Raw genomic sequence first — 115343 nt, 5'->3', positions numbered from 1 at the left:
TTGAAGATAAATTTTATGATAAAAATGGCAAGAAGAATGATAAATTTTTACTTGTTCGCCCTCTTGCAAACGCTAGAATCACATCAGCTTTTACCCTAAAAAGATGGCACCCTATTCTTCAAAGATATAGAGCACACCTTGGCGTTGACTACGGTGCTCCAAAAGGCACACCAATCAAAGCCGCAGGCGATGGTACGGTTAAATTTGTCGGACAAAAAAGTGGATATGGCAGAACCGTTATCATCTCTCATGCTGGTGGCTATGAGACGCTTTATGCTCATCTAAATGGCTTTGCTAAAGGTATGAAAGGTGGTTTAAAAGTCAAGCAAGGCACGCTTATAGCCTACGTTGGCACAAGCGGTATGAGCACAGGACCACACCTTCATTTTGGTCTTTATAGGGACAATAAACCTATCAATCCAGAAAGTGCAATAAAAGTCGTTAAAAGCCTAGAGGATAAGAAAGAATCAGCTAAATTTAAAGCAGTTGTTATCAAAAATGACGAGCTAATAAAAAATGCTTTAAATAATGAAAAAGAGTACCACAAAGTGGAATTTTTCCCTAATGTAATAGAATTTTAAAGGTAAAACTTGAGCCAAGAACTAGAAGAAGCAAAAGAGCTGATAGATCAGCATTTAGATGAAAATTTAGAAGATAACGAACTCTCACCTTATGAGCTAGCCCAGCACCTAAAAACACTAAAGAAACACGACGAAGAGCTTTTTGCTCACTATCTTGAAAAGCTAGATCCTGAAATTTTAGGCGACGTTGCTATCGAATTACCTGATCACATGCTAAAAGATGTGATCGAACAACTACCAGCTGAAAAGATCGTAGAAGCACTTGAAGAGCTAGAGAGCGATGATGCGACTGATTTGCTTCAATACATCGAGGATATCGACGAAGATAAAGCTAGAGAGCTCTTTAACGAACTTGATAGAGAAAACCAAAATGAAATTTTAAGACTTAGAAGCTACGAAGAAGATAGAGCCGGTGCGCACATGCAAACAGAGCTTTTTTCGGCTCACCTTGAAGAAAAGCTTGGCAATGCAGTAGCAAGACTTAGACGAGAAAAGCAAGAAGGCAAGTTAGAAAATATCTCACAGCTTTTTATTATCGATAAAAATGGCGTTTTACAATACGCTATTCCGCTTGAAGATCTTATACTTTTTGATTTTACAAAGACACTAAAGCAAAATATCGAGTCAGCGCAGATCGATCACTACAAACCACATGTTGCAAATGATATGGACCTTATGCAAAATGTCGCTGATATGTTTCAAGAGTACGATTTAAATGTTATTGCAGTTACTAGTAGTACTGGAATTTTGCTTGGTCGTATCACGTCTGATGACATCCACGACTACATTCAAGAGAGTGCAACTGAACAAATTTATAACCTAGCCGGCGTTGATGACGAGTCAGAAGAGGACGATACGCTTTTTAAGGCTGGTCGTGGTCGTGCGGTTTGGCTTGGCGTAAATTTACTAACAGCTCTTTTTAGCTCATCTATAATCGGACTTTTTGACGAGACAATCGCAGCTTATGTTGCTCTTGCTGTTTTAATGCCAATAGTTGCGTCAATGGGTGGAAATACCGGCACACAAGCGCTTGCCGTTACGGTTCGCCGTCTAGCACTTGGTGAGATCGAGTTTAAAGATGCCAAAAATGTTCTAAAACGTGAGGTTAGTATTTCACTCATAAATGGACTAATCTTTGGTGTGGTAATGGGCATAATCGCCTCTGTTTGGTTTGACAAAGGTATGCTTGGCGTTGTTATCGGACTTAGCATGGTTACAAATTTATTCTTTGCTGGCTTTTTTGGCACGATCATACCTTTGACGCTAAGGCGCTTTAACATAGATCCTGCAGTCGGCTCAGCCGTCATTCTTACTACTTTTACTGATGCGATAGGATTTTTTAGCTTTTTAGGACTTGCAAAATGGATACTACTATAACTAATTTAGAAATTCTGCCTCTTGATGAGTCAAAATACCTAAAGCCATTTAAGATGAAATTTATGCAAAATGGTGTCCAAAGAGATTGGGACTGCGTAAAAGTGATGAATAGCGTTAGTATTTTTTTATATCACGAGCAAAAAGATGCCTTTTTATTTGTAAAGCAGTTTCGACCGGCTGTTTGGTACTCGCAAGAGAAGGAAAGCATCAAAACAAATGAGCAAGGCTTTACTTACGAGCTTTGCGCAGGTCTTATGGATAAAGGGCTTAGCGAAGAGCAAACAGCCAGAGAAGAAGCGATCGAAGAAGTGGGCTATGAGCTAAAAGAGATAGAGCGTATCACGATGACATACGGTGCTTTTGGCTTTGGAGGCAATATGCAAACGATGTTTTACGCAAAGATCGATGAGAGTATGAAGGTAAATTCTGGCGGTGGCATCGATGGCGAAGATATCGAGCTTGTTTTTATAAAACGAGAAGATATGATAAAATTTGCCTTCGACGAGAGCAAAGTCAAGGGTTTTGGGCTTATCTTTGCTTATTTGTGGTGGGAGAAATTTAAAAGCTAAAACGATATCTTTTTAATAAGTGCAAAAACAATGACTGCCACTAAAAAGATACCAACCAATATCACATAATCAGACATAACAAGCCTTTAAATTTAAATTTTAGCTTATTGTAACCAAAAATTTAAATAAAGTAAGAACTTTATAACCGCACATATCATAAAATAACTCAAAAACACACAAGGAGAAGATGATGAGCGAAAATGGAACTCTTTTTATAAACCGAGAATTAAGCTGGCTACGCTTTAATTCAAGGGTACTCGCTCAGTGTGAAAAGGAAAATCCTTTACTTGAAAAGCTAAAATTTATAGCTATTTATATGACAAATCTAGACGAGTTTTATATGATAAGAGTCGCTGGCTTAAAGCAGCTTTTTGCAGCTGGAGCTACTACAAGCAGTGGCGATGGCATGAGCCCACTTGATCAGCTAAGAGAGATTAGAAAATATTTACAAAATGAGCAAAATTTAGTAGAAGATCACTATAAAAAAACAGTAAATGCTCTTAGCAAAGAGGGGCTTTTTATAAAAAATTATGACGAGCTTGATGATAGCTTGAAGCAAAAGTGCGACGAATACTTTTTCTCAAATATCTTGCCAGTCATCGTGCCTATCGCTGTCGATGCGACTCACCCATTTCCGCACCTAAACAACCTTAGCTTCTCTCTTGCCGTTAAGCTTGCTGATATAGAGCATCCAGAAATTTTAAAATACGGCATGATAAGAATTTCAAGAGTCTTGCCACGTTTTACACAGCCAAGTAGCAATGTTTTTGTACCGATTGAAACGATCGTGCATCGCCATGCAGAAGAAATTTTCCCAGGATATAAGCTACTTAGCTCGGCTGCTTTTAGAGTGACGAGAAATGCCGATATCGTCATCGAAGAAGAAGAAGCGGATGATTTTATGATGATACTTGAGCAAGGGCTAAAGCTTCGCAGAAAAGGGGCTTTTGTTCGTATGCAAATCGATAAAAACGTAGACGTTGATATCTTGGACTTCTTAAATTTTCATATGAAAATTTTTCATAAAGATGTCTATTTTTCAAGCATTCCGCTCACTCTTAGCTCGCTTTGGGAGATAGCTGGAAGTAAAAATTTTACCCACCTAGCAAATGCGCCTTACGTTCCAAAAACGCTACCGCCATTTGGTAATGGCATCTCGGTATTTGACGCCATAGACAAAGAAGATGTGCTACTAGTGCATCCATTTGAGAGCTTTGATCCAGTTGTAAGCTTTATAAAAGAAGCCAGCAAAGATCCAAAAGTCATATCTATTCGAATGACACTTTATAGAGTCGATAAAAGCTCGCCAATAATTCAAAGCCTAATAGACGCCGCAAGTGACGGCAAGCAAGTAACCGTGATGGTTGAGCTAAAGGCAAGGTTTGACGAGGAGAATAACCTGCACTGGGCAAAGGCTCTAGAGGACGCTGGCGCGCATGTGATATATGGCATCACAGGCTTTAAGGTGCATGCAAAAGTTAGCCAAGTCATTCGCCAAATCGGCGATAAGCTCAAATTTTATATGCACTTTGGCACAGGCAACTACAACGGCAGTTCGGCTAAAATTTATACTGACGTTAGTCTATTTACGAGCAAAGAAGAATTTAGCCAAGATACGACTTCATTTTTTCACATCCTCTCAGGATATAATAAAAATCGTCGTTTAAACGCTCTTAGCATGTCGCCTTTTCAGATAAAAGAGCGCATCATCGAAAAGATAAGAGTAGAGGCAAACAAAGGAAGCGAAGGTAGGATCATCGCTAAGATGAACGCGCTAATAGACGAAGATGTGATAAACGAGCTTAGCCGCGCTTCAAACGCAGGCGTGAAGATCGACTTAATCGTTCGCGGTGTCTGCGGACTAAGGCCTGGCGTAAAAGGCAAAAGCGAAAATATAAAAGTTCGCTCAATAATCGGCAAATACTTAGAGCACGCTAGAATTTTATACTTTAAACATGCTCAGCCAAAAATTTATATCTCAAGTGCTGACTGGATGCCAAGAAATCTAGAGCGTCGCTTGGAGCTTATGACGCCTATTTTTGAGCCAAGACTTCAAGAGAGGTTGCTTGAAATTTTAGAGCTTCAGCTAAGCGATAATGACCTAGCATTTGAGCTACAAAATAGCGGTGAATACGTAAAAGTAGCAAGAAGCGAAAACGAAAAAGTAATATCTTGCCACGAAGTTTTGGAAAATTATATATCTAAAATTTACAAATCCGTAAAAAAAGATACAGATAAAGCAAAAGCCGATATGCTCGCAAGCAAGCTCTTAAAAGAGAGCTAAAAATAAATTAAGCTTTTAGACCTAGTCTAAAAGCTATTTTTTAATCAGCATAAAAACACTAGCATTTGATTAAGCAAGTCTTATTAAAAATTTTAAATCCGCAGCAAAAAGTAAAATTTATAAATTTACTTGAGCACTTTAAAGCTAACCAAATATTTCAAATTTTTTAAATAATTCTGGGTCATCTTTTACTATACCGCGCTTAACTAGATCAGCAACTACTTCGCGGTCACAATCCGTTTGTAACGGCCAGCCACGCGTATATCCCTCTAGCTCGTCCTTGCTCGTCGCATCTACGCAGAAATTTTCACCATCTATGAAAATATCACGCAAAGCATCGATATTATTTGTCACACGCCAAAGTAGCATATATGGGTTTTCAAGGTGATTTTGCATATCTACAACGATAAGGAGTTTGAAAAATTCTCTAAATGTCAAAAGCTTGTCAAAAAGCTCTTTTACCACACAATCTTTTTCAAATTTCACCACACAAATAGGTGTTTTAGTATCCGATTTAAACTGCTTAAGCTCTTTTACATTTGGCGCTATACTTTGAAACTTAGCCAAAAGCTCGCTGTCGCTTAAAACCATAGGGTTAAATTTACAAAAATCCTGCGTCGCATCTACGCCGAGTTTGCCACCAAAACACGAGTTTGGGCTGGCGTGATCGAGCTGGTCGCACACACCTTGGCTTATTAGCACACTCTGACTACCAAAATAATTTAAAACAAAGCTAGTAAATTCATCATAGTCTTTAAGCTCAGGCGCATCGGCTCCAACAAAAATGGCATGTTTTACAAAGCTCATCTGCCCAACGCCCCAAAATGCGTGCATGGCCTGCTTTGCATGAGCTGGATAGAGCGTATTTATCTTGGCTAAGATTAGGTTGTGAAAAACGCCATTTTCAGGCATATTGTAGTCCAGTAGTTCAGGCACGGTCGTTCGCAAAAGTGGCAAAAAAACCCGCTCAGTCGCCCAGCCCATATATTTATCCTCAAGTGGCGGCTTTCCAACCACAGTCGCGTGAAATACCGGCTCATGCTTGCTAGTTATCGCCGTTACATCCATCACTGGAAAAGGCTCGATAGGCGTATAAAAGCCGGTATGATCGCCAAATGGCCCCTCAAGCTCGCACTTAGTCGTATCCACAAAGCCCTCTATCACGTAGTCTGCATCGTGCGGGACGTAAATTTCATTCGTTAAGGATTTTACAAGTTTGGCTGGCTCTTTGCGGATAAAACCATAAAGCAAAAGTTCAAAAATCCCCTTTGGAAGCGGTGCTTGCCCACACCAGATGTAGAGTGGATCGCCGCCAATGGCTACAGAGACTGGCATCTTTTTGCCTGCACGCTTGTACTCGTGAAAGAAATTTGCGCCGTCTTTGTGGATCTGCCAGTGCATGCCAAGGCGGTTTTTGTCATAAATTTGCAGTCTATACATACCTAAATTTTGCAAAGCGCCGTCCAAGCTTTGCGTATAAACCTGCCCCATTGTAATAAAAGCACCACCATCATGCGGCCATGTCTTTAGTGCAGGTATACTCAAAAGATCGGTCTGCTCGCCTATAAATTTTACCTGCTGACACTCGCCCTCGCCTTTTAATCTCTTAGTAAAAATTTTTCTCATGCTAAAAAGATAGGCTAAAAAATCAAGCTTTTCTTTGAAATTCTCTGGTTTTCTGGGCTTTAAAAGCTTTTCTATCTCGGCTGCGATCTCATCAGGATTTAGCCCAAAGATAAGCTCAAGCGCATGTTTTGAGCCATAGATATTTGTAAGCACTGGGGCAAATTTACGCCCAGTTTTTTTACAAACTGGGTTTTTAAAAAGTAACGCTTGCGAGCCCTCACGCTTGACCTCGATATAGCTTGCATGCGCGATCTCAAGATCAATATCTGTTGGCTCGTCGATAACACGAAGTAGATTATTTTCTTTTAAAAGCTTGATGTAGTCCATATTTCGCCTTTTTGATTTTTGGGTGATTTTAGCCAAAAATAGCTGAAAAAGGCGAAGCAAAGCGGGTATTTATTATTTGCCGCACGCACCGATAGCTATCAGAGTATCGATCGCTGTTTCGGACGCATTCTTTGCGATATTACCTCGCCATTTAAATAGAAGCAAGAACTAAATTTATACTCCATTGTCATAACGTCCGCAAACTAGCACTAAACGCACACCCACGTATAGCCTATATACTTACGTCTTTTTCAAAGCAATTCATCACAAATTTTTTGTTAGGTTAAACACTAGATGGTATCGCAGTTTTGAAAACGGCAGTAATTTTTTTAATTACTTCGATATACTACATTTTAGTAGTTTGCCAAATATCTCTTTGCTATATTTCACAAAGCGCTCATTAAGCTTTACATCCTCGGTATCTACGCAAATGAGGCTATCTTGCACCTCAAAAATAATAGTTTTATCAGTGATCTTCACCCTTTTGCAAGCGTTATAGCAAACGTCGCCGTTGCACTCTGCGTATATGCCGTTTATGTCGGCGTTTTCGTCGTCATCTTTTTTGAGCTTGATCGGTCTTTGAAAGATTATGTAGTTTTTGTAGTCGTATTTGTCGTCTGCAAGACCGATCATATAGTAGTTGTCTTTGCTATTTTTAGTAGCGGTTAGGGCTTTTGCTTTAAATTTTAGCTCAAACACACTCTAAGCCATCTCTTCAGCGCGTTTTAAAAGCTCTTTTGCCCCTTTTTCTATAAATTTATGAGCTAGCTCCTTACCAACGCTTTGAAATTTATCTTTGCTGACCTTTAAGCTATCTTTTATAAACTCGCTTCCATCAGGTAGACCAACGATCGCATCGATAGAAATTTCATCATCTTTTAGCCTTGCGCTTATGCCAATTGGTACCTGGCAGCCGCCTTCTAAAACGCTTACAAAATCACGCTCTATGGTCGTTTCTATAACCGCATTTTCGTCGTTTAAAAAAGAGATCTCATCTAAAATTTTCTTCTCATCTCTAGCCTCAACGCCTAGAGCACCCTGACCCATCGCAGGTATCATCTCGTCAAAACCAAATGTGTAGATATGTGCCACTTCAGCCTTGATATTTAAGCGATTTATGCCAGCCATCGCCAAAATAATCGCGTCGAATTCACCCTCTTTTAGCTTTCTAAGTCTAGTTTGCACATTTCCACGAAGCGAGATAATCTCAAGATCAGGCCTCATGATAAGTAGCTGCATCTTGCGGCGTAGGCTCGTTGTGCCAACTTTCGCGCCATGTGGCAAGTCGCTAAATTTAGCAAATTTCTCGCTTATCATCGCATCTCTTGTATCCTCGCGTGAGCAAATCGCTGCTAGTTTAAGCCCTTTTGGAAAGACTACTGGCACGTCTTTTAGGCTATGCACAGCGATGTCAGTCTCGCCCTTTAGCATGCTATCTTCAAGCTCTTTTGTAAAAAGCCCTTTGCCGCCGATCTTCGCAAGCGGCGTATCAAGGATCACGTCGCCCTTTGTCTTCATGCCAATAAGCTCAACTTTTATATCGTTATGTTTTGATTCTATTCTAGCTTTGATATGCTCGCTTTGCCAAAGAGCTAAGATACTCTTTCTAGTTGCTATTTTTATCTCTTTCATCATCTCTCCTAATTTACTCTTTTTGGCTCTTCTATGACCTCAACGTCGATGATCTCGCCCTCATCTTTTTTGGTACTCTGTTTGCTAAAATTTTGAAATTTAAACTCTTGATAACTCTCATTTTCTGCTACGTTTTTCTTAAATATCAAAGAAAAAATGACTACAGCTACACCAAAAATATCTGTTAAAATTCCTGGCAAAAACAAAAGCATTCCGCCAAAGCTAAGCCCTAACTGACTAAATAAATTTCCGCCAAGAAAGCTTTTAAACGCCACTTGAGGCGAATTTAAGCTAGAAAATCCAGCATTTAAAAGAAGCGCAATGCCTACAAATCCAGAGACTAGCACCTCAAGAAAGTAGTTTAAAAAGCCAAATTTATCAACAAAAAGATAGATAAATATCGCTTCTATCAAAAAAAATAAAAATGCGAAAAATCTCATAAGCTTTCTTTTATCTTTTTAAAGGCTTCATTTGCGTCGATCGTTTCTTTACTTAAACCATCTCTTGTGATAAACTCAACCTTGCCATTTGCAAATTCTTTACCCACAAGTAGCGCATAAGGGAAGCCGATGAGTTCAAAGTCATTCATCTTAACGCCAAATCTCTCGTTTCTATCATCAATAATAACGCTAATGCCAGCTTTTTTAAGGCTCTCATAAAGCTCAAATGCAAATTCCACGCCCGCTTCATCTTTTAAATTTGAGATGATGATCTCCACATCAAACGGCGCGCACTCTTTTTTCCAGATGCAGCCCTTCTCATCGTGGCTAGCCTCTATCATCACAGCGATAAGCCTGCTTATACCAATGCCGTAGCAGCCCATCAAAAATGGCTTTGCCTTGCCGTTTTCGTCAAGATATGTCGCGTTCATCGCAGCTGAATATTTATCGCCCAGCTGAAAGATATGACCGACTTCTATGCCTTTGCTAAGCTTTAAATTTCCGCCGCAAACTGGGCATTTATCGCCCTCTTTTACCTTAACAAGGTCTTTAAATCTCTCTTCGTTAAATCCGCTAACGCTAACGCCAACAAAGTGGTAATCCTTTTCGTTGGCACCACATATCATATTATTTGCGCCTTTTAGCTCGTTGTCTATGTAAAATTTTACATCTTTTAGCCCAACTGGTCCGCAAAATCCAGCCACAAGCCCAGCTTTTATAATCTCTTCTTCGCTAGCATCGACAAGCTCGAGCGCATTACAAGCATTTTGTGCCTTTGTCTCTTGAAGCTCGTCATCGCCCCTTACAAAAAAGACCACAACTTCTTCTTTGTCTTCATAAATAGCTTTTTTCATAACAGCTTTTATGCAGTAAAACTCACTAACTTTAAAAAACTCAGCCACACCTTTTATAGTCTTTGTATCTGGCGTTTTAAATTTAGCCGCGTCAGCCTCTGGAGCTTCAGCATCGGTTGTTCTAGCTTTTCTTCTAGCAGCCTCTATATTTGCAGCGTATTTGCAAGCCTCACAGCAAAGGATATCATCTTCGCCGTTACTTGCAAGCACCATAAATTCTTTACTGCCGCTACCGCCGATAGCTCCACTATCAGCCTCAACAGCTCTAAAATTTAGCCCCAAACGAGTGAAAATTTTACTATAAGTTGCCTCCATAAGGTCAAACTCACGCTTTAGATCCTCTTTGCTAGAGTGAAAACTATAAGCATCTTTCATTGTAAATTCTCGTCCTCTTAGTAATCCAAAGCGTGGTCTTGCCTCGTCACGAAATTTAGTATTTATCTGGTATAAATTTAGCGGTAGCTGCTTGTAGCTAGTCACCTTGCCACGTACCAAAGCAACGGCTGCCTCTTCGTTTGTAGGGCTTATAACAAAGTCATTTTCTTTTCTATCTTTAAAGCGTAAAAGCTCCTTGCCAAAGACGTTATAGCGGCCACTTTGCTTCCAAAGCTCACCTGAAGTAACCACGCTAAAGCTCACCTCTAACGCACCAGCCTCATTCATCTCCTCTCGTGCAATACGAGAAATTTTCTCATGCATGATCTTTCCAAGCGGTAGATAGTTATAAAGACCAGAGCCTATCTGCTCGACAAATCCACCTCTTATTAAAAATTTATGACTTGGCAAAGAGGCGTCTTTTGGTGCTTCTTTGGTCGTTGGTGCATAAAATTTACTAAATCTCATCTATATCTCCCACTTGAAAATTTTGCTCTTCTTTTATATCAAATAAAAATCTAACTCCATTTGAAAGCTCGCTAGACCTCTCCTCGTCCGCAAGACTTTTTAGCTTCATCGTTGGCTGGTGCAAAAATGCTTTAAAAACTTGATGAATGAGCTTTTGTGCCTCCTCATAATCACTATGCTTTAAATATCCTTTTTTTATCGCTTTTTCTAGCTCATTTTTAGCGCAAATTTCAGCTTGTTTGCGGATCGATTTTATGAGTGGAACGCTCATATCTTCTTTTAAAATTTTTAAAAATTCGCTTGTGCCTTGACCTACGATCGAATAAGCCTTTTGTGCTTGCTCCTCTCTTAGGGCTAAATTTTTCCTTACTATCTCCTCTAAACTATCGACCGTATAGACGCTAATAAATTCTGTATTTATAAGATCAATATCCCTTGGTACGGCAATATCAAAAAAGTATCTGTGAAATTCTCTTGGTTCGATTATGGCGTTTGTGATGATAGCGTGCGGAGCTGCGGTGCTTGAAAATATTAGATCATAATTATTTACATACTCTTTTAATTTTAAAATGCTATCCCAGCTAGCGTTGTCCCCTAGACTATCAACTAGCTGCTCAACACGCTCGGAGCTTCTATTTATGATGATTACCTCTGCGCCACTTGAGATTAGGTGTTTTGCTGCTAGTTCGCCCATCTCGCCAGCACCAACGACGATAGCAGTTTTTCCTTCAAGCGTACCAAAAATTTCTTTTGCTTTTGCCACGGCGACGCTTGAAACTGAGATTGGATTTTTAGAAATTTGAGTTTCGTTTCTAACTTTAGCAGCGCACTTACATGCATAATGGATGATTTTACTGATTTGTTCACCGCAAGCTGAGCTATCGTAAGCAAATTTAAAGGCATTTTTTAGCTGGCCAACGATCTGCGTTTCGCCGACGACTAGGCTATCAAGCGAGCTTGCCACGGCAAAGAGGTGGTGCACAGCTCCGCTATCTTCATAAATATCAGCCCTTTCATAAAGCTCATCTTCAAAAACACCTGAAAATACAGACATACACCTAAATGCATGCGTCGTTGCACTTTCTAGATCACTAACGCTTGCAATTATCTCGACGCGGTTGCATGTATTTAAAACCATACATTCGTTTATACTTTTGTTTGATCTTAGTAGTTTTAAAATTTGCTCTTTTTTCTCATCACTATCAAATGCAAGCTTTTCTCTAACCGAAATATCAGTATTTTTATACGTAAAACTTATATCTAAATAGTGCATCAAAATTCCCTATCTATCATGCTTTTTATGATCCCTTCAAGCTCGGCATTTTTATACTCTTTTATCGCTTCTATCGCTTCATTTCCAAGCCTTTTTGCTTCATTTACTGCTTTTTGAAGCGAATTTGTCTTAACAAATTCCTCTTTTAGCCATGAAATTTCGCCCGCGTTTAGCTTCTTTGACCAAAGCGATTTAAGCTTTGTCTTACCAGCTTCGTCTAAGCTCTTATAAAGATAAATGTAAGGAAGTGTCGTTTTGCCTTCGACAAAGTCATTGAGTGCTGGCTTGCCAAGCGTTTTCTCATCTTGAGTTATGTCTAATATGTCATCAACGATCTGAAACGCAAGGCCTAAATTTTTGCCATAAATTCCAAATTTCTCACTATCTTTGCCAGCTAGCTTTGCTCCGCAAATAGCCGTGGCTTCTATCAAAACAGCTGTTTTATAGTAGATCATTTTTAAATATTCTTGCTCGTTTTCATTAAAATTTTCAGCCATTTTCACATCCATCATCTCGCCGATACTTAGCTTGCTGACTGCATCTGAGATGATAGCTGCGATGTTTGGATCAAATTTTGTAAGCTCAAAATAAGCCTTTGAGTAGAGGATGTCGCCTAGCATGACTGAGTTTTTACTGCCAAAAAGTGCGTTTATACTTGGCTTGCCACGCCTTATATTTGCCTCGTCTATGACGTCATCGTGCAGCAAGCTTGCAAGGTGGATAAGCTCGATGATAGCGCAAAGCTTAAGTGAAATTTCACTTTCCCCTGCGATCTTTAAAAGAAGTTTTGAGCGCAGCTTCTTGCCTGAGCTTATCTTTAAAAACATCTCAAACGCCTCTTTATAGCCAAGCTCGCTTATAAATTTACCCATTATTTCATCGATTTTATCCATTTTTATCCTTCTATTTAGCCTCATCTGGATCTCTAAAACCCACATCCACACGCTTGCTCTCATCTAGCAGAGCCACCCTAAAATGCGCCTTTTTATCCTTAAAATCAATAAATGATATATAAAGACTCACGCTCTCATTTGGTGGCATCGTGAAATCAGGCAGAACTCGCTGCATATAGGTGTTCTGTCCTTGCCTTAGCGAAAAAACCATCTGCCTTGGATAGCGCCTAAAAAAGCTTTGCACAGTGATATTTGTGCTATCAAATAGCGTCCAGCGAAAGTCAAACGTTTCAACCCTTTGAGTTCGCTTCTCAGTTATAAAAACTCTCGCCCACTCATCTTTTTTAAGCTCAAATGTATGCACCGAACTTGGATCAAAATTTGGCTCTTTTGCAAAGGCAAGAGCGGTCAGCAAGACCACAAGCGCAAAAATTCTACTCATTTTGACTTAAAATTTCTCCACTAAGCTCGATATATAGGTCATTTACTCCGTTATAAACTTTATCTTGCTCTGAGACTATAAAATTTCTGATCTCATCTTCGCTAACGCCATGCTTTTCACAAAGCTCACTTATAGCCACAAATTTTTCAAAAATTTTATCTATCTCGTTTTTAACCAAAACGGCATTTGCGTTAAACAAAATGTCATAAAATTTATCCCTCGCACTGCCCTCAAATATATCTATCATCGCTGTTTCTTTGAAAATTTCTTAAGATTATAGCCAATTAAAACTAAGTTAAAAATTTAATATTATCTCCCACGTCTCACTAACATTTTTAGCGTTATACGTGGCAGTTTTGCTCTCCTCGCCAAATCCCCAGCAAACTTGCACATAGGGCATATTTGCATTTTTAGCCGCAAGCTCGTCTTTTAAGCTGTCTCCTACAAAGATCGCTTTGCTGGCTCCAGTTTTACTAACAGCTAAGTGAAGCATCGCAGGATCTGGCTTTTGCGGTATCTCTTTGCTAGCGCCGATAACCTCGTCAAATAGCTCATAAATTTCATTTTTCTTTAAAATTTTCTCTAGTGTATCGTGTGGTGCATTGCTTGCCAAAGCAACCTTGTAGTGAGCCTCCCTGCACTTTCGCAAAAGCTCTTTTACACCATCATAGGTAGTCGTACACTCATCGTAAAATTTCTTAAATTTCTCTTCAAAGCCCTCTTTTAAACTCTTGCTTGGAGTGTCGATGCCGTAAAACTCAAGGGCCAAATTTCTACCTGGCTCGTTGATCGCTTTTATGATAAATTCCCTATCAAGTGGCGATAAATTTAGCTCATCTCTCACTTCATTTACCGTTTTATATATCGCCTCGCCGCTATCGATCACCGTGCCGTCCATATCAAAAATAACTACTTTCAATCCTCATCCTTAAATTTATTTTTATGTTTTTCTTTTTTATACGTCTTTTGATTTTTTAGCTTATCAAGTAAATTTGCCGCCTTTAAAAGCTCCTCTTTTGGGGCATTTTTGATAAGCAAATTTATAAAATTTTCTAGCGCCTTTGAGTATGGCTGATCAAGATAAACAGCCTCTATTTTTTCGATGACTTTTGCATTTTTCTCAACTCTTTGGCGAAATTCAGTCTCGTCAAAGTCATCTCTTTTTAGCCCGTTTATTGCTGATTTTGCAAATTTTTCTAGCGCACGAAGATATTTTACACGCTTAAATTTGTCCGTGACTTGGTTCAAATTTTTCCTTTTTTTTGGCAAATTATATCAAAATTTGATTTTATCCCCTAAATTTTGGCTTTGCTAATGTATAATTTACGCCAAAATTACCATAAAAGGAGCAAAAATGAGGCAAGAAACCGCTGCGATCCACGTAGGCTACGACACACATGAAGGCTTTGGCACAATGGCTGTGCCTATTTTTCAAAGCACGGCTTACGACTTTGGAAGCGCCGAGACTGCGGCTGCTAGGTTCGATCTAAAGGATGGCGGCCACATCTACACAAGACTTGGCAATCCAACGACAGATATCTTTGAAAAAAGGGTCGCTGCACTTGAGGGCGGAGCCGCTGCGATAGCGACTGCAAGCGGTCAGTCAGCTTTGTTTTACAGCATCATAAATTTAGCCCAAGCAGGCGATAATATCATCATTGCCAAAAAAATTTATGGCGGCACGACGGTACTTTTTACACACACACTAAAAAGATTTGGCATAGAGGCTAGAGTCTTTGACAGCGACACGGCTGATGATCTGGAGAGTTTGATAGATGATAAAACGAGGGCTATATTTTTTGAAACGCTTTCAAATCCGCAAATTTCTATCCCAAATATCGAAAAAATCGTAGAAATTTCAAATAAATATGGCATCATCAGCATCACTGATAACACCGTACCAACGCCTATCATCTTTCAGCCACTTCGCCACGGTGTCGATGTTTGCGTGCATAGTGCGAGCAAATATATGAGCGGTCAGGGTCTTAGCCTAGCGGGCGTGGTCATAAGTGCAAATCACCTAAACGAAAAGCTAAAAGATAACAAGAGATATGAGCACTTTAACGTGCCAGACGCGAGCTATCACGACATCGTATATGCCGATATGACGGATCGTTTTGATATCTATACGCTAAGAATGAGGCTTGCTATCGTGCGCGATATCGGTGCTGTGATCTCTCCTTTTAACTCTTGGCAGCTCATACAAGGCCTCGAAACGCTTGCTGTTAGGGTTGAGAGACACTCGCAAAACGCGCTAAAAGTGGCTAAATTTCTAAACTCTCACAAACATATAAAAAGCGTGGCTTATCCTGGACTTGCCGACAACGTAGATCACGCAAAGGCGCAAAAATACTTTAAAGACGGTATGGCAAATGGACTATTTTGCTTTGAAACTGATAGCTTTGAGCGCGCAAAAAAGATGCTAGAGCGCGTAAAACTCTTTAAGATCGTGGTAAATATCGGTGATACAAAGTCGCTCATCACACACCCAGCCTCGACAACTCACCAGCAGCTAAGTAGCGAAGAGCTCATCAAAGCTGGCATCACAAAAGAGCTGATAAGAGTTAGCATAGGCCTTGAAAATGCCGAGGATCTGATAGCTGATCTGGCTCAAGCCTTAGAATAAAATTTTTTAACTTTTTTCTAGCTCATCTTGGGCTAGAAATTTAACTTACGTTATAGACAGTATGCAATTATGCTAACACACTGTATGTGTTTATGTCAGAAAAATTTTAAAAATTTACGAGCTAGCATATCACGACTCTAAATTTAGTGGAAAAGCTTGCGAGAGTTAAATTTAGTAGTCTGCTAAGGCGAGCGAGTAAAGTTTTAAAATTTACAAAGAGAAATAAAATGTGGCAATTTTTATCAAAAATTTTAATACGTTAAATACTTAATCGTATCTTGATAAAGCACTTGATTTTCGCATTGTATCAGTAGCAGGTCATTTTCTTCAAAGATTGTTGAGCCAGTTGGCTTTTGATACTCATTTTTTCGTTTTATTAAGATTATTAAAAATTCGCTTGGAAGCTCAAGCTGAGCCAAATCTTTGCCAATTAGTTTTGAACCATAGTGAATGGTATGCTGACGAAGTGTGTAGCTTAAGATCGGCGAGTTTTCTACCGGCTTAACATCCTCTTGCTCGCTCTCTTTGACCTTAAATTTATCAGCCGCAAAGCCAAGTGACATACCCTGTATCAAAATCGAAATCAAAACCATAAAAAATATAATGTTAAAAATCATATCCGCATCACGTACGCCATCGACGTAAACATAAGTAGCTAGCACAACTGGCACAACACCTCTTAGCCCAACCCAAGAGATAAAAATTTGCTCATTTATATTAAATTTTGAAAATACAAGCGATGCAAAAACACCAAGTGGCCTTGCAAAAAACATAAGCCACAAGGCCAAAACAAGTGCCATTAGTGCTGTTGCCGGAAGCTGGGAAGGATTTACTAAAAGACCAAGCGTCAAAAAGACAACTATCTGCATCGTCCAAGCGATACCATCGTAAAAACCGACTAAATTTTTCTTATGAGAAAACTCTTTTTTGTTTATGAAAATTCCAGCTATGTAAACAGCCAAATAGCCATTGCCACCAACCTTAAAGCAAAGTGTGTATAAAAGCAATATCCAAGCGATAGAAAAAACTGGATAAAGACCCCAGCTTTTTAGGCGAAGTCTATTAAAGATAGCTGGCAAAGCAACGCCAAATAGATAGCCCATAGCAATACCTATACCAAACTGCTTAACCAGTGTAATCGCCCACTCTGACGCACTTGGAGCGCTATTTAGTGAGATCATTTGAATGATCGTCATAGTTAAAAATATCGCCATTGGATCGTTTGAGCCAGATTCAAGTTCAAGCAATGGCGCAATGCTATTTTTAAGTGAAATTTTCTTGGCTCTTAGTATGGCAAAAACAGCTGCTGCGTCTGTCGAAGAGATAATGGAGCCTAGTAAAAAGGCCTCCGCCCAAGTAAAATCAAGCAGATATTTTGCAACTGGAGCGATAGCTAGCGCGGTTAAGAAAACACCAAGTGTAGCAAGCGCTAAACCTCTACCAAAAATCGGTTTAATCGCTGCAAAATCAGTATCTAGCCCGCCAGCGTAAAGTATAAAAATAAGTGCTAGCATGCCGACATTTTGAGCAATCATTTGATCATCAAAATTTACGCCAAGCAGCCCATCTGAGCCAGCTAGCATACCAACACCTAAAAATATTATTAAAGATGGAATTCCAAATTTATCAGAGATCTTACTTAAAAGAATGCTAGTTATAAGCAAAACTGCAAAAAATAGTAGTAAATTCTCCAAATAAACTCCACAAAATTATATTAAATCATATACTTTCAAAAGCTTCAAATTTTTCTTGATTTGAAAGCATTTCAAGCAATATACCATAATTATCTTTTATCTCATCTTGAAGCTTAGTAGTAAGCTCTTTAGCGTTTCTTCCGTCTTTTGGATAGCTTACAATCAAATCAATTGGCTCAGCGTTTAAAAACTCTTGAATACCTGATAATAGTTCGCTAGCTCCTCTTTCATTTGTTCCATGAAGTACAACCACATAATGTTCATTCTCTCTTACAACAACATCGGTTTGTCTTAAAAATTTTTCAAAGAGTTCACTATACTCTTTAGTACTTGGCAAAGAAAAATATATCAAAGATAAATTTTTTGCATAATCTTTTACATTTTTATAACGATTTATAAAAGCTATTTCAAGATCTATTATTGATAAGATATCAACTGGTGAGAAAATTTTTGCTGCCATTTTTAGCCTTTTTTTTGTTTATTATGTTTTATTTAAGTCACTATTATATCTTGTAAATTTTCAAAAACAAAGACATTCATTCCGTTTTTATATTCATATCTAAATTTGAGTCCATGAGCATCAAGTATATTGCTAACTATATATAAACCTAGTCCAAAACTCTTTTGCGTATCCTCTCCTTTGATAAATGGCTGGATATAAAAATCAAGATCATTTTTTAGCTTCTCGCCTTGAGTTATAAATTTCATATGATCCTTGCTAACAACGATATTTACGTGCTTATCAGTTGAATATTTTATGCCATTGTCTATCATATTTTTTATAGCAACTGAAAATAGCTTGAAATCAACAAGCACCCTAACCTCATCAAGCTCACTGACACCAACACACTCTTTTTCGACCATCGCTATATCGATTGCCTCATCGATGAGATCCCTCATAAAACATGGCGTTTTATTGCTAAGTCCTATTTTTGATGTTATCTGCTCTATCGCCGCAAGCTCGTTTATTAAATTTTCAAGCTTGTGAAAGACAGAGATTAGCCTTTCTTGATTTTTGCTTTTTTCTATCATTTGAGCAGCTATTAGGCCTTTTGTGATAGGAGTTTTTAGCTCGTGCATGATATTTCTTAAGAAAAGGTGCCTTGAGTCATTAAGCGCCTTGATCTGACAAACCGCCTCATAAAATGCTTCAGAAACTTCAGAAATTTCATCCTTGCCGTTACCAACATTTTGCACGCCATCAAGCTCACCATTTGCAAATTTTACGATCTGACGCTTTAGCTTTCTAAGCGGCTTTATCTTATATATGACAAAAATATAAGCACCTAGCAAAATGACCGCAACCACCAGAAAAACAGCCTTTATCACCTCGTATCTGTAGGGCTGAAATTCTTTATCCATTAAAAGTTTTAGCTCGTCTAAATGCTCAATCCTTAAGTAATGATGCTTATCATAAAGCAAGATCGCACTTGAACCTAGATCGCTTGAAATTTCTTCTAAAACGGTCGCTTGTTTTAAAATTTCATCTTTTCTCTTCTCGTCTTTGATCTCTGGCATATCGATATTTGAAAGCTGGCGGTCGTACTGAGCTTTATTTATGATGCCACCCATGTAAAACAAATTTGTCCTAGCGACGTTTGAGTATTTATTATTTAACTCTCTTGTATAGTTTTGCTTATCAAAGCCCATAAGCCACAAAAAAGCTAGAAATATCGAAACAAGCGCAAGAGCAAAGATAAAAGTTATGGTTATAAAAATAGACGATCTTGGCATCAAAGAACCAATTTATAGCCGATACCACGGATAGCGTGGATGTATTTTGGCTCTTTTGGATTTTCATTTAATTTTTGGCGAATCCTGCCGATGATGACGTCAATACTTTTGTTTGAGCTATCTTCATTTATGCTCTCGCAGTTATAGACGAGTTCCTCTCTAGTAACCGCTCCGCCCTCTTTTAAAAGTAGATATTTTAAGATATCGTATTCTGCAGCAGTTAAATTTAAGATGCTACCTTTAAATAAAATTTCATGTTCAAATTCTTTTAAAACCAGGTCTTTATTTAAATTTCTCGCCTCACTTGCTGGGGTGATACTCTGCCTTCTTAGATGACTTTTGATACGAGCCAAAAGCTCTTGTGGGTCATATGGCTTTGGCAAATAATCATCTGCTCCGTTATCAAGAGCATTTACCTTATCCGTTATATCATGTCTTGCACTTGATATGATAATAGGAATATTGTGATTTTTCCTAATCTCTTTACAAACTTCTAATCCATCCATACCAGGCAATGTAAGATCTAGTATCACTAGGTCAAATTTACTTGTATTTAGCGTAGAAAGTCCGATATATGGCTCTTCGGCAGTCACTACTTCAATATCGTAGTTTTCTAGATATTCAGTTAAAATTTCAGCAAGCTCCATATCATCTTCTATCATTAAAATTCTAGTCATGATCTTTCCTGTTGTAAATTTATTTTTAAGGATTATAGCAGATTAAGATTTTAAAAATTTAAAAGGGTTAAGAGCTGAAATTTCAGCTCTTAGATGATTATTTTATAACAAGGCCTTGTATGATACCGCCGCGATTTATCCACACTAGCGTCTTTTTACCTTTTGTATTTTTGACAGTATTTGCAAATGTTTGAAGATCTTTTATACTCTCTTCGCCAACTTGAACGATCACATCACCTCTTTCAAAGCCAAAGTCTTCAGCTTTTGAGCCAGATTTCACATCAGTTACTAGCACGCCTTGAGTATCTGGGCTGATTTTGTATTTATATCTTATCTCATCGCTTAGATTACTAACGCTAAGTCCTTCGATTATAATGCTTTTTGCTATGTCTTTTGAATTGTGATCAGCGTTTGCAAGCTTAATTTTTGCATTCATTATTTTATTTGATCGCTCGTAAGTTATATCAACGCTGCTATTTGGAGTTAGTGAGCCGATGAAATTTTTAAGATCATTTGCATTTTTGATAACTTTATCATTAGCTGATATGACCAAATCACCTCTTTTTAGTCCAGCTTCATCTGCTGGCATGCCTTGCTCTACGCCGCTTATTAAAGCACCTTCTTTATTTGTGTAAAGCTCTTTTTGCTCATCAGTTAAATTTGCAATCGTAACGCCGATAAAGCCACGCTCGATCTTACCGTCAGTTATCAGCTTTTTAGCGATATCTTTTACCATATTTGATGGGATCGCAAAGCCAATGCCGTTATTACCACCACTTTTTGAAAGTATGGCTGAGTTTATTCCGACTAAATATCCCCTGCTATCAACTAAAGCGCCGCCTGAGTTGCCAGGATTTATCGAGGCGTCTGTTTGGATAAAATTTTCATATTGATTAAGTCCGATATTATCTTTATTTAGCCCTGAAATGATACCTTGAGTGATACTTTCACCAACGCCAAATGGATTTCCTATAGCAAATACAACGTCTGCATCAAGCAGCTTTGATGAGTCTGCAAAAGTGACCGCATTTAGTCCGTTTGCTTCTATCTTTACGACGGCTAGATCGGTTTTTGGATCGCTGCCTATTAATTTGGCTTTAAATTCTTTGCCACCATTTGCAAGAGTTACTACTATTTGATCGCTATCTTCTATAACGTGATTGTTTGTAACGATATATCCATCATTTGAGATGATAACACCAGAGCCAAGCGAAGTAGTTTTTTCTTTTTCTTTTGGTTTTGCAAAGTTAAATCCAAAAAATTCATTGAAGAAAGGGTCATTAAACATCTGCTCAATGCCAGCGTTATTTACTGTTTTTGTAGTCGAGATATTTACAACTGAAAGCTTTGCCTGAGCGATCGAGTCATAATAAGAAAGTACGCTATTTTTATCGCTAAGTGGCGAGACTCTCGTGATATTAGAGTTAGCTTCATTAAATTTAATATCAGCCCCCACTAAAAAAGAAGCTGCCACTAATGAAATTAGCACAATCTTTTTCATTTTTTTCCTTTAAACTAAAAATTTTTGCAAATTATAAATATAGTGAAAAAATAAAATCTTAACACTTTTTCTTGTTATTAAACAAAAATAAACTTGACTTGCATAGACTAAAGCTTTGTGATATAATCCGTATCAAAAAAATATAAGGAGAATATATGAGTGAAAGCTTGTATGAGACTTTAGGGGTTTCAAAGGGTGCCTCAAGCGACGAGATAAAAAAAGCTTATAGAAAACTTGCTAGAAAATACCACCCAGATATCAATAAAGACCCTGGAGCAGAAGATAAATTTAAAGAGATAAATGCTGCTTATGAAATTTTAAGCGACGATAAAAAACGAGCTCAATACGACCAGTACGGCGATACTATGTTTGGCGGTCAAAATTTCCACGACTTTGCTAATAGTTCAGCCGATATGGGCGATCTAAATGAAATTTTAAAGAATATCTTCTCAGGTGGCTTTGGTGGCGGTGGAGCTAAATTTAGCAGTGGATTTGGTAGTAATTTTGGAGGATTTGACGGATTTAGTAGTGGTGGATTTGGCTTTGGCGGAGCTGATCTAGACGTAAATGCAAAAATTTCTATACCATTTAACGTAGCTGTAACTGGCGGTGAACATAAGATAAATTTTAATGGCGAAAGTATTAAGATAAAAATTCCAAGTGGCATAGAAGGCGGCGAGAAACTTCGTGTAAAAGGCAAAGGTAAAAGCGCTGGTGGTCAAAAAGGCGATCTTATACTTGCTATTAGCGTTGAGCCAAGCGACGAATATGAAAGAGTCGGAGACGATCTTTATAAAGATATAGAAATTCCACTAAAAACTATGCTTTTTGGCGGAAAAGTCGATGTACATACTTACAAAAAAGATGTCACTATTAAAATCACTGAGAACTCAAAAACAGGCACAAAGATCCGCTTAAAAGGATATGGTGTGCAAAATAGAAAGAGCGGAATTTATGGGGATCTTTACTTAAAAGCCAGGGTAAAACTTCCAAATATTAGTGAGCTTGATGAAGGCTTAGTAAAAGAGTTAAAAGAAAAATTACCGGAGTAAAAAATGCAAAATTATGAAGAACCACTTTTTTTAATAAGCGTTGTTGCAAAGGTTTTAAGCATACATCCACAAACTTTAAGACAGTATGAAAGAGAGGGACTTATCGAGCCATCAAGAACAGATGGCAAGATGAGGCTCTACTCACAAAAAGACGTTGATCGCGTAAAAACTATACTAAATTTAACCCGTGAACTAGGTGTAAATTTAGCTGGCGTTGATGTGATACTTCAATTGAAAGAAAAAATTGACGATTTAGAATCAACTATTGATGAGCTAAATAAAAAATTGCACGAAGTTACCAGCCAAACTAGCACAAAAAGATCGCTCGTAAAGAGAAAAAATAGCTTTGATCTTGTATTTTACGAAGGTAAAAAATAATTTATGGAACAAATTTTAGAAGGTTTCTTGCTTGTTGCAGCGATCTCAGTCGCATTAAATGTCATTTTTAAAAAATTTCAGATACCAACCATCATCGGCTACATCGTAACAGGTACGCTTATATCAGAATTTTTTAACCTAAAAAGCAATGATGAAATTTCTCATATCGCGGAATTTGGTATCGCATTTTTGATGTTTACCATTGGGCTTGAGTTTAGTTTTAAGCACCTAATGGGCATGAAAAAAGAGGTCTTTTTAAACGGCGGCTTACAGGTTTGTTTAAGTGGCTTTATAATGGGTGTGATGCTTTATTACGCCCTTCACTTAAAAGACGAAACGGCACTTATTGCAGGTCTTGCGCTTGCACTCTCATCAACTGCGATCGTGCTAAAGACGCTAAACGATAGTGGCGATGTGAGTAAAATTTACGGCAGAAAAGCACTTGGAATTTTACTATTTCAAGATATTGCAGTCATTCCTATTTTGCTTATGATAGATATGTTTAGCTCGCAAGATGCCTCGATAAATGAGCTTTTACTAAAGACATTTACAAGTGCGATTATTCTTATTGTTGTGCTATTTTTACTTGGCAAATATGTCATCAACTGGATATTTTATAAAGTCATTCAAACAAATTCGCAAGAGGTTTTTATAGCTACGATTTTATTTATGGTCGTTGGCTCTAGTACTTTGGCTCACTTCTTTGGCTTCTCATACTCTTTGGGTGCATTTTTGGCCGGTATGATGATGGCAGAGACACAATATAAACACCAAATCGAAGTTGATCTCATACCTTTTAGAGATTTGCTGTTAGGGCTATTTTTCATAACCGTTGGTATGCAGATAAATTTTGCTGTCGTTATCTCAAACATCTGGCTTGTTCTTGGCCTAGTATTTAGTGTCATGGTGATAAAAGCAGTTGTCGTTTTTGCTATCTTAAACATCTACTTAAAGCGAAGAGTTGCTGCAAAAACTGCACTTAGTGTTTGTCAAATAGGCGAATTTGCACTAGCTGTTTTTGGACTAATGACTACTAGAAATTTGCTTGATATACAAACTGCTCAAATTTTTATCGCAGCCTCAGTTGTATCGATGTTTGCTACGCCTTTTATACTTAAAAAACTAGACGCAATAGCAGACCTCATAGAACGTGAGATCGTTGTTGAACCAAATGAAACACTAAAGCCGCAAAAAATAAAAAATCACATCGTAGTCTTTGGTTATGAAAGGCTTGGACAAGAAGTCGTTTTGAGACTAAAAGAGACAAAGCTTTTATATCTTGTGCTTGATAATGATATTAGTCTAGTTGAGCTTGGCAGGAGCCGTGGGGAAAATGTATTTTTAGGTAACGTTCTTCAAAGCCACACACTTGAAAATGCCTGCCTAAGCGATGCAGCTGCTGTTATTATAACTGTTAATAATGAGCAAAGAGTGGAGCTCATCGCGCAAAAGATAAAAGACTACGGCGTAAATACCCAAACTATAATAAAAATAAATGGCGAGGGTAATAAAGATATCTTTGGTGAGCTAGGTAAAAATTTTCACCTAATAAATGAAGAGCGTGTCATGGCAAAAACACTCGTACACGAGGCTCTTCAATGCAAAATCGATCATGATATAAGAGCGTAAAAGTATAAATTTATCCTATAATTTTTACTAGTTTATGCCAGTTTTAAAATAATCTTTTAAAAATAACTTTTACAAGCAATGAGCAAGCCTAAATCTCTAGGCTCTACTCATTTCTTAAAGTTTGAAGCACATTTACTTCTGTGGCTTTTTTAGCTGGATAATAAGACGATATAGCAACGATAAAAATGGCCCCAATGATTATAAGCATAAAGTCAATCAAAGAAAGTTCTAATGGCAGTTTACTTGAGCCATAAACGTCAGCTGGCAAGTCTATAATGTTGAAATTTCCAAGTAAAAATAGCCCTAAAAAGCCAAGTATCAAGCCAAATATAATGCCACCTCCGCCGATAACTAGCCCTTGATAAAAGAAGCTTCTTTTTATCTCGCCTTTACTAGCTCCAAGCGCTAGAAGCAAGGCGATCTCCTGCCTGCGGTTCATCACAGTCATTAGTAGCGAGCTTATGATATTTAGCGACGCCACAAGGATGATTAGCATCAAAACGATAAAAAGTGCTCGTTTTTCAAGTGCGAGCGCTGAGAAAAAGTTGCCATTTTGCTCCCACCAGCCAATAGCAACCGTGCCAGCCGGAAGTCCCTCACGCACTCTTTTTATATCATCAAATGGCTTACTTGAAAAGATATGAATTCCATCATAAACGCCTTTTGGATAGTCCAAAATTTTCCTCAAAGCATCAACCGAAGTATATGAAAATGCCTTGTCATAGGCGATTAGCCCAGATGTAAATGAGCCACCGATGTCAAAGCGCTTCATCTTTGGCGTTAGCGAAAAGCCAGCTGGATCGGCCTTTGTAAAGATAAGCGTTAGTTTCTCATCGCTTCTTAGTCTAAACTCACTCGTTATGCCACTTCCCACAAGTATCTCAAAGCCCTCTAGCTCTTTATCTTTTAAAGCTTCATTTACAACCGAGTTTATCTGCTTTTCATCTTTAAAATTTACGCCATAAACCAGTCCGCCCTCAAGTGCATTTGCCGAGCGGTAAATGACCTGTGTGCTTATAAATGGACTAAATTTTAGGTCGCTAAATCTAGCCTTTAGCTCATCTACAAAGCCATCATCAATAGAGCCCTTAAAGGCGCTTTGAACGGTTATTGGATAGTTCATCGTAAAAAGTTTGCGCTCAAATTCTTTATCAAATCCATTCATAATCGCCATCGCAACGATTAAGACCATAAGTCCGATGCTAACACCAAGAAAGGCAAGCAAGGCACTTAGAGTGATAAATGGCTGAGTTTTATCAAATCTTAAATATTTAAAAAGTAGGTACTTTGGTAAGCTTGTCATCAAATAGCCTTTAAAAGATTAAGGCGCTTTACACGCCTTAAAAGTAGAAATTTTAAGCAAATATGCCTTTTTTAGGGCCACTTTTGCCGTGGCAATCTTTATATTTTTTACCGCTTCCACAAGGGCATGGAGCGTTTCTTGGTATCTTTTTTTCTGGTGTGAAATTTTCATCTCCGCCTTGGTTGTTGTAGCTTAAATTTTCATTTTCAGCATTTTGACTAGCTTCAAGCATCATTTTAGCTTGTTCCTCTTGCTCCTCACGGCTCTTAAATCTTACAACCTGAAGCGTCTTAACACTCTCACTTTTTAGCCTGCTAACTAGCTCCATAAAGAGGTTATAGCTCTCTTTTTTGTATTCAACAAGCGGATCTTTTTGATTATACCCTCTAAGTCCGATACCAGTTTTTAGGATATCCATTTGATAAAGGTGCTCTCTCCACGCATTATCAAGCACTTGAAGGTATAAAATTTTCTCTATCTCTTTTCTTTGATCTTCATTTAGAACGCTCATTTTTTCGTTATATCTTACTTCAAAAATTTGCGCAAGCTTATCTATTAGCTCATCATACTCTAGGCCTTTTAGCTCGCTCTCGTCTATCTCTTCGCCACAATCTGCAAGGATGATAGAGCATAAATTTTTAATATCAAAGTCATCTTTCAAGCCGCCATGGAAAATTTCAGCCGTATCAAGTAAATTTGCAGCGTACTCTTTTCTATTTTGAGCTATCTTTTCGCTCATATCGTAGTTTTTATCAAGTAGCTCGTCGCGGTATTTGTAGATGGTTTTTCTTTGCTCATTTGCCACATCGTCATACTCAAGTAAGTGCTTTCTAGCCTCAAAGTGCAAGCTCTCGACTTTCTTTTGAGCATTTTCAACAGCTCTTGTCACCATGCGGCTCTCGATACTCTCGCCCTCGTCGATACCGAGCCTATCCATGATCGCCTTTATGCGGTCGCTGCCAAAAATTCTTAAAAGATTGTCCTCTAAGCTTAGGTAAAATCTACTCATACCAGGGTCACCCTGACGTCCAGCACGACCACGAAGCTGATTATCTATCCTTCTACTCTCATGCCTTTCAGTGCCGATGATATATAGACCGCCTAAATTTCTAACCTCATCATCGATCCTGATATCAACACCACGTCCAGCCATGTTTGTAGCGATAGTCACAGCACCTTTTACACCAGCTTGAGCGATGATCTCGGCCTCTTTTTCGTGATTTTTAGCATTTAGCACAGAGTGTGGGATACCAGCTTTTTTAAGCATCTCGTGAAGCACCTCGCTGCGCTCGATACTTGCAGTTCCCACAAGCACTGGCTGACCTTTTTCATGAGCTTTTTTAACCTCATCAATAACTGCTTTAAATTTCTCATTTTGAGTTTTATAGATAAGATCGTTTTGATCAATTCTTTTAACTGGTAAATTTGTAGGGATCGAGATAACTTCAAGGTTATAAATTTGAGAAAACTCAGTGGCCTCAGTTTGAGCCGTACCAGTCATACCCGCAAGCTTTTTATACATCCTAAAGTAGTTTTGGTATGTTGTATCAGCTAGCGTTTGGCTCTCTTCTTGGATTTTTACACCCTCTTTTGCTTCAAGTGCTTGGTGAAGTCCCTCACTAAAGCGCCTGCCTTCGCTTAGACGTCCAGTAAATTCATCAACAATAACTACCTCGCCATCTTTTACGACATAATGAACGTCTTTTTCAAAGAGATTGTGAGCTTTTAGGGCTTGGTCTAGATGGTGGCTTAGTATGGCATTTTCAAGGTTATATAAATTTTCAACTCCAAAGAGCTTTTCAGCCTTGCTTATACCAGCTTCTGTGATCATTATCGTTCTATTTTTTTCATCTACTATAAAATCCCCCGTTGGCTTTGAGCCTGGCACGTTTGGATCAGCTGGAGTACCTCTAGTAAGCTGTTTTGCGACCTGATCGGCTCTTATGTAGCCATCAAGTGTGCGATTTGTTGGACCTGATATTATAAGCGGTGTTCTAGCCTCATCTATCAAGATACTATCGACTTCGTCTACGATAACGAAGTTATGGCCTCTTTGCACCTTTTGACCAGCTTCAAATTTCATATTGTCGCGTAAATAGTCAAAGCCAAATTCTGAATTTGTGCCGTATGTTACGTCGGCGTTATAAGCAGCTTGTCTTACGTTATCATCGTATCCGCCGCTTAGTATCACATCGACACTTAAGCCTAAAAAGTTATAAAGCTCGCCCATTTGCGTCGCGTCACGCTTTGCAAGGTAGTCATTTACGGTTACTACGTGCACGCCCTTGCCACTCATCGCATTTAAGATAACTGGCAAAGTTGCTACCAAGGTCTTACCCTCGCCTGTTTTCATCTCAGCGATCCTGCCCTCGTTTAGCACCATGCCGCCTATTAGCTGTACGTCAAAATGGCGCATCTTAAGCACCCTTTTGCTAGCCTCTCTAACGATCGCAAAAACATCATTTAAAATTTCATCTAAAGTGACTTTTTCTTCGACGACTTGGGATTTAAGCTCGTTAAATTTTATCTTAAGCTCATCGTCGCTCATCTTCTCATAAATAGGCTCTAGCGCATTTATCTGCGCCACACGTTTTATATATTTTTTGACTTCTCTATCGTTTTTGGTGCCAAAAATCTTTCTAAATACCGATGAAATCATTACTTTACCTTCCTAAATTTTTAAACTTTGGATCTTAGCATAGTTTAACTATTTATTTAATTAAACTGGGCTAGAATACGCCAAAAAAGGATAAAAAATGAGAAAATTTCTAGTTGCATCTCTCGTTGCAGTTTGCTCATTTGGTGCTGGCTTAAATTTCAAAAGCCTTCAAAGTGACTTTACGCAAACTGTATTTAGCGAAGGCAAAAGCATAAATTACAAGGGTAGATTTTACGCAAAAAACGACAATACTGCGCTTTGGATATATGAAAGTCCAACGCCAAAGAGAATTTATTTTAACAAAGAGCGTGTGATCGTGATTGAAGACGAGCTTGAGCAAGCTATTATTTCAAAGCTTGACGATACACCAAATTTGACGCAAATCTTGGCTCATGCGGAGCAAATTCAACCAACACTTTATAAGGCGATATATGATGGAGTTGAGTACTTTATAACTATTAAAAACACGCTTCCAACAACGATTGATTATAAAGACAAGCTTTCAAATAAGATAAAAATAACTCTAAGCAACCCAGTAAAAGACGCACTCATACCACAAGAGACGCTAACTCCTGTCATTCCTCAAGGTTACGACATTGTAAATCAATAAATTTGGCTAGCTTTAGCCAAATTTACTCACTTCTCTCCAAAATCTTTTCCAAATTCTTGAACATTATTTAGATCAATAGGCTTTTGAACTACATCATTTGGATCTGGCGAGATGATGATCTCATTGCCCTTTTTCTTCTTTTCTGGTTTTGTTACAATCTCTTCATTAACACTTGGATCGGAGCATAAATTTTGGCTTTTTATTGCTTTTATGATCTCGCTTAGCTCAAGATTATTTATCACTTTTATATTTAAGATAAGCACATCATCGATATCAAGAGAGTGCTTTTTGGCTGCGTATTTTATAAAAAGCTCTTTAAATTTCTCTTTTCCCATCGAGGTTAAAATATCTTCTACGTAAAAGCTACCAACTATTATATTTAAAGCATCAAGTACATACGCTTCATTTTCTTCAACATCACGTCCGACGACTTCAAGATTCATATTTATCTTTTTTGTTAAATTTTGTCCAGCTTTTGAGTAGATATCTGTTTGAAAATCTCTTACTTTTAGCACGTCTGCAAATGCAAAAACACAAAAAGCAAGGCTTAAAAATAGCTTTTTCATAAACTCTCCTTAATATGCAAAAATACGTTTTCTTGGTAAAATTTCTTAACTTCGTCGTCAATTTTAACCACTTTTCTTAAATGCTGCCTAAAATCACTTTTCTTATCATAAAAAAGTTTTAAATTTTTAGGATTTACTGCGCGAGAAAGTGCGACGTAGAGCTGTCCTTTGGCAAAAATGTGGTTGATATTACAAATGAGCGAGTTTATGCTCATTCCTTGAGATTTGTGGATGGTTAGAGCGTAAGCGAGCTTAAATGGAAACTGATAGAGCGATGCCTGCACATTTTCTTCGATCTCATCTTCGTTTAAATTTAACGAACTAAATATATAAGCGGCTTTTTCTATCTCACAAATTTCGCCGCTATCTTTTTTCACGATCACGCTTGAGATGATGCCATTTTCTTTTAAAATTTGCATGATCTTGCCTTGCTCGCCGTTATAGTACTCACCCCATTTATTTGACGTAAAGATAATCTTAGCGCCTATCTTCATCTCCAAATCCCTTGAGATATTTAGTGTATTTGCCCATTTTTCAAACTCTTTTTTATCTAAATTTTCATCCAAAATGCTCACATCCGAGTTTGAAATTTCAAGTGGCGTGTCAAGTTCTGAAAGCCTTTTTTGATTTAGCATTTCAGCCTCGGCATTTCTACCAAAAAGCACACTCGTATCATCATCTGGCTCTATCTTGGCCACTCTTAAACTCTCTATATAGCTCATTATTTCATCATCTAGCTCGCCTACTCGCAGTCTAGAGAGAATTTCATAAAATTTAAGATCATTTGTGCGTTTTGAGACTAGTAGCTCAACATTTGTAAATTTCATATCCTCCCACGCACTGGAGTTAAAGGCGTATAAAAAGTTAAAAAGTTTGCTCTCATTTTGCTCTTTTTGCACTGGTGGAAGCTGATAAAAATCACCCACTATGAGCACCCTGCCCTTAAATTTAGATGTAAGCAAGCGGTATCTTATCATCTCCATTAAATCTGAGCTCACCATTGAAATTTCATCAATTACAAGCAGATCGCAAGCGTCTAGCATATTTCGTAGCTTGCTTAGCTTATCTTTTTGGCGGTAGTCAAGCCGTCTTAGCTCCTCGTAGTCCTTGCAGTAGCCAAATTTAAAAAAACTATGCAAGCTCACGCCCCCAAGGCTAACAGCACTTATGCCAGTTGAGCCAAGGATTATGACATTTTTAAAATTTTCTTTGTAGTGTCTGATGATGGAGGCCGTTAGATAGCTCTTGCCAACACCTCCGCCACCTGTTAAAAAGACGTTTGAGCGAGATAAAATTTCTAAAATTTGCTCTTTCATCTACTCAAACATCTCTGGGCGATACTCAAAGTGCATCGTATCAAAGTGTTTCCAGCGTCCGCCCCAGATAAATTTATGCTTTTCAAATACTCGGACAATCTTTTCAGGGATCAAATTCTCATAGCCCTTGCTCCACTGCCAGTAGTGGCTCTTTTTTACATTTATATCGATCGCAATGCCGTAGCTGTGAGCGCTCAAGCGGTTTGTGCCAGCGATGATGCGCCATTTAAATGTCCCACCTGGATCTTTTAAATACTCAAGCAAACTCGCATCACTTTTTACCATATCGTTTAGCTCGTTACTAACATCTTGCAAGGCGGCTACGGCTCCATTTTTAGAATTAAATTGTAACTTTAGCGCAAGGCTATCTTTTAGCCAAACGACATCTACCAAATTTGCTTTTACCTCGCTCTCGCTTGAGCCATAAATTTTGCCTAAAAGCTCGTAGTTTCTACATCTGCCAGCATCACTTAGTGCGGTGCTAAGTGGCGAAAATGCAGCGTAATCAAGCGCATTCATATCCTCTATATCAGCACCAATACTACACTCATCATCTTTTTGTTTAAAGTCATCATAGACAAATATTGTTCCATCACCGAATTTGATCAAATTATCCTCAACCTTAACACCATAAGCCCTTTGTAAAGCTGAAATTTTTCTAGCTTTATCGTTTATTACATTTTCTGGCTTTATCACATTTATAGAATCGACTTTTGAAATGAGCAAATTTGAGTTTTGTATGTCGCTTCTGTTTTGTCCGATGTTTAACGTAGTTACTGCCGTAGCACCGATTAACGCTCTGCCATTATTTTCAGTTTTTAGCCCCCAAGCATCATGCACCACATATATATCATCGCCCTTGTATCCAGCGTAAAGCATGATATGTCCTGGCAGATGCACAAGCGTAAGATATGGCACACCTTTTTCTTTTATCTCTTTTGTCTTAGCAGCATTACTAAGTCCTTTTAGATCAAATTTTTGTCCCATATTTGCTTGAGCCCTTGAGTTTCTAGGCAACCACACGCCAAAACTTGCTAGCAAATCTTTGGTAAAAAGCGAGCAATCCCTTAGCTTATCGACCCCACCCCAACCATAAGGCTGAGTAAGAAGGGAGCTAATAATTGTTTTTAGATTTGAGTCATTAAATTTAAGAGGAAAAAGAGCGCCAACAGACTTTGGCAACACAAATTCTCTCAAGAGATTTCTCACATAAATTTTACCGTAGTAGTTTTTACTATCCTGCGCCAAAACAGGCAGTATCGCTCCAACTCTTGAGTAAAACAAGAAATTTCCGGCCTTGTCATAAACTGGCATTTTATCCGTTTTTATAGTCACAAAACTTGACTTTTGATAGGCATTTGCCTCATCGTCGCTTATAAATTTAATATCCTCGACCTTTACCCAGCCCCAAACCGCATCATCGCTAACAAATGCCCATGCTCTGTCTTTAGAAAGATGCGAGACAAAAAGTGGATGAGCGATGCTTAGGGTTGATTCTTGTAGATAATCAAACGGATAGCCCTCGCCTGGAGTTTGCGGATTTAAAAATATCGGCTCATCGGTTGGAAAATTTCTTAAAGCTGTGTTTGCCGAAGTTAGAGCATAAGCAGAGATGCTTGAAAGAGCTGAAAAATTTGCATTGTCCTTTTGTGCGTCAAACCAGCTTTGAGGTATCTGTCTAAAATTTGAGCCAAAATACTTTCTCTTTTCGCTTGGCTTATATATATTAAATGCCCAAAAGACATCGTTTGGATTAAATTTTACGCCCCTTAATGTAAAAACCTTAAACCTTCTTTTTAAAATTTCTTCTTGGTCAAAGCTTGCACTTTGCATATTTTGCGGTAGTGACGAGGTATCTTGCTTCATTTCAAAATCAAGCAAACTAATGCGTTCATTTGGTCTATATACATTTTCATCTGGTAAAGAATTTTGCACACTTGGCTTTGGCTGGGTCTGCGAACATCCCAAAAACAAAGCAACACTAAATGCTAAAAATATACCCTTTTTCAATTTATTTCCTTATCCTTAAAAATAGCTTCTACAATCAAAACAAAAACATAAAACATCTTTTCATCGTTGTTTTTACAAATTTGTTTCATAGTCTCATTCTCGCTTTTTACTTTTATGTCATTTGATTTTAAAATTTCTACAATATCAGAGCCAAATTTCTTTGAAAGCTCACCCACTTTTACATCATTTAGAGCGTTTAAAAATCTAGTAGTGTTACAATCCATCTGCACTGGCTTGTGATTTAATATATTTTTAAACTCAAGGCTTAATTTCTTTAACTTTTTCTTCTTAACATAACTATGGACAATCGTCAAAACAACCAAACTAAAACCAAAGAAAATGTGTAAATTCAGCGAATTTTCACTCATCTCTCCATTTAAGAAAAGAACGCCACTCATAAAAAGACCGATCACACAGATAAAAAGCAGCAACAAGATGATGTACTTAAAAATCACCTCAAGTATAATGTTGTCTTTTAGCCTATCAAACATCAAGCCGCTCTATCTCATCTTCGCTGTAAACTAAAATTTCATTTTCTTTTAGTAGTTTTGCTGTGATGCCATCGCCTAAAATAAGCCTCCTACTAAAACTTCCGTCATAAATTTGCCCACTTCCACAACTTGGACTTTTTGATTTTAAAATAGCCTTTTTACAACCATTTAGTTTGGCTATCTTTAGGCAAATTTCTGCTCCATTTTTGAAATTTTCACTCACATCTTTACCTGAAAATTTACAAACAACCATACCATTTTTCATCTCAGCCGGTTCTCTTGGCGTGCTAAGTCCACCATAAACTTCAGGACAAACAAAAAGCAGATGAAATCTCTTTGAAATTTCATCTAAAACATCTTTATTTAAAAGATTATTTTCGCCGTTAAATTTACAATTTATGCCGACTAGGCAAGCACTTATTAAGATTTTTTCTCTCAAAGTCCAGCTTCTTTTAAAAGTTCACCAGCATAAATTTCACGAAGTTTGCTTGAAATTTCTCCTACTTTTGCACCATTTATCGCCTTGCCATCAGCATAAACGACTGGTAATAGTATGAGCGTCGCAGCCGAGATAAAGACCTCATCGGCACTATAAACTTCATCCATGCTAAATTTTCGCTCCTCTATCTTAAGGCCAATATCTTTAGCGATCTTTAAAAGCCTCATACGGCGAATTCCTGGCAAAATTTCATTTGAAAGTGGCTTGGTGATGAGGGTTTTATCTTTGATGATAAAAGCGCTCGAGCTACAACCCTCTGTAACAAAACCATTTTCCACCATAAAGCCCTCGTCTGCGCCTTTTTTGTGAGCCTCGTTTTTAGCGTAGCACTGAGCCAGAAGTGAGATAGACTTGATGTCACGCCTTTTCCACCTGATATCCTCGACACTTACGACCTTTATGCCAGTTTTTGCGGCAGGATTATTTAAAATTTCACTCTCGTAACAGAAAATAAAGACGCTTGGTGTTAAATTTTCCATAAAATAGAAATTTCTAAACGCCACGCCTCTTGTTACTTGCATGTAAATTCCGCCTTCTTTTAAGGCGTTTTTAGTGATTATCTCTTTTAAAATTGCTTCAAATTTTTCCTTTTCATAGGGTAAGCTTATATCTATTTCATTTAAGCTTCTTTCAAATCTCGCCCAAAATCCATCTTTATCAACCATTTTTGAATTTATCACAGGCACAACCTCATAAATTCCATCGCCAAATATAAATCCTCTATCAAAAGCACTAACTTTTGCCTCGTCTTTTTGCAAAAATTCTCCGTTTAAAAAGACGGTTTGCAAAGCTTGATCTGCCATTTTTAGCTCCTTAAATTTTGGGCAAATTGTATCTAATTTTGTTTGAATTTATAGATTCTTAGATATAATGAGTCAAAATTTCAAAGGTAAAAAGTCTATAAAAAATGCAAGAAACCTTAAAAGATAGAATCATAAAAAACGTTTTTTTTGTTTCAAAACAGCCAGTTTTATTCAGGGATCTACTTGAAGCAAATGCCCTTTTTAACGAAGGTATGCTAATAGATGGAGCAAAGCTAAATTTTAGATTTAACCACATCAAGCTCTATCAGATTTACGCACTTATCTGTTTTGTCATTTTATTTCCATTGTTAATCATCACGCATCATTTTTTAGCAAAAACTGACGCGCATATATCGATAATAGCGACTGCTGTCGTCACTTCGGCCGTTTTTATTGGCTTTGATATGTTTAAAGTTTGGGCAAGAAGAGAGATAAGCCACGATCTTATCAAGAAAGCCTGGAGTGTGCACTTTCCTTATTTTAGCTATGAAAAATACTCAAGCAAGGTCGAAGAAATTTATAATACTGCTATAAAAAATGACATATCAAAAAAAGATTTAGAACAATATATATATGAAAAGCTAATCTCTCAAAAAGAAAGTAATTAGCAAGTTAACCTAGGCTTTTTTTATCGAGCTAATTTTATTTTTGTGCAGTTATATACAAAATGGCTATATTATTTGCCAATATAATTGAATCGCCAAAATTTAGATGAGAATAAATAAAGCTTTAAATGTTCAGTTATTTCCATTGGCGTTCTTGCATATTGTTTAAAATTTGATTTTTATAACGTAAATTTTCAAGCTTTATATTAAGAGCTCTATTTTCCTCTAAAAGCATATCTCGTTTACCGCTAATGTCCGCTATGTCTCTACTTATATAATAAATTTGATTCGCTATGTAAATTTTTGGCAAAAATATAGCTAGAGCTACAAAAACAGCTAAATAGACCATCACTAATGTCTTAAAGCTTAAATTTACCTCACGTTTTTGCTCCTCATCGTGAAGTGATAATAGCTCTTCTTTTTCTTGCATCTTTATCCCTTTATCTTAAAAACCCGTAGTTTTGCACTCTTGCTTCGTGAGTTTATCTTTAGCTCATTTTGGCTTGCCGTTAGTGGCTTTTTGGTCAAAATTTCGCCTAGTTCATGGTTATTTCCGCACTCACATTTATAAACACCAGGTAGGCATATACAACTATTTGCCCACTTTTTAAAGCGCTCTTTTACGATCCTATCTTCAAGCGAGTGAAATGTAATAATCGCCACAAGACAATCCTTAAACCCACATTCTTCTATACTATCAAGTAAATTTGTTAGCTCATCTAACTCACCATTAACCTCTATCCTGATAGCTTGAAAAGCAAGTATCGCAGGGCTAACTCCGCGCCCTTTTATCTGGGCTGTACCTATTAAATTTGCAAGCTCTTTTGCACTCGTTATCTTGCCAAAATTTCTAGCATTTATAATCTTGTTCGCAATCCCAGCAGCATTTTTTAGCTCGCCATAATCTCTAAAAATTCTAACCAACTCGTCAAAAGAGTATCCATTTACAACGTCATATGCGCTAAAATTTCGCTCTTTGTCCATGCGCATATCAAGCTTGCTTGAGCCAAGACTAAAACCCCTATCATCTTTATCTATCTGAAGTGAGCTAACGCCGATGTCAGCCAAAATTCCTCTAACATTTAAAATTTCTTCTTGACTTAGCTTGCTAGTCAATTCAGAGAAGTTACTTTTATAAATTTTAACCCTACTACCAAATGGCTCAAGTTTTTTTAGTGAAAAATTTATAGCTTCATTATCTCTATCACAGGCAATTAAATTTAAATTTTCATTTTGAGATAAAATGGCACTAGAATGTCCGGCATATCCAAGCGTGCAATCTATAAAATTTCCATTTAAATTTTTAAAAAAAGATAGAACTTCATCAAGTAAAACACTGATATGTGGACTTTGCAACACTGCCTCTTTATAGTAAATAGTGTGGAAAATTTATCGAAATTTTACTTAAAAAGCTATCATTACGTAAAATTTTACATAAATTTTAAGATAGCTTAAATATAATCGCTTAAACGTAGGAGAAAAAATGGAGCTAGAACACTCAATAAATGAGATAAAAACAATATCACTTTCTATGTTTAGAAAGAATTTTTTTGGCGTCTTTCACGGCTCGATTTCAGCAAGAGTCGAAAAAAATCAATTTATAATCAATAAACAAAATGCTATTTTTGATAATTTAAAAGATGATGACTTGACGCTTCTTTCATCAAAAAAAGACTATCGTTGGAATGAAGCTAGTCTTGATGCTGATATACACTTAAATATTTATAAAAATATAAATGAGGCGAGATTTGTTTGCTACGCGATGCCACCATACGCAACTGCCTACGCAATGAAACATGAAAAAATAGTACCGAAAGATTATTTTGGATATATGAGATTTAATGAAATTTTAGTCTATGATCCAAAACAATATGACGACTGGTATGAGCGTGCAGAAACTGAAATTTATAGATATATGGTTGAAAAAAATACAAACATTATTATCGTTAAAGGATATGGTATTTATGCATACAGCAGAAGCCCTCAGCTTCTTGCAAAAGAGATAGCTTTACTAGAAAATAGCTGCAAATTGCTTCATTTAACTAGTGGTTATAGCGATTATAGTATTTAAAAATTTTGCTAACAATACTAAAAAATTGTTAGCAAAATTCTTCACAAAGATATTTTTAAAGCCCCTATTTTAAGCTTATTTAAGGCAATTTTATATAATATATCATACAAATTTCGTTAGTCTTTTAAAGGAAAATTTAATGTTGTCTTGGATGCAGAAACATAAAAAATACCTAGTTGTTACCATTTGGGTAAGTACAATAGCCTTTGTTGGAGCAGGCTTTGTAGGCTGGGGAGCATATGATTTAAATAGCAATCGAGCCACTTCGGTAGCAAAAGTAGGACACAGAAATATAAGCATTCAAGAACTACAACAAAAATACGATAGTTTGTATCAATACTATAATAATCTTTTTGATGGCAAATTAACGCAAGAAAAGGCCAATGAGTTAGGTCTAGAAAATGCTGCACTTCAGGCTACAATTCAAGAGAATTTACTATTAAATTTTGCAGATGATATAGGTCTTAGCGTTAGCAAAGATGATATTTTAAAATATATAATCGCTGATCCAACATTTCAAAAAGATGGTGCTTTTGATAAAAATTTATACTACGATATTTTAAGAAGGGCCAGAATAAATCCAACCGATTTTGAAGAAAATTTAAAACTAACAATACTACTTGATAAACTTAGAACTATTTTAAATTTACCAGCCAGCAAAGAAGACATTGCAATGATGGAAGCAAGCTTTTTTATGCAAGACAAATTAGCAGTACAGATAATAAATGCCAATCAAAGTGATATAAAAATAGATGAAAAAGAGCTAAAGGATCTTTGGGAAACAAATAAAAACAACTATATGACAAAGACTATATACGGTTTAGAAACATACTTTATAGAGTCAAATAAAAATGATGTAAATCAAACCACTTTGAGTGACTACTACAACGAAAATAAGGAGAGATATAAAGGCTCTGATGATAAAATCAAATCATTTGACGAAGTAAAGGCTGAAGTTATTAAAGACTACAATATTGAGAAAAGCAAGACCGATGCTTTAAAAAAATATACCTCTATCAAAAAAGCTGAGCTTGCAACAAATGAATTTATTAGTATAAATGAAGATAATGCGACATTCTCGCTTGATGAAATAAAAGGTGCAAAAGTTGGTGAGATTATAAAACCATTTACATATAAAGATGGATATTTAATAGTTAGAGTAAAAAGCATAACTCCTCCACAACCTATGAGCTTTGAGCAAGCAAGAGCAATAGTGTTTGAAATTTACAAAGATAAAAAGAAAAAAGAAAACTTAACAACCATAGCAAAAGAGTCTTTACAAAATTTCAAAGGTACTGATATAGGCTTTATCAGTAGAGATATAAATGGCTCTATCTCAGGACTAAATGAAAGTGAAACTAGAGCTTTTGTTTCTCAACTTTTTGAAACTAACAACAAAAAAGATTATGTTATATTAGAAGATAAGGCCGTTATATACGATATTTTGGAACAAAGGTTGCTTGTAGATAATATAGATAATAACTATAAACAAATAACACAGCAAAACGTTACAATGCTTAAAAATAATGAGTTAATAAAAGATTTAACAAACAAACTAAAAAAATACTATGAAATTAAAGAATATATCAAAAGGTAATTTATCTTGAGTACAAAAATTTTAGGTATAGATATCGGCTCTTTCCAGATTTGTGCGGTAATAGCACAACATGATGAAAATGGTATTAAGATAATTGGAATTGGAACTGAAAAAACGCAGGGAATAAGAAAAGGTGTTATAACTAATATAGAGCAAGCTGCAAAGTCTATAAAAAATGCATTAATAGAAGCACAAAGAGTTGCAGGAACACGCTATGAAAAAGTCATAGTTTCTATTTCTGGTGCGTATACAAAAAGTGTTGATAGTAGTGGTGTAGTAAATATACCAAATCATGAAATAGGTATAAAAGAGATCGAACGTGCTATGCAAATGGCCGATCATACAGCTGATATACCTCATGAATATGAAAAACTACATGTTCTTCCTTATAATTTTAAGGTAGATGGGCAAGAACACATTGAAGATCCAATAGGCATGAATGGTAGTAGGCTAGAAGTTCAAACACATATTGTCACAGTGCAAAAGTCATCTATTAGCAACCTAAGAAAAGCCGTAAATTTAGCAGGTGTTCAACTAGATAACATAGTCCTTTCAGGATATGCTTCTGCGATAGCAACATTAACAAAAGATGAGAAAGAGCTTGGTGCCGCACTTGTTGATATGGGTGGTGCTACTTGTAATCTTGTAGTGCATTCTGGAAATTCTATAAGATACAATGAATTTTTACCTGTTGGCTCAGCAAACATTACAAATGATCTTTCTATGGCTCTGCATACACCACTTCCAAAGGCAGAAGAGATAAAATTAGGCTATGGCGCTTTAATAAATAAGTCAGTTGATCTAATAGAGCTCCCGATCCTTGGAGATGAAACAAAAAGCCACGAAGTTTCACTAGACATAATATCAAATGTTATATATGCCAGAGCAGAAGAAACCCTTATGGTACTTGCTAAAATGCTAGAAGATAGCGGCTATAAAGATAGCATTGGTGCTGGAATAATACTTACTGGTGGTATGACTAAGCTAGAAGGTATTAGAGATCTTGCATCTGCAATATTTGACAAAATGCCAGTTCGTATAGCAAAACCAAAGGAAATGGATGGATTATTTGAAATTTTAAGAGACCCAGCAAATTCTTGTGCTATAGGGCTTTGTTTGTATGGTGCTGGCAACTTTAGCCCATACGAGATTGATTCTGAGAAAAAAATGAGATACCAAGGGGAAATAGCCTCAAAACCGAAAGCAAATTTTAGAAATGTTTTTGTAGAAGAAGAAAATATACAAAATTTTGGACAAGAGGTGCAGGATCCAAATGAAAAAGAGGATAGTTTTTCTGATAAAGATTTTGAATTAGAAATAGCAAATAAATCAAAAAATAAAGAAGAGCTTGCCAATATTGCAGATATTAGCAAACAAGAAAAAAAGCCAAATGCTTTTGCAAAATTTTGGTATAGTATTACACAATTATTTTAAGGAGAATTTCAAAAATGAGTAGCTTCACAGTAGAAGAAAATAAAAGCATCTATGGTGCAAAGATAAAGGTCGTAGGTGTAGGTGGAGGTGGTGGCAATATGGTCAACCACATAATAAGAGTTAATCCAAATTTAAATATAGATCTTATTGTTGCTAATACAGATGCTAAGGCTCTTGAAAATTCTCTTGCACATACAAAAATACAGCTTGGAGAAAAGACAACAAAAGGTCTAGGTGCAGGCATGAGACCTGAAATAGGAAAAGCCGCTGCTGAAGAGAGCTACGATGAAGTAAAAAGTGCACTTGAGACATCAGATATAGTTTTCATTGGTACAGGACTTGGTGGTGGAACTGGTACAGGTGCAGCTCCAGTAGTTGCTCAAGCTGCAAAAGATATTGGTGCACTAACAGTTGCAGTTGTTACCATGCCTTTTATGTTTGAAGGAAAAAAACGTAGAAAATTGGCTGATTGTGGTCTTGAAGAACTTAGAAAAGAAAGCGATTCTATTGTTGTCATTCCAAATGATAAACTCCTAACATTAATTGATAAAAATGCTGGCATAAAAGAAAGCTTTGAAATGGTTGATGAAGTGCTTGCAAGAGCCGTCAATGGTATGAGTACGATCGTACTTGATTCAGGAAAAAGCGATATAAATCTAGACTTTGCTGATGTTAGAACGATTATGAGTCACAGAGGACTAGCTTTAATGGGTGTTGGCGAAGCAAGTGGCGAAGATGCAGCGCAAGAAGCTATAAAAAATGCTATACAATCACCGCTTCTTGATAACATGACAATAAATGGTGCATTTGGTATTTTAGTTCATTTTAGAATAAGCCCTAGTTGCCCACTAGCTGATATCAATAATGCGATGAGTATTATTCATGAGGCAGCAGATGAAGATGCTGAAATTATATTTGGTACAACAACTGATGATAAAATAGAAGACAATAAAGTTGAAGTTACAATAATAGCAACAGGTTTTCAAAGCTCACAAAAAGAGACTGAAAAAAAAGATGAAATACAAACTTCTAATGCAAACGATATCATAAAAAAAGAGCGTATATTAAGACTTAAAAAAGTTAGTGGTGGATATGACGAAGACTATATGTCACAACTTGATGTGCCATCATTTATGCGCCATCAAATGGACTAATAAAAAAACAAACTCCTTAAAATTTCTAGAGAGCTTTTGCTCTCTAGCTTATTAAAAATTTACAAACCTTTAAATCCAAAAACTTAAAAATTAAACTCCGAGCTGTGCTTTTACAAAATCACTTGCCATTTGTATATTCCACTCAGGCTCCCAGACAAGATCGATCTCACACTCTTTGACGCCTTCTATATCAAGCACGGCAGTTTCTACCCAGCCAAGTATCATTTCATGTAGCGGGCAAGATTTGGTTGAAAGCGTCATAGTAACCTTTGCTTTGCCATTTTCATCGCAGCTCGCATCGTATATAAGTCCAAGCGAAACGATATCAAAGCCAACTTCTGGATCAACGATATTTGACAGTGCGTTATAAATTTTTTCTTTCATTTTTATCCTTTAAAACCAGTAAATCTAAAAATATTTATTATATTTATTGATAGTAAAACTATACTAAGAGCTATAAACATCATACCAGCTTGCACTAAAATTTCTAGTTCAAAGCAAGTTGAGAAAAGATAGCAAAGAAGCGAGATAGCATTAAAAGCTATACCAAAATAAGCTATCTTTTTTAGTATCATGGCATCAAGAAGTGGCACTTTTACCTTTCCGACAAAAGGTGCTACGTAGTGATACCATATGAGAAATGGTGCGATCTTGTAAAGATGAGCTACGATAAAAGCAAACAAAAAGCCATATATTAAAAAATATGCAGCTAAATTTAATTTATCCAAAGCTATAAAAACAGCAGCACCAAGCAAAGCCACCAATGAAAGTACGATATTTACATTCCAGTAATCATACGCCTTTCTAACGCGCTTTTTTAAAATATAAAGTGCTTGAGCTATAAAAAGTAAAGCTGCCACGCATATTGACAAAACAGACAAATTTTCATTAAAAGCTAGTAAGATACCACCCAAAATATAGCATGCTAGTGAGGCTTTACTAAGTATAAATTTTAGATCATGAGCTAGCGCAAACATAGGTAAGAGTACACTAGCAGCTCCAAGTATCACAAGAAATACAAATCCCAGCACAAAATAAACGTGAAATTTTAGTGTCATCTCAAAATCAAGCATCAGCGTGCCACTAAGTATCATAAGCAAGCAAAAACCAAGCGTTATTCCAATTATCAAAAAGATAGCTGAAACAAAAAGTGCAAAGGCTGCAAAGCTCCTTTTTTCATTATCCATAAAGCTTAATGCGTAAGTCGTTGCAAAAAAAGCGAGCGAGCAAAAAAGCAAAACTCCACTAATTTGTAAAATTTTAGCCTCAGTAAATAACATCCCGTAGCACATTCCCAACAATGATAGACAAAAAATAGCCAAATTTAAAATAGCACCTTTTGCGGTAAAAAATGGCTTTTCTAAAATGACTGAGGTTAGCTGATAGAGCGCTCCGATGATAATGCTCATCACAAAGCCAACAAAAAATATATGCAAAAAACCAGCTGTGTTTAGTGAGCTAATCGCATCAAAATCTGCATAAAAGAATGCCGGCACACTTAATGCCAAAAACAAAATTCCAGCAATAAAATATCCACCAACTAGCTTAAATGGTGGTGCGTAAGTATTTAAAAGCATCTTAGTGGCAAAGACTCGTATCTACGTCTTCTATGTTTGCGCCGTCTTTTAGGCTAAAAATCATCTTTACAGCCCCACCATCTATATCTTCACGCTCTATGTCAAAGCTCTTATCTATCTTTGGTATAAGACCAGCTGGAAATTTATGATTTAGCATCATAATTTTTGTGTTTTTATCAGCAAATTTAATAGCGATTAATGCATTGACCATTGGCTCTGGCGGCACGCAAGGACGTGAGTCAAAGCCAACAAAATTTACACCATTTTCATTAAATTTATAAAATGGCACGGTTGCACCATCGACATTAAACTGCTCTGCGTTTTTGAAAAAATCGCTCATTTTTTCTCCTTTTAATTTTGGAGAATTATACTCTGATTAAACTTTTCAAACTATTGATTTGCTTCAACAAAAGCTATTTTACGTAAGGTATAAATTCCTCATATCCAAGTCTAGCCATATCTTCAAGCGGTATAAATTTAAGGCTCGCACCGTTTATGCAATATCTTAGCCCGCCCTTATCGCTTGGGCCATCGTCAAAGACATGACCAAGGTGCGCGTCACTATTTTGCGACTTAACTTCGACTCTTTTCATCATAAAAGAGTTGTCCTCCTTATATGAAAGAGCTGTTGTCGTGATAGGCTTTGTAAAGCTAGGCCAGCCACATCCTGCATCAAATTTATCTGCACTTGAGAAAAGTGGCTTTCCGCTCGTTATATCTACATAAATGCCTTTTTGATCAAATTTATCATACTCGCTGCTAAATGGCCTCTCAGTTGCAGCTTCTTGCGTCACGGCATACTGCTCGCTACTTAAATTTTTCTTTAGCTCATCTTTACTAAGCGGCTTAAATTTCGCCTCATCGTAAAGCGGTTTATCGGCTAAACCTAGATCGATATGGCAATATCCAAAAGGATTTTTATCAAGATAGTCTTGATGATACTCCTCGCCTAAGACGAAATTTTTAAGTGGCGCCACCTCAACCACAATCTTATCTTTAAATTTCTTTTGCTCTATTTTCATAAAGCTCTCTATCGTTGGCAGATCACTTTCGCTCACATAGTAAATTCCGCTTCTATACTGCCTACCGACGTCATTGCCTTGTTTATTTAGAGAGGTCGGGTCGATCACTCTAAAAAAGTGAGCCAAAATTTCAGCCAAAGCGACTCTATTTTCGTCGTATTTTACATAAAGTGTCTCAGCATGATCGCTCTCATGAAGCTCGCGGTAGCTAGTATTTTCGCTCTTGCCATTTGCGTAGCCTACCTTTGTATCCACTACGCCAAATATCTTTTTAAAATATCCCTGCATACCCCAAAAGCAACCACCTGCTAGATAAATTTCTTTTAATTTTTGTCCTGCCATCGTCTGCTCCTTTATAAGCTCATCCTTTGCCATCAAATTTAGACCAAAAAACATTGCAGCCATTAAGATAAATTTTAAGATCTTTTTCATTCTATCTCCTTTCATTTTTGAAAGATTATACTAAAATTAAAGTTATAAAGTGTGAAGAAAGGGGCAAGCGCCCCTAAATTTTAGTGTAAAAAGTGTCTAACGCCAGTAAAGTATAGCGACATGCCGTGTTCATCGGCAGCCTCTATCACCTCATCATCTCTGATGCTGCCACCTGGCTCGATGACACATTTTACGCCGACTTTGCTAGCGATGTCGATGCTGTCTCTAAATGGAAAGAACGCTTCGCTTGCAAGTACGCAGCCACTTAGATCGATCTTTAGCTCTTTTGCCTTTGCCACGGCTGCACGTGCAGCATCAACGCGGCTTGTCATACCCATGCCGATAGCCACCATAGCGCCATCTTTTACATAAACTACGCAGTTGCTCTTCGTTAGCGCAGCCACTTTCCACGCGATCTGGGCATCTTTTAGCTCACTACCAGTTGCAAATTTCTTGCTCATTTGCTTCATATTTTCAAGCTCTTCGTCTTTTACATAGTCTCTTTCTTGAAATACAAATCCACCATCAACGTGCTTAAAGTCAAATTTATCATTTGAGCGAACTAAAAATTTATTGTCTTGAGTGAAAATTTTGATACGTTTTTTACTCTCAAATACTTTAAGCGCGGCATCATCTACGTTTGCAGCGATGATTACTTCAACGTAAATTTCATTTATCTTTTTAGCTAGCTTTTCATCAAGTGTGCCGTTTATTGCGACCACGCCGCCGTATGCTGAGACCGGATCGCACTTAAGCGCAGCCTCGTAGCTCTCAAGCAAAGTATCTTTTACAGCAAAACCACAAGGATTAGCATGCTTGATGATAGCCACAGCTGGTGCGTCATCAAAGCTAGTTGCAAGCATCAATGCACCATTTATATCGGTCATATTATTAAAACTAGCCTCGCCTTTTAGAGCTCTAAAGTTGTTTGTAAAGAAATAATCAAACTCATAAAGTGCGCCTTTTTGGTGTGGATTTTCGCCGTATCTAGTGTCAAAAACCTTGCTTCCCATGATAAATCTAGCATCGCCAAAACCGCCATTAAATCTATCATTCATATAGTTTGCGATCATGCTATCATAAGCCGCTGTATGCTCGAACGCCTTTATCATCAGCGATCTTCTAAACTCAAAATCATCGCTTTTCTCTTTTAGACGATTTAAAATTTCATCATAATCAAGCACGCTTGTAACAATAAGGACATCTTTAAAATTTTTAGCCGCACTTCTTACCATAGCTGGGCCGCCGATGTCGATATTTTCGATGATCTCAGCAAAGTCATCAGTCCTAATCGTAGTCTCTTTAAATGGATATAAATTTACGCAAACTAGGTCTATGCCCTCGATGCCATGCTCTTTTGCCTGAGCCACGTGCGTAGCGTCGTCACGTTTGTGTAAGATGCCGCCATGTATCTTTGGATGAAGCGTCTTTACCCTACCCTCAAACATCTCAGGTGAAGCTGTAAATTCACTAACTTCAGTAGCTTTGACACCCTCGCTCTTTAAAAGTTTATAGGTGCCACCAGTTGAAAGTATCTGCCAGCCAAGCTCTTCCAGCCCCTTTGCAAACTCTACAATGCCCTCTTTATCGCTAACGCTAAGCAATGCTCTCATTTTTTCTCCTTTATTAAATTTTTATCTTTTTGTTAAACACATACCTTTTACTAGCAGAAGCTGCCCCATTTTTATATCTTTTGCGATATTCTTTATCGATAAGGCTTCTAGCGTAACCATAACATTTGCAGCTGCATCTATATAATAGTCTTTTCTCTCTACAAAATTTTCACGCTTTTGACCAACAATATCAACGCTAAAGGCATAGCTTGAAATTTGATTGCCATCAAAATAACGCGCATCTAATACGCTTAAATTTACAGACTCCTCTTTCTCAAGCGCCTCGCATATTGGCTTTTTTGAGCTAAATTTCATCATCTTTATGCCGCGATCATACGAAAAGATATACTCACTAATTTCATTTAATTTTTTTGCTTGAACTGACATAATGTCGCTCTTGTTGCCATCTTTATCGACAAATACTATACTCACATTGCTATCTTTAACATCGTAGTTGCTGATGACTAACCTTTGATCTTGATAAAGCTCGCTTTGCGTAAGCTTAAATTTTATCTCTTTTCCATCGACATTTACCACTTTAAAATCATTACAAAAGCCAGCCACCGCTAGCAGCAAAATAATAAATTTCTTCATCTAAACTCCAAATTTCTCTTTTAATCGCCCATAAGCCTCGTTTATCTCCTGAAGCTTTTTAGTTGAGCGCTCGATCACCTCTTTACTCTCGCCCCTACCCATTAAAATGTCGGGATGATACTGCCTTACAAGCTCTTTGTAACGGGCTTTTACTTCATCAAAGCTTGCATTTTTGTTAAGTCCTAAAACCTCAAACGCATCTTTTTCTTGGACTACTTTATCAGTATTTGCCTCAAATCTTGAGCCATAAAAACTATCAAATTTAAAGATGATCTCATCAAGCGTTTCTTTATCAATGCCAAATCCATAAGCGATATTTCTTATAACATCTTGCTCGCTTTTGTTAAATTCTCCATCTATGTAGGCTAAATTTAGAAAAAATGTGAGCCTAGCGATGCATATATCGTAGTTTAGATTAAATGCTCTCTTGTAGTTTCTAGCGGTTTCATAGGCGTTATCTATATTTTCTTTTTGGCTCTTATAAACCTCTTTTAGATACTCACGCACACCGCTAACGCCGCTAACTTTCTGGCTTAGATCATCTAGCACTTGAGTGATCAGCCTAGCCTCTAGTTCGCTAACTCTGCCGTCACTTTTAGCTACTTTTGCAAGCAGTGAGACTAGAAATTTAGCCTCATCTACATCTGCTTGTTTCTTGCGGTTACTACCTATTTGGACATTCATAAAGAGAAATATCGCACCGCCTAATATCAGTAAAAACAGGACTCCAGACATATTACCACAAGTGATAGATAGTATTTTTTATTTTGCCATTTACTAGTTCGTTTTTACGCCAAGAGCTCTCGTCATTCATCACATTCCAGCGGCGCTCTTCAGGGCGGTAGAACCAGTCTTTATCTATCTGATAGTAAATTTGCTTGCCATTTGTTTCAATGATATTTGCGATATTGTTATCGTGGTAGCTATTTTCATCGTAGTCAGTAAAAGCCCGCTGTCCCATCTCAGAGTAAAGTAGCGTTAGCTCCTGAAGCATCTCGTTTAGATCATCGTCCATCTTTTTGACATGCAGACCGATCTCCTGCGCCTCACGAAAGAGTATCGGATACTCATGTGCTGGGTAGTCTGCGTTTAGCCTCTCAGAAATTTCAACGATCTTTTTATCATCATCTATGTGATATCTAAGTAACTCAGAGCAAATTTTAAGCGAAAGCGAGCTAGCACGATCAACCGCACCAAAAACTAGCGGATGGATATACTCATATAGCGAGTTGTAGGGGTTTGTGTCGTTTGGTCTATCTTTGTCCTGCTCTTTCCAAAGCTTCACCACACGGCTAAGCTCGTCCATAGAGACGCTAACAAGCTCGTTGCCCTTGTTTGTAGGGCTTAGCTCGTGCTTAAGCGAGGTATCAACTGGCGTTAGATAGGCAAGCGGCCCCATGACGATCTCATTAGCACCAAGTGCCATCATCGTAGCAGCTGAAGCGCAGTTTGATGGGATCAGTGCTATTAAATTTTTGCAGTAGTTTCTAAGCGTGCTAATGATCCTAAGTGCGGCTATACCGCTTCCGCCATCACTTTTTATGAAAAGATAGGCAGTGTCTATCTTTTTACCCTTTAAAATTTCATACATAGCGCTTGCATCGTTGCCGCAAACATTACCAGCGTTTGAGTTGTAGTAGGTTATCAAAGGGGCATTTAGCCTTTTTTCTATCGTACTTATCAAATTTTGAGTATCGCTAAAGAGCACTGGCGGTTTTGCCACGCCCTTTTTCTCGTTTTGCTCTACTTCCTTTTCTCCGCTTACTTTTTCCTTTTTAGAAAACATCTCTTAGTCCTCCTTTTTTACGATTTTCGCAAACTCATTTAGATAAATTTCTCTTACGTCCTCTAAGCTCTCATCTATCTCATTTAGCTTAAATCTCTTGCCTCCGCTAACGCCGATCTTTTCAAATTTCACACCAAATTTAGCCGCAAGCGCTTCAAATTTAGCCTCATCTTTCACGCCCACAACCGCTCTTGAAAAGCTCTCATCAAAAATGAAATTTGGCTCTTTAAATTTCACTTTGCAATTTACGCCGATGTTTGAGATGCTAGCCATTTTTGCCAGCGTGATAGCAAGACCGCCCACACCTACGCTATTTGCAAACTCTAAAATTTGCTCTTTATTTGCCTCTATCACTAGGTCCCAAAGGGCTCGCTCAGCTTTATAATCAACCTCTTTTAGCTTACCGCCAACCACGTTAAATAGTGCCTTTGCGTAAAGCGAAGCAGCAAATTCTCCGCTTGTTTCGCCAAGCAAGTAAATCGCCCTGCCCTCGCTTAAAAATGTGCTTTTTAGGTTTAAATTTGCATCTTCATTTACACCAACTGTGACGATGGCTGGCGTTGGATAGACACTAACGCCGTCAGTGTCATTATAAAGGCTCACGTTGCCACTCACAACTGGCGTATTTAGCTCACGGCAAGCCTCTTTTATGCCTTCACATCCCTCTTTGAACTGCCACATAACCTCTGGATTTTGCGGATTGCCGTAGTTTAGGCAGTCGGTGATCGCAAGTGGCACAGCGCCACTCATCGCTACCTTTCTACCAGCTGCAGCGACAGCTCTTGCAGCGCCAATTTTTGGATCAACAAAATTTGCTCTAGGATCGCACTGCGCAGCCATAGAGACGGCCTTTTTAGTGCCTTTTACTCTAATGCTTGCAGCGCCTAAGTGACCTGGCTGTTTTATCGTATTTGTCTGGATATTTGCGTCGTATTGATCGTAGATGAAGCTTTTATTTAGCACTTCTGGCTCTTTTAAAAGCTTGAAAAATGCGCTTTTGTTATCAACATTATTTGGAATTTCTAAATTTACTATCTCATCAAGGTATTTTGGACGTGCGACTGGGCGATCAAGCACCGGAGCTGCCTCGCTAAGTGGGCCGATAGGGATTTCGCCTGCAAGCTCACCGTGCCAGTAAAGCTGCATCACGCCGCTACTTGTGACCTCGCCTATGATCTCAGCGTCAAGGTCCCATTTTCTAAAAATTTCAAGCACCTTTTGCTCATAGCCTTTTTTGGCGCATATTAGCATACGCTCTTGAGACTCGCTTAGCATTAGCTCATAAGGCGTCATGCCAACTTCGCGCATCGGCACGCGCTCTAGATACATCTTCATGCCGCTGCCACTTCTGCCAGCCATCTCAAAGCTGGAGCTTGTAAGCCCCGCTGCACCCATATCTTGGATGCCAATGATGTAGTCTTTTTTAAAGAGCTCTAAGCACGCCTCCATAAGCAGTTTCTCGGCAAATGGGTCTCCCACTTGCACCGTTGGGCGAAGTGATTTATTTTCATCGTTAAAGCTATCACTCGCCATCACAGCGCCACCAAGTCCGTCTCTGCCGGTCTTTGAGCCTACGTAAATGACTGGATTGCCCACGCCTTCAGCCTTGCCGTAGAAAATTTCATCACTTTTGCAAAGTCCAAGCGCGAAGGCGTTTATTAGGATGTTGCCATTAAAGCTAGGATCAAATGTAGTTTCGCCTCCGATCGTTGGGATACCCATACAGTTGCCATAGTGTCCGATACCAGCGACACTTCCTTTTAGCAGATATCTATGCTTTTTAGTTAGCTCGCCCTCGCCTCTTATCTCGCCAAAACGAAGCGAGTTCATGTTTGCAACGACTCTTGCGCCCATCGTAAAGACATCTCTTAAAATTCCACCAACGCCAGTTGCAGCGCCCTGAAACGGCTCGATAAAGCTTGGGTGGTTGTGACTCTCCATCTTAAACACAGCCGCAACCCCGTCGCCAACGTCGATGACGCCAGCATTTTCGCCAGGTCCTTGAATGACCCAAGGTGCCTTTGTCGGAAAGCCGTTTAGGTATTTTTTGCTTGATTTGTAGCTGCAGTGCTCGCTCCACATCGCCGAAAATATGCCAAGCTCTAGTAAATTTGGCTCACGGCCTAAAATTTTTAAGATCTCCTCATACTCTTCGTCGCTGATTTTATGTGCTTGTATGGTAGCTTTATCCATTGATGTAACCTTTTAAGAATTTTAAGCTATTTTACAACCTTGCTTATAAAAAGTTACTAAAAAGCCTTTTGAAATTTAGCAGAATAAAGCATTATTGAGAGAATTTTACCTACTTTAATAAGGTCTTTTTGTAGCAGTATTTTAAAAATTTATGCCAGTGTTTTATTTTTGCTAGCATGGTAATAAAAAGTGGCAAAATTTTCAAACCTAGCTCGTAGCTATTTTGTTGCCACTTTTATTCATATTTGCAGTTTTGTTTCTATATTTAAATTTCTATTTCGTATTTTTAAAAACTTTTTTCAAGATGCGCTTCATACTCTTTTAGGTATCTTGGCACATCTGGCATCTTGATCACATCATTGCACATAAAATATGGAAGTGGCTTCATGCCCAAAAACTCATTTGCCTTTCTAAAATGAAAATAAACCCCATCGATCCCGCGCGCTTCAAAAAACTCGTTTGGATCGCTAAATGCCTCAGCTGGGGCATTCCAAGTAAGGCTTAGCATAAACTGCTTGTCATTTAACAAGCCGCCTTTGCCATAGTTTTTAGTTGGATCGACCCTGTGTCTGCCATCACTCGCATAAAGCTTGCCATGACCTGCAGTAAAGACCTTATCGATATATTTTTTCACTATCCAAGGCTCACCCATCCACCAAGCTGGCATCTGCCAAACTACTGCGTCCATCCAGAGAAATTTCTCAACTTCAGCCTCTACATCATAGCCATGATCTATTGTAGTTTGCTTTATCTCGTGACCCATTTTTACGAGCTTCTCGCATGCAAGGTCGTGAAGTGTTTGATTTAATCTGCCATCTGAGTGGGCAAATTTTTTACCGCCATTTATAAGTAAAATTTTCATCGTATCTCCTTAAAAATGAAAATTTTAACCAAAAAAACTATCATTTTCCTAAACAAAAATGGCTAAACATTTCGTCTAAAATTTCACTTCTTTCAAATGGCTTTGTGATACTTGCAAGCGCCTTTATCGCACTATTTAGCTCATAAGCAAAAATTTCTAGCTCCTCTTCACTAAGCCTTAAAAACGCTCTTTTTAAAGCCTCACTCGCCTCTTTACAGCTTAAAATTTGGCGGTTTGAGCTAAGCATGATCTCATCGGTATCTTGTGTCTTGAGGTAGCTTTCAAGCTCTTTTAAAACTACGCTCGTATCGGTTTTTGCTGAAATTTTGATAGCACCCTCTAGCTCTATGTCAAATTTAAACGCTAGATCGCTTTTGTTTAGGATAAAAAAGGCTTTTTTGTTTGAGTTAGAAACTAGCCTAATTATCTCTTTGTCTTGCTCGTCGCTTAAAGATGAACCGTCAAAGACAGCTAGGATGATGTCGGCCTCGTTTATGGCTGAGATCGAGTAGTTTATGCCGATTTGCTCGATCTTTCCAGCATTTTTTCTGATGCCTGCGGTATCTATTATACGAACTAGATGCGAGCCGATCTTGAAATTTTCTTCTATCCTATCTCTAGTTGTGCCCGCTTCGTCACTAACGATCGCTCTTTCGTATGCCAAAAATGAGTTTAAAATGGAGCTTTTGCCAACATTTGGTTTGCCGACGATAGCTATCTTAAAGCCATCAATTAGCCCTCTTCTTTGCTCGCTAAGAGTGGCTATGCGCTCTAGTTTCTCACTATTTTTTAAAAGCATCTCTTTGGTTTGATCTAGTAAATTTGCAGGCAGATCATCATCAGCATAGTCAATCATTGTCTCCACAAAGGCAAGAGTTTTGACCACTTCGCTTCTGATCTCACCCACAAATTTACTAAGATCGCCTTGCATCTGACGGGTCAAAATTTTAGCAGCGATCTCACTTTTTGAAGTGATGAGCCCTTGCATCGCCTCGGCCTTTGCTAGATCCATCTTGCCATTTAAAAATGCCCGTTTGCTAAACTCGCCAGGCATAGCAAGCCTTGCACCAGCTCTTATTAGCTCATTTAAAATTCTCTCACTCACCATAACGCCACCATGAGTTTGAAACTCGACTATATCCTCACCAGTAAAGCTTGCTGGGGCTTTAAAATATATAACGATGCCCTCGTCTAAAATTTCATCATCAAGGGAGTAAATTTTGGCTAGTTTTGCATATCTTGGCTCTAAATTTGAAAGTTTAAGGAGTTTTAAAGAGATGGCTAGGGCGTCCTTGCCGCTAAGCCTTACGATAGAAACTGAGCCAATGCCATAAGCCGTGGCAAGGGCTGCGATAGTTTCACTCATTTTTTGAAAAAGTCATTTACGACGACAAATTTACCGTCATTGCCACTTTTTATGCCGACATATTTATCTGGAAATTTCTCGCGAAGCTTCTCAAGTGCGATCTTGACCAAAACCCCATCAAGTGGCTTTGTTTGAGCTCTACCACTATTTTGCACACGCTCGATCACGCCATTTAGATACTGATCCATCATCGCTTCTTGATTTTGCAAAAATTGTGCGATCTCTAGACGGATAGCGAGGTTGTATTTTGAATTTAGCCAGTTATAAAGCATGTAAGATATCGCTTTATACCTATAACCTTCTTTACCTATAAGTAGAGCCGCATCAGCCCCATCAAGCTCTATAAGTACCGTTTCATCGTCAAATTTGCTAACTTCAATTTTACTAATATCAAAACAACTTGCCTTAAAAAGACGGTTCATGCCATCTTTGATCTCAGGTAAAATTTTATCAAAGTCGATTGTTGCTTTTTCTTTTTTTTCTTTTTGTAAAGCTTGAGCCACGCTCTCTTCATCAGTTTGGTTAAAATTTTCAATAATAGAATTATCTAAAATATTTTTAGGAGCATTTTTGCTAGCTTGTGACTCCTTTATTTCTTTTGGTTCATCAAGTCTCTTTATCACATATCTCGGTTCAGCTTCTTCTTCACTCTTTTGAGCAAACGCATCTTTAGCTAAAGCTTCATTTTTTTCACTTAAATTTGACTTTTCATTTTTATGTTCTTTTTGCTCAGACTTAGCCTCATTTTTCTCATCTTTATGCTTTTTAGGATTTCGCTTTTTATCATTATGATCGTGCTTTTTGCTCTGCTTTTTCTCTTCTTTTACACTCTCACTCTCATCATTTTTTTTAACAAAATTTTTATCATTTTTTGGCTTGTGTTGTGGTTTTGGCTGATTTTCTAAATTTGCTTCTATGATCGCGCTTCTTTTAAAAAATCCCAAAAAACCACTGCTTGGATGCTGTAAAACTTTTATATCAAGCTGAGTTACTGAGCAGTTAAGCTGCTGGGCTGCCTTTTGAAATGCCTCTTGAAGGGTATTTGCTTCTATTTTCATTAAGCCTTTACCTCCGTAGCTTTTTTATGTTTTTCAAAAAGTTTGTTTACAAATACTTGCTGAACAACTGAGCAAACGTTATTTACAAACCAGTAAAGTGTAAGACCAGCTGGGAATGTCACGAAGAAAAATGTAAATATAAGAGGTAAAAATTTCATCACCTTTTCTTGCATAGGATCTGTAAATGTCGTTGGTGTAAGCTTTTGCTGCAAAAACATCGTAAGACCCATCAAAATAGGCAATACAAAATATGGATCCATTACTGAAAGATCGTGTATCCAAAGTATCCAAGGAGCACCTTTTAGCTCGATCGCATTTAGTAAGACGCGGTAGATTGCAAAAAATACCGGAATCTGAAGTAAGATCGGTAAGCAGCCACCCATCGGATTTGCACCATGCTTTTTATAAAGCTCCATCATATGAACTTGCATTTTTTGCTTATCATCTTTATATTTTGCTTGAAGCTCTTTTACCTTTGGAGCAAGCTCTTTAAGCTTATTCATAGATAGCATACCCTTGTATGTAAGCGGGAATAAAACTATCCTTATGACAAGCGTTAGTACAACTATCGCCCAACCCCAGTTGCCGATGTAGTTATGTAAGAAATTTAAAAATGCAAACATCGGTTTTGCTATAAATGTAAACCAACCATACTCAATAACGTCGTTTAGTCTCTCGTCCATTGAGCTTAAAATTTTATGCTCTTTTGGTCCGATATATGCACCTAATTTTAAATTATCATTTGCCTTTACAAAAAGAATAGGATTATTGTTAGAATCTTTGTCTACGGCTACTTCAAATGGCTTTTCAAATGAGTAAAATAGAGTTGTATAGTATCTATCAGAGGCGGCTGCTATTGTGGTATTTGCATAGTTTTTAACCTCTTTGGCGTCACCATCTTCTATAATATTTAGGCTATCATCTGCATTTCTAAGCATAACGCCATGAACTGTGTAGCTATCTACTGCGATGTTTGGCCTAAAGCCAGGAGTGATGAAATAATCAACATTTTTGCTTAAATTTACTTCAACTTCATATCTGCCATTTGGGTAAAATTTGATATTTTTTGTGACTGTAACTCCATCTAATTTTTGAGTAAGTTTTATGGTTTTAGGCTCGCTGCTAGCATCTATCTCGCTAGCGTCACTACTATATGCAACCTTAAAAGCATCAGCGTTTAGCATACTATCGTTAAATCTAAGCTCAAGGGGCAATGGATTTTGCGAAACAAGCTCGATTTTGTTACCATCTTCAGTTTTGTATTTCTCTTCAGTTAAGTAGAATTTTGAAATTCTTCCTAGTTTATCTATCTTTGCTTCGTAGCTTTGACCTTTGATAGTAGCGATTATCTCATTTGAAGCCAAATTTTCATTTGATTTTGGTGTATTTTGATTTATATTTGGAGCTTTATTTTGATCTATAGATTGAGATTGAGACACTGTAGTTTGGTTTTGCTCAGGCATCACTCTTTTTGGCATAAAAAAATCATACACTATAAAAAAAACAATAGATAAAAGTGCTGCAAGAAGCAACCTTTTTTGCATAGACATCTGTTCCATTTTATTTTTTTTCCTTTAATTTATCTAATACTTTTACGACATAAAATTTACTATTCTGACAAGGGACAAACCAAAAATTTACATTTTTGATATCACTTTTTTGAGATATAAAACATAAGTTAAATTTTTTGTAGATGATTGGGTAGTTGATACCGCCTTTAAAAAGCTGATTACATTTTAAAATTCGCATGAAGGTTGCAAAAAAAGCAGAAAAAAAACTATTTGTTTGAAATTCCCAAATCGCGTATTGTGAGCAAGTCGGGTAATAGCGACAGCTTTTTGGTAGAAGTATGGAAATATATTTTTGATAAAAAGCGATAGTTTTAATCGCAATTTTTTTCATTTTAAACATCCCATTTTTTTTGTAGACCAACTTAAATTTTTACAAATTTTTACAAATGAAATTTCTGTAATTCCATTTTTTGCGATCATAATATATGTGCCATCTTTTAATTCACTAGAAATATTAAAAAAAGCGGCTCTCAAAAGTCTTTTAGCTCTATTTCTAACTACCGCTTTTCCTACTTTTTTACTAGCAACTACTGCTATTTTTTTTTCATTTGTTGGTTTATAAAAAACAATGCAAGCATCACAATGCCACTTGCTAGCCTCTTTATAAACTTGAGAGAATTCTTTTGAGCCGCTTAACGACTCAAAACCAGCTAAGCAGCCAATCTTTTTCTACCTTTGGCACGTCTAGCGTTTATTACCTTTCGGCCATTTTTAGTTTTCATTCTTAAGCGAAAGCCGTGAGTGCGTTTTTTAGGGGTTTTATGAGGTTGATAAGTCCTTTTCATTTCTATCCTTAAAGTTAATATAAAAAGTGGGATTTTATCAAAGCAATACTTAAATTCCTTTGAATAACTTAGCTTAAAAAGCCATAACTCAAACTTTAAGCAAATCAAGTTATAATCCAAAAATGAATTTTAATAAAGACAATAGGCTTTTAAAAAAATTATTTTTCTTAAAACTAATTGGTTATAAGTTTATTGATAAAAATTTTCTTAGTCTAAGCAATTATCATGATTATAACAATATTGATGAGCTAAACCGCGAAGTAAAAAAATGTTCTCTTTGTTCTTTGCGAAATAGCTCAAAAGGCGTAACAGCTGGCATCGGCAATGAAAATAGCAAAATCATGTTTATATTATTTTCTAAAAAAAGTGACTCTTATGAAAATAACAGTAAAAAATTTTTAGAAAATGCAATAAAAAAAAGTTTAAATTTAGACATAAAAGAAATTTATATAAGCTCTCTACTTCGGTGTGAAATTTCACAAAATGATGATAAAAGCCCGATTTTAAACCGCTCTATTGAGCTTTGTCGTCCTTATTTGTTTGAAGAGATTAGGCTGATAAAACCAAAGATAATCGTGACTTTAGGGGAAAAAGCTTTTATGCATTTATATCCAAATTTATTATTAAAAGGTGGATTTTCGAGCATAAGAGGTAGTATTTTAAAAAATGAAAACAGTCTTATTTTACCAACGTTTTCGCCAGAGTGGATCAGCAAAAATCCTAGTTTTGAAAATATTTTTATAGATGATTTAAGAAAGATCAAAGGAGTGATATGAGAAAAATTTTACTTTTTTTAGCCATTTTTTCGACTATTTTTGCATCACAAGATGAGATAAATTTTGAGAGTAATATTATAAAAAACCAAAGTCTATCAAGCATACCTCCAGCAAAGATTACTTATATAAATTTAGAACCAGAATTTTGTGATAATGCCTGCTTAAATGAGCTTATTAAGTCTGATTTACTGGCTAGTTTCATGGCGAGATTTGAGCCAGCAAAAATAGACGATAACGCTCTTTTAGAGCTTTATATCTCTCTTGGTGGTGAAGCTATTTTAAAAGTTAATAAAAGCGGCAAAATCGCTGTAATCATCCCACAAAAGATTATAAAATCTTATGCAAATGTTGTATCAAATGCTGTCTTAAGCTATGTCTTAAAGCAAGACGCAGATATCGAGATCAAATTTATAAATAGTAACGATGAAAGCCCACAAAGCCTTACAAATGCTATGCAAACGGCTAGAGCCCAAGGTTTTAATTATTTTATCGCAGCCCTTACATCAAATGGTGCAAACATTATAAATTCGCTAGTCCTATCAAATGAGCTTATCTACATTCCAAGCGTTCATAGCTCTTTTGTTATAAATCCAAAGTCAAATTTGATCTTTGGTGGCATTGATTATAAAGACCAAATTTCAGCTTTGCTAGCTTACTCGAACGAAAAAATAGTTGCATTTGATGATGGTAGTTCATTAGGGCAAAAGCTAAATGAATATGTCCGCATGCAAAGTAGCGATTATCATGAAGCCTCTATCGTAGGCAAAGATATAAATTTAAATGATACTTTAAGCAAAAAATCCAAATTTAATGATGCAAGTATATTTTTAAACATCCCAATCGTCAAAGCTTCTCTTGTAGCAACGCAGATGAGAGGCTTTGAGATAAAACCATATGCACTCTTAAGCACACAGATAAATTTTTTACCAAATATCTTTAATGCCATCGCGCAAAGAGATAGACAAAATCTTTTTATCGCAAACTCATTAAATCCTGTTAACGACTTATTTTTGGGGCTTGGTGATCTTTTTGATGTAGATTTTAGATATTCGCAAATCGGCTATTCAAGTGCTTTTGGCGCCGAGTATATATATACAAATTTTATAGATAAAAGCGCTGATAGAATTTTTACCGAAAGAGTTGAAAACTCTCAAGTCTTATATGGAGTTAAAATTTATAACGCAAAAGGCGACCACTTTGACGAAGCAAATCAAGAAATTTTGCTCGATCAAAATAGCTCGATGTAAAAGCACAAAGTGGCTAAAGTTAAATTTCTAAACTTAGCCACGATTTAAAATTTAAAATTCTCCAAAAATTTCTTTATCTCGTCATTTATCTTAGTAAGCTTTTCTTCTTTCATAAAGGCTAACGTAATCGTCGCTCTAAAAAGTAGTTTTTCCGCATTTTTATCATCAAATTTATAAATTTCTTGTTCTAAAACAATACTTGCTTTTTTAATCTCCAATACCTTGCTTCGCACAAAAATTTCATCTCCAAGTACGGCTGAAGCGATAAATTTAGCCTCCAGCGAAGAAACTACAAAGTATCCGCCCTCTTTTGTGAAATTTAATCCAGCCTTAAAAAATGCTTCACTTCTAGCTCGCTCGCAAAATTTAATGTAGTTTGTATGATAGACTATTCCGCCAGCATCGGTGTCTTCATAGTAGATTCGTATTTTCATTACATTTAATCTCCGGATTCAAAATTTACTTTAAGCTCAATTATTCTTGTAAGCTTTTTTATTTTTTTAACAATTGATAGCTTTGAGATAAATTTCATTTTTTCATACCTTCTAATCTCTAAAGATAGCCTTGGAAAAATTTTGCTCATCAAAGTTTCATTTGCCTGAAAATAAAATTTTCTTTTCATAATGTCCCTATTTAATACAATATAAAATACTCTTTCATTATTGCCATCAAAACTATCGTTGTCAAAATATATTCTACAATCTGCTACGTTTGTTTCAAAAAAAAGCTCATCAGGAAATTTGTCTTTACTTATAAGATTTATCAAGGCTCCTTCATTATTCGTGGCAAATAAAAAAGTATTTATTTTTGGGATTTCTAGGACACTATTATGATAAAAACAATCTTTAAATAATTTATTATACTCATCAATACATGATTTATGTTGTTTTAAGCACCCTTGAATACGTGTTTTTAACCTATTAAAATCGTAAGCGTCCTGGTCTGTTGCTACGGCATCAACTATATTGTTTATTGTTTGCAACATATTATTTAAGATAGGTAGCCTGGAGTGAGATACTATATTTATACATTGTGCCCAAGCTAAATTAACAGCCTCTTTGTCAAAGTCGCTTGCAGAGAATATTACAGGGACATCCAAAAATCTATACTTATTGTCTTTTTGAGAAGATATGTAGTTTTCAGATATATCTTTATATACTCCTATATATTCCCTAATAAAAGATTTATCTACTTTTTTATCCCAGAATTTACACTCCGCTAGTAGCCTTATCGGAAAAACAAAGGGTATATTTCTGGAGTAAATTCCCACAAAATCAATTTGATGATTAGTTCCTCTGCCTTCTATTTCCCCATCTTCAGATACTATATTACCATTCAAAATACCAGGACAACCTTTTCCGCATTTTGCAAATCCATTTTGTTGTAACCAATATGAAATAAAAATTTCATATAGATATCCACGCATTTGGCCTTTTGTCATACTATAACCCTTGTGCTAATTTGTGCAACAATCATAACACCTTATTCTTTAATTTATTTTTTTATGTTTTAATAAAGATTTATTTACCTATTTATTGCCTCTATACTATATATTAATGGCTTCAAATTTATTTGATTTCTTTAAAAAACCTGCATCGTTTAACTTTAAACAAATTCTCATAATTAATACAATTATTAGCACACATTTAGTTTTTTTATAAAAGCTATTACATTAGAAAATTTATAAATTTTAAGTCAAAATAATAGGAAGTCCCAAAAAGCAACGAACAAATTTGTCTTTTAAAAAATGAATTTATCCCTTGTACATCTTTCCCGTCGCCAGATCACACTTAGCGCCGCGAGTAATCATCAAGGACTGATCGTAAAATAAAATAAGCACCACCGAAACCCCGACGCCTAGGGCTAGCGAGACCGTAGTGGTCGTGATCGCGTTATCGAAAAATATGATTAGGTATTCGTTTTTCTTAGCGATATTAGGCTCGTTTAGAAACGAAAACAGCGCCAAAATGCCCTTGTACGCGTAAACTCCGGGTACCATGGGTAAAAGTGCCGGAAATGCGATGATCTCGGCGGGCACCTTTAGCCGTTTGGCAAAGAGCATACCTAAAATCCCGCTTAAAAAAGAGACTATGAGAGTGGCGACGCTGATGTTAAAAAATCCCATCTGCATGATCCAAAAGCGGCTAGCGTGTGCAAACGCCGCAAGCAGCGCGCAAAAGGCGAGAGTCCTTTTGGGCGGAGAGCTAGCATAGGCAAAACCGAGCCCCGCCACCGCCGCAAAAGCGCCGTCTATGAGAGTCGCAGTCAAAAGCTCAAACATGTAAAATCTCCGCGTTGCTAAGCGAGAGCGTGATATAGACGCCTACTGCTATGCAAAGTATCAGGATGCCCGTACTCACGGCCCTGCTGATGCCCACAAGCGTGTTGTCGTTTAGGATATCAAAGACCGAGTTTATGAGAAAAACGCCCGGCATCAAAAAGAGTATCGACGAGCCGATCGCCACGTCGCTAGTATGCGTAAAGCCGTAAAATACGCCAAGATAGGCGATAAAAGAGACCACGAACGAGACCAGGACGTACTGGATTTTTAAATTTACGCCCATTTTAGCAAGCGCAAATCTAAGGCTATAGCCGACCAGAGTCGCAAAAAATACGCATACGACCGAGCCGGCGTCGCCGCCGAAAAGCCTGCAAAACGCCGCATTTGCAAGGCTTATTAAAATAAGTGAGCTTGTAAATTTATGTGCACCGATGCATATGACGCCCTCAAACTGCTCTTTGGCCTCGTCTAAACTCAAATTTTCATCCAAAATCCGCCAGCTAAGCGACGAAAGTTCGGAAATACGGTTAAAACTCACATTACCAAACGGGATCTTTTTTACGTAGGTTCGGCGCAGAGAGTTGTCGGCCGAATCCATGACACTAATCGTAAAATACTTCACAAAAATCGTCACGCCAATGTCGTAGCCGTAGTGTTTAGCTATGCGGTCTACGCACTTTTCTACGCGTGCTGTGTAGGTGCCAGCACTCACCATCGCACTCGTGTATTCAGCTAGAAAATTTGTTAAGACTTGAATATCAGGCTTTGCGTTCATTTTGGCTAATCTTAAATTTCAAAAAAAATAAAATAATTTGTAAAACAAGCATGATTTTCATCACATATTCACTCGCGCTATGCATTTTGGCAAATTCAGCCGTCTGTGTCGCATCGACCCCCAAATTTTGAGCGTAAACTATAAAAGGCGTAAAGAAAAACACAAAGCTCAAAGCTAAAGCCAAATTTAAAAAAGCAAGCATTAACATGCTAAATTTTAGTGAAAAAATAAGCTTTTTTCTAAGATCAAATAGCTCGCTAATCATTACAACTATGCTTATAAAAAGCAAAATATAATTAAATTTCAAAAATATCTTTGTCATCATTTGACCGCTCATAAAATGCGTAAGTATGCCGTCTCCTATGATGTTTTGCGGGAAAAATATGACTGGCGCCACCAAAATACCAAGCGTTAGCTCAGCTCCTATAAGTACTGCCAAAAGCAAAAAATAAACTCCTCTCAAACTCTCTCCTTTATATTTTTAACTTCGCGCAAAAGCCTCTATCAAAGCCAGCCAAATCTTTGTAAAAACTATACTCAAAACCATTGGCCTCTAAGAATTTTTGCATACTTGCTTTTTGATCGTACCCCATCTCACAAGCAACGTTTTTGATATTGCGATCTTTGGCTATGAGAATAATATCTTTTAAGATTTCATCTCCTACTTCGCCTCCAAAGAGTGCACTTTCTGGCTCATTTAGTACAAATTTACTAAGTTTATAGCTTCTTGCAATATATGGCGGATTTGAAACCAAAATATCAATATCTTCTAAAATTTCATCCACATAAGAGCAGTTTAAAAATTTGATCCTCACGCCTACATCAAATTTATCTGCATTTTTTTTAGCAAGTATCAAAGCTTTTTCATTGATGTCTGTTGCTACGATATTTGCCTTTGTTTTTAGAGCTAGCATGATACTAATAATGCCGCTTCCTGTACCTATTTCTGCGATCTTTGGTTCATTATATTCGCGTGAAATTTCTATTACTTTATCCACTAAAATTTCTGTTTCAGGTCTTGGGATCAGCACTCCGCTTTCCACGTAAAAATCAAGCCCATAAAAGCTAGCTTTACCAGTTATATATTCAAGAGGCTCGTAGTTTTCATACCTTTTAACTAGAGCAAAATAGCCACTCTCATCAAATTCTTTTTTTTGATTTAAAAATATCCATTCAATGCTCACATCAAGATAGTTCATAAGCAAAATTTTAGCCACTCTGCTTGGATTTTGGCAAAGTGAGCTTAACCTTAAACTAGCCTCTTTAAGAGCCTCTTCAATTTTCATTTTCTAGCTCGTTTATACGCTCAAAAAGGCTTGGGTGTGAGTGATAGAAGAATGCGTAGAGCGGATGAGCCTTCGGGAAGGCCTTGTTTTCGGAGCCTAGCTTTTTTAGCGCGCTTATCATGTCGGCTTTGTTTGAAACCTCACCTGAGAATTTATCGGCGCCAAATTCGTTCGCGCGACTAAAATACGAGCTCACCGGCGAAAATAAAAACCCGAAAATCGGTGAAAAAAGCAGTAAAAACACGATCACTCCGCCGCCTGCCGAGCTGAGCCCCAGCACGTCGTACGCCTCGTCTGGGATGTTACCAAATATAAAAAACATCGCAAAAAGCATAACCGCGCTTAGAGCGATCATTTTTAGGATATCTTTGTGCTTAAAGTGCCCGAGCTCATGCCCCAAAACGGCGATTATCTCCTCTAGGCTTAGTTTTTTAACGAGCGTGTCGAAAAGCACGACGCGTTTAGTCGCTCCAAGGCCGCCGAAATAGGCGTTTAAGCGGTTGTCGCGCTTGCTGGCGTCTATCGTAAAAACGCCGCTACTTTTAAACCCGCACCGCGCCAAAAGCCCTTCTATACGGCTTTTTAGCTCGCCATCTTTTAGCGGCTGCATTTTGTTAAAAATAGGCGCGATGAGCGTCGGGTAAATGAGATTTATAACAAGCGCGACCATGAAGCTTAACAAAAACGCCCAAAACCACCAAAAATCGCCCAAAAATCTAATGCAAAGCAGCACCAGCCACACAAACAGCGTGCCAAACACCAGCGTTAGCGCGAGCGTTTTAAGCAGATCAAGCGCAAAAATTTTAGGCGTTACGTTTGAAAAGCCGAGCCTTTTATCTTTGACGAAGGTTTCGTAGATATTTAGTGGTAGTTCTAGCAGCGACGAAACGAGCAAAAATACCATAACCATAAAGACGTTATCGCCTATATCTCCCGTTTTGTAGGCATGCCCCGATATCGCGCCAAGCCCCCAGCACGCCCACATCATAAATATTGCGGCGTGATAAAGAAGGCTAATTAGCTCAAATTTTTGATTGCTTATCGCTGCGGCGGCGGCGGTTTCGTATTCGCTCTGAGACAAAACCACGGCCGGTTTTTTAGCCTCCGCGCGTATAAAATTTATCTGCAAAATTGCCAAAATCGCCTTTGCGGCGACGTAAAAAAAGTAAATACCGAGTAAAAAATAAAACATATTTTCCCTTAAATTTTATAAAGACTAAAGCAGCCGTAGTCGGTACGCACGGCTAAAAATTCCTCGCCGTTTATGCACTCAAATTTAGCCTCGCAGCGCTTCACGACGTGCGAGAGCTCAAAGCTAAGCCGCAATTTTCCGCTTTTTAGATCGATGATGCGAGCCTTGTCGTAGCTAATTAGCGCGAGTCTCGAACCGTCCTTGCTAACGCAAATATTCTGAGTCTTGGCGCATTCGCCTCGCAGCCATGCAGGATTAAGCCGCTCGCCGCTTGCAGCGTCAAGGCAAAATAGCTTGCCCGCGTAGCGCTCCTTGCCCAGCACCAAGCCGTCCGCTAAAAAGCAAATTTTATCAAAAATGCCGAAGTCGCCTTTTATCTCGTTTAAAATTTCGCCGTTTAGCGTACTTAAAATTTTGATCTCGTTTTGCTTGCAGTGAAGCGCCAGCCGCGCGCCGTCATCGCTAATCGCGGCGCAAAGAATCGGCGTATAGCTTTTCATTTCGGATTTGTACTCGCTAAGAGGCGAAATCTCGCCGCCGCGCAAAGTAAAAATTTGACCCAACATCGCAAACGCCACCGTATCTTTCGCCGCGCAAACGAAACTCGTAAATTCTTTTCTATTTTTAAAGCTTATATCTTTAGAAAGGTCTTTAAATTCGCCGCTTGCCGGGTCAAATTTAAAGATAAAATGATCCAGATCCAAAAGCAAAACCTCGCCCGCGCACTCAGCCTGCCATGCAAGTGGCTTTGGTAGGACGATCTGTTGTTTTACGGCGCCGCTCGCGTCCAGCCTGATAAGAAAATCATCCAGCGCGCCGCCCTCTTTGTAGCCGCCACATTTATAGACGAAAAACTCGCCTTCCGCGCTCGCAAAGGCTAGCGCGCCCGTATATCCGCCGCCGATATAGACATGCAAACTCGCCTCGCCGGCTTTTGCGCCAGCATTTTGCATGACGTAGCCTTTCTTCAGGCTCTCCCACTCCTTTTTTACGTAAGCTTTTTGTGCCTCGCCCGCACTCGCAAACTCCTTTTGCGTCTGCCTAGTTTTGCCGTTTTTGGCGCTCTCGCTAACTAAAATTTGACCCTCTACGCGCAAATTTAGGCGGTCGCCGTTAGCTAAATTTACGAGATTTTTCATCAAATTTACTTTAAAAAATTATCGTAAAACGAGCTAATAAAAAGCACCAAAATGATAAACGGTACGACGAATTTGATATACCAAAACCAGATATTTATTAGTTTTGCATGTTTTTCACTACCTTGCAAAATCTCTTTTTTTGCATCATCTTTTAGCACCCAACCTACGAATATTGCACAACCAAATGATGTAAATACAAAAAATATTGTTGCGCTTATTGCATCATATGCATCAAAAATATTCTTACCAAAAATGCTTACGTGACTTAGTATGTTTGTAGCCATCAGCGAAGGCAAATTTCCTAAAATAAATATACCTCCAAGGACTAAAAATATTGCTTTCTTGCGTTTTATTTTAAATTTTTCTTGAAGTGTTGTGATTATTACTTCATATATTGGTAGCGATGTTGTAAGTGCAGCGATCATTAATAGTGCGAAAAACGCAACCGCGAAAAAACCACCAAATGGCATGTGTGAAAAAACGATCGGCAGGCTCTTAAACACGAGGCTTGGGCCGCTATCTGGCGATACACCGTAGCTAAAAAGAGAAGGGAAAATCATAAATCCTGCAAGTACGGCGATTAATGTATTTAAAATGCCTGTAATGATAGAAATTTTAACCAGCCCTTCGTCCTTTTTCACAAAGCTAGAAAGAGTGATCATCACACCAAATCCAAGCGAAAGAGCAAAAAAGACCTGCCCCAAAACATCAACGAAAAGCTTTAAGTTTATCTTTGAAAAGTTAGGTGTTAAGTAAAATTTTACACCTTCTATTGCACCATCTAGCGTGATATTTTTAGCGATCATAATAAGCATTAAAATAAAAAGTAGTGGCATTAAAAATTTCGCTGATCGCTCGATACCGCCGACCGCACCTTGCACCAAAATAGCGTAATTAACTAGCACAAAAACAAGTGTCGCAAAGCTTATGGCAAGTGGATTGCTTACGATGTTTTGCTCATAAAATGCACTTGTCTCCTCAAAACTAACCACATGCGAGAGATCAAGTAAACCAAATGAAATTTGGGCGATATAGTTTAGCACCCAGCCGCCAATGACCATATAGTAAGCCATGATACCAAAAGCACCAACAAGCCCCATCCAGCCAACGATCTGCCACTTTTTGCTGATCTTTTTGCCATTTATCGATCCACCAAAAGCGTCCACAGCGTTGCATTTTAGACGTCTACCGATCGCGTTTTCAACTAAAATCATCGGTATGCCAATCACGATCATCGCGATACAAAACACGAGTACGTAGGCGCCGCCGCCGTTTTGCCCGACCAGATACGGGAAGCGCCACGTCGCACCAAAGCCGACCGTAGCCCCTGCAACAGCTAAAATGTATGTGAGCCTTGAACTCCAAGATTTTCTATCCATCTTTTTGCCTTTGTGAAAAATAGGGATTATATAAAAAAATTGATTAAATTTTGCTAGCAATAAGCGGTGTTGACATGCGATCCTAACTTTTTGTTAATTTTAAGAATCTTTACGGAAAGAATTTGCTTTTGCGTTTTGCCTTTGTGGACAAATTTAGACAACTGCTTAAAAATAAATTTATTAATGCAAAACGCTAAATTCTACATATCCCTCCATCTCAATAAACAATATCCAGCCTTCCTTGGGACCACAAAAATAGTGATGTTCTGGGATATTTTCAACTATAAATTTTAAAAAGTCATAAAAATACTCAGGCGCAAATTTAATCTCTATATCTGTTAGACTATCGCCGATGTAGCTTATCTCGCCACTTAAAATTTTACTTTTGATGCTTGGATTTGAGCTAAGAAATTTTTCAATGTCGGTAAAATTTTTATATTCAGCCGTTTTGTAACCTTTTAAATTTTGTAAAACTGGCTTTGAGCCAATGAAGGTCAAATTTTGTTCTATAAACTCCGCCCCATCGTTACTCACGCACCAATTTTCACCAAAATTTGACAAAAAAGTGAGCATATCATCGCCAGCTGAGATAAAATTTGAAACTAAATTTTTCTGGCTCATTTGCCTCCTTTTTTGTAAAATTTAGCAAACTGCCCACAATCCTTTAAAAACAAAGATCGCATAAAAATTAATGATTAAATTTAGGATTGTGGATAATTTTTTATCGCTAATTCACACACAAAACCGGCTCAGGTTTTAGCTTCACGCTTGGAGCTGTTTTGCTAAAGCTTATGAGATCCTCTGTCGTTTGGATACTAAAAGGCAGGCGTGTGAGGCAGACTTTAAAAATTTCAGCTGCTGCTATTGCGTCATTTAACGCTCTGTGGTGGGTATTGTTTATGCCAAGAAGCTCTTTTAGCGAGCCAAGTCCGTATTTCTGCGAAGCGATAGTGCGGCGACTAAGATCGATGGTGCAAAGCTTTCTATTTAGCAACATACCAAGGCCGATCTCATTTAGACTATGAGAGATGAATCCGTAGTCAAAATTTACGTTGTGCGCGATAAAGACGCTAGTTCCTAGAAAAATTTTAAACCGCTCAAGTACATTTAGCAAATTTGGCGCACCGACTAAATCGCTAACCTTTATACCGGTTAGCTCGGTGATATTTTCAGGCACCGCATTAGCTGCCACAAAGCTTTCAAAACGCCCTATCTCAATGCCATTTTTCATTTTTATTGCGCCTATTTCAATGATCTGTCCGCTCGTCGTACCGCCAGTCGTTTCGATATCAACCACACAAAATTCCTGCTCGCTAATATCTCTAAATCTCGTACCAAGCTCGATCTCATTCTCTTCATTTCTAGTGATGTCAAGCCCAAGAGTTCGCCACATATCAAGATCGCGCACGTCAATGAGCGACGAAATTTCTTCGATATCGCTAAATCTTAAAATAAACTCATGATAGCCTAAATTTTGCCTAGCTAAAATTTCTATGCTATTTTCTAAACGCTGTTTTTTTGGTTTCAAAACTCAAGCTTTATGGCGCGGATGGCTTGTTCGTAAGAATTTGATGAGAAGATGTAGTTGCCAGCCACCAAGATGTCAGCTCCAGCCTCTTCAAGATCAGGCGCATTTAGTCCGTTTACGCCGCCATCTACTTCGATCAGACACTTAGCGTTTTTTCGTTCTATCAGCTCTCGTAGCGCCCTTGTTTTTTCAAGCACGACTGGCATAAATTTCTGACCACCAAAGCCAGGATTTACGCTCATCAAAAGCACCATATCGACTTCATCGATAATATGCTCGATCGCACTAACTGGCGTATGCGGATTTAGCACAATGCCAGGACTTACGCCATTTTTCCTGATGTGATCGATGAGCCTTAATGGATGCTTCTCTTCTTCGATATGAAAGGTTAGAAATTTTGGCTTTAGCGGCAAGAAAAGGTCGGCAAAAAATGAGTTATTTTCAACCATCAAATGTATATCAAGTGGCTTTGTAGCTACTTTTGCAACGGCATTTACCACAACTGGGCCGATAGTTAAATTTGGCACAAAATGTCCATCCATAACATCAACATGCACCAGATCGCACCCAGCCTCGCAAATGGCTCTTATCTCAGCTGCCAAATTTCCAAAATCAGCCGATAAAATACTAGGTGCAACGTACATTTTTTCTCCTTACTTGGTTACAAATACAAAGCCTATTTCGTCATCTTTTACATCTAATCTATTCATGATGCCTACACTATTGTGATCGAAAAAAACATCATCGGATAAAATTTTAGGCAAGCTAACTTTTACTTTTATGCCTTTTTGCCAAAGATGAGTCAAAAATTTATCCGTAATGATACTAAAAATTTGAGAATATCCACTTAAATAATCATTTAAATCATTGCCTTCAGGCATAAAAATAGAGCAAATTTTGTCTAATTTATCTTTTTTTACTCCAAATAGCACTCTTGCGTAAATATCACCATAATACTGAACACAAATACGCAAATAATCGCACTCATCCTCTATGTCAAGCGCACTAACTTTGGTATCAACACACAAAATTTCTTCTTCTGCTAATTGTGAAATAATTTTGCTCGCAATTTGCGTCACATAAGATGAAATTTGAGCAACGCTCTTGTTGATATCTACTGGCTCTGCATCAAAGTCTCTTTTTTTAAGATAAAAAATAGTGTCGTCTTTGTAAAAGTCATTTAAATTTTTATAGATAAATATATTTGCATCTTTAAGGTACGTTACTAATTCAATAGATAAATTTGATTCGTTTATGCCACAAAGCGAAATAAATGCACCTGATCTTTTGCTAATGCTAGCAAGTTTGATTAGAAATTTTGCACCCCTTATATTTAAAGCACCAGAAATATTTACCCATAAAATAAAAAATTTATATCCGATTTTTAGCATAATGTCATGAGCTGACATATCAAAATTTTCAATAAAATCTGAGTCCATAAAACTTTTTATGGCATAAACAACGACACCATCTTTTATAAAAGTATCTATCTGATTTTGTCTTAATCTCACATGATTTAGCTGTGACACTGCATAATTATATAAATTCTTTTTTTTATTAAACTCGGTCGTATCTCTAGCCTCAACCACATCAAATGAGCGATTTTTGAGATAATTAGCCAAATAGTGCTTATATTGCTCAGTTGAGTTATAAATGAAAACTTTGTCATTTGTGTTATTTAGAAATTTATTTAAAAATAAGCTTGCGATATTTTCACTTTCAAACATTGAAATATTTAAAATATTCTTAACTGTTTTCATCATCAATTCATAAAAAATTTCATTGTAATCGCAAATCGCAAATACCACGCCAAGCTTTTGTGCTTCTTCGCTTAAATTTTCAATTATTCTACCAAGCCAAATAGGACTAAAAAATGTAACATTTTTTAGTGAAAGCAGTATAGCGCTGATGTCACGCGATGAAATTTGGTTTATATATTTTTCACTTAATTTTAATGGAACATTCTCTGCTTCCAAAAAACCAAAAGGCCTTATAATTGCCATAGAACCATTAAAAGTTAATTTCATTTTTGTAGAGCTTTTTTAATAAATATAATGGTTTGCATTTCTGGATAAACATTGATATCTAAAATTTTATCAACTCCAAAATCATAAAATTCAGGCCTGCTGGACTCATAAGAGAGTAAAATTTCAAAAAAACAAAGCATCTCTTTATCAATCTTGCTTAATGATTGCTTGTTCATATTCATTGCTTTTAAAAAAATATCCCAAAGACTAAAGCCATATTTTTTTTGCAAAATTTTATTATAGCTTACGTCAGAATACGAAATAACGTCTGACATGTAAGATGGAAATTTCGAAAATAAATTCTCACACACTATAATACAGGCCATAGAATACGGAGCAAGCGATAAATAGTTGTAGTGTTTTTCTTTAAAAGAGTTTAATACCTTTAGCCAATCTGATAAAATTTTAGCATTAAGCTCTATCAAATCAACGATTTTAAAATTAAATACCTTATAAATTTTTGGGGATTTTAAAAATATAAAATAAGAAAGCACTATCGCCCTAAAAGTATCAATGCCAAGCATATTTGCTATTACTACCAAATCGTTGCCATCATAAGGAATATCAAATTTTGCACGTTTAAAAATGGAGCTAAAATAAGTTTTAAAAGATGCTATATTTTGTAAAGTAGTAACCGCCTCAATTACATTACCAGCTAACAAAAAGTGCTCGACCTTTTCAAAAAGAGTTGGCATCTGTAAAACAAAATCAACATTTTTTTCGATCAACTCTTTACTAAGCATTTTGTATCACTCAAGATTTCTAAATATTTTTGCTATTTATAATTATAGGCAAAGGCGTTATTTTATCTAGATTATTAATAAAAATCAATTCTTTTAAAAAAGAATCTATTTAAGCATTACTTTTGTTTGTTTTAGATAAAATCAGCAGAAATTTTTGTTTATAAGGAAAAAAAATGTCAAAAAGATGTGCGATAACAGGCAAAGGACCGATGATAGGCAACAATGTGAGCCACGCTAACAATAAAACTAAAAGAAGATTCTTGCCAAATCTTAGAACGATTCGTGTTACATTAGAAGACGGTACTACAAGAAAGATAAAAGTTGCTGCTTCTACTCTAAGAACGATGAAAAAACAATCAAACTAAGAATATAAAATGAAGAGGAATTTATGTCTTTTCTCTCAAGACTTTTAAAATTCCTCAACTGGTCAAACTCTACAAAACCAGAAATAAGCCTAGATACTGAGCTTTACGAACAATTAAAACCTTTTAGATTTCCACTAATTTCAGTCGTATTACTGTTACTTTTTGGAACGTTAGGTTATGTCTTAATAGATAATTTCTCGCTAATAGATGCCTTTTACCAAGCCGGCATGACTTTTACAACAGTTGGTTTTACCGAAGTTGCTCCAATAACTCCAAAGGGCAGAATTTTTACTATCACGTTTATACTTATTGGTTTTATTATATTTACACTATCGATCGGTATTGTGGTTGAGGTTTTAAAGAGGGGAACATTAATTAGCATTTTAAAGGAACGACGCATGCTTTATAGGATCGCAAGACTAAAAAATCACTTCGTTATTTGTTATCACAATCTATACACAATCGAACTTAGTGCTCAATTTCGCGAAAATCATATACCTTTTGTAGTGGTTGATGATAGAGAAGATATTGCGGAGCTAGCTCAAATTTATAAATATCCATATTTCATAAAAGCTCAGCCACATACACAAATTGCCTTTTTGAAAACACATCTATCAAGCGCAAAAGGTCTTATAACTCTTAGCTCAAATATTGCTGATAACATCGCCCTTATAGCATCTGTAAGGCTTTATGAAAAAGAGATAGTTCGCAGAAAGCCTTATCATATCATCACAAATGCAGAGACAGAAGACGATACGCAAAGATTAAAAAAATTAGGCGCTGACAATGTGGTAAGCCCATCTCGCTTAGTCGCGCAGCGGTTAAGTGCTATGAGCGTAAGGCCAGATATGGAAAATTTATTAGAACAGTTTTTGTATACAAAAAATTCACCTATCGATATAGAAGAAATTCTTGTGCCTGATTACTCTTGGATAAGATTTAAAAGACTAAAAGAGACTCATTTGCGAAATATTACAAATGCGGACATAGTAGGCATTAGAGATATAAATAATAATTTTGTGCCAATGCCAAATGGCGATACATTAGTAGGAACAGGATCAAAGCTTTTAGTCATCGGTACCGTTGATGGAATACGTCTAACCAAGCGTGTTGTAAAAAGCAAACACAAACCTGAAGAATTCAAATACGTATAAAATAAATTTTTCTACTCACTCTTTTTAAAAATTTAAGCAATGGCTTGGCACCTTTTTTATATCCAAGCATTTACAAAGTCTTGATAAAATTTCTCAAATTTTTATAGGAGCCGATATGTTACATGAATATACAGACCTTATAAATGAGCTAAAGAAAACAGATGCTCGTTTTGCTGCTCTTTGCAAAAAGCATGATGAACTAAATAAAAAAATAGACGACAATCTAGCAAAACCATCTGAAATTGATAATTTAAAGAAAGAGAAGTTAAAGCTAAAAGACGAAATTTATGCTCAAATTTTAAAGCATAAAAAGCAAGAATAAATTTATCTAATCTTTAAGCTTAGATAATAAACTCTGGTTCAAATTTTGTCCCATTTACTCGAACTATTCTCGCTGGTATACCAACGACTGTCGCGTTTGCTGGGACATTTTTTAACACGACTGAGTTTGCACCGATCTTAGCATTTTCACCGATCGTTATGGCACCTAATATTTTCGAGCCAGCTGCGATAGTCACGCCATTTTTTACAGTCGGATGCCTTTTGCCACACTCTTTTCCAGTACCTCCAAGTGTTACTTGATGATACATCATTACATCATCACCTATCTCAGCTGTCTCACCTATAACCACACCCATGCCATGATCTATAAAAAATCTCCTACCGATCTTCGCACCTGGATGAATCTCAATGCCTGTTAAAAATCTTGCAATTTGCGAGATGAGTCTAGCTAGAAAAAAATGTTCTTTTTTATATAAAAAATGAGAAATTTTATGAAATAAAACCGCATGAATACCAGGAGTGTTTATAAGTATTGCCAAAAAGCAACACTTATGTACCGATGGGTCTTTTTCACGAACAGTTTGAACTAGCTCCTTTAGACTCTCCCACATATTTTTATGCTCCGTAAAGCTCTGTGCTTAAGTATCTTTCGCCATTGTCTGGAGCTATGAAAAGTACTTTTTTGCCAGCGCCAAGTCTTTTAGCCACTCTTTTTGCAGCCACGTAAGCAGCACCACCGCTTATACCTATCATGAGTCCATCACTTTTTGCAATTGCTCTAGCTGCGTTTAGTGCGTCATCGTTACTTACTTTTTCTACCTCACTAACTAAGCTCATATTCATAGTATTTGGTAAAAATCCTGCTCCAATGCCTTGAATTTTATGCGGCCCTGGGTTGCCACCACTTAAAACCGGCGATGCTTCAGGCTCAACTGCGATGATCTCAGTATCATAGCCCTTTTCTTTTAGAACTTTTGCCACGCCGCTTATCGTGCCACCTGTACCAACGCCAGCTACAAATGCATCAAGCTTACTAAAATCAGCCACAATCTCAGCTGCTGTTGTTAGCTCGTGAGCTTGTGGGTTATACTTGTTTTCAAACTGGCTTAGCATTACGTGATTTGGCTGAGCTGCTAGCTCTGTAGCTCTTACGATCGCTGCTTTCATGCCACCAGACGCTGGAGTAAGCTCAAGTCGTGCGCCATAAGCAGCTACTATTTTGCGTCTTTCGATACTCATGCTCTCTGGCATGCAAAGTATCACTTTAAAGCCAAGTGCAGCACCGCACATCGCTACACCAATGCCAGTATTTCCGCTCGTTGGCTCAACGATCGTATCGCCATGTTTTAGCGTACCATCAGCTAGCATTTTGGTTATCATATTAAATGCGATCCTATCTTTTACAGAGCCACCTGGGTTAAAAAACTCTAGTTTTACGTAAATTTCGGCTTCATCAGCACCTGTTTTTACCTTTACGATAGGTGTATTACCAATCGTTTTAACGATGTTATCGTAAATCATCACTCCTCCTAAAATAAATAAGATAAATTTTGTGTAAATTTAGCACAGAATTTTAAAATAGATTATAAAAAGCCCCAATCTTTGGCAAATTTATAAAGAGTTGTTACATATTAGTAGTTTAATTTTTAATGCTGCTTAATATTTTTTGACCATTTTGGCTTAAAATTTTACCTTTGAAATTCTCTTTACAAAACTCCAAAATAAGAGCGTGATAGAGTTTTAAAATTTCAATCTCATCAAATTTCTCGCTATCAAGAATTTTATAAATTTCATCATAATCAAGCGAGCTAAACCACTCAGCCGCCTCATCGTAGCTCTCAAAAATATAGTCAAAATATGCTATTATCCTAAGCGCATAAGCATCAACAACCATATATGGCTTACCGCAAGCATAAGCAAGTATTGCATCACAAGTCTCGGCTCCAACACCTTTTACGCTTATGAGCCACTCACGACTTACATTTTCTTTGAAATTTTCAAAGTCGTCAAACTCGTTTCTTATGGCTTGGCAAAGCGTCTTTAGTCGTTTAGCCTTTGTGTTATAAAAGCCACTTGGCTTTATAAGCGTGGCAAGTTCGCTGTTTTCAAGCGTACAAATGCCTTGCAGGCTATCTTTACCTGCGTTTTTTAGATTATCTAGAGCTTTTTCTACATTTTTCCAGTTAGTATTTTGCACCAAGATAGCTCCCAAAATAACCTCGAAAGTACCCTCGCCTGGCCATTTTAGCTCATCAAAATTTTTGTTTTTGTGATTAAACAAGGTTAAAAATAGATCGGTTGAAGTCATTTTAAATTTTCTTTAAAAGTTAGATAAAACTGCTTTGCTGTTCTCCCACTTCTACTGGCTCTTAGCGTTGCGAAATTTTTAGCAAGTGTGTGAAGCTCATCTTTGTTGCCTGCGTAGTCTTTAAAGTAAAAATCAACCATTTTTAGATACTCGTCGTAGTTGCCTTGATAAAAGCTGATCCAAAGACCAAAGCGATCGGATAGAGAAATTTTCTCCTGAGCTGCATCGCTGTAATGGATTTCGCCGTCAATTAGCTCTGAGTTTTCATTCTCGCTTTTAAACTCGCTTATTAGATGTCTGCGGTTTGACGTAGCGTATAAAAGCACGTTTTTTGGCGGCTTTTGGATAGAGCCATCCATTATAGGCTTTAGAAATTTATACTCATTGCTGCCATTTTCAAAGCTTAGATCATCACAAAAAATGATAAATTTAAACTCACTCTTTCTGATCTCATCAATGATGTCGCCAAGGTATTTTAGATCCTCGCAGCCGATCTCGATGATGCGAAGTCCAGCTTTATAAAATTTAGTAAAAACAGCCCTTACAAGGCTTGACTTGCCACATCCTCTCTCGCCCCAAAGAAGCACGTGATTTGCATCTTTACCTTCTATAAAATTTAGAGTATTTTTTAGTAAAATTTCTTTTTGTTTTTCTAGCCCGTAAAGCGAGTCGATATCGACAAAATCGATATCCTCAACCGGCTTTAACATCCCTTTTGTACTTTTATAAATCGCTGCGTATTTCACACCCCAATCTATCACTTCTTATCCTTTCTTAGATAGACCAAAATTTCAGCCAAAACATCGTCATCGTCCTTGCTACGTGACTTTAGCCTGATCTTCTCATCATCATTTTTTGTTATTAGTATGTTTTGCTCGCTGTTTGAGATCGTTTTTATGCCGGCTTTTAGAGCTAAAATTTTAATGATAATGACATCTAAAAACTGCTTTGTAAACGTATCTATTTTGCCAAATCTATCCTCAAGCTCGCTTTGTATCTCATAGACTTCACTCACTTCTTTGCACTTGCTAAGGCGTCTATAAATTTCAAGCCTTAGCCTATCTTCTCTTATAAATTCTTGATTTAAAAAGGCGCTCACGCTAAGCTTTAGATCGATCTTATCAAGCTTTGCAGAGTCTTGATTAAGAAGCTTATTTATCTCATCTTCTAGCATTTTTAGATATAGCGAGTAGCCGATAGCCTCGATGTGGCCACTTTGCGCCTCGCCGATGATGTTACCGCCACCTCTTATCTCAAGGTCGTGATAGGCTAGCACCGAGCCAGCACCCAAAAATGAGTTACCCTCAAGTGCTACAAGGCGTTTTAGCGCATCTTTGCTAATGGCATCTTTATCCTCAACCAAAAAGTAGCAGTAGGCCTGCTTGTCGCTTCTGCCCACGCGACCGCGGAGCTGATGAAGGTCAGCCATGCCAAATTTATTGGCATTTTCTACGATTATGGTGTTTGCATTTGGCAAGTGGATGCCGCTTTCAACGATGCTAGTGCAAAGCAATAAGTCATACTCGCCCCGCTCAAATTTCATCATCTCATCTTCAGCTATTTTTGCATTTATCTTTGAGTGAAGTATCAAAATTCTAAGCTTTGGCAAAATTTTTCTTAGCTCATTTGCTGTCTGCTCGATGTCTGCGATGTGGTTGTGGATGTAAAAGGTCTGCCCGCCGCGTCTTAGCTCACGCATGATCGCCTCTTTGACGACCTTCTCGTCCCACTCTCTCACACTTGTTCTGACATCTAGCCTCGAGCTTGGCGGAGTGGCTAAAATGCTATATGTTTTTATCTTACTAAGCGCCATATTTAGGCTTCTTGGTATAGGAGTGGCACTCATGCTTAAGATGTGTGAGTGCTGAGAAATTTCTTTTAGTTGCTCTTTTTGCTTAACGCCAAATTTATGCTCCTCATCAACCACTATAAGCCCTAAATTCTCAGCCTTTACACCAAGAAGCGCATGCGTACCCACGCAAACTATGGGCTCATTTTCTTTTAGCGCTTTTTGGAGGCTTGATTTCTCTTTTGCACTTGAAAAGCGATCCAGCCTAAAGACCTTTATGCCAAATTTGCTAAATCTTTGGCTTAGCGTCTTGTAATGCTGCGAGCTAAGAAGCGTCGTTGGTACGAAGAAAAATGCGCTAAAGCCTGATTTTATGCAGGTAAATATGGCGTTCATCGCAACTTCAGTCTTGCCAAAACCCACGTCGCCACTAAGCAGCCTATCCATAACTTTCCCGCTTTTTAGCTCATCTTTTATATCATTTACCGCTTTTTGCTGATCGTTCGTGTATGAAAAGCCAGCATCTTGAACGAAATTTAAATAAGAGATATCCTCTTTTTGTAAAATTTTGCCTGCGATCAGCTCCCTTTTTGCCGCCATCGCCACGATCTTTGAAGCGATCGCGAAGAGTTTTTCTCTAACTTTTTCTTTTATCTTGGCAAAATTTGCCTTGCCTAAGCGATCAAGCACCGCCATAGAGCCATTTTGCGCGATGTAGCGGTCTATCAAATTTAGATGCTCAACCGGCAAAAGAAGCTTGTCATCATTTTGGTAGGCGATAACCACAAATTCCTTCGTCGCGCCCAAAACCTTGATCTTTTCAAGCCCCAAAAATCTGCCTATACCATAATCTTCATGCACGACGTAGTCATTTACCTTTAGCTCATCCACCACGAGACTTGAGCGTTTAACTCGTCTTTTTTTCTCAAATTTATTAAGTGAGACTACGATCTTATCACTTGAGGTTAAATTTACTACAAGGGGCGAAATTTCAAGCTTTACATTAGCAAAGCCATCAAGCTCATAGCCCTTAAAAAGCCCTTCATTTCTTGAAAGAACGGTTATGCTTTTGCTCTTATTTAGCTCAAAAAAGTCAAAATTTAAAGTAACCTCAAGATCTTTATAAACCTTTGGCTCAGGTAAAATTTCAATGCCCTTGAATTTCTCCTCAGGCACATCATAAATTTCAAAATCGATCTTTTTAACAAGTTTTGAGTCAAATTCTTTTAAGTAGTCACTAAAGCTATCTATCGCCCAAAATCCAAGCGAATTTAGATCACTCACCAAGGCGTCACTTTGCATATCCTCAATCTTTTGGCTAACTTTTTCAAACTCATCTTTGCTCAAATTTGCGATAAATGGCACGATCTCAGCTTCGCTTAGCTCAGCTTTATTGCTAATTTGCGTGGCGGTGTTATAGTTTCTTATACTCTCAACCTCATCACCAAAAAGCAAAATCCTAACAGGATCATCCATATTTACGCCGTAAATGTCGATCACTTCTCCACGTATGCTAAACTCGCCAACGCTCTCAACGATATCGACGCACTCATAGCCAAAGCGTATGAGCAAGTCGGCAAATTCGTTTAAATTTAGATTGTCTTTTAGCTTGATTGTTGAGCTTTCTAGGTTTTTTTGCGTTGGAAGTGGGTTTAAAAGCGTGCTAAATGGGCTTATGATAATCTTTTTGCCATCAAATTTATAGTATTTGCTAAGAACGGATGAAATTTCAAAAAGCTCTTCGTTAAAGCTTCTTAGATCATCGCCCTTTTTAGCTCTAAAATCAGGTAATTTAAAAACGTTAAAGCCAGCAAAACTGGCCGCATCAGCACAAAGTGCCGCCTCTTTATCATCTTCACAGATGAGAATTTGTGGGGCGTGTGTTAAAAGATACTCATAGACCTTTGCTTGCATAGTACTCTTTTAAAAAGGCTTCGGCTAGATGAAATGAGCCAAAGGCTAGATAAATTTTGCCGTTTTTTGCCTCTTTTATATCATTCATATCGCTTGGCTCAAACTCTCTATGTGAAATTTCAAGCTCATTTAGCGCTTTATTTATGAGCTCTCCGCCAAGCTCCCTGCCCTCGCAGCGGTAGTGATAAAGTAGCACGCTATCAATAACTGGCTTTAGAGCTGCTAAGACAGCTTTGAAATCTTTATCTAAAAATGAGTTATAAACTAGAGTTAGCTTCTTGTCACTAAACTCTTTAGAGCTAAATTTCTTAGCTATAGCCTTTGCGCCAAGCTCGTTGTGACCGACATCAGCGTATAAATTTGAGGTGATCTTTTCACATCTGCCACGAAGCGTAAGAGCACCAAGCTTTTTTATGTCTATACCGCTATCTAAAATTTTAGCAGCAGCGTAGGCTAGGGTTAAATTTGATCGTAAAAACTCTGGTAGATTAAATTTATCTGCATAGTTTGCGATCTCATTTAAATTTTCTTTGGTTAAAATTTCTCTTGGGAAGCTCAAAATTGCGCCCCTCTCGCTTGCGATCTCTTTTGCGATAGTAACGCTTATCTCGTTCATCTCATCATTTAAAATAGCTCTTTTGCCCATAGCTTCAAACTTCGTGCGTGAAATTTCTTCTAAGCTATTTCCTAGTATCGCTGTGTGATCAAAGCCGATCGGAGTAAAAATGCTTAGCTCTTTTTCAAAGACATTTGTCGCATCAAGCACACCACCCATGCCGGCCTCGCAGACAAAATAATCGCAATCCTCAAAAAGTACGGCAGAAAGCAGCGTCATATACTCAAAATAGCTTGTTTTTATCTTGTACTCGTCACTTAAAAGAGCCTGCAAGCGCTCGTGAGCTGCTTCTAAAATTTCATCACTAGCGACCTCACCATTTAGCCAAAATCGCTCGTTAAATTTAAATATATGCGGGCTCGTGTAGTGTCCTACTTTTGCGCCATTTTGGCTTAAAATTTGCGCTAAAAAGCGTCCAGTACTTCCTTTACCATTTGTACCTATTATGTGAATAATCTTAAATGGCTTTATATGCTCTTTTATAGTCGCATACGCTCTAATGATCCTGCCGTAGTCAATCTCTTTATAGTAAAGTGGTTTGCCATCAAGAAATTTAGCTAGGCTCATTTTTCCTCGATTATCTTTGGCATTACTTGATTTCTGCCATTTTCTTTTGAGAGATAAAGCATCTTGTCAGCAGCTTCAAGCGTCATCGTCTCGCTTAAATTTGCACTTCTTGTCGCTATACCAGAGCTTATAGTAACCTTAATACGCTCATTTTTATAGATAAATTTAAAATTTTCTATCATGCTTCTTAGCTTATCTCCAAATTTAACACTATCTTTTAAACCAGTGCTTGGAAGCAAGATTACAAATTCTTCACCGCCATATCTACCAACGAAATCAACCTTTCTAGCGTTTTTCTTAAGCACTTGAGCCACTGCTGAAAGAATAACATCTCCAGCCTCATGCCCATAAGTATCGTTTATGCTTTTGAAATGATCAATATCAACAAAGCAGATAGAATAGTCAGTCCCATAGCGTTTATATGCCTCTTCAATGCGTTGAATCTCGTTCATCAAAGCACGCTTAGTAGATACTTTTGTCAAAAAGTCCTCTTTGCTCTCCAACTTAGCTTCCTCAAGCTCTTTTTCAAGACTATTTACTCTGTTTTGAAGCTCTAAGATAGTAGCTTGCCTATTGTGCATCTCGATACCAAGCTCTTTGCTCTCGATCTCCAAAGCACCAGCGATCTCAATAAGCATGCTCCTTACTTGATCGATGCTATTTGTATTTAAATTTACATTTTTTAGATCATTTTTAATGCTTTTTACTTTATCAGAACTACTTTGTGAACTAACTGCAATATCAGAAATTCTCTCGCTTATATTTTGTAAAACATTATTTAGCGAACCAACTTTTTCTATGATCTCCGTTCTATCTTCTTCTATTCTGCGATCAACAAATGCCTTTACCTTTTCTTGAAATTCTTTGCTATTTAAGGTTTTAGGATTTTGCTTCAAAGTACTTCTTATCATGCTAAGCTCTTCATCAAGATCCTTTGTAATAGAAGGCTCAAGAGTAAGGCTTAAAAGCTGAATCAAAACATCCTCTTCGCCATCTTCATCTTTTTGTGTAAGAAATTTCTCAAGTTCAAAACTCATTGTCTTTAAATCATCAAAATTTCTAACACCATAATATTTCAAAAATTCTAAAAATTCAGTGTCGTAAGAGCTAACAAAGTCAAACCATCTAAGGCACATTTCTTCAAGATTTTTCTCATCATATCTTCTAGCAAGTAGCTGCATACTTTGCTCTGCTAAGCTTTTTGCATCTTTATTGTGAAGCATTGAGATAGCTTGGAGAATTCTTCTAGCAAATGCGTTTAGTGATTGTAATTTTTTATCGTCAGTCGCAAATCCTGCTCCCTGTTGAGCACCCCTAGAGAGCCTGGCAGTCATAAAAGCGACAAACTCATCGACCGTCTTTATATGAAGGCTTAGGGCTTGATTTTTATATTCATCGCCAAGCCTTGAGATATATTTTTCTATCTTTTTACTCTCTTCTGTTGTAAAGCCATATTTTTTAGAAATTTCATTATAGACTTCAGTGTAATTCTCTGGCGTTAGCATCAAATGGCGATCTTTGATCTCATTTAAGGCTTCCTTGACTATTTGACTAACGGTTACTGCTGCCATTTTTATATCCTTTTACCGCTAAACTTGCGATATACTCATCAAAGGCCTCTTTTGATGCCTCTTTGATAGCTTCGTATTTTTGAGTATCACTAAGAATACTGTCAGCAAATCTTACATCTTTTTGACGTCTTGCGACACTAAAGTCATACTCGCCAGTGGCTGGAATATCAACCACGCTACCATCTTTAAATTTAGTCTTATAATTTAAGCTTAAATGTGCTTTATATGACGTAATGTAGCCAAACTCATCATAAATAATTGCTTCATAGCTTAAATTATTAACTGAAACTATTATCGAAGTATCAGCACTCTCTTTGCTTGATAAATTTTTATTTAGCCTTGCGACCATGCCCTCTTTTACAGCGTCTTTTATCCAAACGCTATTTTTTGGTTCTTCTTTGCTGATAATCACATCAACGTAAATTTTATCGCCAACTAGATCATGTGTGATCTTTGAAACTGGTTTATAACCACATCCGCAGATAAATATCGCAATAAAAAACGCTAAAAAATATCTCAAAATTTATCCTTTAATGACAAAATTTACTAATTTGCCTTTTATATAAATCTCTTTTAAAATTTCTTTTCCTTCAAGCCATTTAGCAACATTTTGCTTAGCTAGCTTCAAAATTTCACCCTCGCTCTCGCTTGCTACCACTTCAAACTCGGCTCTTTTTTTGCCATTTACTGTAACTGCAAGAGCTATGCTATCTTTTACAAAAACCTCTTCTTTTACGGCTATCTTTGTGAAATTTTTTCTACCAAAAAGCTCTTCGCTAAGCTCATTTGCGATATGCGGCACGATAGGCTCTAGTAAATTTAAGATGATGAAAAAGCCTTCAGCATTTACATCTTCGTTATCTTGTGCATTTATGGCGTTTAGTGCCTCCATGCAAGCAGCGATCAATGTATTAAAAGCAAATGTGTCGCCAAAAACCTCGGTTGATTTTTTAAGCGCTTCATAAATTTTTAGTCTTGCAAATTTCTCATCTTTGTTTAGGCTTTCATGATCTATCTGAGGCAGTTCGTCTATCTTTTTGATAGTTTGTGCCTTCTCCCAAAGCCTATTTAAAAATCTAAAAGCGCCTTCAACTGCGCTATCGTTCCACTCAAGCTCTTTTTGAGGAGGCGCTGCAAAAAGGATAAATAGCCTTGCCGTATCGGCGCCATATTTACTGATAATATCATCAGGATCTACAACATTGCCCTTACTTTTGCTCATCTTTTTACCATCTTTTAAGACCATGCCTTGAGTTAGTAAATTTTCAAACGGCTCATCATCTCTTAGATAGCCAAGATCCCTTAAGACCTTTTGGAAAAATCTAGCATATAAAAGGTGTAAGATCGCATGCTCGATGCCTCCGATATACTGATCTACATTCATCCAATAATTCACGCTCTTTTCATCAAGCGCTTTTTGTTCCCACGTCTTCTCATCGCTCGCAAATCTAGCAAAATACCAGCTACTCTCTACAAACGTATCCATCGTATCAGTCTCTCTGATCGCATCTTGGCCGCATTTTGGACACTTTGTAAATTTCCAAGTTGGATGTTTATCTAAAGGATTGCCCTCGCCTGTGATCTCAACATCTTCTGGTAGCGCGATAGGTAAATTTTCCTCTTTTTCAGGCACTACGCCGCAGCATTTGCAGTGCACGACAGGTATTGGCGCACCCCAGTATCTTTGGCGAGAAATTCCCCAGTCTCTTAATTTATAGTTTGTAATCCTTTTGCCTAAACCATCTTTTTCAAATTTCTCTATTATAAAGCTTTTAGCCTCCTCTGAGCCAAGACCGTTTATCAGCTCAGAATTTATAGAAATTCCATACTCTGAATAGGCCTTAGAGCCGTCACTCTCACCCTCAAGTGGCTTTACGACTGGTTTTATAGGTAGATTAAATTTAGTCGCAAACTCGAAGTCTCTTTGATCATGCGCAGGGACTGCCATGATAGCGCCACTGCCATAGTCAGCTAGGATAAAATTTGCAACCCAAACTGGGATCTTTTCATTTGTGAGTGGATGAACGACGTAAATTCCCAAAAATTCTCCGTCTTTTTCGCTCGCTTGACGCTCTCTTGGGCTTTGGTTCAGGATTGTTTTTATCTTTGTCTTTTTGTTTTCATCAATTTTATCACTCTCAAGCAATGCTTTTACAATAGGATGTTCAGGTGCAAGGGCTGTGTAGCTAACGCCGTAAATCGTATCAGCCCTTGTAGTAAATACCTCAAAGCCGTCAAATTTACCACCTAAAGCCTCTTTTGAAGCTTCATCAAGATAAAATTTAAACTCCAAGCCGTAGCTTCTGCCGATCCAGTTTTCTTGCATTGTAATTACTTGATTTGGCCATTTGCCTTCAAGCGTTTTTAGATCATCTAGTAGCTCGCTAGCGTATTTTGTAATGTTAAAGTAATATCCTGGAAGCTCTTTTTGCACCACTTCGTTGCCGCATCTCCAGCATTTGCCATCCTCCACCTGCTCGTTTGCAAGCACAGTTTGATCGTATTCGCACCAATTTATAATTGCATTTTTTCTATAAACAAGCCCTTTTTCAAACATCTTTATAAAAAAGCTTTGCTCCCATTTTGTGTAAAGTGGGTCAGACGTGGCTAAAATTCTCTTTTTAGAAAATGAAAAGCCAAGGCTTGCTAGCTCTTTTTTCATATAGTCGATATTTTCATAAGTCCAAATTTTAGGGTGAATTTTATGTTTTATGGCTGCGTTTTCAGCTGGCATACCAAAGCTATCAAAGCCAATAGGGTGAAGCACGTTGTAGCCGCTTTTTCTATATGATCTAGCAAGTGCATCGCCGATAGAGTAGTTTCTTACATGCCCCATATGTATGCGCCCACTTGGATAAGGAAACATACTTAGGATATATTTTTTTGGCAAGCTTAGATCGTCTTTTGGTTCAAATTCTTCATTTTTATCCCAAATCTCTTGCCATTTTTTTTCTATCTTTAAAGGCTCATATTTTCTCTTTTCAGCCATTTTTTCTCCTAAAATTCTTCTTGAGCTTTACTTGATTCTATTAAAACCAAGGCTAGTGAAAATATATTTGCAATGACTGCACCAATAGCCAACGAATAGCTAAGTGTTATATTTTCAGAGACTTGCAAAATAACAAAAGCTGGTATAAGGTGTAAATCAGCAACCAGCGAGCTTGCAAAAAGCTCAGCTGAGAGTAAATTTTTAACACCGATCTTAAGTAGCGTTGAAACCAAATTTATACTAGCCGCCACAAAGAGTGCAATCTCGTTTTTATCATATAAAAATTCTGCCGTAGTCGTAAGACTCATCAATGCAAAAAATATGTAGATAACTTTTCCCCAGTTCATTATCCCTCCTTACACAACGCCTTTCTCAAACATAGCACGCTCTTTTTCGCGCTCTTTTTTTATCTTTTGCTTTTCAGTCTCTCTGCTTCTAAAATGCTCGATGCTAAATTTAAACCAGATAAGAAACGGCGAAGAGATATAGATCGAGCTGATCGTTCCTATGATAATACCAACAATAAGAATAAATGAAAATCCATGTATCATATCTCCACCAAATAAAAATAACACAAGAACTGTCATCATCGTAGTTGCTGAAGTTAAGATAGTTCTTGAAAGTGTGGCTGAGACTGACTCATTGATAACACCCTCGATGTCAGTTCGCTTACTCTCTTTGATACCCTCTCTTATCCTGTCAAAAATGATGATCGTATCATTTAGAGAGTAGCCAAGCACCGTTAAAACAGCCGCTAGCGTGTCCAAATTTACATCAATATCAAATAGCGAAATAGCACCAACAGTTATAACTATATCGTGAATTTCAGTTGCGATCGCAGCAAGCGCAAAACGCCACTCAAATCTAAATGTGATGTAGATTAATATGCCAATTAGTGAAATTCCAAGAGCCATCAAGCCTTTTTCTCTAAGCTCGTCACCAACCTTTGGTCCAACGATATCAACACGTCTTACTTCAAAATTTCCAGTATCTTTTAAAATTTGCTTTATCTCAGTGCCGATGTCACCAGTTAAATTTGAGCTTGATCCTGAAAATCTAATAACAGCCTCATCTTCGCTTCCAAACTCAGTAACAGAGGCGTTTTTAAGCACTTCATTTGTGCCAAAAGCATCACGAATTTTATCGAGTGGCGCTTTGGTGTCGTATTTTAGCTGAATAAGCGTACCGCCAGAGAAATCAATGCCGTAGTTTAACCCCTTTGTAGCAAGTAAAACAATAGAGCCAACAAATAAGAATATAGAAAATGCTAGTGAAGCAAATCTAAAACGCATAAAATCATAAACTTTTGCTTTAGTAAAAATTTGCATCATTAGCTCCTTTTATAACCAAACCAAAGTCTGGTATTTCCACTTTTTTCTATCTTGTCCATAGCAGCATCAAACATGCCATGAGTACCAAGTATAGCTGTTAGCATCGAAGCCATGATACCTATTGCCATTGTTACTGCAAAGCCTTTAACTGGGCCAGTGCCATAAGCGTAAAGCACCGCAACTGTAATGATAGTAGTTAAATTTGAGTCAATAATCGCGCTCATAGCGTGCTCATAGCCCTTTTGCACAGCTGTTCTTATCGCAACACCTTCACGTAAAAGCTCGCGAATACGTTCATTTATGATGACATTTGCATCAACAGCCATACCGATCGTTAGCACAATACCAGCCATACCAGGAAGTGTAAGCGTCGCTCCAAAAAGCGCCATCACGGCTACCAATATAACAACATCCGCAACTAGTGCTATATTTGCAAAAATTCCAGAAATTCCATAATAAACTAGCATAAATAGCACAACCAAGATAGATCCAGCAGCAAGTGCTACCATGCTTTGATTGATACTCTCTTGGCCTAAAGATGGGCCGACACTTCTTTTTTCTAGCATCTTAACAGGGGCTAAAAGTGCACCACTTCTAAGGGCAATAGCTACGTCGTGAGCCTCATCAAGGGTAAAGCCGCCGCTGATCTGACCGCTACCGCCACCTATTCTTTCATTTATAACAGGAGCTGAATAAACCTTCCCATCAAGCACGATAGCAAGCCTTTTGCCAACATTTGCACCAGTAAAATCACCAAAAATTCTAGCACCTTCTGAGTTAAGAGTGAAATTTATGATCGGTAGGTTATTTTGCTGAGAAAATGCAACCTTTGCATCAGTTAGCATCGAGCCGTCAAGCACTGGGATATTTTTAACGACATATTTTACACGGTCATTTTTAGCATCTTTAAAGATCACATCACCGTAGCTTTCAGCTTCAGCCTCGCTCATTGTATTAGCCTGATCTTGTCTTTTATCATCAACTGCCATAAGCTGCAAGTGAGCAGCCTTTGCGATGAGATCTCTTGCTCTTTGTTCATCCTCTTCAGTCTTTATGCCAGGAAGCTCAACTAGGATATTATCTTTGCCCTGTCTGGCAACAGTTGGCTCAGCTAGGCCAAACTGATCGAGTCTATTTCTGATAGTTTCAACAGCTTGCGAGATCGCATATTCGATCGTATCCGTTCTTTCTTGCTCGGTTAAAGATATGCTGTAATTTAAACCATCTTTTTTGATATCAAGGCCCTTTATCTCAGCTAGTGCTTTATCTACTTTTGGAGCTTCGTCGCCATCAAGGAGAGTAAAGTCAATGTTCTCTTCTTTAATCTTAAATTTATCAATTAACACATCTTCTTTTTTAGCATAATAATTTATACTTCCAGCTATTGATTTTATTTTTGAGTGAATAGCTTCGCTCGTTTCAACACCAAGCAGCATATGAAGGCCGCCTTGAAGATCAAGGCCAAGTGAAATTTTAGCCCCATTTTGAGTCTGAAAAAAAGATGGCACCGAAAAGCCAAAACCAAAAATCAAGGCTAATATTAAGATAATTAGCCTATATGTGACTCTTGCGTTACGCATTATTTATCTTCGATCTTTTTAGCTACAAACTCACGTGCTATACGAACGATTACATCATCGTTAAGTTTAACTTTGATAAAATCATTTTCGGCTTTAATCACTTCGCAGATAAGTCCGCCATTAGTTATTATCTTATCACCTTTATCAAGAGCTACGAGCATTGCTGCATGGGCTTTTTGTTGTTTTTGTTGAGGTCTAATAACCAAAAAGTAAAATATGGCGAAAAGCACAACAAGAGGTAGTAATGATGTTAAAAAATCAGCGTTTTGCATGGATTTCCTTATTTGTAAGATTTTTAAATGGGCATTTTAGCACTAAAATTATAATAAAAGCCTTTGTCGGTGCTTTTTTGCTTTCCAACTTTATTTTTTTAAGCCTCTTCGAGAATTTGCTATTAAATTTCATCTCACCGTTTCTTACTTTGACTGGAATTTACATCATCATAAATTTAAGTAGAGCTGGTTTTTTCGTGGCTGGATTTTTTATAGGAATTTTATGGTTTTATTGGATCAGTTTTAGTTTTATCTACTATGATCTGATCTGGCTTATACCGTTTGTCATTCTCTTTGTAACACTTGTTTATGGGCTTTTGTTTTGGATAGCCTCTTTCCCAAGTTTTATAGTGCTTAGAGCTGTTTTGCTATTTTTAGTAAGCTACGTTCATCCATTTGGCTTTAACTGGTTTAATCTCGAGGCCACACTTGTTTTAGGACCTTTTGAACCAAGCACGAGAGGGCTTATATTTATATTTTTAGCAGCCATCTCTTTAAGCTTAAATAATAAATTTTTAAAATTTGGCCTAGCTTTTATCTGCCTCATAGTAGCCTTGCAGTTTAAAAGTAGTGAGGCAAAAACTCTGCCATTTGACGTGGAGCTAATAAACACCAATGTCGCTCAAAGGGTGCGCTGGGATAAAAATCTGCGTATGAAATTTACAAATGAAAATTTAGACATGATAAGTAGCGCCATAGCCGAGCAAAAACGCCTTATTGTCTTTCCGGAGAGCGCATTTCCACTATTTATGACAAATGAGCCACTGCTTGTTGATGAGCTAAAAGAGCTTTCAAAAAAGATAACCATCGTAGCTGGCGCGCTTGCCTATGAAAGTAAGCAAATTTATAACTCTGCATTTTTGTTTCAAGATGGTGATCTAAGGCGAATGGATAAGAAATTTTTAGTGCCATTTGGAGAAGAAATTCCTTTGCCAAAATTTATGCAAGATGCAGTAAATAAGCTATTTTTTGGTGGAGCTAGTGACTTTAAAAAGGCTGAAAATTTTAGCGACTATGAGATAGACGGAGTTAAAATTAGAAATGCTATCTGCTATGAGGCGACAAAAGAGGAGCTTTATAAGGGTGAATTTGACGTGGTTGTAGCTATCACAAACAATGGTTGGTTTGTGCCAAGTAGCGAACCTGTGCTTCAAAGGCTACTAATAAAGTACCTTGCCACAAAATACAATAAAGCAGTCTATCACAGCGTAAATGGCTCAAAAAGTGAGATCATAAAGCCAAAAAAAGCATTTTGGGATGAGTTTTAAAGAGAAATTTAAAGTGGCTTTTAGATAAAGCCACTTTTTTGATTATTTTTTTAGTAAAGCCTTGAAAGTATCGACTGCGTCAAGCTTTTCCCAAGGGTATTTTGCATTTCCTACTTGACCTTTTGCAGCTACTTTTGCGTATAAAAAGGTATCTTTGCTTGGCTTATCAAGACCAAATTTATTTGTTATCCAGCGAGGCGTTAGAGCAAAGTGCTCGCTTACAAAATTTGAAAGCATATCGTCATTTACGCCGTTTGCATGAGTTCCCATGGTATCAACGCTAACTGAAGTTGGCTTTGCAACGCCGATCGCATAGCTTATTTGAACGATACATTTTTTAGCAAGGCCAGCTGCGACTATGTTTTTAGCTATCCAGCGAGCTGCATAAAGTCCGCTTCTATCAACCTTTGTGTAATCCTTGCTTGACTGAGCGCCGCCACCTATCGGACTATATCCGCCAAAGCTATCAACGATTAGTTTTCTGCCTGTTAGGCCGCTATCGTGAAGTGAGCTGTGATTTACATATCTGCCTGTTGGGTTTATGTAAATGATCGTTTTTTCTTTATTATATAGCTCTTTTGGAAGACCAGTTTCGTCTATTAAATTTTGAATTAGTGCGCGAAGCTCTTCTATCTTCATGCTCTCCACGCAAGGGGCAGAGACGACGATAGTGTGGATGCTTTGAGGTTTGCAGTTTTCAAAGTTATCTTTGCTACCGTAATCAATCGTAACTTGCGTTTTAATATCAACGCCAAGTTTATCAGGATTTGCCTTGGCAAATTTATAGACTTTTTCACAAAGCATTCTTGCGTAAGTTATAGCTGCTGGCATAAATTCTTTCGCTTCGCAGCTTGCAAAACCAAACATGATGCCTTGATCGCCTGCTCCGATCTCGCCGCTACTTTGATCAACGCCTTGATTTATATCTGGACTTTGTTGATTTAAGCAGACTTTGACCTCGATATCATCTGGGTGCAAACACTGCTCTTTTGTAAAATTACTCTTTCCATCATATCCGATATGCGCAAGAGCGTCTTTCACGATCTTTTCGTAGTCTTTATATGAGAGTTTTACCTTTGAGTTTATCTCTCCACCTATTACTATGTTTTTTCCAGCCACAAAAACTTCGCTTGCAACACGACCATTTGGATCTTGTGTTAAAATAGTATCCACTATGCTATCAGCGATTATATCAGCACATTTATCTGGATGACCTGGACTTACAACTTCAGAGGTAAATAGATACATTTTCATCCTTTTTTCTTGACTAAATTTTGTGCAATTGTAACAAATCTATTTAAAAGGCTTATTAATCTTTATCAAATTCTTTATATTTAAAAATTGTTTAGCTAAAATCAACAAAAAACTAATTTATTAAGGTGTCAAATGAATATGCTTAAAAATATAGCAAGAAGATACGCCGATGGAAATTTGATAGTTCAAATTTTAGTTGGTATCATCCTAGGTGCCCTAGTTGGCTTTTACACACACTACGAAGCAGCTCCTTATAACAAGATCTCAGCTAAAATTCAAACTATTCAAAACGAAAGTGGTTTGAGCGTAGATGAAGTTATAAAAACTCGCCTTAGTCAAGATGAAGCCAAACAGCTAAACGAAGCTAAAGAAAAAGCTAGTTCAGCCGATTCTATCGCGGCTTCAGCTTCAGTTTTAGGCGATTTATTCAAAGGTGCTTTAAAAGCTATAGCACCAATTCTTGTCTTTGTTTTAGTAGCAACATCTATCATTTTAAGAGATTTTGGTCATACAAAAGGTATGCAAAAGATCATTACACTCTATCTAATTGGTACATTTTTAGCAGCCGTTGTTGCAGTTATTGCTAGTTTCTTATTTCCAGTGGAGCTTTCTTTAAAAGGTCTTGCAAGCGCTGATATGTCAGCACCTCAAGGAATTACCAACGTTTTAAAAGATCTCATTTATAAAATGGTTGAAAATCCAATAAACGCCCTTGCAAATGGCAACTATATAGGCATCATCACCTGGGCAGTTGGTAGCGGTATAGCACTTAGAAATTCCACAGCTGAGACCAAAAAAGTATTTAAAGACATAAGTGATGGTGTGACTCATATCGTTAAATTTATCATTAGACTAGCTCCATTTGGTATTTTTGGCATGGTAGCTATTAGCATTCATGAAACTGGATTTGAGGTACTTGCAGGATATCTAAAACTAATTTTAGTTCTTGTTGGGGCAATGCTTGTTGTCGCATTTATTATCTACCCAGCCATGGTTTTTGTATTAACTAGAAAAAATCCTTATCCACTTGTCATGATCTGCCTAAAAGAGAGCGCTATTTCAGCATTTTTTACAAGAAGCTCGGCCGCAAATATCCCTGTAAATATGGCACTTTGCAAAAAGCTTGGTCTAAAAGAGGAGCTTTACTCGATCTCAATCCCACTAGGTGCCACCATAAACATGGGCGGTGCAGCAGTTACCATTAGTATACTAGCGCTTACTGCGGTAAATTCTATCCCATCTATCACAGTTACATTTGGCGATGCGCTACTTCTTTGCTTCATCTCAGCTCTTGGTGCTTGTGGTGCTTCAGGCGTAGCTGGAGGCTCACTTCTTTTAGTGCCATTAGCATGCGGTCTTTTTGGTATCAGCAACGATATCGCTATGCAGTTTGTAACAGTTGGCTTTACGATTGGTGTCATCCAAGACTCAGTTGAAACTGCGCTAAATAGCTCATCAGATGTGCTTTTTACAGCAGTAGCTTCAGAAACTTCAAACTAATACACATAAAATTTCAGCTAAATTTTGGCTGAAATTTTACTTTTATCCATTTTTTTGTAAAATGTCCCAAAAATTTAAAGGATAAATATGCAAATTTGGGATCTAAAAGCACTTTTTGCAAATGAAAAAGAGTGCGAACAAAACGCACTAAATTTACAAAAAGAGTGCGAGAAATTTAAAGATAAATACCTAGAAAATTATGAAAATTTAAAAACAGACGAGTTTTTAAAGGCATTTAGTGAATATGAAAGCTTGATAGCTAAAATTTCAAAAGTAATGACTTATGCTTTTTTAAATTTTGCTAAAGATACAAGCAAGGGCGCATTTTACGCAAAGATCGATGAGATAGCGACAAAAGCAAATGAAAATTTGATATTTTTTGAGATCAAATTTAATGAGTTTAGCCCTAAAAAACAAGAAGAAATTATCAAAAGCTCTAAAAAATATGGCTACTATCTAAGCAACCTCGCCAAAGCAAAACCACACCAGCTAAGCGTTGCTGAAGAAAGAGTGCTGCTTCGCACGGCAAGCACTAGAGCTGAGGGCTTTTCAAGGCTTTTTGATGAGAGCATGAGTAAGATGAGGTTTAAATTTAAAGGCGAACTTTTAAACGAAGAGGAGATTTTAGCCAAGCTTCATGAGAGCGACCAAAACGTGCGGAAACTAGCTGCCAAAAGCCTTTCAAATGAGCTTAGTAAGCACCAGCACCTTCTTGGCTACATATACAATATGATAAAAACTAATCTAAAAACGAGCTGCGAGCTGCGAAATTTTAAGTTACCAGAAGAGCCAAGACACCTTGAAAATCAAATCACCAAAAAAAGCGTTGACTCGCTCATTGCTGTAACTGAGAAAAATTTTGACCTGGTTGCTAAATTTTACGAGCGCAAAAGAGAAATTTTAGGCCTTAAAAGGCTTTATGATTACGATAGATATGCGCCTCTTAGCAGTGAGGGTGAGTATAAATTTGATGAGTGCGAAAAGATAGTTTTAAAGGCGTTTGGGACATTTTCACCTAAATTTGGCGATATAGCCAAAAGTGCCTTTAGTGACGGCTGGATCGACGTTTATCCAGCTCCGAACAAGCGAGGTGGCGCATTTTCTCACTCAGGATCAAGCGACACGCACCCTTATGTTTTGCTAAATCACACAAACCAGCGAAGAGACCTTTTCACGCTTGCCCATGAGCTTGGCCACGCCGTGCATCAAAAGCTCTCATATAGTGTAAGCTACCTAAACTCAGACACTCCGCTAACCACGGCTGAGACGGCTTCAGTCTTTTGCGAGATGTTAGTTTTTGACCACATCAAAGAGAGCCTTAGCAAAAAAGAGAAAATTTCACTGCTTGCTGGCAAGATCGAGGATATATTTGCCACGCTTTACCGCCAGATAAATTTCACCACATTTGAGCGAGCTGTGCACGCACATGAAGGCGAGATCAGTCTAGATGAGCTAAATAAAATTTGGCTAAGAGAGAGCAAAAAGATGTTTGGCAAAAGTGTCACGCTAAATGACTACTACAAAATTTGGTGGAGCTACATCCCGCACTTCATCCACACGCCATTTTACTGCTACGCCTACTCTTACGCGCAGCTTCTTGTACTTGCACTTTTTGGACTTTATAAAAGCGGCAAATGCAAAAATTTCGTTGAAATTTACACCGAGTTTTTGAGCCTTGGCGGCAGCCTTAGTCCAAAGGAGCTTGTAGGTAAATTTGGCTTTGATATCGATGATAAAAATTTCTGGCAGATCGGTATAAACGAGGTTAAAAAGCTAGTAGATGAGTTTTTAGAAATTTCAAAGGATTAAGATGTTAGACGAAATTTTAGATGATGAGAAATTTTCACTTTTGATGAAGATGCATGTCTATGAGTGCATTGATTTTTTGCTTGAAAAAGGGGTAAATTTCTCAGTTATGGCAAATTTACCGCTAGTTAGCTTTGAGCCAAGCTTGCCAGATGAGATAAGTAGAAGCTTTAGCATGCCAGTCATTATGTTTTCACTTGGTGGCTACACGCTTGAGAGTGCGAAGTTAACGCAAGATGAGCTTAGCTTTGAGGCCGGCTTTGGTAGTGAAAATTTTGCCTCTGTGGTCTCTTTTCCACTCGGTGCAGTGGTTCAAATTTTGGTTGAAAATAGCCCGATCCTTGTAAATTTCTCTATCTACAAGCCAAAAGAGAAGCAAGTCGATCACGCTAAAAAATCAGTCTCAGTCTTTTTGCAAAACCCAAAAAATAAAGATATATTTAAGAAAAAATAGTAATTTTAAGCATTTTTGGCTAAAATCAAAAGAAAATTTAAAAAGCAAAAAATGGAAAAATTACTATCAAATTTAAACGAATCTCAGCGCGAAGCAGCTACTCATATAGATGGTCCGATGCTCATACTTGCAGGAGCTGGCAGCGGCAAGACAAAGACGATCACTACTAGGCTTGCCTACCTCATCGGCGAGGTCGGTATAGATGCGGCAAATACACTAACTCTTACTTTTACAAACAAAGCCGCCAACGAGATGCGCAGTAGAGCCATGGCGATGCTAAGCCAAAGCGGCAAAAACTACTCGCCACTGCTTTGCACATTTCATAAATTCGGACTTTTATTTTTAAAGCTTTACATTGAAAAGCTTGGCAGAAAAAATAACTTCGTCATAATCGACACAGACGATAAAAAACGTATCATCAAAAGCTTTGAAAGTCCAGTCGCCACGGCGATTTTATCAAGTGAAATTTCAAACTATAAAAACTCACTTTTAAGCGTCGAAGAGGTCTATAAAAACGCAAATTTCTCGTCTTTCGATAAAAGCAAGGATAACTTTTACAAACAAGCAGCACAAATTTATGAAAAATATGAAGATTATCTCAAAACAAATAATCTTGTTGATTTTGACGATCTGCTCGGGCTTACTTATAAAATTTTAGACGAAAACGAAGATCTTGCTAGAGAGATTTCAAACCGATACAAATATATAATGGTCGATGAGTATCAAGATACAAACGACCTTCAATATAAACTGCTAAAAAAGCTCTGTCTATGCCACGAAAACATCTGCGTCGTAGGCGATGATGATCAAAGTATCTACGGCTGGCGCGGCGCGAAAATAGATAATATCTTAAATTTTAAAGATCAGTTTAAAGATGTAAAGATCATTAGACTTGAGAAAAACTACCGCTCAAGCGAGGCGATACTAAAGGCTGCAAACGAGCTGATAGACCACAACCGCAACCGCCTTGGTAAGAAGCTTGTAGGCACAAAAGGCGAAGGCGAGGCCGTAAATTTGATAGAGAGCTTTGATGAGAGCGTCGAGGCTGGCAAGATCGCAAAATGCATAAAAGAGCTTTTAAGTAAAGGCGTGCAGGCAAAAGATATCGCTATCTTATACCGCATAAATGCACTCTCTCGCTCGCTTGAAGATGGGCTAAACAAAGAGCAAATCGCTTATAAAATGGTCGGCGGCGTAAAATTTTACGAAAGGGCCGAGATCAAAGATATCATAAGTTATTTAAGACTGATAAACAATCCAAATGATGACTTCTCAATAAGACGCATTATCAACCGCCCAAAACGCGGCCTTGGTAAAGTAAGCCTTGATAAGCTTGAAAAGATGGCATTTGAGGGCAAAATTTCTATCTTTGAAGCGATCTCAAACATCTCTGATAACGACGAAGCCTTTAGCAAAAAGGTAAAATCAGCTCTTGTTGAGTTTGCAAACAACCTAAAAGAGCTTCAAGAAAGTAGCTCAGTTTTTGACCTAATAGATAAATTTGAAGCTAAATTTGGCGTGAAAAAATACTACGAGAGCCTGCCAGATGGCGCTGAAAGAGCGGCGAATATCGACGAGTTTTACGCTGTTTTAAAAGATCAGATCAAGCAAAATCCTAGCTTTGATCTGGAAGAGTTTTTAAACGAGATCACGCTAACAAGCGAGCAAGATGGCATCAGCGATGAGGCTATTAGCATTATGAGCGTGCATGCTAGCAAGGGTCTTGAGTTTGAGCACCTTTTTGTGATCGGTCTTGAAGAGGGATTTTTCCCACTCATCGGCGATGGCAGTGACATCGAAGAAGAACGCAGGCTTGCATACGTGGCGATAACAAGAGCCAAAAAAACACTTAGTCTAAGCTTTGCAAATTCGCGCTTTTACAAAGGTCAGCGCACAAGGCTAAATAAGAGTAGATTTTTAAGTGAGAGCGGTATCACGCATGGCTCGCTAGTCATCGAACAGAGTAATGAATTTAAAAAAGGCGACCTTGTTAAGCATAAAATTTTTGGTATCGGCAGGGTGAGCGCGGTTAGTAAGATCAAAAAAGAGTTTAAGCTGACCATAAATTTTGGTGGCAATGTAAGAGAGATAATGTCAAGCTTCGTGGAAAAGGCCGTATGAACGCCATTTTCGTGGCAAATAAGCCAGCTGGCATGAGCTCAAACCACTTTTTAGGACGACTAAAGAGAAAATATAGCGTTAAAAAAGCTGGATTTTCAGGCACACTTGATCCATTCGCTAGCGGCTGCTTAATAGTCGCTTTTGGCTCATATACGAAATTTTTTAGATTTTTAGATAAAAGTCCAAAAGTCTATGAAACTACGATCTGGCTTGGGGCGAGTAGTCCTAGCATGGACAATGAAAATATCACTGAAATTTCAAATGTAAAAGAGATAAATTTAGAAAAACTTGAAGCCATAAGAGGCGAGCTGACTGGCAGAATAAGCTACATCCCGCCAAAATTTAGCGCCAAGCACATAAATGGTACAAGAGCCTACAAGCTAGCTAGAAACGGCGAAGAATTTGAGCTAAAGACAGAAACGATGGAAATTTTTGATAGCCAAATTTTAAACTATTCGCACCCATTTTTAACCATTCGTCTAAGCGTAAGCGAAGGAAGTTATATCCGTTCGTATGCAGAAATTTTTGGAAAAAAGCTTGGTTATAATGTAACTTTAAGCTCATTAAAAAGGATAAGTGAAGGTAAATTTTGCTACGAAAATGAAAAATTTTTGAATATTTGTGATTTTTTAAATATTCAGGAAAATACATACTTTGGGGATATAAATGATATTCTTGATGGTAAGAAATTAAAAATTAACGATTTTGAAACACAAAAGCAAGGAATTTATTTGCTAAATTATGATAAATTTATGAGCGTAATCCAAATCACGGATGATACTATAAATTACACTCTAAATAAGGTTGAAAAATGTTAATCCTAGCAAGAAAAGAAAATGAAGAAATTTTAATAGGAAATGACATAAAAGTTGTCATAGTAAATATTTCAAAAAATACTGTTAAACTCGGTATCGAAGCGCCACGAAATACAATGATACTAAGAAGTGAACTAGCAAACGATATCAAAAACGAAAATATCCATGCCACAAAAACTGCAAGTGAAGCCGATATCCACGAGCTAGCTAAAAAAATCGAGAAATGAAAAGCTTTGCAAAGATAAATATATTTTTAAAGATAGTTGGTACTAGAGGCAACTACCACGAAATTTTATCGCGCTTTATCCTCTGTGAGCAGCTTTTTGATGAAATTTATTTTAAAAAGTCAGATTCTTTTGCCATAGAATGCAACAACCACGATATAAAAGATAACATCATTCAAAAAGCGATAGATGAGCTAAAAAGAGCCGGCTTTTCAAACGAGCTCGACGAGTTTTTTAGCTCTCATAAAATCATCATCAATAAAAATATCCCAATTGGTGCGGGTCTTGGTGGAGGTAGTTCAAACGCTGCCACCTTTTTGCTAATGGTAAATGACGAACTAAATTTAAATATAAAACATGAAAATTTGATGCAAATAGCGTCTAAAATCGGCGCAGATGTAGCTTTTTTTGTAAGTGGCTACAAGGCAGCAAATGTAAGCGGCATAGGCGAGATCATAGAAGAATTTGATGACGAAGTGCCAAATTTAAATATCTTCACGCCAAATATTTTTTGCTCCACGCCGATGGTTTATCAAGAATTTAGAAGCAATTTCTTACAATACATAGACGTTAATGCTGCAAAAAAGATGCAAAATTTAAAGAGCAAAGAGCTAGTTGAAATTTATAAAAACGAGGAGCTAAACGATCTTTTTGCCCCATGCTTTAAGCTCTATCCACAAATGAATGAGTTTAAAGATAAATTTCTAAGTGGTAGCGGCAGTAGCGTATTTAGCGTAAAATAAAAGGTAAAATTTTGATAAAAGATCTAGCAAAAAACAAAAAAGCTTTGCATGACTTTAGCATACTTGAAACCTTCGAGGCTGGCATTGTATTAAAAGGCAGCGAAGTCAAAGCATTAAGGGCTGGTAGAGCAAATTTAAAAGATAGCTTTGTGCGCGTCATAAAGGGTGAACTTTTCTTACTAAACGCCCACATTAGCTATCTTGAGACTACACATAGCGCATTTCGTCCAAATGAGCGAGCAGCCAGAAAACTTTTGATGCATAGAAAACAGATCGATAAAATTTTCGGTCAAGTCTCACAAGATGGACTAGCATTAGTTGTTTTGGCACTTTATCTAAGTGATAAAAACATTGTAAAAGCAAGACTTGCCCTTGCAAAAGGTAAAAATTTACACGACAAGCGTGAGACTTTAAAAAGACGTGAGGCAGACAAAGAGGCAAGAGCTGCCATAAAAAGATATATTTAAGGGATAAGATGAAAAATGTACTTGTTTTAATAATCGCTTTATTTTCTTTTTTTGGTTGTGGTGACGATGAGAGCAGTAGTGTAAATTTTAAAGAATTTAGTCCAAATGAAGAGGTTAAGCTTGTAGATGTAAGCGGTAAGGAGTTTACTTTAGTTAGAAAAGATCACGGCTTTGCTATCAAAAATGATGAAAATAAAGTTTTAATGATCGACATTTTTGGTACATTTTGTCCGCCTTGTCAAAAAGAGGCAGCTGAGCTTACAAAATATCAGCTTGAAAACAAAGATAAATTTACACTAATTGGGCTAACTCATTTTGAAAATGTCACAAATGAGTATGTTTTGCACGAATTTATGCAAAAATTTAATGCCTACTACTTCATAACAAACGATCAAAAGATAAATGACAGACTTGCCGAGCAAATCGTAAGAGACATCGAATATAAACACGAGATCGCACTACCTTTTAAGGTCGTGATAAAAAATGGCGAATATCAAATTTTAACAGACGTAGATAGCGGACAATACGGGGTAAAATACTATCTTGGTGGTATAAAAGTCACAAAAATGAAAGAAGATCTGGCAAAAATTTATGAGACAAAATAAATTTGCCCTATATTTGGAACATCGTTTGCTTATAAAAATGTGAAATTTCATAAGGATTTTAAATGTTTGTTTTAGATAAATCAAAATCTAGCCCACTTGTTGAATCAGCTCTTGCAGGTAGAGAGTTGCGTCAAAAACTAATCTCTGGTAATCTTGCAAACGTTGATACACCATTTTATAAAGCTAGAGATATAAGATTTGAAGATGTTTTAAAAGAAAAAGCAAATGAAATTTATAACACTTCAAGCCCAAAAAAGCTACAGCTTGCTAAGACAAACGAAGCGCATATGGCTGCGGTTGATTTTCCAAAAAGCGACACAGCTCAAATTTTCTTGCGTGACGGTCACATGGCTAGAAACGACGCAAACACAGTCGATCTTGATGTTGAGACAACAGAAATGGGTAAAAACACAGTTATGATAAACGCCCTTGATAACGCCTACAAGGCTCAAAGCAATATCTTTAAAAGCGTAATAGACGCAAGTGCTAAGAACTAGGAGAGACGATGTCATACTTAAATGATTTTGATATTAGCGGATACGGACTAAGCGCGCAACGCTTCAGGATGAACGTCATTAGCTCAAACATAGCAAACGCTCAAACCACAAGAACTACTGAAGGTGGTCCATATAGAAGGCAAGAGGTCATCTTTAAAGAGATGAACTTTGATAAAATTTTAAACGATCAGCTTAAAAACTCACAAAGTCTACTCGAGTATGAAAATCCGCTTGACGATCCAAGCTCACCAAGAAATGCTCACCCTGCCCTAACTAGTGTGATTGTGGATAAAGTGGTGCGTGACGATAAGGACTTTCAGCTAAAATATGACCCGAGCCATCCAGATGCAAATGTAAATGGCTACGTCGCATTTCCAAATATAAATCCGGTTATTGAGATGTCTGACCTACTTGAAGCAACAAGGGCTTATCAAGCAAACGTGGCAGCCTTTCAAAATGCAAAAACAATAGCACAAAGTGCGATATCACTTATTTCAGGACAAGCATAATGATAAATAGTATAAATTTAGACAAAATAAATAAAAATGAAAATTCAAATAAAATAGCGAAAGCAGGCGAAGAAGGCGGCTTCGAAAATGCTCTAAACGACTCTTTAAAAGAGCTAAACAAGGTTCAAATAAACGCTGATAAAGCCATAGCTGATCTTGCAACTGGCGAGGTAAAAGATCTTCACCAAGCTGCTATTGCGATAGGCAAAGCAGAGACTAGCATGAAGCTTATGCTAGAAATTCGCAACAAAGCACTAAGTGCTTATAAAGAAATTTCTAGAACACAAATTTAAGTCATTAATGAATTCCAGAAAATCAAAAATAACCATACTTTTTTTATTAATTACTTTTGGAATTTCAATATTTGTACTTGTTATATTTTATAGAGCGAGCATCGAAAGAAGACTCCCCAAGCTTCAAACAAGCGACATAAATACAGCAATTCGCGGCAACATCGTCACAAAAGATGGCTTTAGCATCTCTTCAAGCCAAAAGCTCTACAAAGTAATGCTTGATACTAGAAATATTGATCCTAATAAAAAAGAGATGTTTATCAAGCTATATTCGCTTTACAGCGGCGACGATCCAAACAAAGTAAGAAAGATTATAAATGGCACAAAAGGTATCGTTACGCTCTCATATAGCATTGATGCAAAGGGTGCTACCTACCTTCAAGAGCTCTCAAGAAAGCTAAATCGCAAGAGCATTTTGGTTTCATACCTTGATCCAAAAACAGGCCTTGCTTCATTTCAGGGCATGAGAGTAATGGAGAGTGGCCAAAATCGTAAATTTATGTCAAAAGATGCTCTCACACCAGCTATTGGCTATGTGAGCAAAACTGAAAGTGATGCACTTACAAAAAGTAAAGGTGTAAAAGGTCTTGAGAGATATTATGAAGATTATCTAGCTCCTATACAAAATGCAAAAATTTTAGGGCCTCGCGATATTGGAAATAATATCATTTTAACAAGTGACTCAAATTTAGCAACAAGGGTCGATGGCTACAATGCGGTGCTTTCTATACCGCTAAAATTTCAGACCAAACTAGAGCAAATTTTAGATGAAAAGCGTGAATTTCTAGATGCAAAAGAGCTAGTTATATGCATAATGAATAGCAAAAATGGAGAAATTTTAGCCCTAGCTTCTAGCTCAAGATATGATCCTTCAAACATAAGAAAGCAAGATTATAGCGCTCTAAATTCGACCGTTAGTGAATATGCTTATGAAGTTGGCTCGGTTTTTAAGCCATTTATATTTTCCATCTTACTTCAAGAGAAGAAAGTAAATCCATTTGAGCTTGTAAATACCTATAATGGCCGATACCAACTTGGCAAAAGGATAATCAAAGATACCCATCCGGAGCCTTTTATGAGTGCTGAAGATATAATCGTGCACAGTTCAAACATCGGCATGATTCAGCTTGTTGAGCGACTAAATGGGCCACAAATTTATCAAGGGCTTTTAAATTTTGGCTTTTCAAGAAAAACTGGCATAGATCTACCTTATGAGCAAGTAGGTATGATGCCAACAGTTACAAAGCTAAACTCATCGACATATAAGGCGACTGTGAGCTACGGATACGGCTTGCAAGCTACATTTATGCAGCTTTTAAAAGCCTATAACACATTTAATAATAAAGGCATTGAAGTTACTCCTCACATGGTTGCCTACTTAGAGAGAAATGGAAAAAGATACGATTTGCCAAAGTCCGAGCCAGCTCAAGTTATATCACAAGAAACCGCAAAGATAATGAAGAGAATTTTAATAAAAACGGTTGAAAAAGGTACTGGACTAAAAGCCTTTACGCCAGGGCTTGAGATAGGTGGCAAGACTGGAACTGCACACATTGCCTCAGGTAGTGGTGGATACAGCAATACCTACAATGGCTCATTTTTTGGCTTTGTAAATGACACAAGAGGCAATAGCTACACAATAGGCGTTTTAGCAAGGGATCCTAAAAGACCTTACTACTACTTCGGTGCTCAAAGTGCCTTGCCTATGTTTAAAAAGGCAGTTGATCTGATGATTGAGGATGGATATTTATTTCCTGATGCAAATGTAATAGCTGAGTTTGAAGCCAAAAAAGATAAACTTAAAAACGATAAGACAAAACAAAAGCCTGCTTTGGACTAAAATTTTAAAAACGAGAAAGATATAAAAACCAAGCAAAAGCTAAATCTAAAATTTTCTTTTATTTTTATTGATTCTAATAAATTTCTCTAATCGCAAAGTCTTTAATGCTCTTAAAATACTTTTTAGCTTCTAATAGCAATTAAATTATAAATAGAAAATCTAAACTGATCAAAAAGATTTAAGCCCTTAATATTTTTAGAAGTTATCTCTTTGTCATCTTTGTAGTTTTTTCCGCCTAGAAAGAGCAGATAAATAAGCGGGGTAACATAATTAAATCTTAAAAAAAGCGCTACAATGCAATGAAAAAAGCCGTGATTATATTTGATACAAGCATAAAAACCATAAATTACATAAGCTATCATTAGAATCAAAAAAGCATAGAATACAAAGCTTAAACCAGTATAATCTGAAATATTTAAAAAGCTACAAACTAAAATAAAAGTACCTACCAAAGTAGGCAATATAATGATTGGAAAAATTAGATGAAGTCCAATTAGGTCAAATTTACTCGCATAAACTTTTATATTATATCTACCTACAGGAATTATCAAAAATATAGGCAGTACGATTGAAAAGAAAATAAGAAATATCACGTACATAGAATCAAAATCATAAGAGCTCATTTTTATACCAAATTTAATTTTAAGATATTTAACTACACTTTTTTAAATAAATTTATCTACGATTTTTGCGATTTTCTATGCCGATTTTCTCACTCTCTTCTATTTCGACAATGTAGCTTGGATTTTTCTTTTTAGCCTCTTTGTCTAAAAAACTAATGAGCTTCGCATCAGAATTTTTATGAGAGCAGATCAAAATTATGAAATTTATATAGTTGTTTGCCTCTTTTGGCATGACTTGGTTATTCTTAGCTGGTATACTAAAATTTCCTACAAAGATTTGAATAAGTTCGAAAAGCTCGTTTTTACTTAGGCTATTATCACCGGCAAGCTTTTCAAGCTTTTCGATCGTTATCTCTTCTTTTTCTAATGCAAGGTCTTTTATTTCGGCGCTATAATCTCTATTTCTTAAAAGTAAATAGATTAACGCGCAAATTGCAATTAATAGCAATACAATAAAGAAAACTATTAGACCTTTTATTAGCATCTAAAGCCTTGAGCAAAGTGATCGCTTTGTAAATGCTAAAACACTCATAAGTACCATTATTACGATACTAATCCAGACAAAATCAGGCACTGGTAATGGATCGCCAGCTGCATACGAATGCATGCCAGCTAAATAAAAATTTACACCAAAATAAGTCATAATAATCGACCAATAAGCAAAAAATGAAGCCACCGCAAATGCATACTGGTTATTTAGCTTTGGAATAAATCTTATATGAAGAACTGCGGCATAAACAAGTATCGAAACTAGCGCCCAAGTCTCCTTGCTGTCCCAGCCCCAATATCTACCCCAGCTCTCGTTCGCCCAGACACCGCCTAGGAAATTTCCAAGAGTAAGCAAGCTAAGTCCTAGTATCATAGCCATCTCATTTATACGGGTAGCTTCGAGGATATTGCGAGAAATTTCTGGATTTGGCTTTTTCTTATTTTGTAAAATGATAAGCAATAGTGTAAAGCCACCAAGTAACGCGCAAAGCCCTAAAAATCCATAACTTGCAGTAATGACAGAAACGTGTATTGTTAGCCAGTAGCTTTGAAGCACTGGCACAAGTGTAGTGATCTGTGGATCCATCCAGCTAAGGTGCGCAACAAACAATGTAACACCAGCCAATATTGACGTAAGAGCAAGAGCGATAGGGCTACGTTTTGCAAAGACGATACCAGAAAATCCTAGAGCCCAAGCGATATAGACCATCGATTCATAAGCGTTACTCCAAGGCGCATGCTCAGCAATGTACCAACGAAGTCCAAGTCCGACAGTATGAGCAAGAAAAGCTAGTAAATTTATAATGTATACAACTCTTACGATACCATTTATCTGAACTTTTGGGGCTAGCATTTTAACAAAAACAAAAAATAAAAGCGCAAGGCCAGCCAAAAGATAAACCGGTGTCAATCGCTCAAAAATTTGAATTTTATTAAACAAAATTTCTATATTTATCTTTTCTTCACTTGGTATTACAGTAGAGCCGTACTTTTGCTGATAGGCTGAAATTTTATCAAGTGCGGCATCAGCCTTGCTCCAATCACTATCTTTTGTTGCTGCATCAACTGCTGCAAAATACTCTCTCATCATATTAATGACTAGATCGGCCTCCTTAGGCGGAAAGTACATCATTGCACTAGCAGGCGAATACCAAGAGTTTGATGGGTCATCTTGTTTTGGAAAAATTTTAAAAATTTCACCAATAAATATCATATAAAAAACATTCAATCTCTCGTCGATCTTTATCACATCTTTATCAAATGTACTGCGTGATCCAGGATGCTTACGATTAGCAATTTCGGCAAATTTTGTGAGTTTATATTCACTTCCACCATCTTTTGTAGCTCTAAAAAAATCATTAAAACTTGCATACTTTGCATTTTCATCTATACCAAGCTCTTTTTTTAGCTCCTTACTTTGTCCAAGTGAGATAATTTTTTCATTTCGCCAAAAATCAGGCGTTACCATTATTGAAAGCATCGCTTGATTCGAGTTCAGGCTATTTATATTCTCGCTTCTATGTATTTTATTTAAAATTTCTTTGCTAAGAGTGTCAAATGGCTTCATTCTACCATCTGAGCTTTGCACAATAAGCCTAGAAAGCTTTTGTGTGTGCTCTTTGCTGATATTAGGCAAAAAGTCTTCAGCCTTTAATGAGCTAAAATTTAAACTTAAAAGCATAATGGCAATGATAGCAACAACCTTTTTACCACCTTTTGTTGATTCATTATCGATTAACTTAGCTAGTTTTCTAAAACGACTACCAGGATTTACAACATTTAACACAAAGCCAAGTCCAAGCAAAAAGTAGCCGATATAAGTTGGTATCTTGCCTGGATCTTTATTTACAGAGAGAATGGTTCCTTTTTCATCTGTATCGTATGAACTTTGGAAGAATCTATAACCATCATAGTCAAGCACATGATTCATATAAATTTTATAGTCAAGCCCTGACATGTTTGTATCATCTTTTACAATAACTTCACTTGAATAGCTCATAGGCGAATTTGAGCCGGGATATCTTTTAAGCTCAAAGTCTTTTAAGTATAGGCTAAACGGAAGTTTAACTTGCTGCGCACCCCATGAAGCATTAAATTTTTGTCCAGCCACAGCTAAACGTGAAGGCTCTGTTAGGTTATAAAAAATATGCATCTCTTTACTCTCGCCTTTATAATTTAATTCAGCTATTAAGGCGTTAAATTCGCTATCTTTTGTACTAACTAGCTTTCTTGAGGCATGAGTCGAAACTAATCTTGGAGCAAAATTTATATTTGAAATAGTATAAAGACTACCCATGCCAAATTCATTTACGCTACCAGCTTTTAACTCAGTTTTTGAGCTATCACTCATTGTAAATTTTGAAAGATCAGTATTTGAAGTAACTGTGAAATTTCCGTCCACTAATTTAAAAAGTACATATTTTTTACTCTCGTCTGGCTTAGCATTAAAGATAAAACTAATATCTGCAACTCTTGCTTCCTCTTCTTCTAATAAGAAGATTTCTTCACTTTCACTCTCGTTTGAAACCACAAATTCCACTACTGGTTGCCCGTTTTTATCATTCACAAACTTATAACTTGCATTTGGCACAAATTCTTTAAATTTTAAATTAGCTTCATTATCTGCTATTTTTAGCTTTAGATCAAAACCTTTTTTTGCATCAGAAATTCCTAGTGGCAAAGCAGCGTTTATCTCTTCTCCATTATCGTTTAATGCAGTTAAATTTAAATAGGATATTTTTGTCGTAACGATATTTGACTGAGTTTTTTCTCTTATATGCATATCAGCCTCAAAGCCAAGATATCTTGTTATGCCAGCACCGATTAAGATAACGATAAAACCAAGGTGGAAGATAAGCGAAGGAAGTTTTTTGGGATCGATTAAGTTATATCTAAAGATATTATAGGTCAAATTTATACCAAGAAGTAGTTGGATGAGCGCAAACCAGCTGGCACCATAAACATAGTACCATGCAGCTTCTGTGCTAGTTTTACTTTCTATTATCGTAGCGGCTCCGCTAGCTATGGCAAAGATTATCATCAAAATGATAGCTGAGCCCATACTTAAAAATAATGATTTTGGATTTAACATCTGCTTCCTTTTATTTATATTATGACAAAGCTATCAAAGTAAAACTTATCTTAAATAACTGCCTTGCTTTGTTTGAGTAGAGACTGGTTTGTTTTCATTTGCATCTTGTTCAGCAAATGCATCTTTGCCTTTTAGATAGGCAAGAATCGCGCCAAGATCATTATTTGAAAGAATTTTAGCTTGGTTTTGCATTACATTTTTGCCGCTTCCGCCAAAACTTGAGTCACTTCTATAAGAGATGATGCTATCTTCAATATCTTTAGCGTCCATATTTTTTAGAGGTGTTGAACCAAATGGCCTTTTATCAGCATTCTCGCCATGACAGCTAGCACATTGCTTTTCATAAAGCTCCTTACCTAAAGAAACACTATATCTGCCCTTTCTATCAACGCCTAATTTTAAAATTCTATTATCTTTATAGCGTCTTGGATCTTCATCGACATAGACATTTACTTTTTCATTTCTATCATTAGCCTGCTTTTTTGCCATTTCGGCAAGTTCTTTACCAAACTCACCACGAGCTTCTATATAGTAGACTTGTGAAGCTGCAAAGGCATTTGCCACCAAAAAACACGCCAAAAAAGAAATTTTAATACTTTTCATAATTTTCCTTGAAATTTTGCTCTAAATTTAAAAATCCCGGATCAGATTGCTCCGACCCGGGATTATATCATAAGTTGATTAATGAGCTACGATTAGAATGAGTATTTAGCCTCAAATCTGAATTGATCTTCTTTGTTTTTAGCCTCATCAGCAAATTTTGAAGTTTTGAATGCATAGTATGAGCTAAATGTTAGCTTTTTGCTATATTCATATGCAAATCTTGGGGTAACCTCTTCAACTTTTTCTTTACCATTTTCGCCAGCAGCTGAAGCATGTTTAATGTGACCTTTTATATAATCAACACCAACTGTAAATTTATCAAATGTATATCCAGCTGTTCCATATACTAGGTTTGCTTTTCCATCAGCCCAAGTTGGATCAAGTGTAAGCTCACCAACATCTATTAGACTACCTTTATCCTCAAAAGCAAATGATGTTACGCCTTTATTATCAACTTTCCAACCCATATAACCAGCTCTCAAATCAAAGCCGAATAATGAAGCTGTAAGTTCGCCAGCATAGAAGTTGCCATCATTATAGTTTGCAACGCCATTAGATTCACTTATAGCTTTAAAAAGATGTGCTTTTGCACTTTTATCTACAGTAGTATTTATATAGTTAACTCTACCACCTAAGCTAACATCATCATTAATAGCAAAATTTGCTGAAACATCAGCTGCAAGTAGGTCAGCTAGATTTGTTAAGCTAGCATACCATAGTTGGAAATTGATAGGGTCATATGAACCAGCGATGCCAGCTGCATATAGATTACCTGCATCATAATCATTTAAATTATTTGTAATTTCATACAACTCGCCATCACTTTCAACACTATCACCCTCAATTGCGTCAAAAGCTAGAGCTGTTAGAGTAAGTCCTTCAATATCTTCATTTACTACTCTTACACCAGTACCAATAGCATCATCTGTAAAGAATGAGCCGATCTCTTGTTTGCCAGCTGTTATAGTAGTGTTTCCAGCTTTATAACCAAGATAGAACTGATGAACTCTAAATGGCTCAGTTGTATTAGTTTTATCTGTGCCAAATCCTTTACTACCTTGATCATTTTGAGTATTATCACCAGAATTATCAGTAGCGTTATATCTTAAACCAATAACGCCAAAGAAGTTATCATCAATTGCAGCTTTAAAATTTGCTACAGCTTTAAATTGATGACCAGCCTTTGAGCCAGACTCTGATTTTGTATTAGAAAACTCACCGTGTTTTTTATCGTTTGTATATCTATATCTTGCAAATCCTGAAAGATCTACATTTTTTATAGCTTCTTCAAGTGGAGTAGCACTTGCTACGCTTGAAAATGCACCTAAAGCAACCAAAGCGGCTAAACTAATTTTTGTTAGTTTCATTTTTTCTCCTTTTAAGGTTTTGTGCTGACGATTATAATCAATAAAATTTAACATGAAGCTTAAAATTTTTAATTTCAGTTACCGATCGTTTACCGTAATTAATCAGAAATAGGTAAAAGTTGATAATTTTAAATAAAATAAGGACAAAATTTTAAAGGAGTAAAAAGGGGCTGTTGATTCGCCCCTTAAAAGGAGTTCTAGTTTTGATTGCTGTTGAAATTATATAAGCAAGCAGTAAATCAACGGTAATTAAAAAGAAATTTTTTCCTCTTTTGGCACTTCGATATTTGTTTTTACATTTTTTCTTTTAATAATCACTTCATTTTGCGGCTTTTTTATACCATTATATAAGCCACTAGAGCCACCCTCTTTTATAAGAAGCATATCTATAAGTTTATCTGCATAAAAGGTCGCATAGACCAAGTCACCTTTATCATAATAGTATCTATTTGCACAAAAATTTGCTTTATTGAGTTTGTGATTTTTTGTATCGCTCGCCACTATTTCATAGCAGTATTTTGAATCTTTATAAGTAACCTCTTTTATAAAACCTTTAATCGAGCTTTTTGCTGGTGTATTTTGCATGACCTGTCTTGGCTGTTTTCGCACTGGTGGGTTATCCTCAAAAAATGAGCAACCCAAAAACATGATAGCAGTTGCCAGTGGAAGTAAAATTTTAGCTTTCATCTCTTCTCCTTAGTGTAAAACGGCGAAGTATAACTTTTAAGATTAAATAAATTTTGTGGAAAATTAAAGGCTCGTATCTAAATTTATATGCAAATCATATAAATTTATCTTAGGCGAGCCTGCCTAAGATAGTTAAGCTGAAACATTTAAAACGTTACCGCCAAGCTCGGCGATCTTTTTATCAAGACTCTCAAGGGTCTTTTCAATAGTCTTTTGAGAAATTTCAGGAAGCTCACCTCCCCAAATTTTCTTCGCATCCTCAAAACCCTTTGCCACACCCTCTCTACCAGCTTTTAGTTTTTCCACGTCATCGCCTGCACCATTTAGCACAAAGCTAGCTATCCTATCAGCCGTATTTGCGATACCAAAAAATCCATTCTCGCTGATAAGATCATTTGCCTCGTCACTACTTAGCTCGTTTAAAGATTTACCGTTATAGCCGATACTTGCAAGATCAAGTCCTGATAAAATTTCTGATAAATTTTTAGGCGTATTAAAGCTTAAGCCACCTTGAGCTAATAAATTTGAACTGCTACTTTTAACGATCTCTTTTTGATACTGCAAAAAGTAGATATTTGAAATGTCTTTGGTTGTTAAATTTGTAATTTCAGACTCTTTTTTGGAGATATCCTTTTCATCTTTATGAAGTGAAATTTCTGATTTTACATTTTCTTTTAGGCTTGAACTATTATATGAGTTTGCGATTTGAGAAATTTTCATTTTGGCTCCTTAAAATTTATAAAATCAATATCGCCAAAAAGTAGAATTTATTTAGATAAAGCGGGAAAACTCCCGCTAGCAGTTATTTACTAAGTGTTGCGTTTAGCATCCAGATCGCTTTTTCAAATTTTGCGATTTGATCTTGTGCATACATTTGAGTTGTTGTATCGCCTTCTGCAAGCTCGTCAAGCTTTTTAAACTCACCCAAAAGGTGCTTATAATCAGCCAAGACAATCTCTAAAACCTCAGTTGGAGTGTAAATTTCCTTTGGCTCGTGTTTGATATGAGTAACTTTTGCTAACTCCTCAGCCTTGACGATAGGTCTGCCACCAAGCATAAGAGCTCTCTCAGCTGCATCGTCAAATATCTCACTCATATCTTCATAAGCTTTTTCTGTGTATTCATGAACGCTAAAAAATTGAATACCTTTTACATTCCAGTGAAGGTCGTGAAATTTAATATAAAGTGCATTTGCATCAGCCTGAATAACATTTAACTGTAAAATAACTTTTGACATTTTGTCTCCTTTTTTATTATAAATATGATGAAATTATATATAGCTAGAGTTAATCGGTGGTTAATCAAATAATAAATTTTATTATTTGATATAAAATTTGACTACAAAATAAATTTATCTTGTAGTCAATGTAGGATCACAAAAATTTATCTATTTTTTATAAAGTGTAGTTTTGTAGCCTTGCTCGATCAAACTGCTCATACCTCCATCTAAATTTATTATCTTAAGATCTGAGCTATCTATTGCTGCAGCTGCTGCTGTGCTTCTTCTGCCACTTCTGCAAACAAGAGCAATAGGTTTTTTGATATCAACTGCCTTTGAAAGCTCCTCTAAAAATGCACTCTTATCGTTTGGATTAAAAGTTATAGTCTTTGCACCTGCGATAACGCCAGTCTCTTGCCACTCAGATGGGGTTCTTATATCGATAATCTGATCATATTTTTTGATCTCATCTGGGCTTATATTAACGGTTTTAACATCAGCCGACAACATACAACAAACAGCTCCTAAAAGTAAAATTTTTTTCATCTACTCTCCTTAAATAAATTTTTGAAATGTTAGCACAGATTATTAAATATATAAAAATTTTTGTTGATAAAATTTATTAGTTTAGATAAAAATTAATAATATAACGTGTTGATAAAGAAAGCTAAACCCACTACGAATGCATATATAGATAAACCAAAAAATATAGCTGCTTACCATTACACATATTTTATAAAAATTTTTCTTTGATTTTAGTGATCTTATTTGCATATCACTTATGATCTTATTCTTAAAAGTTTATTCTTTTTATTTTTCCCTTAACCTGTGTTATGCCGATCTTTATAAGAATATTTTTTATAAATTGCTATATCTTATTATACGTTTTAGTATATTTTAAAAACACTTGTTTGAGCACTTTATATTTTACAAAAATGATTGCATGATGGATGGTGTCCCCAACAGGGTTCGAACCTGTGGCCTTAGAATTAGGAATTCTACGCTCTATCCAGCTGAGCTATGAGGACAATTCATATATTTTGTAGATAGACTTTATAAGAATTTAATTTTTAAAGGACAGATTACTCTGCCCTTCTTTGGTTAATTAGCCATTTCTCTTTTTAATAATCTCTTCACTTACATTTTTAGGAACTTCCTCGTAGTGATCAAATTCCATTGAGTAAGTCGCACGACCTTGAGTCATTGAGCGAAGATCTGTTGAGTAGCCAAACATTTGAGCAAGTGGACAATAAGCAGCAATGATTTTTATACCATTTCTATCATCCATTGAATTTACTTGACCACGGCGCTTATTAAGGTCACCGATAACATCGCCCATATACTCTTCTGGAGTCTCAACTTCAACTTTCATCATAGGCTCAAGGATAACCGCACCTGCTTTTCTAGCGCCCTCTTTAAAGCCCATAGAAGCAGCAAGTTTAAATGCCATTTCAGATGAGTCAACTTCGTGGTAGCTACCATCAAAAAGTGTAACTTTAACATCTTCAACTGGATATCCAGCAAGAACACCGCTTTGAAGCGCTTCTTTACAACCTTTTTCAACAGCTGGGATATACTCTTTTGGAACAACACCACCTTTGATGTCATTAACGAATTCAAATCCGCTAGCAGCTGGAAGTGGCTCGATGCGTAAGAATACGTGACCGTATTGACCACGACCACCTGATTGTTTAGCATACTTGTACTCTTGCTCAACTGCCTTACGGATAGTTTCGCGGTATGCAACTTGTGGCTGACCAACTTCAGCATCAACTTTAAATTCACGAAGCATACGATCAACAATGATCTCAAGGTGAAGCTCACCCATACCACTAATGATAGTTTGTCCGCTCTCTTCATCAGTGCTAACTCTAAAGCTTGGATCTTCTTGAGCTAGTTTTTGAAGAGCGATCGCCATTTTTTCTTGATCTGCTTTTGTTTTTGGCTCAACCGCGACACTGATAACTGGCTCTGGGAAGTCCATTCTCTCAAGGATAACTTTATCTTTTTCACTTGCAAGAGTATCGCCAGTTAGGGTATTTTTTAGACCAACAACAGCACCGATTTCACCAGCGAAAAGCTCAGTAATCTCTTCACGTTTATTTGAGTGCATTTTTAGCAAGCGACCGATTCTCTCTTTACTATCTTGAACGGTATTATAAGCATAGCTACCACTTTCCAAGCTTCCTCTATAAACACGAATAAATGTTAGCTGTCCGACAAATGGGTCAGTCATGATCTTAAATGCAAGAGCTGCAAATTCACCATTATCAGTGCTTTCAACAGTTACTTCGGTGCCATCTTCATATACACCCTTAATAGCTTCAATTTCATCTGGAGCCGGCAAGTAATCAACAACAGCATCAAGCAGAGGTTGAATTCCTTTGTTTTTAAACGCAGTTCCACAAAGCATAGGTGTGATAGTCATTCTCAAGCAGCCTGCTTTTATACCTTTTTTGATCTCTTCTTCACTTAGCTCTTCACCAGCAAAAAATTTCTCCATCAAGCTATCATCTGTCTCTGAAACTGCTTCGATTAGTTTCGCGCGATATTCTTCTGCTTTATCTTTAACTTCAGCTGGAATTTCTTCTTCAACATAGTCAGTTGGCTTTTTCTCATCATTCCAAACGTAAGCTTTCATTCTTACAAGGTCAACCACACCTCTAAAGTTATCCTCAGAGCCTATAGGAATTTGAATAGGTATTGGGTTTGCTTTTAGTCTTTCCCTAATCTGCTCTTCAACTCTAAAAAAATTTGCACCGATTCTATCCATTTTATTAACAAAAACGATTCTTGGTACGTGATATTTATTTGCTTGTCTCCAAACGGTTTCTGATTGTGGTTGAACACCACCAACAGAACAAAATACTGAAACAGCACCGTCAAGAACACGCATAGAACGCTCAACTTCGATAGTAAAGTCAACGTGTCCCGGAGTGTCAATTAGGTTTATTTGATGACCCTTCCAAAATGCCGTAGTTGCAGCCGAAGTAATAGTAATACCACGCTCTTTTTCTTGCTCCATCCAGTCCATGGTAGCAGCACCATCATGAACCTCACCTATTTTATGGCTCATACCAGTAAAGAATAAAATTCTCTCACTAGTAGTTGTCTTTCCAGCATCAATGTGAGCCGCAATACCGATATTTCTTACCTTATGTAAAGGCGTTTTTCTCTCTGCCATACTAATTCTTTCTTACCAGCGGTAGTGAGCAAATGCTTTATTAGCCTCTGCCATCTTGTAAGTATCTTCCTTCTTCTTGAAAGATGCACCTTTTGAGTTTGCCGCATCTAAGAGCTCATTCGCTAGTTTATCTATCATAGTTCTTTCGCTTCTTTTTCTAGCGTAAGTTATAAGCCAGCGGATAGCAAGAGCTTGTTGGCGAGCTGGGCGAACCTCAACTGGCACTTGATAAGTAGCACCACCAACACGGCGTGATTTAACTTCTAAAATAGGTTTTACATTTTCAATAGCATCGTTAAAAACATCGATGCCTTTAACCTCAGCATTTTTCTTTTCTATGGCTTTAATAGCACCATACATTATCTCAGTAGCGACGCTTTTTTTGCCATCATACATAAGAGAATTAATAAATTTAGTGATTATTTTATTTCCGTAAATCGGATCAGGTAAGACTTCCCTTACAGGGGCTTTTCTTCTTCTCATTTTGATCTTTCCTTCAAATTTTTATGAAATTTTACTCAAACGTTTGCAAATTTTAGCAACGTCTGCGAACCTAAATTTTTACTTTTTTGTTGCAGCTGCAGCGCCAGCTTTAGGGCGTTTAGCACCATATTTAGAACGAGAAACTGTTCTTTTTGCAACACCAGCAGTATCAAGTGCACCACGAACGATGTGATATTTAACACCTGGTAAGTCTTTGACCCTACCGCCGCGAACTAAAACGATACTGTGTTCTTGTAGGTTGTGACCTTCACCACCGATATAGCTGATGACTTCAAAACCGCTTGTTAGCCTGACTTTGGCAACTTTCCTCAAAGCTGAGTTTGGTTTTTTAGGAGTTGTAGTATAAACCCTAGTGCAAACTCCTCTTCTTTGAGGGCACTCTTTTAACGCTGGAGATTTTGACTTAACAGTCACTTTCTTGCGTTCTTTTCTGACCAATTGATTTATGGTTGGCACAATAATTCCTTTCAACTAAATTTATTAAAAAGACCTAATTTTATTTAAAATAAACTTAAATAACGGTTAATAAGTTAGACTTACTTATCTAATTCTTGATTTTATAAAAACTCTGCTGTCTTTATTTTTGTATTAGTCTTGTTTGACAGCATATTTGCCACTACCTATCAAAAGAATACAAAGTGAAATAGCAATATAAAGGTAAATAAGCTCTGATTTAAAGCCATTAACCTCATTTAATGCAAATAAATTTGCAAATCCATAGTACGAGTATAAAATAGTAATACTAGTACCTAAAACTAGGATAGCGCCTACTCTTGAATAAAAACCAATAATCAACATAATGGGTGCTAAGACCTCTCCAAGGTAAGAAAAATATGCCAAAAATCCAGGCAAACCAGCATTTACTAATATACCTTTTACCCCACTAAGTCCATGTAAAATTTTACCAAAACCATGCATAAAAAGGCAGATACCAAGGCCTAAACGTATAAATAAAAGTCCAAGATCAACGTTTTTCATAAATTCTCCATAATGTGATTTAAAGACAAGGATTTTATTAGGTGATAGTTAATAGCTTGTAAATTTTTATTGATTTAATTTTATAAAGAGGTTAAGCCCCAAAATAGGGGCTTAAAGGACTAGTTTTCTTTGATTTTTACTTTTTTATCTTTATAAAAACCAGTTCCAACTGGGATCATACGTCCTAGGATAACGTTCTCTTTTAGATCTTCAAGATAGTCAAATTTAGCAGCAATCGATGCTTCTGTTAAGACCTTAGTTGTCTCTTGGAACGATGCAGCAGAGATCACACTATCACTTCCGATAGCTGCTCTTGTAACGCCTAATAAGATCGGCTCAGCAATAGCTGGCTCACCGCCCATGTTCATAATGCGCTCATTCTCTTCTTTAAATTTATTTCTTGAAACCATATCGCCAACTATGAAATTTGTATTTCCGCTATCAACGATTTTAACTTGGCGAAGCATTTGTGATACGATGATCTCGATGTGCTTATCAGCGATCGCAACACCTTGGCGGCGATAAACTTGCTGAATCTCGCTAATCAAATAGTAGTGAAGCGCTTTTTCGCCAAGAATTCTTAAAATATCGTGGCTTGAGATTAGCCCATCAGTTAGTTTCTCGCCAGCATGGACAAATTCCCCGTCTCTTACTTGTATCTGACGACTTTTCTCGATCAAAT

The 115343-nt window shown here is 37.1% G+C and carries 115 protein-coding genes, 1 tRNA gene and 3 pseudogenes (2 of these 119 only partly in view); 33 read left to right on the top strand and 86 right to left on the bottom strand.

Annotated elements, in window-relative coordinates:
• The 4 genes and pseudogenes from CYP28_RS04245 to CYP28_RS04230 form a co-directional block, all read left to right on the top strand.
• Positions 1-581: the end of a peptidoglycan DD-metalloendopeptidase family protein gene (locus tag CYP28_RS04245; RefSeq protein WP_103593202.1), read on the top strand. It extends 589 nt beyond the left edge of the window; 581 of the gene's 1170 nt are visible here — the last part of the coding sequence; its start codon lies beyond the left edge, outside the window; the stop codon is at positions 579-581.
• 9 nt (positions 582-590) lie between these two features.
• Positions 591-1958, top strand: coding sequence for a magnesium transporter (mgtE, locus tag CYP28_RS04240; protein ID WP_021090506.1), 1368 nt, complete (start codon positions 591-593; stop codon positions 1956-1958).
• Complete coding sequence (locus CYP28_RS04235; protein WP_103593201.1) at positions 1943-2527, top strand: NUDIX domain-containing protein; 585 nt, start codon at positions 1943-1945, stop codon at positions 2525-2527. Before mgtE ends, CYP28_RS04235 begins: the two co-directional genes overlap by 16 nt.
• Before the next feature lie 178 nt (positions 2528-2705).
• Positions 2706-4811 (top strand): annotated as a pseudogene (locus tag CYP28_RS04230) (RNA degradosome polyphosphate kinase); the annotation flags it as partial.
• Positions 4812-4955: 144 nt separating this feature from the next.
• On the opposite strand, the gene CYP28_RS04225 reads toward CYP28_RS04230, so the two are convergent.
• The 11 genes from CYP28_RS04225 to CYP28_RS04175 all read right to left on the bottom strand — a co-directional run bounded on the left by CYP28_RS04225 (position 4956) and on the right by CYP28_RS04175 (position 14389).
• Positions 4956-6764 carry a menaquinone biosynthesis decarboxylase gene (locus tag CYP28_RS04225; protein WP_103593199.1) on the bottom strand — a complete coding sequence of 603 codons (1809 nt, stop codon included), beginning with the start codon at positions 6762-6764 and terminating at the stop codon, positions 4956-4958.
• A gap of 333 nt (positions 6765-7097) precedes the next feature.
• Entirely contained in the window at positions 7098-7463 is a 366-nt protein-coding gene (locus CYP28_RS04220; protein WP_103593198.1) for an Imm10 family immunity protein, read from the bottom strand.
• 3 nt (positions 7464-7466) lie between these two features.
• Positions 7467-8396 carry a hydroxymethylbilane synthase gene (gene hemC, locus CYP28_RS04215; RefSeq protein WP_103593197.1) on the bottom strand — a complete coding sequence of 310 codons (930 nt, stop codon included), beginning with the start codon at positions 8394-8396 and terminating at the stop codon, positions 7467-7469.
• 8 nt (positions 8397-8404) lie between these two features.
• A complete protein-coding gene (locus CYP28_RS04210; protein ID WP_103593196.1) occupies positions 8405-8836 on the bottom strand; it encodes an FxsA family protein in 432 nt (143 codons plus the stop codon).
• Positions 8833-10533: a proline--tRNA ligase gene (locus CYP28_RS04205; protein ID WP_103593195.1), complete on the bottom strand. Its 1701-nt coding sequence runs from the start codon at positions 10531-10533 to the stop codon at positions 8833-8835. Before CYP28_RS04205 ends, CYP28_RS04210 begins: the two co-directional genes overlap by 4 nt.
• Positions 10523-11806: a glutamyl-tRNA reductase gene (gene hemA, locus CYP28_RS04200; protein ID WP_072594950.1), complete on the bottom strand. Its 1284-nt coding sequence runs from the start codon at positions 11804-11806 to the stop codon at positions 10523-10525. The genes CYP28_RS04205 and hemA overlap by 11 nt, the downstream gene beginning before the upstream one ends.
• Complete coding sequence (locus CYP28_RS04195) at positions 11806-12699, bottom strand: polyprenyl synthetase family protein (RefSeq protein ID WP_103593194.1); 894 nt, start codon at positions 12697-12699, stop codon at positions 11806-11808. The genes hemA and CYP28_RS04195 overlap by 1 nt, the downstream gene beginning before the upstream one ends.
• A 10-nt stretch (positions 12700-12709) precedes the next feature.
• Positions 12710-13141, bottom strand: a complete 432-nt coding sequence (locus CYP28_RS04190) for a hypothetical protein (protein ID WP_103593193.1) — start codon at positions 13139-13141, stop codon at positions 12710-12712.
• A complete protein-coding gene (locus CYP28_RS04185) occupies positions 13134-13388 on the bottom strand; it encodes a DUF2018 family protein (protein ID WP_103593192.1) in 255 nt (84 codons plus the stop codon). Before CYP28_RS04185 ends, CYP28_RS04190 begins: the two co-directional genes overlap by 8 nt.
• 48 nt (positions 13389-13436) lie before the next feature.
• The gene (locus CYP28_RS04180) at positions 13437-14060 is read right to left on the bottom strand and encodes an HAD family hydrolase (protein ID WP_103593191.1); all 624 of its coding nucleotides are present in this window, start codon (positions 14058-14060) and stop codon (positions 13437-13439) included.
• On the bottom strand, positions 14057-14389 hold the full coding sequence (locus CYP28_RS04175; RefSeq protein WP_021088345.1) for a hypothetical protein: 333 nt from the start codon (positions 14387-14389) through the stop codon (positions 14057-14059). Before CYP28_RS04175 ends, CYP28_RS04180 begins: the two co-directional genes overlap by 4 nt.
• A 106-nt stretch (positions 14390-14495) precedes the next feature.
• Between CYP28_RS04175 and CYP28_RS04170 the strand changes: the two genes are divergently transcribed.
• A complete protein-coding gene (locus CYP28_RS04170; protein ID WP_103593190.1) occupies positions 14496-15767 on the top strand; it encodes an O-acetylhomoserine aminocarboxypropyltransferase/cysteine synthase family protein in 1272 nt (423 codons plus the stop codon).
• Positions 15768-16018: 251 nt separating this feature from the next.
• Here CYP28_RS04170 and CYP28_RS04165 read toward each other — a convergent pair whose 3' ends face one another.
• From CYP28_RS04165 to CYP28_RS04145, 5 genes are all read right to left on the bottom strand, one after another.
• Entirely contained in the window at positions 16019-17461 is a 1443-nt protein-coding gene (locus tag CYP28_RS04165) for a potassium/proton antiporter (RefSeq protein ID WP_103593189.1), read from the bottom strand.
• A gap of 25 nt (positions 17462-17486) precedes the next feature.
• Complete coding sequence (locus CYP28_RS04160) at positions 17487-17921, bottom strand: pyridoxal-5'-phosphate-dependent protein (protein WP_103593188.1); 435 nt, start codon at positions 17919-17921, stop codon at positions 17487-17489.
• A gap of 32 nt (positions 17922-17953) precedes the next feature.
• Positions 17954-19195 carry an ArsS family sensor histidine kinase gene (locus tag CYP28_RS04155; protein ID WP_072594942.1) on the bottom strand — a complete coding sequence of 414 codons (1242 nt, stop codon included), beginning with the start codon at positions 19193-19195 and terminating at the stop codon, positions 17954-17956.
• Positions 19195-19872, bottom strand: a complete 678-nt coding sequence (locus CYP28_RS04150; RefSeq protein WP_103593187.1) for a response regulator transcription factor — start codon at positions 19870-19872, stop codon at positions 19195-19197. Before CYP28_RS04150 ends, CYP28_RS04155 begins: the two co-directional genes overlap by 1 nt.
• Positions 19873-19969: 97 nt before the next feature.
• Positions 19970-21373, bottom strand: coding sequence for a Do family serine endopeptidase (locus CYP28_RS04145; protein ID WP_103593186.1), 1404 nt, complete (start codon positions 21371-21373; stop codon positions 19970-19972).
• 155 nt (positions 21374-21528) lie between these two features.
• Between CYP28_RS04145 and CYP28_RS04140 the strand changes: the two genes are divergently transcribed.
• The 3 genes from CYP28_RS04140 to CYP28_RS04130 are packed head-to-tail and all read left to right on the top strand — an operon-like array spanning position 21529 to position 24432.
• On the top strand, positions 21529-22425 hold the full coding sequence (locus CYP28_RS04140) for a DnaJ C-terminal domain-containing protein (protein ID WP_103593185.1): 897 nt from the start codon (positions 21529-21531) through the stop codon (positions 22423-22425).
• Between the two features lie 3 nt (positions 22426-22428).
• Positions 22429-22803: a heat shock protein transcriptional repressor HspR gene (locus CYP28_RS04135; protein ID WP_087585761.1), complete on the top strand. Its 375-nt coding sequence runs from the start codon at positions 22429-22431 to the stop codon at positions 22801-22803.
• Positions 22804-22806: 3 nt separating this feature from the next.
• Complete coding sequence (locus CYP28_RS04130; RefSeq protein ID WP_021090872.1) at positions 22807-24432, top strand: cation:proton antiporter; 1626 nt, start codon at positions 22807-22809, stop codon at positions 24430-24432.
• A gap of 103 nt (positions 24433-24535) precedes the next feature.
• Here the strand turns inward: CYP28_RS04130 and CYP28_RS04125 are convergent, their stop codons facing one another.
• The 3 genes and pseudogenes from CYP28_RS04125 to secA all read right to left on the bottom strand — a co-directional run.
• Positions 24536-25735 (bottom strand): ABC transporter permease, encoded by a 1200-nt coding sequence (locus tag CYP28_RS04125; RefSeq protein WP_103593184.1) that lies wholly within the window; start codon positions 25733-25735, stop codon positions 24536-24538.
• Between the two features lie 52 nt (positions 25736-25787).
• Positions 25788-25889: pseudogene (locus CYP28_RS10890) on the bottom strand (SEC-C metal-binding domain-containing protein); the annotation flags it as partial.
• Positions 25890-25997: 108 nt separating this feature from the next.
• Positions 25998-28394 (bottom strand): annotated as a pseudogene (gene secA / locus CYP28_RS04120) (preprotein translocase subunit SecA); the annotation flags it as partial.
• Between the two features lie 97 nt (positions 28395-28491).
• On the opposite strand from secA, the gene lolA reads away from it, so the two are divergent.
• Entirely contained in the window at positions 28492-29004 is a 513-nt protein-coding gene (lolA, locus tag CYP28_RS04115; protein ID WP_054196481.1) for a LolA-like outer membrane lipoprotein chaperone, read from the top strand.
• 26 nt (positions 29005-29030) lie between these two features.
• On the opposite strand, the gene CYP28_RS04110 is transcribed toward lolA, so the two are convergent.
• From CYP28_RS04110 to CYP28_RS04085, 6 genes are read right to left on the bottom strand one after another with little or no spacing between them, the layout of a single operon-like run.
• Positions 29031-29570 (bottom strand): hypothetical protein, encoded by a 540-nt coding sequence (locus CYP28_RS04110; RefSeq protein WP_103593182.1) that lies wholly within the window; start codon positions 29568-29570, stop codon positions 29031-29033.
• Positions 29567-30886 carry an ATP-dependent DNA helicase gene (locus CYP28_RS04105; protein ID WP_103593181.1) on the bottom strand — a complete coding sequence of 440 codons (1320 nt, stop codon included), beginning with the start codon at positions 30884-30886 and terminating at the stop codon, positions 29567-29569. Before CYP28_RS04105 ends, CYP28_RS04110 begins: the two co-directional genes overlap by 4 nt.
• Positions 30887-32896, bottom strand: a complete 2010-nt coding sequence (locus tag CYP28_RS04100) for an SH3 domain-containing protein (protein ID WP_103593180.1) — start codon at positions 32894-32896, stop codon at positions 30887-30889. It lies immediately after the preceding gene.
• On the bottom strand, positions 32893-33387 hold the full coding sequence (locus CYP28_RS04095) for a chemotaxis protein (protein ID WP_103593179.1): 495 nt from the start codon (positions 33385-33387) through the stop codon (positions 32893-32895). Before CYP28_RS04095 ends, CYP28_RS04100 begins: the two co-directional genes overlap by 4 nt.
• On the bottom strand, positions 33380-33826 hold the full coding sequence (locus tag CYP28_RS04090; RefSeq protein ID WP_103593178.1) for a DUF523 domain-containing protein: 447 nt from the start codon (positions 33824-33826) through the stop codon (positions 33380-33382). The genes CYP28_RS04095 and CYP28_RS04090 overlap by 8 nt, the downstream gene beginning before the upstream one ends.
• Entirely contained in the window at positions 33823-34689 is an 867-nt protein-coding gene (locus tag CYP28_RS04085; protein WP_103593177.1) for a D-amino acid aminotransferase, read from the bottom strand. Before CYP28_RS04085 ends, CYP28_RS04090 begins: the two co-directional genes overlap by 4 nt.
• Before the next feature lie 104 nt (positions 34690-34793).
• On the opposite strand from CYP28_RS04085, the gene CYP28_RS04080 reads away from it, so the two are divergent.
• On the top strand, positions 34794-35297 hold the full coding sequence (locus CYP28_RS04080) for a hypothetical protein (protein ID WP_021090515.1): 504 nt from the start codon (positions 34794-34796) through the stop codon (positions 35295-35297).
• Positions 35298-35430: 133 nt separating this feature from the next.
• On the opposite strand, the gene CYP28_RS04075 is transcribed toward CYP28_RS04080, so the two are convergent.
• Together CYP28_RS04075 and rsmH are read right to left on the bottom strand one after the other, a co-directional pair.
• On the bottom strand, positions 35431-35724 hold the full coding sequence (locus tag CYP28_RS04075) for a hypothetical protein (RefSeq protein WP_103593176.1): 294 nt from the start codon (positions 35722-35724) through the stop codon (positions 35431-35433).
• Positions 35725-35726: 2 nt separating this feature from the next.
• Entirely contained in the window at positions 35727-36650 is a 924-nt protein-coding gene (gene rsmH / locus CYP28_RS04070) for a 16S rRNA (cytosine(1402)-N(4))-methyltransferase RsmH (protein WP_103593175.1), read from the bottom strand.
• A 127-nt stretch (positions 36651-36777) separates the two neighbouring features.
• Here rsmH and CYP28_RS04065 point away from each other — a divergent pair, with 127 nt between their 5' ends.
• The 4 genes from CYP28_RS04065 (at position 36778) to ftsZ (ending at position 41550) form a co-directional block, all read left to right on the top strand.
• On the top strand, positions 36778-37365 hold the full coding sequence (locus CYP28_RS04065; protein WP_103593174.1) for a class II aldolase and adducin N-terminal domain-containing protein: 588 nt from the start codon (positions 36778-36780) through the stop codon (positions 37363-37365).
• Between the two features lie 139 nt (positions 37366-37504).
• Complete coding sequence (locus CYP28_RS04060) at positions 37505-38962, top strand: peptidylprolyl isomerase (protein WP_103593173.1); 1458 nt, start codon at positions 37505-37507, stop codon at positions 38960-38962.
• Between the two features lie 6 nt (positions 38963-38968).
• Positions 38969-40396 (top strand): cell division protein FtsA, encoded by a 1428-nt coding sequence (gene ftsA, locus CYP28_RS04055; protein ID WP_103593172.1) that lies wholly within the window; start codon positions 38969-38971, stop codon positions 40394-40396.
• A gap of 14 nt (positions 40397-40410) precedes the next feature.
• Positions 40411-41550 (top strand): cell division protein FtsZ, encoded by a 1140-nt coding sequence (gene ftsZ / locus CYP28_RS04050; protein ID WP_103593171.1) that lies wholly within the window; start codon positions 40411-40413, stop codon positions 41548-41550.
• Positions 41551-41640: 90 nt separating this feature from the next.
• Here ftsZ and CYP28_RS04045 read toward each other — a convergent pair whose 3' ends face one another.
• The 16 genes from CYP28_RS04045 to rpmH form a co-directional block, all read right to left on the bottom strand.
• On the bottom strand, positions 41641-41934 hold the full coding sequence (locus CYP28_RS04045) for a metal-sulfur cluster assembly factor (RefSeq protein ID WP_021091019.1): 294 nt from the start codon (positions 41932-41934) through the stop codon (positions 41641-41643).
• A 2-nt stretch (positions 41935-41936) separates the two neighbouring features.
• Positions 41937-43127, bottom strand: coding sequence for a peptidase M50 (locus CYP28_RS04040; RefSeq protein WP_103593170.1), 1191 nt, complete (start codon positions 43125-43127; stop codon positions 41937-41939).
• 1 nt (position 43128) lies between these two features.
• Positions 43129-43467 carry a hypothetical protein gene (locus CYP28_RS04035; RefSeq protein ID WP_021090578.1) on the bottom strand — a complete coding sequence of 113 codons (339 nt, stop codon included), beginning with the start codon at positions 43465-43467 and terminating at the stop codon, positions 43129-43131.
• Between the two features lie 73 nt (positions 43468-43540).
• The gene (gene msrB, locus CYP28_RS04030) at positions 43541-44581 is read right to left on the bottom strand and encodes a peptide-methionine (R)-S-oxide reductase MsrB (RefSeq protein ID WP_103593169.1); all 1041 of its coding nucleotides are present in this window, start codon (positions 44579-44581) and stop codon (positions 43541-43543) included.
• An 80-nt stretch (positions 44582-44661) separates the two neighbouring features.
• Positions 44662-46194 (bottom strand): bifunctional phosphoribosylaminoimidazolecarboxamide formyltransferase/IMP cyclohydrolase, encoded by a 1533-nt coding sequence (purH, locus tag CYP28_RS04025; protein ID WP_103579686.1) that lies wholly within the window; start codon positions 46192-46194, stop codon positions 44662-44664.
• 21 nt (positions 46195-46215) lie between these two features.
• On the bottom strand, positions 46216-46788 hold the full coding sequence (locus tag CYP28_RS04020) for a hypothetical protein (protein ID WP_103579687.1): 573 nt from the start codon (positions 46786-46788) through the stop codon (positions 46216-46218).
• The gene (locus CYP28_RS04015) at positions 46789-47523 is read right to left on the bottom strand and encodes a TerB family tellurite resistance protein (protein WP_103579688.1); all 735 of its coding nucleotides are present in this window, start codon (positions 47521-47523) and stop codon (positions 46789-46791) included. It abuts the gene before it with no gap.
• A 1-nt stretch (position 47524) separates the two neighbouring features.
• The gene (locus CYP28_RS04010) at positions 47525-48574 is read right to left on the bottom strand and encodes an SDH family Clp fold serine proteinase (protein WP_002940400.1); all 1050 of its coding nucleotides are present in this window, start codon (positions 48572-48574) and stop codon (positions 47525-47527) included.
• A 3-nt stretch (positions 48575-48577) separates the two neighbouring features.
• A complete protein-coding gene (gene purL / locus CYP28_RS04005; RefSeq protein WP_103593168.1) occupies positions 48578-50767 on the bottom strand; it encodes a phosphoribosylformylglycinamidine synthase subunit PurL in 2190 nt (729 codons plus the stop codon).
• Between the two features lie 286 nt (positions 50768-51053).
• A complete protein-coding gene (locus CYP28_RS04000; protein WP_103593167.1) occupies positions 51054-51629 on the bottom strand; it encodes an NAD(P)H-dependent oxidoreductase in 576 nt (191 codons plus the stop codon).
• A 40-nt stretch (positions 51630-51669) separates the two neighbouring features.
• Positions 51670-52995 carry a tRNA uridine-5-carboxymethylaminomethyl(34) synthesis GTPase MnmE gene (gene mnmE, locus CYP28_RS03995; protein ID WP_103593166.1) on the bottom strand — a complete coding sequence of 442 codons (1326 nt, stop codon included), beginning with the start codon at positions 52993-52995 and terminating at the stop codon, positions 51670-51672.
• Positions 52992-54053: a Jag N-terminal domain-containing protein gene (locus CYP28_RS03990; RefSeq protein ID WP_103593165.1), complete on the bottom strand. Its 1062-nt coding sequence runs from the start codon at positions 54051-54053 to the stop codon at positions 52992-52994. Before CYP28_RS03990 ends, mnmE begins: the two co-directional genes overlap by 4 nt.
• Positions 54053-55612, bottom strand: a complete 1560-nt coding sequence (yidC, locus tag CYP28_RS03985; RefSeq protein ID WP_103593164.1) for a membrane protein insertase YidC — start codon at positions 55610-55612, stop codon at positions 54053-54055. The genes CYP28_RS03990 and yidC overlap by 1 nt, the downstream gene beginning before the upstream one ends.
• Position 55613: 1 nt before the next feature.
• Positions 55614-55955, bottom strand: a complete 342-nt coding sequence (gene yidD, locus CYP28_RS03980) for a membrane protein insertion efficiency factor YidD (RefSeq protein WP_103593163.1) — start codon at positions 55953-55955, stop codon at positions 55614-55616.
• Positions 55952-56287, bottom strand: coding sequence for a ribonuclease P protein component (rnpA, locus tag CYP28_RS03975; protein ID WP_103593162.1), 336 nt, complete (start codon positions 56285-56287; stop codon positions 55952-55954). Before rnpA ends, yidD begins: the two co-directional genes overlap by 4 nt.
• Positions 56275-56409, bottom strand: coding sequence for a 50S ribosomal protein L34 (gene rpmH / locus CYP28_RS03970; RefSeq protein ID WP_002940373.1), 135 nt, complete (start codon positions 56407-56409; stop codon positions 56275-56277). The genes rnpA and rpmH overlap by 13 nt, the downstream gene beginning before the upstream one ends.
• 122 nt (positions 56410-56531) lie before the next feature.
• On the opposite strand from rpmH, the gene CYP28_RS03965 reads away from it, so the two are divergent.
• Entirely contained in the window at positions 56532-57185 is a 654-nt protein-coding gene (locus CYP28_RS03965; protein ID WP_103593161.1) for a uracil-DNA glycosylase, read from the top strand.
• The gene (locus tag CYP28_RS03960; RefSeq protein WP_103593160.1) at positions 57182-58432 is read left to right on the top strand and encodes a hypothetical protein; all 1251 of its coding nucleotides are present in this window, start codon (positions 57182-57184) and stop codon (positions 58430-58432) included. The genes CYP28_RS03965 and CYP28_RS03960 overlap by 4 nt, the downstream gene beginning before the upstream one ends.
• A 44-nt stretch (positions 58433-58476) precedes the next feature.
• On the opposite strand, the gene CYP28_RS03955 is transcribed toward CYP28_RS03960, so the two are convergent.
• The 14 genes from CYP28_RS03955 to CYP28_RS03890 all read right to left on the bottom strand — a co-directional run bounded on the left by CYP28_RS03955 (position 58477) and on the right by CYP28_RS03890 (position 70767).
• Positions 58477-58866, bottom strand: a complete 390-nt coding sequence (locus tag CYP28_RS03955) for a YbgC/FadM family acyl-CoA thioesterase (protein WP_103593159.1) — start codon at positions 58864-58866, stop codon at positions 58477-58479.
• A gap of 5 nt (positions 58867-58871) precedes the next feature.
• The gene (locus CYP28_RS03950; RefSeq protein WP_103593158.1) at positions 58872-59873 is read right to left on the bottom strand and encodes a hypothetical protein; all 1002 of its coding nucleotides are present in this window, start codon (positions 59871-59873) and stop codon (positions 58872-58874) included.
• Positions 59874-60185: 312 nt separating this feature from the next.
• Positions 60186-60713, bottom strand: coding sequence for a threonine/serine exporter family protein (locus CYP28_RS03945; protein WP_103593157.1), 528 nt, complete (start codon positions 60711-60713; stop codon positions 60186-60188).
• On the bottom strand, positions 60706-61488 hold the full coding sequence (locus CYP28_RS03940; RefSeq protein WP_103593156.1) for a threonine/serine ThrE exporter family protein: 783 nt from the start codon (positions 61486-61488) through the stop codon (positions 60706-60708). The genes CYP28_RS03945 and CYP28_RS03940 overlap by 8 nt, the downstream gene beginning before the upstream one ends.
• Positions 61472-61951, bottom strand: a complete 480-nt coding sequence (locus CYP28_RS03935) for a DUF4149 domain-containing protein (RefSeq protein ID WP_103593155.1) — start codon at positions 61949-61951, stop codon at positions 61472-61474. The genes CYP28_RS03940 and CYP28_RS03935 overlap by 17 nt, the downstream gene beginning before the upstream one ends.
• A 10-nt stretch (positions 61952-61961) precedes the next feature.
• Positions 61962-62774, bottom strand: a complete 813-nt coding sequence (gene prmC, locus CYP28_RS03930) for a peptide chain release factor N(5)-glutamine methyltransferase (protein WP_103593154.1) — start codon at positions 62772-62774, stop codon at positions 61962-61964.
• A complete protein-coding gene (locus CYP28_RS03925) occupies positions 62764-63966 on the bottom strand; it encodes a M48 family metallopeptidase (RefSeq protein WP_103593153.1) in 1203 nt (400 codons plus the stop codon). Before CYP28_RS03925 ends, prmC begins: the two co-directional genes overlap by 11 nt.
• Positions 63967-63974: 8 nt before the next feature.
• Entirely contained in the window at positions 63975-65105 is a 1131-nt protein-coding gene (locus CYP28_RS03920; protein ID WP_103593152.1) for a hypothetical protein, read from the bottom strand.
• Positions 65106-65110: 5 nt separating this feature from the next.
• The gene (locus CYP28_RS03915) at positions 65111-66484 is read right to left on the bottom strand and encodes a sodium-dependent transporter (protein WP_103593151.1); all 1374 of its coding nucleotides are present in this window, start codon (positions 66482-66484) and stop codon (positions 65111-65113) included.
• Between the two features lie 180 nt (positions 66485-66664).
• A complete protein-coding gene (locus CYP28_RS03910; RefSeq protein ID WP_103593150.1) occupies positions 66665-67105 on the bottom strand; it encodes a hypothetical protein in 441 nt (146 codons plus the stop codon).
• 106 nt (positions 67106-67211) lie between these two features.
• A complete protein-coding gene (locus CYP28_RS03905) occupies positions 67212-68012 on the bottom strand; it encodes a 3'-5' exonuclease (protein WP_103593149.1) in 801 nt (266 codons plus the stop codon).
• Positions 68009-68656 (bottom strand): ribulose-phosphate 3-epimerase, encoded by a 648-nt coding sequence (gene rpe, locus CYP28_RS03900; RefSeq protein ID WP_103593148.1) that lies wholly within the window; start codon positions 68654-68656, stop codon positions 68009-68011. Before rpe ends, CYP28_RS03905 begins: the two co-directional genes overlap by 4 nt.
• A 9-nt stretch (positions 68657-68665) precedes the next feature.
• Positions 68666-69988, bottom strand: a complete 1323-nt coding sequence (locus CYP28_RS03895; RefSeq protein WP_180997931.1) for a hypothetical protein — start codon at positions 69986-69988, stop codon at positions 68666-68668.
• Between the two features lie 47 nt (positions 69989-70035).
• Positions 70036-70767: a hypothetical protein gene (locus CYP28_RS03890; RefSeq protein WP_181000418.1), complete on the bottom strand. Its 732-nt coding sequence runs from the start codon at positions 70765-70767 to the stop codon at positions 70036-70038.
• A 188-nt stretch (positions 70768-70955) separates the two neighbouring features.
• Here CYP28_RS03890 and rpmB point away from each other — a divergent pair, with 188 nt between their 5' ends.
• The 3 genes from rpmB to CYP28_RS03875 all read left to right on the top strand — a co-directional run bounded on the left by rpmB (position 70956) and on the right by CYP28_RS03875 (position 72623).
• Positions 70956-71147, top strand: coding sequence for a 50S ribosomal protein L28 (gene rpmB / locus CYP28_RS03885; protein ID WP_021090707.1), 192 nt, complete (start codon positions 70956-70958; stop codon positions 71145-71147).
• Between the two features lie 23 nt (positions 71148-71170).
• Positions 71171-72301, top strand: coding sequence for a potassium channel family protein (locus CYP28_RS03880; RefSeq protein WP_103593145.1), 1131 nt, complete (start codon positions 71171-71173; stop codon positions 72299-72301).
• Positions 72302-72416: 115 nt separating this feature from the next.
• The gene (locus CYP28_RS03875) at positions 72417-72623 is read left to right on the top strand and encodes a YdcH family protein (protein ID WP_103593144.1); all 207 of its coding nucleotides are present in this window, start codon (positions 72417-72419) and stop codon (positions 72621-72623) included.
• 19 nt (positions 72624-72642) lie between these two features.
• Here CYP28_RS03875 and epsC read toward each other — a convergent pair whose 3' ends face one another.
• The 13 genes from epsC to yajC form a co-directional block, all read right to left on the bottom strand.
• Positions 72643-73194, bottom strand: coding sequence for a serine O-acetyltransferase EpsC (gene epsC, locus CYP28_RS03870; RefSeq protein ID WP_084041512.1), 552 nt, complete (start codon positions 73192-73194; stop codon positions 72643-72645).
• 4 nt (positions 73195-73198) lie between these two features.
• Positions 73199-74104, bottom strand: a complete 906-nt coding sequence (gene cysK, locus CYP28_RS03865; RefSeq protein ID WP_103593143.1) for a cysteine synthase A — start codon at positions 74102-74104, stop codon at positions 73199-73201.
• Between the two features lie 118 nt (positions 74105-74222).
• The gene (locus CYP28_RS03860; protein WP_103593142.1) at positions 74223-74891 is read right to left on the bottom strand and encodes an endonuclease III domain-containing protein; all 669 of its coding nucleotides are present in this window, start codon (positions 74889-74891) and stop codon (positions 74223-74225) included.
• Entirely contained in the window at positions 74888-75652 is a 765-nt protein-coding gene (locus tag CYP28_RS03855) for an ATP-binding protein (protein ID WP_103593141.1), read from the bottom strand. The genes CYP28_RS03860 and CYP28_RS03855 overlap by 4 nt, the downstream gene beginning before the upstream one ends.
• Complete coding sequence (gene mfd, locus CYP28_RS03850) at positions 75649-78594, bottom strand: transcription-repair coupling factor (RefSeq protein WP_103593140.1); 2946 nt, start codon at positions 78592-78594, stop codon at positions 75649-75651. Before mfd ends, CYP28_RS03855 begins: the two co-directional genes overlap by 4 nt.
• Entirely contained in the window at positions 78575-79777 is a 1203-nt protein-coding gene (locus tag CYP28_RS03845; protein ID WP_054196435.1) for a Mur ligase family protein, read from the bottom strand. Before CYP28_RS03845 ends, mfd begins: the two co-directional genes overlap by 20 nt.
• A complete protein-coding gene (locus tag CYP28_RS03840) occupies positions 79774-81348 on the bottom strand; it encodes a GGDEF domain-containing protein (RefSeq protein WP_103593139.1) in 1575 nt (524 codons plus the stop codon). Before CYP28_RS03840 ends, CYP28_RS03845 begins: the two co-directional genes overlap by 4 nt.
• Complete coding sequence (lptE, locus tag CYP28_RS03835; RefSeq protein WP_103593138.1) at positions 81329-81868, bottom strand: LPS assembly lipoprotein LptE; 540 nt, start codon at positions 81866-81868, stop codon at positions 81329-81331. Before lptE ends, CYP28_RS03840 begins: the two co-directional genes overlap by 20 nt.
• A 3-nt stretch (positions 81869-81871) precedes the next feature.
• Complete coding sequence (gene leuS / locus CYP28_RS03830) at positions 81872-84337, bottom strand: leucine--tRNA ligase (protein WP_103593137.1); 2466 nt, start codon at positions 84335-84337, stop codon at positions 81872-81874.
• A gap of 8 nt (positions 84338-84345) precedes the next feature.
• Entirely contained in the window at positions 84346-84684 is a 339-nt protein-coding gene (locus CYP28_RS03825) for a DUF6394 family protein (protein WP_021090699.1), read from the bottom strand.
• 9 nt (positions 84685-84693) lie between these two features.
• On the bottom strand, positions 84694-85665 hold the full coding sequence (secF, locus tag CYP28_RS03820; RefSeq protein WP_103593136.1) for a protein translocase subunit SecF: 972 nt from the start codon (positions 85663-85665) through the stop codon (positions 84694-84696).
• Between the two features lie 2 nt (positions 85666-85667).
• Complete coding sequence (secD, locus tag CYP28_RS03815; RefSeq protein ID WP_021090931.1) at positions 85668-87248, bottom strand: protein translocase subunit SecD; 1581 nt, start codon at positions 87246-87248, stop codon at positions 85668-85670.
• Complete coding sequence (gene yajC / locus CYP28_RS03810; RefSeq protein WP_103593365.1) at positions 87248-87520, bottom strand: preprotein translocase subunit YajC; 273 nt, start codon at positions 87518-87520, stop codon at positions 87248-87250. The genes secD and yajC overlap by 1 nt, the downstream gene beginning before the upstream one ends.
• Between yajC and CYP28_RS03805 the strand changes: the two genes are divergently transcribed.
• Positions 87496-88788 (top strand): apolipoprotein N-acyltransferase, encoded by a 1293-nt coding sequence (locus tag CYP28_RS03805; RefSeq protein ID WP_180997932.1) that lies wholly within the window; start codon positions 87496-87498, stop codon positions 88786-88788. The two genes, yajC and CYP28_RS03805, sit on opposite strands and share 25 nt — an antisense overlap.
• Before the next feature lie 42 nt (positions 88789-88830).
• On the opposite strand, the gene metK is transcribed toward CYP28_RS03805, so the two are convergent.
• Positions 88831-90036 carry a methionine adenosyltransferase gene (gene metK, locus CYP28_RS03800; protein ID WP_021090477.1) on the bottom strand — a complete coding sequence of 402 codons (1206 nt, stop codon included), beginning with the start codon at positions 90034-90036 and terminating at the stop codon, positions 88831-88833.
• Between the two features lie 138 nt (positions 90037-90174).
• On the opposite strand from metK, the gene sstT reads away from it, so the two are divergent.
• The 13 genes from sstT (at position 90175) to CYP28_RS03735 (ending at position 101916) form a co-directional block, all read left to right on the top strand.
• The gene (gene sstT / locus CYP28_RS03795; RefSeq protein ID WP_429828065.1) at positions 90175-91542 is read left to right on the top strand and encodes a serine/threonine transporter SstT; all 1368 of its coding nucleotides are present in this window, start codon (positions 90175-90177) and stop codon (positions 91540-91542) included.
• Between the two features lie 87 nt (positions 91543-91629).
• Positions 91630-93351: a M3 family oligoendopeptidase gene (locus CYP28_RS03790; RefSeq protein ID WP_103593134.1), complete on the top strand. Its 1722-nt coding sequence runs from the start codon at positions 91630-91632 to the stop codon at positions 93349-93351.
• 1 nt (position 93352) lies between these two features.
• On the top strand, positions 93353-93802 hold the full coding sequence (locus CYP28_RS03785; protein ID WP_103593133.1) for a hypothetical protein: 450 nt from the start codon (positions 93353-93355) through the stop codon (positions 93800-93802).
• Positions 93803-93853: 51 nt separating this feature from the next.
• On the top strand, positions 93854-95923 hold the full coding sequence (locus CYP28_RS03780) for an ATP-dependent helicase (RefSeq protein ID WP_103593363.1): 2070 nt from the start codon (positions 93854-93856) through the stop codon (positions 95921-95923).
• Positions 95920-96741, top strand: a complete 822-nt coding sequence (gene truB, locus CYP28_RS03775; protein WP_103593132.1) for a tRNA pseudouridine(55) synthase TruB — start codon at positions 95920-95922, stop codon at positions 96739-96741. Before CYP28_RS03780 ends, truB begins: the two co-directional genes overlap by 4 nt.
• Complete coding sequence (gene csrA, locus CYP28_RS03770) at positions 96735-96965, top strand: carbon storage regulator CsrA (protein WP_021090864.1); 231 nt, start codon at positions 96735-96737, stop codon at positions 96963-96965. Before truB ends, csrA begins: the two co-directional genes overlap by 7 nt.
• Entirely contained in the window at positions 96962-97705 is a 744-nt protein-coding gene (locus CYP28_RS03765) for a 4-(cytidine 5'-diphospho)-2-C-methyl-D-erythritol kinase (protein ID WP_103593131.1), read from the top strand. Before csrA ends, CYP28_RS03765 begins: the two co-directional genes overlap by 4 nt.
• 14 nt (positions 97706-97719) lie before the next feature.
• Positions 97720-98172, top strand: coding sequence for an SsrA-binding protein SmpB (gene smpB, locus CYP28_RS03760; RefSeq protein ID WP_103593362.1), 453 nt, complete (start codon positions 97720-97722; stop codon positions 98170-98172).
• A gap of 8 nt (positions 98173-98180) precedes the next feature.
• Positions 98181-98777 (top strand): thioredoxin, encoded by a 597-nt coding sequence (locus CYP28_RS03755; RefSeq protein WP_103593130.1) that lies wholly within the window; start codon positions 98181-98183, stop codon positions 98775-98777.
• Positions 98778-98839: 62 nt separating this feature from the next.
• Positions 98840-99274, top strand: a complete 435-nt coding sequence (gene flgB / locus CYP28_RS03750) for a flagellar basal body rod protein FlgB (protein WP_103593129.1) — start codon at positions 98840-98842, stop codon at positions 99272-99274.
• A gap of 8 nt (positions 99275-99282) precedes the next feature.
• Positions 99283-99783 carry a flagellar basal body rod protein FlgC gene (gene flgC, locus CYP28_RS03745; protein ID WP_103593128.1) on the top strand — a complete coding sequence of 167 codons (501 nt, stop codon included), beginning with the start codon at positions 99283-99285 and terminating at the stop codon, positions 99781-99783.
• Entirely contained in the window at positions 99783-100076 is a 294-nt protein-coding gene (gene fliE / locus CYP28_RS03740) for a flagellar hook-basal body complex protein FliE (RefSeq protein ID WP_021090507.1), read from the top strand. Before flgC ends, fliE begins: the two co-directional genes overlap by 1 nt.
• A gap of 7 nt (positions 100077-100083) precedes the next feature.
• A complete protein-coding gene (locus CYP28_RS03735; RefSeq protein WP_103593361.1) occupies positions 100084-101916 on the top strand; it encodes a peptidoglycan D,D-transpeptidase FtsI family protein in 1833 nt (610 codons plus the stop codon).
• Positions 101917-102038: 122 nt separating this feature from the next.
• Here CYP28_RS03735 and CYP28_RS03730 read toward each other — a convergent pair whose 3' ends face one another.
• From CYP28_RS03730 to rpoC, 15 genes are all read right to left on the bottom strand, one after another.
• The gene (locus CYP28_RS03730; protein WP_242047008.1) at positions 102039-102539 is read right to left on the bottom strand and encodes a hypothetical protein; all 501 of its coding nucleotides are present in this window, start codon (positions 102537-102539) and stop codon (positions 102039-102041) included.
• A gap of 52 nt (positions 102540-102591) precedes the next feature.
• On the bottom strand, positions 102592-103023 hold the full coding sequence (locus CYP28_RS03725) for a fatty-acid--CoA ligase (protein ID WP_103593127.1): 432 nt from the start codon (positions 103021-103023) through the stop codon (positions 102592-102594).
• Positions 103024-106119, bottom strand: a complete 3096-nt coding sequence (gene ccsA / locus CYP28_RS03720) for a cytochrome c biogenesis protein CcsA (protein ID WP_103593126.1) — start codon at positions 106117-106119, stop codon at positions 103024-103026.
• A 45-nt stretch (positions 106120-106164) separates the two neighbouring features.
• Positions 106165-106722: a c-type cytochrome gene (locus CYP28_RS03715; protein ID WP_021090538.1), complete on the bottom strand. Its 558-nt coding sequence runs from the start codon at positions 106720-106722 to the stop codon at positions 106165-106167.
• A 92-nt stretch (positions 106723-106814) separates the two neighbouring features.
• On the bottom strand, positions 106815-108089 hold the full coding sequence (locus CYP28_RS03710; protein WP_103593125.1) for an OprD family outer membrane porin: 1275 nt from the start codon (positions 108087-108089) through the stop codon (positions 106815-106817).
• A gap of 249 nt (positions 108090-108338) precedes the next feature.
• Positions 108339-108776 (bottom strand): hypothetical protein, encoded by a 438-nt coding sequence (locus CYP28_RS03705; RefSeq protein WP_103593124.1) that lies wholly within the window; start codon positions 108774-108776, stop codon positions 108339-108341.
• Between the two features lie 132 nt (positions 108777-108908).
• Positions 108909-109496: a hydrogenase-4 component G gene (locus tag CYP28_RS03700; protein WP_103593123.1), complete on the bottom strand. Its 588-nt coding sequence runs from the start codon at positions 109494-109496 to the stop codon at positions 108909-108911.
• Between the two features lie 82 nt (positions 109497-109578).
• On the bottom strand, positions 109579-110013 hold the full coding sequence (locus CYP28_RS03695; RefSeq protein WP_021090517.1) for a Dps family protein: 435 nt from the start codon (positions 110011-110013) through the stop codon (positions 109579-109581).
• Between the two features lie 150 nt (positions 110014-110163).
• The gene (locus CYP28_RS03690) at positions 110164-110541 is read right to left on the bottom strand and encodes a rhodanese-like domain-containing protein (protein WP_103593122.1); all 378 of its coding nucleotides are present in this window, start codon (positions 110539-110541) and stop codon (positions 110164-110166) included.
• A gap of 405 nt (positions 110542-110946) precedes the next feature.
• A tRNA-Arg gene (locus CYP28_RS03685) sits at positions 110947-111023 on the bottom strand.
• Positions 111024-111100: 77 nt separating this feature from the next.
• Positions 111101-113179, bottom strand: coding sequence for an elongation factor G (gene fusA / locus CYP28_RS03680; protein ID WP_103593121.1), 2079 nt, complete (start codon positions 113177-113179; stop codon positions 111101-111103).
• 12 nt (positions 113180-113191) lie between these two features.
• Positions 113192-113662: a 30S ribosomal protein S7 gene (gene rpsG, locus CYP28_RS03675; protein ID WP_021090980.1), complete on the bottom strand. Its 471-nt coding sequence runs from the start codon at positions 113660-113662 to the stop codon at positions 113192-113194.
• Positions 113663-113740: 78 nt separating this feature from the next.
• Positions 113741-114139 carry a 30S ribosomal protein S12 gene (gene rpsL / locus CYP28_RS03670; RefSeq protein ID WP_021090705.1) on the bottom strand — a complete coding sequence of 133 codons (399 nt, stop codon included), beginning with the start codon at positions 114137-114139 and terminating at the stop codon, positions 113741-113743.
• A 132-nt stretch (positions 114140-114271) separates the two neighbouring features.
• Positions 114272-114661 carry a DoxX family protein gene (locus tag CYP28_RS03665; RefSeq protein WP_087585693.1) on the bottom strand — a complete coding sequence of 130 codons (390 nt, stop codon included), beginning with the start codon at positions 114659-114661 and terminating at the stop codon, positions 114272-114274.
• A gap of 119 nt (positions 114662-114780) precedes the next feature.
• Positions 114781-115343: the 3' end of a DNA-directed RNA polymerase subunit beta' gene (rpoC, locus tag CYP28_RS03660; RefSeq protein WP_021091033.1), read on the bottom strand. It continues 3952 nt past the right edge of the window; 563 of the gene's 4515 nt are visible here — the last part of the coding sequence; its start codon lies beyond the right edge, outside the window; it ends in the stop codon at positions 114781-114783.

The organism is Campylobacter concisus, from assembly GCF_002914195.1.
Classification (GTDB): Bacteria; Campylobacterota; Campylobacteria; order Campylobacterales; family Campylobacteraceae; genus Campylobacter_A; species Campylobacter_A concisus_M.
The sequence above is the reverse complement of the archived record's forward strand: the minus strand, read 5'-3'. Positions and strand labels throughout refer to the sequence as shown.

Bases quoted from the DNA above. Each gene is read 5' to 3' on its own strand.
- CYP28_RS04235 (WP_103593201.1), top strand. From the start codon at position 1,943: ATGGATACTACTATAACTAATTTAGAAATTCTGCCTCTTGATGAGTCA.
- CYP28_RS04225 (WP_103593199.1), bottom strand. From the start codon at position 6,764: ATGGACTACATCAAGCTTTTAAAAGAAAATAATCTACTTCGTGTTATC.
- hemC (WP_103593197.1), bottom strand. From the start codon at position 8,396: ATGAAAGAGATAAAAATAGCAACTAGAAAGAGTATCTTAGCTCTTTGG.
- CYP28_RS04210 (WP_103593196.1), bottom strand. From the start codon at position 8,836: ATGAGATTTTTCGCATTTTTATTTTTTTTGATAGAAGCGATATTTATC.
- CYP28_RS04205 (WP_103593195.1), bottom strand. From the start codon at position 10,533: ATGAGATTTAGTAAATTTTATGCACCAACGACCAAAGAAGCACCAAAA.
- hemA (WP_072594950.1), bottom strand. From the start codon at position 11,806: ATGCACTATTTAGATATAAGTTTTACGTATAAAAATACTGATATTTCG.
- CYP28_RS04195 (WP_103593194.1), bottom strand. From the start codon at position 12,699: ATGGATAAAATCGATGAAATAATGGGTAAATTTATAAGCGAGCTTGGC.
- CYP28_RS04190 (WP_103593193.1), bottom strand. From the start codon at position 13,141: ATGAGTAGAATTTTTGCGCTTGTGGTCTTGCTGACCGCTCTTGCCTTT.
- CYP28_RS04185 (WP_103593192.1), bottom strand. From the start codon at position 13,388: ATGATAGATATATTTGAGGGCAGTGCGAGGGATAAATTTTATGACATT.
- CYP28_RS04170 (WP_103593190.1), top strand. From the start codon at position 14,496: ATGAGGCAAGAAACCGCTGCGATCCACGTAGGCTACGACACACATGAA.
- CYP28_RS04160 (WP_103593188.1), bottom strand. From the start codon at position 17,921: ATGGCAGCAAAAATTTTCTCACCAGTTGATATCTTATCAATAATAGAT.
- CYP28_RS04155 (WP_072594942.1), bottom strand. From the start codon at position 19,195: ATGCCAAGATCGTCTATTTTTATAACCATAACTTTTATCTTTGCTCTT.
- CYP28_RS04150 (WP_103593187.1), bottom strand. From the start codon at position 19,872: ATGACTAGAATTTTAATGATAGAAGATGATATGGAGCTTGCTGAAATT.
- CYP28_RS04145 (WP_103593186.1), bottom strand. From the start codon at position 21,373: ATGAAAAAGATTGTGCTAATTTCATTAGTGGCAGCTTCTTTTTTAGTG.
- CYP28_RS04140 (WP_103593185.1), top strand. From the start codon at position 21,529: ATGAGTGAAAGCTTGTATGAGACTTTAGGGGTTTCAAAGGGTGCCTCA.
- CYP28_RS04135 (WP_087585761.1), top strand. From the start codon at position 22,429: ATGCAAAATTATGAAGAACCACTTTTTTTAATAAGCGTTGTTGCAAAG.
- CYP28_RS04130 (WP_021090872.1), top strand. From the start codon at position 22,807: ATGGAACAAATTTTAGAAGGTTTCTTGCTTGTTGCAGCGATCTCAGTC.
- CYP28_RS04125 (WP_103593184.1), bottom strand. From the start codon at position 25,735: ATGACAAGCTTACCAAAGTACCTACTTTTTAAATATTTAAGATTTGAT.
- lolA (WP_054196481.1), top strand. From the start codon at position 28,492: ATGAGAAAATTTCTAGTTGCATCTCTCGTTGCAGTTTGCTCATTTGGT.
- CYP28_RS04110 (WP_103593182.1), bottom strand. From the start codon at position 29,570: ATGAAAAAGCTATTTTTAAGCCTTGCTTTTTGTGTTTTTGCATTTGCA.
- CYP28_RS04105 (WP_103593181.1), bottom strand. From the start codon at position 30,886: ATGAAAGAGCAAATTTTAGAAATTTTATCTCGCTCAAACGTCTTTTTA.
- CYP28_RS04095 (WP_103593179.1), bottom strand. From the start codon at position 33,387: ATGTTTGATAGGCTAAAAGACAACATTATACTTGAGGTGATTTTTAAG.
- CYP28_RS04085 (WP_103593177.1), bottom strand. From the start codon at position 34,689: ATGGCAGATCAAGCTTTGCAAACCGTCTTTTTAAACGGAGAATTTTTG.
- CYP28_RS04080 (WP_021090515.1), top strand. From the start codon at position 34,794: ATGCAAGAAACCTTAAAAGATAGAATCATAAAAAACGTTTTTTTTGTT.
- CYP28_RS04075 (WP_103593176.1), bottom strand. From the start codon at position 35,724: ATGCAAGAAAAAGAAGAGCTATTATCACTTCACGATGAGGAGCAAAAA.
- CYP28_RS04065 (WP_103593174.1), top strand. From the start codon at position 36,778: ATGGAGCTAGAACACTCAATAAATGAGATAAAAACAATATCACTTTCT.
- CYP28_RS04060 (WP_103593173.1), top strand. From the start codon at position 37,505: ATGTTGTCTTGGATGCAGAAACATAAAAAATACCTAGTTGTTACCATT.
- ftsZ (WP_103593171.1), top strand. From the start codon at position 40,411: ATGAGTAGCTTCACAGTAGAAGAAAATAAAAGCATCTATGGTGCAAAG.
- CYP28_RS04045 (WP_021091019.1), bottom strand. From the start codon at position 41,934: ATGAAAGAAAAAATTTATAACGCACTGTCAAATATCGTTGATCCAGAA.
- CYP28_RS04040 (WP_103593170.1), bottom strand. From the start codon at position 43,127: ATGCTTTTAAATACTTACGCACCACCATTTAAGCTAGTTGGTGGATAT.
- CYP28_RS04035 (WP_021090578.1), bottom strand. From the start codon at position 43,467: ATGAGCGATTTTTTCAAAAACGCAGAGCAGTTTAATGTCGATGGTGCA.
- msrB (WP_103593169.1), bottom strand. From the start codon at position 44,581: ATGAAAAAGATCTTAAAATTTATCTTAATGGCTGCAATGTTTTTTGGT.
- purH (WP_103579686.1), bottom strand. From the start codon at position 46,194: ATGAGAGCATTGCTTAGCGTTAGCGATAAAGAGGGCATTGTAGAGTTT.
- CYP28_RS04020 (WP_103579687.1), bottom strand. From the start codon at position 46,788: ATGAAGAAATTTATTATTTTGCTGCTAGCGGTGGCTGGCTTTTGTAAT.
- CYP28_RS04015 (WP_103579688.1), bottom strand. From the start codon at position 47,523: ATGTCTGGAGTCCTGTTTTTACTGATATTAGGCGGTGCGATATTTCTC.
- CYP28_RS04010 (WP_002940400.1), bottom strand. From the start codon at position 48,574: ATGTTTTCTAAAAAGGAAAAAGTAAGCGGAGAAAAGGAAGTAGAGCAA.
- purL (WP_103593168.1), bottom strand. From the start codon at position 50,767: ATGGATAAAGCTACCATACAAGCACATAAAATCAGCGACGAAGAGTAT.
- CYP28_RS04000 (WP_103593167.1), bottom strand. From the start codon at position 51,629: ATGAAAATTTTACTTATAAATGGCGGTAAAAAATTTGCCCACTCAGAT.
- mnmE (WP_103593166.1), bottom strand. From the start codon at position 52,995: ATGAGTGAAACTATCGCAGCCCTTGCCACGGCTTATGGCATTGGCTCA.
- CYP28_RS03990 (WP_103593165.1), bottom strand. From the start codon at position 54,053: ATGAAAATAGAAGCAAATACCCTTCAAGAGGCATTTCAAAAGGCAGCC.
- yidC (WP_103593164.1), bottom strand. From the start codon at position 55,612: ATGGAACAGATGTCTATGCAAAAAAGGTTGCTTCTTGCAGCACTTTTA.
- yidD (WP_103593163.1), bottom strand. From the start codon at position 55,955: ATGAAAAAAATTGCGATTAAAACTATCGCTTTTTATCAAAAATATATT.
- rpmH (WP_002940373.1), bottom strand. From the start codon at position 56,409: ATGAAAAGGACTTATCAACCTCATAAAACCCCTAAAAAACGCACTCAC.
- CYP28_RS03965 (WP_103593161.1), top strand. From the start codon at position 56,532: ATGAATTTTAATAAAGACAATAGGCTTTTAAAAAAATTATTTTTCTTA.
- CYP28_RS03960 (WP_103593160.1), top strand. From the start codon at position 57,182: ATGAGAAAAATTTTACTTTTTTTAGCCATTTTTTCGACTATTTTTGCA.
- CYP28_RS03955 (WP_103593159.1), bottom strand. From the start codon at position 58,866: ATGAAAATACGAATCTACTATGAAGACACCGATGCTGGCGGAATAGTC.
- CYP28_RS03950 (WP_103593158.1), bottom strand. From the start codon at position 59,873: ATGACAAAAGGCCAAATGCGTGGATATCTATATGAAATTTTTATTTCA.
- CYP28_RS03945 (WP_103593157.1), bottom strand. From the start codon at position 60,713: ATGTTTGAGCTTTTGACTGCGACTCTCATAGACGGCGCTTTTGCGGCG.
- CYP28_RS03940 (WP_103593156.1), bottom strand. From the start codon at position 61,488: ATGAACGCAAAGCCTGATATTCAAGTCTTAACAAATTTTCTAGCTGAA.
- prmC (WP_103593154.1), bottom strand. From the start codon at position 62,774: ATGAAAATTGAAGAGGCTCTTAAAGAGGCTAGTTTAAGGTTAAGCTCA.
- CYP28_RS03925 (WP_103593153.1), bottom strand. From the start codon at position 63,966: ATGTTTTATTTTTTACTCGGTATTTACTTTTTTTACGTCGCCGCAAAG.
- CYP28_RS03920 (WP_103593152.1), bottom strand. From the start codon at position 65,105: ATGAAAAATCTCGTAAATTTAGCTAACGGCGACCGCCTAAATTTGCGC.
- CYP28_RS03915 (WP_103593151.1), bottom strand. From the start codon at position 66,484: ATGGATAGAAAATCTTGGAGTTCAAGGCTCACATACATTTTAGCTGTT.
- CYP28_RS03910 (WP_103593150.1), bottom strand. From the start codon at position 67,105: ATGAGCCAGAAAAATTTAGTTTCAAATTTTATCTCAGCTGGCGATGAT.
- rpe (WP_103593148.1), bottom strand. From the start codon at position 68,656: ATGTACGTTGCACCTAGTATTTTATCGGCTGATTTTGGAAATTTGGCA.
- rpmB (WP_021090707.1), top strand. From the start codon at position 70,956: ATGTCAAAAAGATGTGCGATAACAGGCAAAGGACCGATGATAGGCAAC.
- CYP28_RS03880 (WP_103593145.1), top strand. From the start codon at position 71,171: ATGTCTTTTCTCTCAAGACTTTTAAAATTCCTCAACTGGTCAAACTCT.
- CYP28_RS03875 (WP_103593144.1), top strand. From the start codon at position 72,417: ATGTTACATGAATATACAGACCTTATAAATGAGCTAAAGAAAACAGAT.
- epsC (WP_084041512.1), bottom strand. From the start codon at position 73,194: ATGTGGGAGAGTCTAAAGGAGCTAGTTCAAACTGTTCGTGAAAAAGAC.
- cysK (WP_103593143.1), bottom strand. From the start codon at position 74,104: ATGATTTACGATAACATCGTTAAAACGATTGGTAATACACCTATCGTA.
- CYP28_RS03860 (WP_103593142.1), bottom strand. From the start codon at position 74,891: ATGACTTCAACCGATCTATTTTTAACCTTGTTTAATCACAAAAACAAA.
- mfd (WP_103593140.1), bottom strand. From the start codon at position 78,594: ATGCAAGCAAAGGTCTATGAGTATCTTTTAACACACGCCCCACAAATT.
- CYP28_RS03845 (WP_054196435.1), bottom strand. From the start codon at position 79,777: ATGAGCCTAGCTAAATTTCTTGATGGCAAACCACTTTACTATAAAGAG.
- CYP28_RS03840 (WP_103593139.1), bottom strand. From the start codon at position 81,348: ATGGCAGCAGTAACCGTTAGTCAAATAGTCAAGGAAGCCTTAAATGAG.
- leuS (WP_103593137.1), bottom strand. From the start codon at position 84,337: ATGGCTGAAAAGAGAAAATATGAGCCTTTAAAGATAGAAAAAAAATGG.
- CYP28_RS03825 (WP_021090699.1), bottom strand. From the start codon at position 84,684: ATGAACTGGGGAAAAGTTATCTACATATTTTTTGCATTGATGAGTCTT.
- secF (WP_103593136.1), bottom strand. From the start codon at position 85,665: ATGCAAATTTTTACTAAAGCAAAAGTTTATGATTTTATGCGTTTTAGA.
- secD (WP_021090931.1), bottom strand. From the start codon at position 87,248: ATGCGTAACGCAAGAGTCACATATAGGCTAATTATCTTAATATTAGCC.
- CYP28_RS03805 (WP_180997932.1), top strand. From the start codon at position 87,496: ATGTTAAAAAATCAGCGTTTTGCATGGATTTCCTTATTTGTAAGATTT.
- yajC (WP_103593365.1), bottom strand. From the start codon at position 87,520: ATGCAAAACGCTGATTTTTTAACATCATTACTACCTCTTGTTGTGCTT.
- metK (WP_021090477.1), bottom strand. From the start codon at position 90,036: ATGTATCTATTTACCTCTGAAGTTGTAAGTCCAGGTCATCCAGATAAA.
- sstT (WP_429828065.1), top strand. From the start codon at position 90,175: ATGAATATGCTTAAAAATATAGCAAGAAGATACGCCGATGGAAATTTG.
- CYP28_RS03790 (WP_103593134.1), top strand. From the start codon at position 91,630: ATGCAAATTTGGGATCTAAAAGCACTTTTTGCAAATGAAAAAGAGTGC.
- CYP28_RS03785 (WP_103593133.1), top strand. From the start codon at position 93,353: ATGTTAGACGAAATTTTAGATGATGAGAAATTTTCACTTTTGATGAAG.
- CYP28_RS03780 (WP_103593363.1), top strand. From the start codon at position 93,854: ATGGAAAAATTACTATCAAATTTAAACGAATCTCAGCGCGAAGCAGCT.
- truB (WP_103593132.1), top strand. From the start codon at position 95,920: ATGAACGCCATTTTCGTGGCAAATAAGCCAGCTGGCATGAGCTCAAAC.
- csrA (WP_021090864.1), top strand. From the start codon at position 96,735: ATGTTAATCCTAGCAAGAAAAGAAAATGAAGAAATTTTAATAGGAAAT.
- CYP28_RS03765 (WP_103593131.1), top strand. From the start codon at position 96,962: ATGAAAAGCTTTGCAAAGATAAATATATTTTTAAAGATAGTTGGTACT.
- CYP28_RS03755 (WP_103593130.1), top strand. From the start codon at position 98,181: ATGAAAAATGTACTTGTTTTAATAATCGCTTTATTTTCTTTTTTTGGT.
- flgB (WP_103593129.1), top strand. From the start codon at position 98,840: ATGTTTGTTTTAGATAAATCAAAATCTAGCCCACTTGTTGAATCAGCT.
- flgC (WP_103593128.1), top strand. From the start codon at position 99,283: ATGTCATACTTAAATGATTTTGATATTAGCGGATACGGACTAAGCGCG.
- fliE (WP_021090507.1), top strand. From the start codon at position 99,783: ATGATAAATAGTATAAATTTAGACAAAATAAATAAAAATGAAAATTCA.
- CYP28_RS03735 (WP_103593361.1), top strand. From the start codon at position 100,084: ATGAATTCCAGAAAATCAAAAATAACCATACTTTTTTTATTAATTACT.
- CYP28_RS03730 (WP_242047008.1), bottom strand. From the start codon at position 102,539: ATGAGCTCTTATGATTTTGATTCTATGTACGTGATATTTCTTATTTTC.
- CYP28_RS03725 (WP_103593127.1), bottom strand. From the start codon at position 103,023: ATGCTAATAAAAGGTCTAATAGTTTTCTTTATTGTATTGCTATTAATT.
- ccsA (WP_103593126.1), bottom strand. From the start codon at position 106,119: ATGTTAAATCCAAAATCATTATTTTTAAGTATGGGCTCAGCTATCATT.
- CYP28_RS03715 (WP_021090538.1), bottom strand. From the start codon at position 106,722: ATGAAAAGTATTAAAATTTCTTTTTTGGCGTGTTTTTTGGTGGCAAAT.
- CYP28_RS03710 (WP_103593125.1), bottom strand. From the start codon at position 108,089: ATGAAACTAACAAAAATTAGTTTAGCCGCTTTGGTTGCTTTAGGTGCA.
- CYP28_RS03705 (WP_103593124.1), bottom strand. From the start codon at position 108,776: ATGAAAGCTAAAATTTTACTTCCACTGGCAACTGCTATCATGTTTTTG.
- CYP28_RS03700 (WP_103593123.1), bottom strand. From the start codon at position 109,496: ATGAAAATTTCTCAAATCGCAAACTCATATAATAGTTCAAGCCTAAAA.
- CYP28_RS03695 (WP_021090517.1), bottom strand. From the start codon at position 110,013: ATGTCAAAAGTTATTTTACAGTTAAATGTTATTCAGGCTGATGCAAAT.
- CYP28_RS03690 (WP_103593122.1), bottom strand. From the start codon at position 110,541: ATGAAAAAAATTTTACTTTTAGGAGCTGTTTGTTGTATGTTGTCGGCT.
- fusA (WP_103593121.1), bottom strand. From the start codon at position 113,179: ATGGCAGAGAGAAAAACGCCTTTACATAAGGTAAGAAATATCGGTATT.
- rpsG (WP_021090980.1), bottom strand. From the start codon at position 113,662: ATGAGAAGAAGAAAAGCCCCTGTAAGGGAAGTCTTACCTGATCCGATT.
- CYP28_RS03665 (WP_087585693.1), bottom strand. From the start codon at position 114,661: ATGAAAAACGTTGATCTTGGACTTTTATTTATACGTTTAGGCCTTGGT.